General features: G+C 62.2%; 81 protein-coding genes. 41 read left to right on the top strand and 40 right to left on the bottom strand.

All coding sequences use genetic code 11. The features are described from left to right. Positions 1-336: 336 nt before the first annotated feature. Together EWM57_RS09785 and EWM57_RS21405 are read right to left on the bottom strand one after the other, a co-directional pair. Positions 337-1,101, bottom strand: coding sequence for a hypothetical protein (locus tag EWM57_RS09785; protein WP_129920961.1), 765 nt, complete (start codon positions 1,099-1,101; stop codon positions 337-339). Positions 1,102-1,483: 382 nt separating this feature from the next. Then, on the bottom strand, positions 1,484-2,050 hold the full coding sequence (locus tag EWM57_RS21405) for a hypothetical protein (protein WP_207218293.1): 567 nt from the start codon (positions 2,048-2,050) through the stop codon (positions 1,484-1,486). 247 nt (positions 2,051-2,297) lie between these two features. Between EWM57_RS21405 and EWM57_RS09775 the strand changes: the two genes are divergently transcribed. The 3 genes from EWM57_RS09775 to EWM57_RS09765 all read left to right on the top strand — a co-directional run bounded on the left by EWM57_RS09775 (position 2,298) and on the right by EWM57_RS09765 (position 4,940). Then, a complete protein-coding gene (locus tag EWM57_RS09775; RefSeq protein ID WP_165370472.1) occupies positions 2,298-3,077 on the top strand; it encodes a class I SAM-dependent methyltransferase in 780 nt (259 codons plus the stop codon). Positions 3,078-3,148: 71 nt separating this feature from the next. Continuing rightward, complete coding sequence (locus EWM57_RS09770; protein ID WP_129920960.1) at positions 3,149-4,378, top strand: S-adenosylmethionine:tRNA ribosyltransferase-isomerase; 1,230 nt, start codon at positions 3,149-3,151, stop codon at positions 4,376-4,378. Positions 4,379-4,652: 274 nt separating this feature from the next. After that, positions 4,653-4,940, top strand: a complete 288-nt coding sequence (locus EWM57_RS09765) for a hypothetical protein (protein ID WP_129920959.1) — start codon at positions 4,653-4,655, stop codon at positions 4,938-4,940. A gap of 93 nt (positions 4,941-5,033) precedes the next feature. Here the strand turns inward: EWM57_RS09765 and EWM57_RS09760 are convergent, their stop codons facing one another. After that, positions 5,034-5,315, bottom strand: coding sequence for a hypothetical protein (locus tag EWM57_RS09760; protein ID WP_207218292.1), 282 nt, complete (start codon positions 5,313-5,315; stop codon positions 5,034-5,036). A gap of 178 nt (positions 5,316-5,493) precedes the next feature. Between EWM57_RS09760 and EWM57_RS09755 the strand changes: the two genes are divergently transcribed. Together EWM57_RS09755 and EWM57_RS09750 are read left to right on the top strand one after the other, a co-directional pair. Continuing rightward, positions 5,494-5,973, top strand: a complete 480-nt coding sequence (locus EWM57_RS09755; protein ID WP_129920958.1) for a hypothetical protein — start codon at positions 5,494-5,496, stop codon at positions 5,971-5,973. Between the two features lie 115 nt (positions 5,974-6,088). Continuing rightward, the gene (locus EWM57_RS09750; RefSeq protein WP_129920957.1) at positions 6,089-7,258 is read left to right on the top strand and encodes a ribonuclease D; all 1,170 of its coding nucleotides are present in this window, start codon (positions 6,089-6,091) and stop codon (positions 7,256-7,258) included. 86 nt (positions 7,259-7,344) lie between these two features. Here the strand turns inward: EWM57_RS09750 and EWM57_RS09745 are convergent, their stop codons facing one another. The 3 genes from EWM57_RS09745 to aceB form a co-directional block, all read right to left on the bottom strand. Next, complete coding sequence (locus EWM57_RS09745) at positions 7,345-7,935, bottom strand: hypothetical protein (protein ID WP_129920956.1); 591 nt, start codon at positions 7,933-7,935, stop codon at positions 7,345-7,347. A 272-nt stretch (positions 7,936-8,207) separates the two neighbouring features. Beyond that, positions 8,208-9,494 carry an isocitrate lyase gene (gene aceA, locus EWM57_RS09740; RefSeq protein ID WP_207218291.1) on the bottom strand — a complete coding sequence of 429 codons (1,287 nt, stop codon included), beginning with the start codon at positions 9,492-9,494 and terminating at the stop codon, positions 8,208-8,210. A 118-nt stretch (positions 9,495-9,612) separates the two neighbouring features. Then, entirely contained in the window at positions 9,613-11,244 is a 1,632-nt protein-coding gene (gene aceB / locus EWM57_RS09735) for a malate synthase A (protein WP_129920954.1), read from the bottom strand. A 210-nt stretch (positions 11,245-11,454) separates the two neighbouring features. On the opposite strand from aceB, the gene EWM57_RS09730 reads away from it, so the two are divergent. The 5 genes from EWM57_RS09730 (at position 11,455) to EWM57_RS09710 (ending at position 17,790) form a co-directional block, all read left to right on the top strand. Continuing rightward, positions 11,455-12,939 (top strand): helix-turn-helix domain-containing protein, encoded by a 1,485-nt coding sequence (locus EWM57_RS09730; protein WP_129920953.1) that lies wholly within the window; start codon positions 11,455-11,457, stop codon positions 12,937-12,939. A 168-nt stretch (positions 12,940-13,107) separates the two neighbouring features. Continuing rightward, positions 13,108-13,881 carry a class I SAM-dependent methyltransferase gene (locus EWM57_RS09725; protein WP_129920952.1) on the top strand — a complete coding sequence of 258 codons (774 nt, stop codon included), beginning with the start codon at positions 13,108-13,110 and terminating at the stop codon, positions 13,879-13,881. Positions 13,882-13,899: 18 nt separating this feature from the next. Beyond that, a complete protein-coding gene (gene mltG, locus EWM57_RS09720; RefSeq protein ID WP_165370471.1) occupies positions 13,900-14,976 on the top strand; it encodes an endolytic transglycosylase MltG in 1,077 nt (358 codons plus the stop codon). A 126-nt stretch (positions 14,977-15,102) separates the two neighbouring features. After that, positions 15,103-16,368, top strand: coding sequence for an OmpP1/FadL family transporter (locus EWM57_RS09715; RefSeq protein ID WP_129920950.1), 1,266 nt, complete (start codon positions 15,103-15,105; stop codon positions 16,366-16,368). Positions 16,369-16,389: 21 nt separating this feature from the next. Then, a complete protein-coding gene (locus tag EWM57_RS09710; protein ID WP_129920949.1) occupies positions 16,390-17,790 on the top strand; it encodes a hypothetical protein in 1,401 nt (466 codons plus the stop codon). Between the two features lie 90 nt (positions 17,791-17,880). Here EWM57_RS09710 and EWM57_RS09705 read toward each other — a convergent pair whose 3' ends face one another. After that, a complete protein-coding gene (locus EWM57_RS09705; protein ID WP_165370470.1) occupies positions 17,881-19,440 on the bottom strand; it encodes a hypothetical protein in 1,560 nt (519 codons plus the stop codon). Positions 19,441-19,471: 31 nt separating this feature from the next. Here EWM57_RS09705 and dtd point away from each other — a divergent pair, with 31 nt between their 5' ends. After that, the gene (gene dtd, locus EWM57_RS09700; RefSeq protein ID WP_129920947.1) at positions 19,472-19,921 is read left to right on the top strand and encodes a D-aminoacyl-tRNA deacylase; all 450 of its coding nucleotides are present in this window, start codon (positions 19,472-19,474) and stop codon (positions 19,919-19,921) included. Between the two features lie 90 nt (positions 19,922-20,011). Then, positions 20,012-20,338, top strand: a complete 327-nt coding sequence (locus tag EWM57_RS09695) for a nucleotide pyrophosphohydrolase (RefSeq protein ID WP_129920946.1) — start codon at positions 20,012-20,014, stop codon at positions 20,336-20,338. Here EWM57_RS09695 and EWM57_RS09690 read toward each other — a convergent pair. Both EWM57_RS09690 and gcvT read right to left on the bottom strand, forming a co-directional pair. Further along, entirely contained in the window at positions 20,335-21,063 is a 729-nt protein-coding gene (locus EWM57_RS09690; protein WP_129920945.1) for a 2-phosphosulfolactate phosphatase, read from the bottom strand. The two genes, EWM57_RS09695 and EWM57_RS09690, sit on opposite strands and share 4 nt — an antisense overlap. 156 nt (positions 21,064-21,219) lie before the next feature. Beyond that, a complete protein-coding gene (gcvT, locus tag EWM57_RS09685) occupies positions 21,220-22,329 on the bottom strand; it encodes a glycine cleavage system aminomethyltransferase GcvT (RefSeq protein WP_129920944.1) in 1,110 nt (369 codons plus the stop codon). A 179-nt stretch (positions 22,330-22,508) separates the two neighbouring features. On the opposite strand from gcvT, the gene EWM57_RS09680 reads away from it, so the two are divergent. The 3 genes from EWM57_RS09680 (at position 22,509) to EWM57_RS09670 (ending at position 24,969) form a co-directional block, all read left to right on the top strand. Further along, on the top strand, positions 22,509-22,874 hold the full coding sequence (locus tag EWM57_RS09680; RefSeq protein ID WP_129920943.1) for a CZB domain-containing protein: 366 nt from the start codon (positions 22,509-22,511) through the stop codon (positions 22,872-22,874). Positions 22,875-22,883: 9 nt separating this feature from the next. Next, complete coding sequence (locus EWM57_RS09675; RefSeq protein WP_242510032.1) at positions 22,884-24,449, top strand: sensor histidine kinase; 1,566 nt, start codon at positions 22,884-22,886, stop codon at positions 24,447-24,449. 76 nt (positions 24,450-24,525) lie between these two features. Beyond that, on the top strand, positions 24,526-24,969 hold the full coding sequence (locus tag EWM57_RS09670; RefSeq protein WP_129920942.1) for a response regulator: 444 nt from the start codon (positions 24,526-24,528) through the stop codon (positions 24,967-24,969). A 96-nt stretch (positions 24,970-25,065) separates the two neighbouring features. Here EWM57_RS09670 and EWM57_RS09665 read toward each other — a convergent pair whose 3' ends face one another. Further along, positions 25,066-25,641 carry a ribonuclease HII gene (locus EWM57_RS09665; protein ID WP_129920941.1) on the bottom strand — a complete coding sequence of 192 codons (576 nt, stop codon included), beginning with the start codon at positions 25,639-25,641 and terminating at the stop codon, positions 25,066-25,068. Positions 25,642-25,822: 181 nt separating this feature from the next. After that, positions 25,823-26,065: a hypothetical protein gene (locus tag EWM57_RS09660; RefSeq protein ID WP_129920940.1), complete on the bottom strand. Its 243-nt coding sequence runs from the start codon at positions 26,063-26,065 to the stop codon at positions 25,823-25,825. A gap of 430 nt (positions 26,066-26,495) precedes the next feature. On the opposite strand from EWM57_RS09660, the gene EWM57_RS09655 reads away from it, so the two are divergent. The 14 genes from EWM57_RS09655 to EWM57_RS09590 all read left to right on the top strand — a co-directional run bounded on the left by EWM57_RS09655 (position 26,496) and on the right by EWM57_RS09590 (position 47,494). Continuing rightward, a complete protein-coding gene (locus tag EWM57_RS09655) occupies positions 26,496-27,086 on the top strand; it encodes an NUDIX domain-containing protein (protein WP_129920939.1) in 591 nt (196 codons plus the stop codon). Between the two features lie 68 nt (positions 27,087-27,154). Further along, positions 27,155-28,015 (top strand): lysophospholipid acyltransferase family protein, encoded by an 861-nt coding sequence (locus EWM57_RS09650; protein WP_242510031.1) that lies wholly within the window; start codon positions 27,155-27,157, stop codon positions 28,013-28,015. Between the two features lie 26 nt (positions 28,016-28,041). After that, positions 28,042-28,329 carry an Asp-tRNA(Asn)/Glu-tRNA(Gln) amidotransferase subunit GatC gene (gene gatC, locus EWM57_RS09645; RefSeq protein WP_129920938.1) on the top strand — a complete coding sequence of 96 codons (288 nt, stop codon included), beginning with the start codon at positions 28,042-28,044 and terminating at the stop codon, positions 28,327-28,329. A 9-nt stretch (positions 28,330-28,338) separates the two neighbouring features. Continuing rightward, on the top strand, positions 28,339-31,383 hold the full coding sequence (locus tag EWM57_RS09640; protein ID WP_129920937.1) for a hypothetical protein: 3,045 nt from the start codon (positions 28,339-28,341) through the stop codon (positions 31,381-31,383). Positions 31,384-31,395: 12 nt separating this feature from the next. Beyond that, a complete protein-coding gene (locus tag EWM57_RS09635) occupies positions 31,396-32,121 on the top strand; it encodes an ABC transporter ATP-binding protein (protein WP_129920936.1) in 726 nt (241 codons plus the stop codon). Positions 32,122-32,265: 144 nt separating this feature from the next. Beyond that, complete coding sequence (locus EWM57_RS09630; protein WP_129920935.1) at positions 32,266-32,817, top strand: cob(I)yrinic acid a,c-diamide adenosyltransferase; 552 nt, start codon at positions 32,266-32,268, stop codon at positions 32,815-32,817. A 63-nt stretch (positions 32,818-32,880) separates the two neighbouring features. Next, a complete protein-coding gene (locus EWM57_RS09625; RefSeq protein WP_129920934.1) occupies positions 32,881-33,945 on the top strand; it encodes a branched-chain amino acid aminotransferase in 1,065 nt (354 codons plus the stop codon). Positions 33,946-34,057: 112 nt separating this feature from the next. Then, positions 34,058-35,135, top strand: a protein-coding gene (prfB, locus tag EWM57_RS09620) for a peptide chain release factor 2 (RefSeq protein WP_129920933.1) whose coding sequence is annotated in 2 segments (ribosomal slippage) — positions 34,058-34,108 and positions 34,110-35,135 — 1,077 coding nt in all. Because the reading frame shifts where the segments join, the coding sequence is not laid out codon by codon here. A gap of 280 nt (positions 35,136-35,415) precedes the next feature. Beyond that, positions 35,416-38,595 (top strand): SusC/RagA family TonB-linked outer membrane protein, encoded by a 3,180-nt coding sequence (locus EWM57_RS09615; protein WP_129920932.1) that lies wholly within the window; start codon positions 35,416-35,418, stop codon positions 38,593-38,595. 87 nt (positions 38,596-38,682) lie between these two features. Then, positions 38,683-40,116, top strand: coding sequence for a SusD/RagB family nutrient-binding outer membrane lipoprotein (locus EWM57_RS09610; RefSeq protein WP_129920931.1), 1,434 nt, complete (start codon positions 38,683-38,685; stop codon positions 40,114-40,116). A gap of 238 nt (positions 40,117-40,354) precedes the next feature. Further along, on the top strand, positions 40,355-41,683 hold the full coding sequence (locus EWM57_RS09605; protein ID WP_129920930.1) for a c-type cytochrome: 1,329 nt from the start codon (positions 40,355-40,357) through the stop codon (positions 41,681-41,683). A gap of 187 nt (positions 41,684-41,870) precedes the next feature. Next, positions 41,871-45,116, top strand: coding sequence for a SusC/RagA family TonB-linked outer membrane protein (locus EWM57_RS09600; RefSeq protein WP_129920929.1), 3,246 nt, complete (start codon positions 41,871-41,873; stop codon positions 45,114-45,116). Positions 45,117-45,137: 21 nt separating this feature from the next. Beyond that, positions 45,138-46,844, top strand: coding sequence for a SusD/RagB family nutrient-binding outer membrane lipoprotein (locus EWM57_RS09595; RefSeq protein WP_165370469.1), 1,707 nt, complete (start codon positions 45,138-45,140; stop codon positions 46,842-46,844). A 38-nt stretch (positions 46,845-46,882) separates the two neighbouring features. Beyond that, on the top strand, positions 46,883-47,494 hold the full coding sequence (locus tag EWM57_RS09590; RefSeq protein ID WP_129920927.1) for a hypothetical protein: 612 nt from the start codon (positions 46,883-46,885) through the stop codon (positions 47,492-47,494). A 100-nt stretch (positions 47,495-47,594) separates the two neighbouring features. On the opposite strand, the gene EWM57_RS09585 is transcribed toward EWM57_RS09590, so the two are convergent. From EWM57_RS09585 to lon, 4 genes are all read right to left on the bottom strand, one after another. Continuing rightward, positions 47,595-48,329, bottom strand: a complete 735-nt coding sequence (locus tag EWM57_RS09585) for an SDR family NAD(P)-dependent oxidoreductase (protein ID WP_129920926.1) — start codon at positions 48,327-48,329, stop codon at positions 47,595-47,597. A 113-nt stretch (positions 48,330-48,442) separates the two neighbouring features. Continuing rightward, positions 48,443-49,855: an ATP-dependent protease ATPase subunit HslU gene (hslU, locus tag EWM57_RS09580; protein ID WP_129920925.1), complete on the bottom strand. Its 1,413-nt coding sequence runs from the start codon at positions 49,853-49,855 to the stop codon at positions 48,443-48,445. A gap of 130 nt (positions 49,856-49,985) precedes the next feature. After that, positions 49,986-51,050, bottom strand: coding sequence for a type IX secretion system protein PorQ (gene porQ, locus EWM57_RS09575; RefSeq protein WP_129920924.1), 1,065 nt, complete (start codon positions 51,048-51,050; stop codon positions 49,986-49,988). Positions 51,051-51,246: 196 nt separating this feature from the next. After that, positions 51,247-53,703 (bottom strand): endopeptidase La, encoded by a 2,457-nt coding sequence (gene lon, locus EWM57_RS09570; protein ID WP_129920962.1) that lies wholly within the window; start codon positions 53,701-53,703, stop codon positions 51,247-51,249. Positions 53,704-54,017: 314 nt separating this feature from the next. On the opposite strand from lon, the gene EWM57_RS09565 reads away from it, so the two are divergent. Beyond that, positions 54,018-56,033, top strand: coding sequence for an OmpA family protein (locus EWM57_RS09565; RefSeq protein WP_129920923.1), 2,016 nt, complete (start codon positions 54,018-54,020; stop codon positions 56,031-56,033). Between the two features lie 75 nt (positions 56,034-56,108). On the opposite strand, the gene EWM57_RS09560 is transcribed toward EWM57_RS09565, so the two are convergent. The 3 genes from EWM57_RS09560 to EWM57_RS09550 all read right to left on the bottom strand — a co-directional run bounded on the left by EWM57_RS09560 (position 56,109) and on the right by EWM57_RS09550 (position 59,276). After that, complete coding sequence (locus EWM57_RS09560; RefSeq protein ID WP_129920922.1) at positions 56,109-56,603, bottom strand: DUF6702 family protein; 495 nt, start codon at positions 56,601-56,603, stop codon at positions 56,109-56,111. 68 nt (positions 56,604-56,671) lie between these two features. Next, positions 56,672-58,012, bottom strand: a complete 1,341-nt coding sequence (gene rseP, locus EWM57_RS09555; protein WP_129920921.1) for an RIP metalloprotease RseP — start codon at positions 58,010-58,012, stop codon at positions 56,672-56,674. Positions 58,013-58,109: 97 nt separating this feature from the next. Continuing rightward, on the bottom strand, positions 58,110-59,276 hold the full coding sequence (locus EWM57_RS09550) for a 1-deoxy-D-xylulose-5-phosphate reductoisomerase (protein ID WP_129920920.1): 1,167 nt from the start codon (positions 59,274-59,276) through the stop codon (positions 58,110-58,112). Positions 59,277-59,442: 166 nt separating this feature from the next. On the opposite strand from EWM57_RS09550, the gene EWM57_RS09545 reads away from it, so the two are divergent. Continuing rightward, positions 59,443-59,931, top strand: coding sequence for a hypothetical protein (locus EWM57_RS09545; RefSeq protein ID WP_129920919.1), 489 nt, complete (start codon positions 59,443-59,445; stop codon positions 59,929-59,931). 6 nt (positions 59,932-59,937) lie between these two features. On the opposite strand, the gene EWM57_RS09540 is transcribed toward EWM57_RS09545, so the two are convergent. The 9 genes from EWM57_RS09540 to EWM57_RS09500 all read right to left on the bottom strand — a co-directional run bounded on the left by EWM57_RS09540 (position 59,938) and on the right by EWM57_RS09500 (position 68,104). Continuing rightward, positions 59,938-60,801 carry an HvfC/BufC N-terminal domain-containing protein gene (locus tag EWM57_RS09540; RefSeq protein WP_165370468.1) on the bottom strand — a complete coding sequence of 288 codons (864 nt, stop codon included), beginning with the start codon at positions 60,799-60,801 and terminating at the stop codon, positions 59,938-59,940. Beyond that, complete coding sequence (bufB, locus tag EWM57_RS09535; protein ID WP_129920917.1) at positions 60,794-61,759, bottom strand: MNIO family bufferin maturase; 966 nt, start codon at positions 61,757-61,759, stop codon at positions 60,794-60,796. The genes EWM57_RS09540 and bufB overlap by 8 nt, the downstream gene beginning before the upstream one ends. 2 nt (positions 61,760-61,761) lie before the next feature. Continuing rightward, on the bottom strand, positions 61,762-62,412 hold the full coding sequence (locus tag EWM57_RS09530) for a hypothetical protein (RefSeq protein ID WP_129920916.1): 651 nt from the start codon (positions 62,410-62,412) through the stop codon (positions 61,762-61,764). 28 nt (positions 62,413-62,440) lie between these two features. Next, positions 62,441-63,826: a ferritin-like domain-containing protein gene (locus EWM57_RS09525; RefSeq protein ID WP_129920915.1), complete on the bottom strand. Its 1,386-nt coding sequence runs from the start codon at positions 63,824-63,826 to the stop codon at positions 62,441-62,443. An 11-nt stretch (positions 63,827-63,837) separates the two neighbouring features. Continuing rightward, on the bottom strand, positions 63,838-65,391 hold the full coding sequence (locus tag EWM57_RS09520) for a hypothetical protein (protein ID WP_129920914.1): 1,554 nt from the start codon (positions 65,389-65,391) through the stop codon (positions 63,838-63,840). 125 nt (positions 65,392-65,516) lie between these two features. Then, positions 65,517-65,936 (bottom strand): hypothetical protein, encoded by a 420-nt coding sequence (locus EWM57_RS09515; protein WP_129920913.1) that lies wholly within the window; start codon positions 65,934-65,936, stop codon positions 65,517-65,519. Positions 65,937-66,073: 137 nt separating this feature from the next. Then, positions 66,074-66,775 (bottom strand): response regulator transcription factor, encoded by a 702-nt coding sequence (locus tag EWM57_RS09510; protein WP_129920912.1) that lies wholly within the window; start codon positions 66,773-66,775, stop codon positions 66,074-66,076. Positions 66,776-67,238: 463 nt separating this feature from the next. After that, the gene (locus EWM57_RS09505) at positions 67,239-67,703 is read right to left on the bottom strand and encodes a 3-oxoacyl-ACP synthase (RefSeq protein ID WP_129920911.1); all 465 of its coding nucleotides are present in this window, start codon (positions 67,701-67,703) and stop codon (positions 67,239-67,241) included. Then, entirely contained in the window at positions 67,682-68,104 is a 423-nt protein-coding gene (locus tag EWM57_RS09500; protein WP_129920910.1) for a hypothetical protein, read from the bottom strand. Before EWM57_RS09500 ends, EWM57_RS09505 begins: the two co-directional genes overlap by 22 nt. A gap of 109 nt (positions 68,105-68,213) precedes the next feature. Between EWM57_RS09500 and EWM57_RS09495 the strand changes: the two genes are divergently transcribed. Next, complete coding sequence (locus tag EWM57_RS09495) at positions 68,214-70,436, top strand: response regulator (RefSeq protein WP_129920909.1); 2,223 nt, start codon at positions 68,214-68,216, stop codon at positions 70,434-70,436. A 9-nt stretch (positions 70,437-70,445) separates the two neighbouring features. Here the strand turns inward: EWM57_RS09495 and EWM57_RS09490 are convergent, their stop codons facing one another. Both EWM57_RS09490 and EWM57_RS09485 read right to left on the bottom strand, forming a co-directional pair. Beyond that, positions 70,446-70,874 (bottom strand): LytR/AlgR family response regulator transcription factor, encoded by a 429-nt coding sequence (locus EWM57_RS09490; protein ID WP_129920908.1) that lies wholly within the window; start codon positions 70,872-70,874, stop codon positions 70,446-70,448. 124 nt (positions 70,875-70,998) lie between these two features. After that, positions 70,999-72,492, bottom strand: coding sequence for a GH3 family domain-containing protein (locus EWM57_RS09485; RefSeq protein ID WP_129920907.1), 1,494 nt, complete (start codon positions 72,490-72,492; stop codon positions 70,999-71,001). Between the two features lie 165 nt (positions 72,493-72,657). Between EWM57_RS09485 and EWM57_RS09480 the strand changes: the two genes are divergently transcribed. Together EWM57_RS09480 and EWM57_RS09475 are read left to right on the top strand one after the other, a co-directional pair. Next, complete coding sequence (locus EWM57_RS09480; protein ID WP_129920906.1) at positions 72,658-73,089, top strand: OsmC family peroxiredoxin; 432 nt, start codon at positions 72,658-72,660, stop codon at positions 73,087-73,089. 142 nt (positions 73,090-73,231) lie between these two features. Continuing rightward, the gene (locus EWM57_RS09475; RefSeq protein ID WP_129920905.1) at positions 73,232-73,732 is read left to right on the top strand and encodes a hypothetical protein; all 501 of its coding nucleotides are present in this window, start codon (positions 73,232-73,234) and stop codon (positions 73,730-73,732) included. Between the two features lie 49 nt (positions 73,733-73,781). On the opposite strand, the gene EWM57_RS09470 is transcribed toward EWM57_RS09475, so the two are convergent. The 6 genes from EWM57_RS09470 to EWM57_RS09445 form a co-directional block, all read right to left on the bottom strand. Continuing rightward, positions 73,782-74,432, bottom strand: a complete 651-nt coding sequence (locus EWM57_RS09470; protein ID WP_129920904.1) for a hypothetical protein — start codon at positions 74,430-74,432, stop codon at positions 73,782-73,784. 11 nt (positions 74,433-74,443) lie between these two features. Continuing rightward, the gene (gene dnaA / locus EWM57_RS09465) at positions 74,444-75,943 is read right to left on the bottom strand and encodes a chromosomal replication initiator protein DnaA (RefSeq protein WP_129920903.1); all 1,500 of its coding nucleotides are present in this window, start codon (positions 75,941-75,943) and stop codon (positions 74,444-74,446) included. A 144-nt stretch (positions 75,944-76,087) separates the two neighbouring features. Further along, positions 76,088-77,014 carry a bifunctional metallophosphatase/5'-nucleotidase gene (locus EWM57_RS09460; protein ID WP_129920902.1) on the bottom strand — a complete coding sequence of 309 codons (927 nt, stop codon included), beginning with the start codon at positions 77,012-77,014 and terminating at the stop codon, positions 76,088-76,090. Between the two features lie 107 nt (positions 77,015-77,121). Then, the gene (locus tag EWM57_RS09455) at positions 77,122-77,883 is read right to left on the bottom strand and encodes a 5'-nucleotidase C-terminal domain-containing protein (protein ID WP_129920901.1); all 762 of its coding nucleotides are present in this window, start codon (positions 77,881-77,883) and stop codon (positions 77,122-77,124) included. A gap of 225 nt (positions 77,884-78,108) precedes the next feature. Beyond that, complete coding sequence (locus tag EWM57_RS09450) at positions 78,109-79,332, bottom strand: porin family protein (RefSeq protein ID WP_129920900.1); 1,224 nt, start codon at positions 79,330-79,332, stop codon at positions 78,109-78,111. Positions 79,333-79,383: 51 nt separating this feature from the next. Beyond that, positions 79,384-80,679, bottom strand: coding sequence for an outer membrane beta-barrel protein (locus tag EWM57_RS09445; RefSeq protein WP_129920899.1), 1,296 nt, complete (start codon positions 80,677-80,679; stop codon positions 79,384-79,386). A 180-nt stretch (positions 80,680-80,859) separates the two neighbouring features. Here EWM57_RS09445 and EWM57_RS09440 point away from each other — a divergent pair, with 180 nt between their 5' ends. The 5 genes from EWM57_RS09440 to EWM57_RS09420 all read left to right on the top strand — a co-directional run bounded on the left by EWM57_RS09440 (position 80,860) and on the right by EWM57_RS09420 (position 88,891). After that, the gene (locus EWM57_RS09440; protein WP_165370467.1) at positions 80,860-82,647 is read left to right on the top strand and encodes a methylmalonyl-CoA mutase family protein; all 1,788 of its coding nucleotides are present in this window, start codon (positions 80,860-80,862) and stop codon (positions 82,645-82,647) included. Between the two features lie 110 nt (positions 82,648-82,757). Then, positions 82,758-84,932, top strand: a complete 2,175-nt coding sequence (gene scpA, locus EWM57_RS09435; protein WP_129920897.1) for a methylmalonyl-CoA mutase — start codon at positions 82,758-82,760, stop codon at positions 84,930-84,932. A 126-nt stretch (positions 84,933-85,058) separates the two neighbouring features. Then, the gene (locus EWM57_RS09430; protein ID WP_129920896.1) at positions 85,059-86,534 is read left to right on the top strand and encodes a P-loop ATPase, Sll1717 family; all 1,476 of its coding nucleotides are present in this window, start codon (positions 85,059-85,061) and stop codon (positions 86,532-86,534) included. 488 nt (positions 86,535-87,022) lie between these two features. Then, a complete protein-coding gene (locus EWM57_RS09425; RefSeq protein ID WP_129920895.1) occupies positions 87,023-87,724 on the top strand; it encodes a hypothetical protein in 702 nt (233 codons plus the stop codon). 225 nt (positions 87,725-87,949) lie between these two features. Then, positions 87,950-88,891 carry a hypothetical protein gene (locus EWM57_RS09420; RefSeq protein ID WP_129920894.1) on the top strand — a complete coding sequence of 314 codons (942 nt, stop codon included), beginning with the start codon at positions 87,950-87,952 and terminating at the stop codon, positions 88,889-88,891. 76 nt (positions 88,892-88,967) lie between these two features. Here EWM57_RS09420 and EWM57_RS09415 read toward each other — a convergent pair whose 3' ends face one another. The 3 genes from EWM57_RS09415 to EWM57_RS09405 form a co-directional block, all read right to left on the bottom strand. After that, positions 88,968-90,590 carry a hypothetical protein gene (locus EWM57_RS09415; protein ID WP_129920893.1) on the bottom strand — a complete coding sequence of 541 codons (1,623 nt, stop codon included), beginning with the start codon at positions 90,588-90,590 and terminating at the stop codon, positions 88,968-88,970. Positions 90,591-90,788: 198 nt separating this feature from the next. Beyond that, positions 90,789-91,193 carry a DoxX family protein gene (locus EWM57_RS09410; protein ID WP_129920892.1) on the bottom strand — a complete coding sequence of 135 codons (405 nt, stop codon included), beginning with the start codon at positions 91,191-91,193 and terminating at the stop codon, positions 90,789-90,791. Between the two features lie 178 nt (positions 91,194-91,371). Continuing rightward, positions 91,372-93,009: a T9SS type A sorting domain-containing protein gene (locus EWM57_RS09405; protein ID WP_129920891.1), complete on the bottom strand. Its 1,638-nt coding sequence runs from the start codon at positions 93,007-93,009 to the stop codon at positions 91,372-91,374. 389 nt (positions 93,010-93,398) lie between these two features. On the opposite strand from EWM57_RS09405, the gene EWM57_RS09400 reads away from it, so the two are divergent. Further along, on the top strand, positions 93,399-95,036 hold the full coding sequence (locus EWM57_RS09400; protein ID WP_129920890.1) for a T9SS type A sorting domain-containing protein: 1,638 nt from the start codon (positions 93,399-93,401) through the stop codon (positions 95,034-95,036). 90 nt (positions 95,037-95,126) lie between these two features. Here the strand turns inward: EWM57_RS09400 and EWM57_RS09395 are convergent, their stop codons facing one another. Continuing rightward, the gene (locus EWM57_RS09395) at positions 95,127-95,621 is read right to left on the bottom strand and encodes an ankyrin repeat domain-containing protein (RefSeq protein WP_129920889.1); all 495 of its coding nucleotides are present in this window, start codon (positions 95,619-95,621) and stop codon (positions 95,127-95,129) included. 181 nt (positions 95,622-95,802) lie between these two features. Here EWM57_RS09395 and EWM57_RS09390 point away from each other — a divergent pair, with 181 nt between their 5' ends. Next, positions 95,803-96,594 carry an SDR family NAD(P)-dependent oxidoreductase gene (locus EWM57_RS09390; protein ID WP_129920888.1) on the top strand — a complete coding sequence of 264 codons (792 nt, stop codon included), beginning with the start codon at positions 95,803-95,805 and terminating at the stop codon, positions 96,592-96,594. 99 nt (positions 96,595-96,693) lie between these two features. Here the strand turns inward: EWM57_RS09390 and EWM57_RS21135 are convergent. Then, positions 96,694-97,517, bottom strand: an 824-nt coding sequence (locus EWM57_RS21135; protein ID WP_165370466.1) for a T9SS type A sorting domain-containing protein, incomplete at its 5' end; no start/stop codon positions are given.

The raw sequence follows: 97,517 nt of genomic DNA, 5'->3' as shown, positions 1-97,517 counted from the left end.
TAATCTCATTAGTAAAGGATAAGTAATACGTGGCAATTATTGCCCGCAAGTAAGGGATTATATCAACACCGTTCGCTCACCGGCCAATAGCCAGACGGGCTACCCTTCTGCTCACCCAAGCGCGGTGAACCGGCGGGGTCCGAAGTCCCTTCTCATATCTGCCGCATCCGCAACTTCTACCTGCAGGAAATCACCATCAAGCTCGACCGGGAACACACCGTGCTCAAGCACGCCAAGGGCCAGATTATAGCCGCCATGAACGTGGTCAAGGACCAGAAGGAGTTCAAGCAGGCCCGCATAGTCGCCGACGTTGACCCGATGTAAGGCTGGGCGGGCTTAGCTGCCTTCCAGCAATGCCAGCAATGATATAGTGCTTCCGACCAGCAGTAGATTCAAGGCCAGCATTACAAGCAACAAATTCAACGTAAAAACCCCGATTTCAATTACCGGCAGCAGGAAAGCAAGGGCGACGACCAGCCCAAGCAGGAATGCACCTGACAGCAACAGCCATTTGCCCAGCCGTAAGTTTCGCTGAATCTGGACTTCGGGGCTCAGGGCAGCTGGAGCATTCGGCTGCTTGGCGGCCCGCCGGGCTTGCCGGGCCAGGCGCCAGCGCCCGTTGGTGCTCTGGTAAAACAACAGTGCCAGGCCCAGTAGCAGCAAGGACACCCCAAAAAACCTGGTGATTTCTGAGTAATTGCCCTGGGCACCAGCCGCGCCCACTACGCCACCCGTGGCAACGGCTAACCCAGTCAGGTTTACCAGCGTCGTGAAGGTGTCCGGCTTACCGGTGGGCACTAAGCCGACTGCCGGGCGAGCCAAAGTTGTGTCGGGGGAGGTAGCCGGTCCGCGGTGGTAGACCGGACGACTTTTTACCAACGCTTGATTTGGAGTCTGGCCTGCGGTGGCAGTATCCGGTGAAACCGAGGCAGTAAGCTCCGGCTGGGTGGCCACCACCTCGGTCGGTTTCACCGGATGAATGCTGGAGTGCTGGTAGCTGGGCGCGGCCTCGGCGGGCAGGCGGGTGGCTAGGCGGGTGCTCTGGCAGCCGGCCAGGGCACCGAGCCAGACCAGGCCCAGCCACAGGCTATATAATCTCATTAGTAAAGGATAAGTAATACGTGGCAATTATTGCCCGCAAGTAAGGGATTATATCAACACCGTTCGCTCACCGGCCAATAGCCAGACGGGCTACCCTTCTGCTCACCCAAGCGCGGTGAACCGGCGGGGTCCGAAGTCCCTTCTCATATCTGCCGCATCCGCAACTTCTACCTGCAGGAAATCACCGTCAAGCTAGACCGGGTGCGGTGCTCAAGCCCGCCCAGGCCCAGATCATGGCAGCCATGAACGTGGTCAAAGACCGGAAATAATCCGAGCCGACCCGGCTCGTGGCTGACGTGGACCCGATGTAAGGCAGTGGTAACGCGCAAAAAAAGCCCCGCCGGACGTTCCGGCGGGGCTTTTTTTATGGTTTAAGCAAGGCTTAAATCTCGTCGAGCAAGCCCAGGATGATGAGTACTACGCCGATGATGGCAATGATACCGCCCAGAATGCTGAAAATACCGCTGATACCGCCCAGCAGGGAAACCAGCAGACCCACCAGCAACAGGATGATACCCGTGCGGATGTTGCCGCTGAGCTTCGAAGTCGAAGCTGTTTCCTTCTTGGTGAAGGAAGTCTTGCTGGCCACTTTGTTCACTTGCTTCACCACTTTGGCTACGGCGGCGCGCTGCACCAGATTCAGCTTGTGCGCGGCGGGAGCCTTCACGGCAGCGGCGGCAGGAGCAGCCGCCGTAACCGGAGCGCGGTGGGCGGGAGCGGCAACCGGTGCGGCCGGTACTACGGCAACCTCAGCGGCGGGGGCGGCCTCCACGGCGGGAGCCTCGGTAGCGGCGGCCGGAGCCGGCGTAACGGCTACCGAACGGTGCGTTTCGTGGTAGGGCGTGGTCTTGGGCAGCACGGCATACTCGCCGCGGCTGCAGCTACTCAGGGCAACGGCAACGGCCGCCAGGGCCGTCAGCTTGTTCAGAATTCCGGACAAGTGTTTCATGGATCTTGGGGTTTGGTAAAAGTTCGATGACGGCCATTTTACGCAGAGAAAGCGAAAAAGTAGATTTTTTTCGCAAACTGTCCGGGCCCGCCGGGCCGGGAGGCTTTCCCAAGTGTTTAGCTTCATAGGGGTTATAGCGGGAAAACGCTATATAAAAAAGTCTGTCCGAAATCCGTTTATGCCGGGCCGCCGAACCCATTGGAGTCGGTGAATGTTAAGGAAAACCCAGTTTATTTGCCTCGTGCCTATGACTATTGCTTTTGCCCGTTCCTGGCGGCTGCTGGCCCCGGGTCTTTTCCTGCTGCATTCGGCCTGCACCCAGCTTCCGGCCGAAAGCACCGCAGCCACGCTGGCCGAGCAGCGCCGGCGCATGCCCCCCGATTCGACCGGCTACGAAACCCGCCCCCCGGCCGACCCCAACGGCATCAGCCGCTACTATTTGGGCCGGCAAATTGCCCACGTGATGGGCCACGAAGGCTCCGACTGGCTCGAGCGCAGCGGCCGCAAGGAAGAAGAAGGCACCGATATTCTGCTGCGGGAGCTCAAGCTCAAGCCCACCGACGTAGTGGCGGACCTGGGCGCGGGCACCGGCTACTTCAGCTTTCTGATCAGTCCGCTCGTGCCCAAGGGCAAGGTGCTGGCCGTCGACATTCAGCCCGAGATGATAGCCTCGCTCAAGGCCAACAAGGAGCGCTACAAAGCGGCTAATGTGGAGCCGGTGCTGGGCACGGTCCAGAATCCGAACCTGCCCGCCCGCGGCGTCGACCTAGTGCTCATCGTGGATGCCTACCACGAATTTGACCATCCCCGGGAAATCATGCGGGCCGTGCGGGCCTCCCTCACTCCCACCGGCCGCGTGGCGTTGGTCGAGTACCGGGCCGAAGACCCCAAGGTGCCCATCAAGCGCATTCACAAAATGAGCGTGGAGCAGGCCCGCCGGGAAATGAGTGCGGTGGGCTTGGAGTTCGTGGAAAGCGTCGAAGCCCTGCCCCAGCAGCACCTGATGTTTTTCCGGCGCGCCAAATAATCTGCTTTCCGACTTTGCCCGGCGCCCGGTCCCGTGAATTTCGCGGGGCCGGGCGCTTACCTTTGCAGCCTATGTCAGCCTACCCCGACCCGCGCGAGCTTTCCATCCACGATTTCACCTACCAGCTGCCCCCGGCGCGCATTGCCCCCGAGCCCTTGCCCGACCGGGACCAGTCGCGCCTGCTGGTGTACCGCCGCGGCACCATCACCGACCAGCGTTTCCCCAACCTGCCCGCCGAGCTGCCCCAGGACGCGCTGCTGGTTTTCAACGACACGAAGGTGGTGCGGGCCCGGCTGTTTTGCCAGAAGCCCACCGGCGGCCTCGTTGAGCTGTTTTGCCTGGAGCCGGTGAGCCCGCACCGGGCCATTGAGCCGGCCATGCAGCAAACCGGCCGCTGCGTCTGGAAATGCCTGGTCGGCAACGGCAAGCGCTGGAAAACCGGACCCGTCACCCTTACCTTCGAAGCCACCGGCGCCTCGGCCACGCTCACGGCCGAGCGGCTGGAAGCGGCCGAAGGCTATTCACTGATTCAGTTCAGCTGGGAGCCCGCTGCCCTGCCCTTTGCCGAAGTGCTGCGCGGGGCCGGCCACCTGCCCCTGCCGCCCTACCTCAACCGCGCCGACACCGACGCCGACGCCGTGCGCTACCAGACCGTGTACGCCGCCCACGAAGGAGCCGTAGCCGCGCCCACCGCCGGCCTGCACTTCTCCGACGCCATCCTGGCCGACTTGGCCCAACGTGGCATCACCACGGCCCGCGTGACGCTGCACGTGGGTGCTGGCACGTTTCAGCCGGTGAAAGCCGAGCAGATGGCCGGCCACGCCATGCACGGGGAGCCCTTTGTGGTGACGGCCGCCGTACTGCGGCAGCTGCTGGCCCAGGCCCCGCGCCCGATCTTGGCCGTGGGCACCACCAGCCTGCGCACCCTGGAAAGCCTATACTGGCTCGGCGCCCACCTGGCCCGCCACCCCGCGGCGGAGGCGCCTTTGCACGTCGGCCAGTGGCAGCCCTACGAGGCTGTGGCCGACATCAGCACCGCCGAGGCGCTGGAGGCCCTGCTAACTTATCTGGAGCGTCAGGGCGCGGAGGCGCTGCACGCCACCACCCAGCTGCTGATTGCGCCGGGGTACCGATTCCGGGTGGTGCAGGGACTGATTACCAATTTCCATCAGCCCGAAAGCACCCTGCTGCTGCTCGTGGCGGCTCTCATCGGGCCCGACTGGCGCCGGATCTACGACCACGCCCTGGCCCACGACTACCGCTTCCTGAGCTACGGCGACAGTTCCCTGCTGCTGCCGTAGGCCGGGAGCAATAAGGAAAATCTACCGGCCGCGGCGGCTCATCATTTCCTCATGCGCGGGAAAGAACTTAAGGGACCTGTTCACCCTAACCTCTTTTCCGCCATGCCGAAAGCAACCCCGTTTTCTGCCGACCCGAGCCGGGCTTTCCCGGCTGATACGAGCTGAGCCCGCAGCCAGCCCAGCGGTTGAGCTTACCCGCCGCTGGCCCAGGGCAACCTATTTGCTGAACCGCGTATAAAGCCTAGGTTTTACTTTCCTTATTACCTCCCTCGTCATGAAAAAAGCATTCCTGCTGCTCTCCCTGGCAGCCTTCTCCACCGCCGCATTTGCTCAGGAGCCCATGAAGTCCGAAACGAAAGTTCGGTCGAACGGCACCGTAAAAACCGAAACCCGCACGGGCCGCACCGAAGCCGGCCAGGCCGTTCACGACACCAAGGAAGGCACGAAAACGGTTGCCCGTAAAACCGGCCACGTCGTGAAAAAGGGTGCCAACAAAACCGGCCACGCCGTGAAAAAGGGCGCCAAAGCCGTGAAAAACAAAGCTGAGGACGTAGTAGATTAGTCTACCGCCGGCCGCGGCCACCTCACTTGACTATCATAAAAAGCCCCGCCTGTAATCAGGCGGGGCTTTTTTGGTGGTAAAACTGGCGGTGAATCAGCCCAGCAACTGCGCGTCGTGGGCTTCGCGGGGAGGGAGGGTAGCTGCGGCGGGGCCTTTTTCCCGCACTTCATACAATACTTTCTCCACCACCCCACGGCCGAACAAGCTCACGCCGGCGTTGAAAACCACCAAGGCGGCCGTGCCGGCGGCAACCCACTCGCCGGTTGGCGCATTTTTCACTTTCAGCTGGCTGGCCCACTGCACCAGGCAGGTACCCAACCCAATTACCATCAGCCCGGAGGGGGCAAAAACGAGCCATTTCTTCTTGTGCGTCATTGTGCAGGCGTTTCCGATGAGCAATAAGCCGGCGCCGGTCCATCAATTTTGCGTTGGCAGCCGGCCCCTTCTTTCCCAATCGTACCTTTGTGCCTCCGGGTTACGTCGGCGCGGCCGTTAGCCCGCATTTTTTTCGGGTGCCCACCGGTGGGCGCCCCTCCCCTTTTCCGTTTTTCCCATGAGTGCCCAGCCCTACGAGCAGCTTTTACGCCAAGCGTTTCATACCAAAGAAGACGTGGCCCGTTTCCTGACCGAGCCCACCCTGACGGCCTACGCCGCGTTTCAGCGGGCTCCCAAGGCCGAACTGGCCTTCCGCTTCGAGCGGGTGCGCCTGGGCGTGGCCATGGCCCTGATGAAGCTGCTGGCCGACCTGGGCGACCATGAGGAAAGCCGCCGGGTGCTCGACGTGCTCCACAAGGCCCTCGGGGCCAAATCCGTGGCCGATATCGATGCCACCATCACCCGCGACGCCAAGCTGTTTGAGCGCCTCTACACCAACCTCTACGTGAACGAGGACGGCGAGCTGCTGCTCAACCTCTTTGAGCGCACCCTCGACGCCGACACCCAGCCGCTCATGGACGAAGCCATCGGGGAAGCCCTGGCCGTGGCCGGGGAGCTGGACTTCACCCGCGACGAGGACGAGGACGACGAAGACTAGCCCGGGGTCGGATTGGGTTTGCTTGTCTGCCCTGCCTACCTTTACTCAAACAGCCCTCCCGGCCGCGGGCAGCTTTCCGTTGCTGCCCGCCTTATAGATTTGCCCCGCACGCTTGATGCCTACGATTCTCTACCTGACCACTGCTGCCGAGGTGCAGCAGGCCGCCGACACGCTGCGGGCCGCCTCCCGCATTGCCATCGACCTGGAGTTTGACGACATGCGCCACCGCTACGGCCGCAACCTCGCCCTGATCCAGATCTACGACGGCCACGTTGTCTACCTCATTGACCCGCTGCCGCTGACTAATCCGGCCGAGGAGCTCGAACCTATCTGGGCCATTCTGCGCGACCCGGCCGTGGAAAAGGTGTTTCACAGCTGCAAGTCCGACATTCTGCTGCTCGATGAGCTCTACGGTGTGCACGTGCGAAACATCACCGACACCAGCGTGCAGTACACGCTATTGGGCGAGTCCGACAACAACATCTCCCTCGGCCGCCTGATCCAGGCCGAAGTCGGGTTGGAAGTGGACAAGGGTGAGCAGAAGTCGAACTGGCTGAAGCGCCCCCTGACCGAAGCCCAGAAGGTGTACGCCGCCAACGACGTGCTTTACCTGTTTGAGCTGGCCGACAAGCTGCGCGAGAAGCTCGCCGCCCTGGGCCGCACTGGGTGGGCCGACCAGGAAAACGCCGCCCTGGAAGAAGTGCGCTACAACCGCGACGAGCGGCCCTACCTGCGCATGGCCGGCAAATACCGGATTCTGCCCAATGAGATGCCCCTGTTCCGGGATCTGTACCTGCTCCGCGACCAGGTGGCCAAGCAGCTCGACCGGCCACCCTACATGGTGTTTGCCAACGACCGGCTCTCGGAGCTCGTGCGCGACACGCCCCGGGACCTGAACGACTGGAAAAACGCCCGCGGCCTGCACCCCGAGCTCAAGCGCGCCCCGTTTCTGGAGCAGCTCAACTCTCTTTCGCCCGACAACTTTGTGGCCGTGCCCGAGCCCGCGGCCCCGGCCGAAGCACGCCGGTTTCCGTTCCGCCGCCGGCTGAGCGGGGAAAAAGCGGCCCGCGCCGATGCCCGGGAGCAGCTGTTAGTGCAGCTCAAAGGCTTTATCACCACCGACATCAACGGCTACGTGGCCAACCTCGTGCTGTCGAACCGCTTGGTGGCCGACATCGTGGAACTCGGGGCCGAGCAGGTGCTGCGCCCCTGGCAAAAGCAGATTCTGCAGGAAGCCGCCCAGCGCCACGACATCGACTACGCCCAGCTGGCTGACCCGTTTTAGAACGTAGTTCCACAAGTAGCCAACAGGCCCCCGACGCTAACGCATCGGGGGCCTGTTGGTTTTACATTCGCTTATCGCCTTGCTAACTATTGGGTATAAGCAATATCGAATCGTCCATATTGAATAGTTACATACTTACCCGGGGGTCGGCCGTCTTCCAGCTGACCTTCAAACGTGCCTGATATAATGCGCTGCGCATAGTCCACCCGCGTGACTGTGATATGGGTTGGTTTCTGGAGCTGGCTTATATACTGATACGCGCCGTCGTTCGCGCTCAAGAACAGCCCGTTGGAAGGGGGAATAACGGCGTTTGGCAGCGGCTTGTAGCGCGACTTGCCGGTTACGTAGACGCCCGGGCCGCGCAGCGTATCGATGGTCAGGTTGAAATTCTCATCGTAGCCTTCTGCCGTAAATCCCGCCCATACCGACAACGTGCGCACGCCGTTGTCGATACTCATAGTGGCCTTTACCGTATTCTCGAGGCAACGGCCGTTGCCCGTGAGGCTGTAGCAGCGCTTGCCGTAGTTGACCCACACGCGGCCATCAACTTCGAAGCCGAGCGTGTTGGCGCCAGTTTGCGTGGCGGGTGGCAGACTGAACTTAGGGTCGGACTCCTCCTTCTTGCAGCTCTGAAAAACCAGTAGGGCGGGTAACAGCAGTAGGCATAACAATTTCATGGCGGGGCTAATGGTAGGTGGCAAAGAATGTTTTGGGCCAAAACGTGGCGGTGAAAGAATAGCCAAACCTACTGCGCCAGCCGGCTGGCTTCAAACCAGAAACCAGCTTGAGCGGAGTTACCCCAGGCCCCAAAACCCACCACAAACAGTTATATACCAATATATTACTACAACCGCCGCAGACATAACCATCCGCCATTGCCCGGTAAAGGCAAAAGCAGGACTACCCAGAGGTAATCCTGCTTTTCGTACACGGGAAGCGGGAGCCTGGCTTAGTGGCTGAATTGCGCCTCCTCCGTGCTGCCCACCAGCGCGCCGGTGCTGGCCTTGCCGGCCGATACCACGCTCTGCACGGCGTCGAAGTAGCCCGTACCGACGAACGACTGGTGCTTGACGGCCTTGAAGCCATGCTTCTGGAGCTTGAACTCCCGCTCCTGTAGCTCCGAGTAGCCGGCCATGCCCCGGTCGCGGTAAGCCTGGGCCAGTTCAAACATGCTCGTATTGAGCGCATGGAAGCCGGCCAGGGTAATGAACTGAAACTTGAAGCCCAGCGCCGCCAGCTCCTCCCGGAAGGTTTCCATCTGCTCCACGCTGAGCTTGGCAGCCCAGTTGAACGACGGGGAGCAGTTGTAGGCCAGCAGCTTGCCGGGAAACTGCGCGTGAATGCCCTCGGCAAAGGCTCGCGCCTGTTCCAGGTCGGGGTGGGAAGTTTCCATCCAGAGCAGATCGGCGTAGGGCGCGTAGGCCAGCCCCCGGGCTATGCAGGACTCCACCCCGGGCCGGACGCGGTAGAATCCTTCGCTGGTACGGCTTTCTTCGGTCAGCACGAAAGGCTGGTCCCGCTCGTCCACGTCGGAGGTAATCAGGTCGGCGGCGTCGGCATCGGTGCGGGCCACGACGAGCGTGGGCACGCCCAGCACGTCGGCGGCCAGGCGGGCGGCCACGAGCTTGTTAATAGCCTCCTGAGTTGGCACCAGCACTTTGCCGCCCAGGTGCCCGCACTTCTTGGCCGACGACAGCTGGTCCTCGAAGTGCACGCCGGCGGCCCCGGCCTCAATCATCATCTTCATCAGCTCAAAGGCGTTCAGGTTGCCCCCAAAGCCGGCCTCGGCATCCGCCACGATGGGCACCAGCCAGTGCACGTCGCCGTCGCCGCTCAGGTTCTGAATCTGGTCGGCGCGCAGCAGGGCGTTGTTGATGCGCTTCACCACACTCGGCACGCTGTCGACGGGATAAAGGCTCTGGTCGGGGTACATCTGCCCGGCGCCGTTGGCATCGGCGGCCACCTGCCAACCGCTGAGGTAAATGGCGTTCAGGCCCGCCTGCACTTCCTGCACGGCCTGGTTGCCAGTCAGGGCGCCCAACCCAGCCACGTACGGCTCGGAGTGTAGCAGCTTCCAGAGCCGCTCGGCCCCCTGCCGGGCCAGCGAATACTCGATGTGCAGGCTGTTCTGGAGCTTCACCACGTCTTCGGCCGAGTAGGGCCGCTCAATTCCTTTCCAGCGGGTATTGGTGGCCCAGTCGTGCTTAATGGCGGCAATCCGTTCGTGCTTTTTCATGATGCTGAGGGGTTAGGAAGTGGAGTTTGATGCAAATGGAAGGGCAAGGCTCCGCCCGGCCGGCTGGCACAGCGGCTTTTTTTAAGAAGATCAGAAGGCGGTAGGCTTGCGTCGGTGGCTATGCCAGCTCGTCGTAGGCCGGCACGGTCAGGAATTCGATGAACTTCTCGCTGGTCACCAGCCGATCGAAAAGGCGGGCGGCGGGACTGTACTGGCCGCGGGCGTAGCGCTCCTCCCCCACCAGGGCCTTGATTTTTTCGAGCTGCCCGGGCACTAAGGAGCGGTACAGCTCCACGGTTACGCCTCGACCGTCGGCCAGCTTGGTACCGGGCGTGTGCACCCACTGCCACACCTGGGCCCGGCTGATTTCGGCGGTTGCCGCATCTTCCATCAGGTTGTAAATCGGCACGCAGCCGTTGCCGCCCAGCCACGATTCGAGGTACTGAATGGCCACATCAATATTGAGCTTGAGGCCGTCCTCGGTGATAGAGCCCTCGGGCGCCCGCACCAGGTCGGCGGCAGTTACCTGCACGTCCTCGCGCTTGTTGGCAATCTGGTTGGGCTGGGGCATCAGCTCGTTGAAGACTTCCAGGGCCACCGGCACCAGACCAGGGTGGGCCACCCAGGTGCCGTCGTGGCCGTTTCGGGCCTCCCGAATTTTGTCCTGCCGCACTTTGTCCAGGGCCAGCTCGTTGGCTTCAGGGTTGTTCTTAATCGGAATCTGGGCAGCCATGCCCCCGATGGCGTGCACCCCGCGGCGGTGGCAGGTCTGCACCACCAGCTGGGAGTAGGCGGCCATAAACGGCACGGTCATCGTGACCTGGGCGCGGTCCGGCAGGGTAAACTCGGGCTTCAGCCCCAGCCGCTTGATGTAGGAGAAAATGTAGTCCCAGCGCCCGCAGTTCAGGCCCGCGCTGTGCTCGCGCAGCTCGTAGAGGATTTCGTTGAGCTCGAAGGCCGCCGGTAGCGTCTCAATCAGCACGGTGGCCTTGATAGTGCACTTGGGCATTTTCAGCGACCATTGGGCCAGGCCAAACACGTCGTTCCAAAGCCGGGCTTCGAGGTGGCTTTCGATTTTGGGCAGGTAGAAGTACGGTGCGCTGCCCCGGCTGCAGAGCTCGTGCACGTTGTGGAAGTAGTACAGGCCGAAGTCAAACAACGAGGCGCTGATGGGCTCCCCGTCCACGAGCACGTGCTTTTCCACCAGATGCCAGCCCCGGGGGCGTACCATGAGCGTGGCCGTTTCCTCGTTGAGCTTGTACTCCTTGGTTGGGGTGCTCAGCGAAATCGTGCGGCGTACGGCGTCGCGCAAATTGCGCTGGCCTTCTATCACGTTGGCCCAGGTCGGGGAGTTGGAATCCTCGAGGTCGGCCATGAACACCTTGGCGCCGGAGTTCAGGGCGTTGATAATCATCTTGCGCTCCACGGGCCCGGTGATTTCCACCCGCCGGTCGAGCAGGTCCGGGGGCAGCGGGGCCACGGTCCAGGGCTTTTCCCGAATCAACCGGGTTTCGGGCAGAAAGTCGGGCAGCTGGCCGGCCTCAAACTCCTTCTGCCGCGCCTCGCGGCGGCCCAGCAAGTCCCGCCGGGTGTGGTCGAAGCGGCGGTGCAGCTCGGCCACGAAGGCCAGGGCCGACGGCGTCAGGATTTCGGCGTACTCGGCCGAGTAGGCACCAACGACTTTCACCCGCTCCGGCGTCAGGTAGGTGGGCGGCGAAACAAGGGTCTGAGGCTCAGCGAATGGCGACATAAAGCTATGGGTTTGGGGTTGGCAGTTGGAAAGCTACTGACCAAACATAGCCAAGCGAATTTTATTATCCTAGCGAATATTCGCTAAAATTTAAAAACCCTGCTTTCTAAGTAGATTTGCGGGGATTGTTTTTTCACTTTCTGCTGCTCAACTGGTTCCAACTCTTGGTCCGGAGAGTGGCAAGTCAGGTTTTCGACGGGTTCTGAACTTATGCTGAGTCACGGTCAGGTAGTGCGGTTAATTTTTGGGCTGAAGCTGCGGGAGCTGCGCCAGGAGCGCGGGTTTACACCCACCGAAATGGCCCGGGCCTGCGACGTGTCGGTGTCGTATCTGAATGAGATTGAGAAGGGCAAAAAGTACCCCAAGGCCGACAAGATCCTGAGTTTGAGCAAGGTGCTCGGCGTCACCTACGACCAGCTCACCTCCCTCACCCTAAGCCGGAAGCTGGAGCCCATTTCCGAGTTGCTGCAGTCGGACCTGCTCAAGGAGTTTCCGCTGGAGATGTTCGGGCTCGACCCCATCCGCATCGTGGAGCTGATTTCGGATGCGCCGGCCAAGATGAATGCCTTCATCAGCACGCTGTTTGAAATTGCTCGCAACTATGAAATGCGCCAGGAGCACTTTTTCCTGGCCGCCCTGCGCTCTTACCAGGAGATGCACGACAACTACTTCGAGGAGCTCGAGCAGGACGTGCGCACCTTCGTAGGGCAGGAAAAGCTGGCCGTGGGCGCCCCCTTCGACACCACCCAACTCGAGGCCGTGCTGACGCGCAAGTACGGCTACACCATCGACCGCACCGAGCTGGGCAACTACGCCTCCCTGGGCCGGCTGCGGTCGGTATTTCAGCCCAAAACCCGCCGCCTGCTGCTCCGGCCGGGACTGAGCGGAGCCCAGGAAGCCTTCGTGCTGGGCCGCGAAATTGCCTTCAACTACCTGGGCCTCAAGGAGCGCCCCTACGTGAATGCCTCCTTCCCGGTGCGCAGCTTCGACGAAGTGCTCAACAATTTCAAGGCCTCTTACTTCGCCGGCGCCCTGCTAATGGAGGAAGACAGCCTAGTGCGCGACTTTCAGAAGCTGTTTGCCGGCAAGAAGTGGGAACCCGCCGCCTTGCTCGACATCATGGCCCGCTACGACGTGTCGCCGGAGATGTTCATGCAGCGCATGACCAACCTGCTGCCCCGCCATTTTGGGCTCCAGAGCCTGTTTTTCCTGCGCTTCGACCAGGCTGATGCCGACGCGGCTTACGTGCTGACCAAGGAGCTTCACCTTTCCCGCCTGCACAACCCCCACGGCAACGAGCTGCACGAGCACTACTGTCGGCGCTGGATTTCGCTGTGGCTGATTGCTGAACTGCGCGACAATCCGCCTCTGGAGCCGACCACCGTTATTGGCGCCCAACGCTCCCGCTACTACGGCACCGACGACGAATACCTCTGCCTGACCCTGGCCCGGGCCGCCTCGGCCACCGAGCCCGCCGTGAGCGTGAACGTGGGCCTGCTCTGCGACGACAACCTCAAGCAGAAAGTCCGTTTCCTCGACGACCCGGCCATTCCGGTCAAGATTGTCAACGAAACCTGCGAGCGGTGCCCCATTCCCGACTGCGAAGTGCGGGCGGCCCCCCCGCTGGAAATTGAGCGTCAGCAGCGCAGCCGGGAGCAGGAAGCCGCCGTGGCCGCGCTGGTCAACGGGGGGTAGCTAGTTGTCAGTCGATAGTTGTTAGTTGTTGGAGTTTAGGGTAGTGGAGCTGGTAACTTCGCAGCTACCAGCGCATGAGCCGCTTTACTCGCAGGGCACATCTAGCATCCCCTACTATCCGCTCAGCACGAAAACTGACAACTAACAACCGACAACTAATAACTACGAATGACCACCGCCAAGGAACAGTTTGACCGCCAGGCCAGCCATTACAATGCTCAGTGGAACGCCTGGACGGAATCGTCGCTGCAGTGGCTGCTTACCCACGCCGACTGCCAGCCTACTGATACGGTGCTGGACGTGGCTACCGGCACGGGCTTCACGGCCCTGGCATTTGCCCCGCACGTAGCCTCGGTGGTCGGGCTCGACGTATCGACGGGCATGCTGGCCCAGGCCCGGGCCCAACAGGACAAGCTGGGCCTGACCAACGTGCGCTGGCAGGAAGGTGCGGCCGAGCAGCTGCCGTTTGCCGACGGCTCGTTTTCCCTGGTCACCTGCCGCATTGCGCCCCACCACTTCGAGTCGGTGCCGCGGTTTCTGACCGAGGTGGCGCGGGTGCTGCGGCTTGGCGGCCGGTTTGTGCTGGCCGACACCACCGTACCCGACGACGCCCCCGAAACGGCCGAGTGGCAGAATCAAGTGGAGAAGCTCCGCGACCCTTCCCACCAGCGCAATCTGACGCCCCGGCAGTGGCAGCAGGCCCTGACTGCCGCCGGCCTGGCAGTGGTTGAAATCGGGGTGCCGGCCGGGGAAACCACCATGCAGCTCAACGACTGGCTGGAAAAGGCCGGCACCGCCCCAACCCAGGCCGCGGAAGTGCGCGCAGCTTTTGCCCAGGCTTCCGCCGAAACCCGCGCCGCCTTCCAGATTCAGCCTTTGCCCCAGAGCGGAGACTACGCCTTTATTTGGCAGCGGCTGGTGGCCAAGGCAACCAAACCCTAAGCTTTACGATTGTCAGTTTTGCCCAAACCCGCTTCCTCTCCATCCGCCTCCCGCCGACATTGGCGCCGCGTGCTGCTCACCTTGAGCGGCCTGGCGATACTGGCGGGGCTGGCCGCTCTCTACGTCGCCTGGCGGGTGCTGTGGAAACCCAACGTGACGGTGTCCGCCTTCGGGCCGGCCTACCTGTATATCCGCACCGGCGCTTCTTACGAGGCCGTGCTCGACTCCCTGACCGCGCACGACCTGATTATCGAGCCGGCCTCTTTTCACTGGCTGGCCACGCGGCGCGACTATCCCGCCCACGTCCGGCCCGGCCGCTACCTGCTCACGCCCGAGCTGGGCAACGCCGCGCTGCTCGACAAGCTCCAGCAGGGCCGGCAGGACACGGTAGCCTTCGAGCTGAACGCCTTCAAGTACAAGCCCCAGCTCGTGCGTCAGGTCAGCCGCCAGCTCGAGGCCGACTCCGGAGCCCTGCGCCGGCTGCTCAACGACAACCGCTTCTTGCTGCGCACCTACCAGCTCGATACCACCACGGTTCTGACCCTGTTTCTGCCCGGCCCCTACCGCCTGTTCTGGAACACCTCGGCCCGGCAGTTCCTGGACTCGGCCGCGGCGGTGCACGGGCGCTTCTGGAACCCCCAGCGCCGGCAGCGCGCCGACTCCCTGCGCCTGACCCCGGTGCAGGTGCACGTGCTGGCCAGCATCGTGCAGCGCGAAACGGCCAAGCCCGAAGACAAGCCTATCATTGCCGGCGTCTACCTCAATCGGCTCCGCCACAACATGCGCCTGCAGGCCGACCCGACTCTGCTCTGGGCCATCGGCAACTTTGGGGTGAAGCGGGTGCTCAACAAAGACAAGCTCGTCGACTCGCCCTACAACACCTACAAGCATAAGGGCCTGCCGCCCGGCCCCATCACGTCGGCCAATCGCCAGAGCCTGAATGCCGTGCTCAAGCCCGCGGCCCACAACTACTACTTTTTCTGCGCCCGGCCCGACCTGAGCGGCTTCTCCGATTTTGCCGAATCCTACGCGGCCCACAAGCGCAACGCCCGCCGCTACCAGCACGCCCTCGACAGCCTCAAAATCCGGCGCTAGGAGCCATATTTCCCTTCCTGAATACCTCACCGCCGGGTTCCCGGCCGTAGCCGCCGCTAGGCTATCAGTATCAATCTGATAAATCCTAGGGGCGGGTGGTTCTGAGTTGGCGCCAGCTTTGTACTTTTGTTTCCCTATTGTCCGAAAACCCGCCTGCATGACCCTTCGTTACCTTTCTCTTGGATTGCTCTTTCTTTCCTTTCCGCCTCCGCCGGCGGCTTTCAGTCGGGCCCGCAGAGTGCGCGCACACTGGGCATGGGCGGAGCCAGCACGGCCTACATCCGCGACCTGGCCGTCATCTATTACAACCCCGGGGCCTTGGCCCAGCTCGATTCGCTGACCCACGTCAGCGTGGGTGGCCTGGCCAACATGCGCCGCACCTCCTTCCTGGGCACCGACTCGCGCCGCCTGGCCGACCAGGAGCTGTCGCCGCTGCCCGGGGGCTACCTCTACGCCTCGCACGCCATCAACGACAAGGTTTCGGTGGGTTTGAGCGTGAACACGCCCTACGGCTACGACACGCGCTGGCCCAGCGACTGGGAAGGCCGCAGCGTGGTGCAGCAGGCCCGTCTGAACACGCTTTTCGTGCAGCCTACGGCTTCGGTGAAGATCAATGAGAACTTCAGCATCGGCGCCGGCTTCGTGTACGCCTTCGGCAAGATGACCCAGCAGTACGCTCTGGGCCAGTACGACGCCCGCGACGTGACGGCCCAGTTCACTGGCACCGGTTCGGGCATGGGCTACAACGTGGGTCTGTACGGCAAGACGGCCGACAAGCTGGCCTTCGGCATCAGCTACCGCTCCCCGGTTACGCTCAAGGTGAAGGATGGCAAAGCCACCTACAACAACGTGCCCGCCCTCGACGCCGGCCGCTACGCCCCGAGCGCCAAGCTGCGCACCGAATTCAACATGCCCGGCGCCCTGGCCGTGGGCATGGCCGACAACGTAACCAAGAAGCTGCTGGTCACCTTCGACTTTACCCTCTCGGCCTGGAGCCGCTACGACTCGCTCACGTTTAACGTGGGCGACGCGCCCGGCTTGGCTACCCGCACCGCCGGCCGCCGCTACGAGGACGCCATGGCTTTCCGCGTGGGTGGTGAGTACGCCTACTCCGACATGTTCACCTTCCGCGTGGGCGCCAGCTACGACGAGACGCCCATCCGCGACGAGTTCATCACCCCCGACCTGCCCGACGGCAACAAGCTGGGTGGCTCTTTGGGCGTGAGCGTGTTTTTCAGCCCCAAGCTGTCGGTGGACGCCGCTTACCAGTACGAGCACGCCGCCGACCGGACCAGCCGCGCCAACCAGTCCAAGTCCAGCGTCAACTCGGTGGGGGGCACCTACCGAACCCGGGTGCATACGGCCGCCCTGGGTTTGTCCTACTCGTTTTAATTTCTGAAGCCTCCTCTCACCGTGCGACTTTCCTTTTCTTCTGCCGCTGCCCGCGTGGCTTTTGCGGCCCTGGCCGGTTCTCTGGCCCTCACGAGCTGCTCGCCTGAGCAAACCGCTCCCGCCCCCAACGCCGGCCCCCTCGACTTCAGCAAGCACGTGGCCGTGGGTGATAATTACATTGCCGGCTACTCCGACGGCGGCCTCACCCTGGCCGGCCAGCAGTACTCGCTGGGCCTGCTGCTCGACCAGCAGTTTGCCATGGCGGCCGGTTCGCCTTCCTCGTTTACTCAGCCCCTGATGCCCGCCGGCACCGGCTCCGGCTACCTCAAGCTGCGCGAGCTGACGCCCGCCGGTCTGCTGCTCACCAGCCGCGTAACGGCCGGCCGCATGACTCAAGGTTCCTACATCAACCCCAACGCCTGCGGCGGCCCCGACACGGCCTTCGTCTACCCGCGGGCCACGAACGTGGTGCCCCGCAACCTGGGCGTGCCCTTCATCCGCCTGACCCAGATTGACTCCGTGGGCCTGGGCAATGCGGCCAACCTGCGCAAGCCGAACTTCAACCCCTTCCTGGAGCGTCTGCTGCCCGCCGGCGACAACCGCTCCTACCTGCAGCTCGTCACGGATGGCACCGCCAACGCCACGTTCTTTACCTTCTCCATGGGCCTCGGCGACGTACTACCCTACCTGCTGGCGGGTGGGGAGTGCAACTCCGCCCTGCCCAACACGGCTGCCATCAACCTGATGAAGGCCAACGTGAAGAAGATTCTGGACAAGGTGACCGACAACGGTAAGCGCCGCGGCATCATCTGCCTGGCGCCCTACTCCATGAACCAGCTGCCCATCCTCGACCGGGGCTCGATTACCCGGGCCCAGGCGCTGGTGCAGGCCACCGATACCATTTATGTCCGGGGCTCGATTCCGGCCAACGTCGTACGGCCCATGGCGGCCAAGGACGACTACATCCTGCCCTCCGGCCTGGCCCAGCTTGGCAAAGCCCAGACCATTACCCTGCCCGGCGGCGGTACGGCTTCGGTGCGCTACGGCGTGGACAAGCGCAACCCGCTCAGCCGCCGCGACGTGCTCGATTTGAACGAGTACAGCCGGGTCAACCAGGCCATTACGACCATCAACGACGAAATCGTGCGCTTGGCGGATGCGGTGTACAAGGTGCCCGTCATCAACCGCAGCGTTGGTGGCATCAACGTGTTTGACCAGGTTTCGAAGCGTATTTCGGTGAACGGCGTGGAATACTCGCCCGAGCCGGTGCGGGGCAACTTCTACTCGCTCGACCAGTACACCTTGGCTCCCCGGGGCACGGCCATTATGGCCAACGCCATGATTCGGGAAATCAACCGCTTCTACGGCGCCAGCATCCCCCAGCTCGACCCCAACACGCTGCCAACCGATTCGCAGCGCTAGCCGGCCAGCTTTGGCTTACTGCCAACTCATTCTCCTGCAAAAGGGCGGCCCGCGGGTCGCCCTTTTGATTTTTCTGCGGCGCCCCAGCCGCTACAGCTTCAGCAGGCGCAGCTGAAGCGAATCCTGCCGGGCGGCGTGCTGCCGGGCCAGGGTTTCGGCGTAGTTGAGGCCCGTAAACTCGGAATGCTCCAGAAACAGCAGCGGACTGGTCAGCAAAGGCTCGGGCCAGGCGGCCAGGGCGGGCTGCCGGGTCAGGGAGTCGAAGCGCGCCACGCCGGCCACCCGCCAGTAGGCATCGAGCAGCACGTACTGGTAGCCGCGGCGGCGCAGGGCGGTCAACTGCCGTTCGTCGGTGATGGTGCGCAGGCTGTCGAGGCCCGGAGTCAGCGGGGCCAGCCCCAGCCCCACCGTGCTGACCACCCGCTTGGCTCCGTGAGCTTGCAGCCAGGCGGCCGCGTCAGGATAATGGCTGGGCGAGTAGGCGTAGATTTCGCGCTGAATCCGGAAGCCATTCAGCCCTACGGCCAGCAACACGACCAGTACCAGCCCCCGAACCGGCAGCAGGCGGCGCAAGCTCAGAAACGTGAGAGCATAAAACAGCCCGTAGGCCAGCAGCAACCCCCGGGGTGCCTTGATGAGCACCGACATGCCGGCCAGGTAGCAATAGGCCCACACGGCCAGGTAGCAGGGCAGGTTGATGGTGCGCAGCCGGGTAAACAGCTCCCGTCGCCACAGCCAGGGCACGGCCAGCAGCGCCAGCAGCACCAGCGGCGACTCAAAGTCGCGCAGAAACTGCACGTAGTACAGCGCATCGAAGTGTACGGAGCTGACCCGGCCCGAAGCGTTGGCGGCGCCGGGAAACACGATGTTGTAATACACGCCCACCCAGCGGTACCAGGGCAGGCCCGCGGCCATTCCTACAGCGCTAAGCACCACGTAGGGCGCGGCCAGCAGCGCGGCTACCCGCCACCAGCTGCCATGCTGCCCGAACAGTCCGTCGCGCTGTAGCAGTTCGAAAACCACCAGAATGGGCAGCGTGAGCAGAAACTTGTAGTTGATACTCAGGCCCAGCATCAGCCAGAGCGCCGCGGTCAGCAGGGCCGCTCGGCTCGGCTCTTGCAGCCGCCGGTAGTAGGCCCGCAGCAGCCCCACAAACACCAGCAGACTGGCCGAGCCCATGGTAAAGTCGCGGCCGGAGAAGGTCAGGAACACCGAGGAGCCGATAAACAGCAGCAGCAGGGCCGTTTCGGGGCCGCGCAGCCGGGCTTCCCGACCCACAAACCGGGCCAGCGCCCCCGCAGCGGCCACGGCCAGCAGGGCATTCAGGTACTGAAACACGTGGAAGTCGGTGGTCAGCCAGGCTACCGGAGCGTAAAGCAGCGAAAAGCCGGGGCTGCCGTGGTGAAACAGGTTGCGCAGATTGCCCCGGGCCACTTCCTGCACAATCTGCCAGTTGCGCACCGAGTCGTAGTCGGGCAGGGCGGCGGCCGACAACCCGTAGAGCCGCAGGGCGGCCACGGCCACCAACGCCAGCAGCACCCACCAGGCGTCGTTTCGGGTTGGATTGTCGTTCTTCGCGGCTGGCACCTGGTTGCGTTCGGAAGGTGGAATGATGAATTCTGATTTCAGAACCCCGGGCTCAAAATTCATGATTCGTAACTCATAATTCATAATTCCCTTCATGCGTACCGTAATTCAGCGCGTTAGCCGGGCCAGCGTCACCGTGGAAGGCCGCGTGACGGGCCAGATTGGTCCTGGTTTGCTGGTGCTGGCCGGCTTTGCCCCCGACGATACTCCCACCTCCCTCGACTGGATGGCCCGCAAGCTGGTGCAGCTGCGCATTTTCGGCGACGAGGAAGGCAAAATGAACCGCTCGGTGCAGGACGTGGGCGGGCAGGTGCTGGTCGTGAGCCAGTTTACGCTGCTGGCCGACGCCCGCAAGGGCAACCGCCCCAGCTACATCGGGGCCGCCCCGCCCCCGGTGGCCGTGCCCCTCTACGAGCAGTTTGTGGGCCTTCTCGAGCAGCTCCTGGGCCAGCCCGTGCCCACCGGCGAGTTTGGCGCCGACATGAAAGTGGAGCTCCTCAACGACGGCCCCGTCACCATCGTGCTGGACTCCCCTGTGGGTTAGTGAGTCAGTGATTAAGTGAATTACTGTTCCGAGAATTCGCCCAATCAGCACGACATTTCACTAATTCGCTCAATCCCTAAATCACCACCCATGACTATCGAAGAAGCCCAAAAAACCGTGGATACCTGGATTCAGACGACCGGGGTGCGGTATTTTAATGAGCTGACCAATATGGCCATGCTCACGGAGGAGGTGGGCGAGGTGGCCCGCATTATTGCCCGGCAGTACGGGGAACAGTCGTTCAAGGAATCGGACAAGGACAAGGTGCTGGCCGATGAGCTGGCCGACGTACTGTTCGTGGTTATCTGCCTGGCCAACCAAACCGGCGTTGACCTCACCGAGGCCCTGGCGCGCAATCTGGCCAAGAAAACTCAGCGCGACGCCGACCGGCACAAGCAAAACGAGAAGCTGCGCTAGGCGGACGGGGCTGCTGCGGCCACGATGCGGCCGTCTTGCCAGATGGGGACTAGGTCGTACTCGTCCTGCTTCACGCAGAAAGCCATGTCCTGGTGCGACTCCAGGCTGTTGAGCCGGCGCACATGGGCCGACTTGAGCAGATAAGCGCCGACGTCGGCCCGGGCTGTTTCCCACAAGTCGAGGGCGGCCAGGGTGGCGTCGGAGGAAGTCACGTCAAAGTCGGGGTGCAGGCGGGCAGCCAGGGCCCCGCCGAACAAGGTGTCTTCGAGGCAGAAGTTGCCCTTCCAGCCGGCGCAGACCACCACCACGTCTTTCTGCTGCCGGCGCAGGAAGTCAGCAATGGCCCCCACGTTCAGAAATGCGCCCAGCACCACCGCATCGGCGGCCAGGGAGAGGTGAATGGCCCGGGTGCCGTTGGTGGTCGTGATGGCCACGTTGCGGCCCGCCACCGGCACCACGCCGTCGAGGTAGCCGAAGGGCGAGTTGCCCAGGTCGACGCCCTCAGCCTGCCGGCCGTCGCGCTCCGCGGCCGTGAGGTAGCCCTGGGCGGCCATGGCCCGGCACTCGGCCAGTTCGGCGAAGGGCACGATGTGGGGCACGCCCGCCGCCAGCGCCGTCACCATCGACGAAGTAGCCCGCAGCACGTCCACGACCACGGCCACCCGGCCGCGCAGGTCGAAGAGAGGTAATAACTCGGGGGAGAAGCAGATATCGATACTGGGCATTTTCTTCGATTGAAACAACAAAAAAGAACGCCATGCTGAGCTCCGCGGAGCATCTCTACCGCTTCGTTGCACTGGTATCAGCTACCACTCCAACATCAGCACGCGAGATGCCTCGGCTACGCTCGGCATGACGTTCAACTACTTTTTCTGTGCAGCCTACTTCACCTCTTCCGTGCCGGGCACGAAGGGCAGTTTCACCACGGTAGCGGGGAAATTCTTGCCGCGCACCTGCACAAAAATTTTGCTGCCGGGGGTGCTGAGCTCGGTTTTGACGTAGCCCAGGCCCACGCCCTTGCCCAGGCTCGGCGACTGGGTGCCGGAGGTTACCTCCCCGATGCTGTTGCCGGCTTCGTCCACCAGCGGGTAGTGGCTGCGCGGGATGCCGGGGCCGTCGAGCAGGAAGCCCACGAGCTTGCGCTTCACGCCCTCGGCCTTCTGCTGCTTAAGGGCCTCGGCGTTGGTGAAGTCCTTAGTGAACTTAGTAATCCAGCCCAGGCCGCCTTCCAGCGGGGAGGTGGTGTCGTCGATGTCGTTGCCGTAGAGGCAGTAGCCCATTTCCAGGCGGAGCGTGTCGCGGGCACCGAGGCCGATAGGCTTGAGAGCATAGGGCTGACCGGCTTCCATCACTTTGTCCCAGACCTGCTTGGCGTACTCATTGGGCACGTACAGCTCGAAGCCGCCGGCGCCGGTGTAGCCCGTGGCCGAGATAATCACGTTGGGCGCTCCGGCGAAAGTACCCTGCACGAAAGAGTAGTAGGGAATCGACTTCAGGTCGGTGTCGGTCAGACCTTGCAGGGCGTCGATGGCCTTGGGGCCCTGCACGGCAAACAGGCTGAGGTCATCGGACACGTTCTGCATGTCGGCGCCCTGGGTGTTGTGCTGGCTGATCCAGTTCCAGTCCTTGTCGATGTTGGAGGCATTGACCACGAGCAGGTAATCCTCGTCGGCGAGCTTGTACACGAGCAGGTCGTCGACGATGCCGCCCTCGTTGTTAGGCAGGCAGGAGTACTGGGCCTTGCCGTCGGTGAGCTTGCTGGCGTCGTTGCTGGTCACGCGCTGAATCAGGTCCAGGGCCTGGGGGCCGCGCACCCGGAACTCGCCCATGTGGGAGACGTCGAAAATGCCCACGGCCCGGCGCACGGTGTGGTGCTCATCGAGGTCGGAGGAGTAGCGCACGGGCATGTTGTAGCCGGCGAAGGGCACCATTTTGGCACCCAGCTGCTGGTGCACGTCGTTTAGGGTGACGGTTTTGAGGTCTTCGGCCATTGGGGGAGTTGGTTCGAACGGATGGAAAAGGCGAGGAGCGCCGCGGGGCGGGCGGGGCGAAATTAGCTATTTCCCGTGGCCGGTAAGCACAACAGTTACGTAGAAGCTGCCGGGGCGCCCCGCAACGAGTTGCGCGGGGCCGCCAAAATCCGGGCCCCGGCCCGGGCATAGTCACTCGTATGAACCTAGATATCAAGCAGGATTTCGAAACGGCCATGGTCAAGCACCTGCTGTTTAAGTCCAAGCTCCGCTCCTTTCTCTATGGCACCAACCTGGCCGAAGGCCCCATCCGCGACCCGGAGCAGTGCGGGTTTGGCATCTGGATTCGGGAGCGGCGGCGCAGCTTTCCCGGCGCCCTGCCGGAGTGGAACGAGCTGGACCGCATTCACCGGCAGCTGCACGTGGAGGCCAACCGCCTGATGGATATGCGCCTGCAGGGCTTCCAGGAAGCGGCCATCGAAGGCATGCACGACCTGCAGTACCTTATCGACCGCATCACGGCGCTGCTACGAACCCTGGAAGAGAAGCTGCGTACGGGTCGCTAAACCCCGCCAATGCCTTCCCTCTCGCTGCCCCACCTGAAGCTGAAGCTCGCGACCAAGCTTTTCGCCGGCTTTCTGGTTATTTCCGCGCTGTTTGCGGGCGTGGTCGTCATCAACTACCAGCTCTCGCGTAAGGTGCTGCGCAATTCCCAGCGCGTGGAAGAGTCGCAGCGCCTGACCGGGGAAGCCTCCACACTGTTTCGCAACATCATCGACATGGAGTCGGGCTTCCGCGGCTACCTGCTGCTGGGCAACGAGGCCACGCTCCAGCCCTACTACGAAGGGGAACGGGAGCTGCTGGGTCGCTTCAGCGAAATCCGGGACCAGCTCTCCCCCACCGACCCGCAGTACGCCCGCATTATGCGCGCCCAGCGCTTGTTTCAGCAGTGGTCGTCGTTTTCCCACCTGCTGATCAGCGAAAAGCGCGAAGCGCGCCGCCGCGACCCCAACCAGATTGCCATGGAGGGCATGGAGCACCGGGCCCTGGGGGAAAGCCTGACCGGCCCGCAGATCATGGCCCAGATCCGGGTGATCTTCGACGCCTTCGACCAGACCGAGCTGGCGGCCCGCAACAAGGTGCGCGAAAAGCTCGAGGACAGCATCCGGCAAACCCGCATCGTCTCGATTATCATCACCCTGGTCTCGATTTTGGTGGGGCTGTTGTGGGCGGCTTACATCATCCGGCTTATTGCTCGCCGCATCGAAACCATGGTGGGTTTGTCGACCCGCATTTCCAGCGGCGACTACACCACCCGTATTCAAGACCCCGAGCAGGACGAGCTGACGGCCCTGGCCGACTCGCTCAACGTGATGGCGCGCACCATCGACTCCACCATCACCCTGCTGGAACGCCGCAACCAGGAGCTCGACCAGTTCGCCTACGTCGTCTCCCACGACCTGAAAGCGCCGCTGCGGGGCATTGAAAGCGCCTCGCGCTGGATTGAGGAAGATATGGGGACCGAGGTACCGCCCCACATCCAGGAGTTTCTGGCCCTGATGCGGGTGCGGGTACACCGCATGGAAAACCTGATTACCGGCATTCTGGACTTGGCCCGCATCGGGCGCACCCAGCAGGCCGAGGAGCGCATCAACGTGCGGGAGCTGCTCACCGAAATCGTGGACTCGCTGGCCCCGCCGGAGGGTTTCCGCTTCGAGCTGCCCACCTACCTACCCACGCTCACCACCAACCGCGTCCAGCTCCAGCAGGTGTTCACCAACCTGATCAGCAACGCCCTGAAGTACCACGAGCACCCCGAACAATGCCTCGTGCGGGTGGGCTGCCGCGAAGACCGGCAGCAGTACACCTTTTCCGTGGCCGACAACGGCCCCGGCATCGACCCGCAGTACCACGAGCGGATCTTCGTGATTTTCCAGACCCTGACCGAGCGCGACACCCTGGAAAGTACCGGCGTGGGACTGGCCATTGTGAAAAAAATCGTGGAGCGGCAGGGCGGCAACATCCGCGTCGAATCAACTGAGGGTCACGGCGCCACCTTCATCTTCACCTGGCCCAAGGAGCGTATTGCCCACGCCGAACGGCGGCCGGCAAGCGCACCGCTGGCCGCAAAAACGGCCTAAAAGCTTTGACAAGCCGTATACTGCACCGTCTTTGCCCCGCTCTGCTTCCATTTCCCCGCTCTGAACAAACTTTCTTATGTCTGGCGACGCTTCCAACACCTCCATCCTTCTGGTCGAAGACGACCAAATGGACATCATGAACGTGCAGCGTGAGTTACGCAAACATGACATTACGGTGCCGCTGCACATTGCCCGCAACGGCCGTGAGGCCCTCGGCCTGCTGCGCGGGGATGGGGGGCAGGCGCCCATCGGCAAGCCCACCATCGTGCTGCTCGATATCAATATGCCCCGCATGAACGGCCTGGAGCTGCTCGACACGCTGCGCTCCGACCCCGAGTTTGTGGGCCTGAACGTGTTCATCATGACCACCTCCGACCTGGAAAGCGACCGGCTTAAGGCCCGGGAGCTGGCCGTGAGCGGCTACATCATCAAGCCCCTGAGCTTCGACAAGTTCGGTGAAGGCGGCACCAGCGTCGACGGCTTCAGCCTGTTTCTGGACCTGCTTAAGCTGAAAGAATAGGTGATTTAGCGCTTTAGTGAGTTAGGGATCTGCCTTGACTACCACGTTAACGCTACCCGAACATTCACTAAATCAACAAGGCACCAAATCACATTTTCAAAGCAGCCGGAAGCCCAGGCGGTGATGCTCGCAGGGGCCGTATTCGCGGATGGCGGCCCGGTGCTTTTCGGTGGGGTAGCCCGCATTCTGCTCCCAATGGTAGAAGGGAAACTCCCGGGCCAGCTCCCGCATTCGGTCGTCGCGGAAGGTTTTGGCCAGCACCGAGGCCGCCGCAATGCTGCGGTAACGCCCGTCGCCCTTGATAAAGCAGGTGTGCTCGATGCCCGCGTAGGGCCGGAACCGGTTGCCATCGACGAGCAGGTGGCTAGGCTGCTGCCCCAGCGCGGCCACGGCCCGGTGCATGGCCAGGTAGCTGGCGTTGGCAATGTTGAGGCTGGCAATTTCGTCGGGGGAGGCTTCGGCCACGGCCCAGGCCACAGCTTCCCGGCAGATTTCGGTGCGCACCAACTCCCGCCGCTTGGGCGTCATCAGCTTGGAGTCGTTGAGGAAGGCCGGGGAAAAATCGGCGGGCAGAATGACGGCGGCGGCGAAAACCGGCCCGGCTAGGCAGCCGCGGCCCGCCTCGTCGAGGCCGGCTTCTAAGGGGTGCCCGGTGTGAGAAGCAAGCAGCATAGCCCGCAAAGGTAGCCCAAGCCGGGCGGGACCCGAAAAGAAAAGAGCCTCCCCGGCACCGCAGCACCGGAGAGGCTCTTTTATGAGTTGTGATGTTGGGAGGTGGTGAAATGGTGAGTTCCGGGTTGCTGGTGCGCTTTGAACAGTACACTCACAAGTTCACAAGTTCATCACTTCACCATTAGTGCCGACCGGCAGTAGAGCCTACGTCGGGGGTGCCGGTTTCGCCGCGGCGGTTGCCTTGCTTGTCACGCGGGCCCTCGTCGAGGGAGTCGTCTTCGTCGGTGGTTACGTATTCGTTGGTGATGGGACCGAGGCCGCCGGTGTTTTGCAGCAGCTCCGACTCGGCCTGGGCGTGCTTGAGGTTGAAGAGCGGGTCACCGGGTTGGGTTGAAGCGGACTGGTTTTTGGGGTGATTGGCCATAAAAATATCCGGTGCCGACCGGGAAGTTAACGGCCGGCTATGCTTTTGATACGGCCGCCGACAGTCCAGGTTTGGCAATGCCAAAATGTTGGCTGCCGGCCCGGACCGGCCCCGGCGGGCACAAAAAAAAGCCGTTGCGTCGCGCAACGGCTTTTTCTCTACACTGACCGGTTATAATTTATCCACCCTACTCCTAACACCGGTCAAAGTGTACACTGCTCATTACTTCCTTTCCACAGTATAGCGAGCAGTGCTGGTTCCTTTCTACGACAAAACTACTTGCTGTCAATTGTTTGTGCCTTCTTTTTTTGACCAACGGACCTCCTCACTCGCTCAACGGCGCCTCTGGCTCGGTGGACGGCATTTTCCCGGAACCCCTCGGCGCCGGATTGTACCTTTGCCCGGAACCCGCCTTACGACATCCAAACAAATGACGCAACAAATCGAGCCCGGCTTCGACGAGAGCCACAACCCCTGGCAAGTGCTCAGCTCGGCGGTGCAGTATCAGAACCCCTGGATCAGCGTGCGCGAAGACCAGGTTATCAACCCGGCCGGCGGGCGGGGCATCTACGGGGTGGTGTCGATGAAAAACAAGGCTCTGGGTATTGTGCCCGTCGATGCCGAGGGCAACACCTGGCTCGTGGGCCAGTACCGCTACCCGCTCAACGAGTACAGCTGGGAAATTCCGATGGGCGGCGGCCCCGTGGAGCGCGACATTCTGGAGTCGGCCCAGCGGGAGCTCAAGGAGGAAACCGGCCTGCTGGCCCGGCGCTGGACCAACATTGCCCGCCTGCATACTTCCAACTCCGTCACCGACGAGGAAGGCTTCGTGTTTTTGGCCGAGGAGCTGGAGCACGGCGAAACCGAGCCCGAGGAAACCGAGGACCTGCGCCTCTGGAAGCTGCCCCTGGCCGAAGCAGTGGAGCTGGTGATGAGCAACCGCATCACCGATGCCATCAGCGTGGCGGGCCTGCTCAAAGCCGAGCGGGTGCTGCGCCAGCGCGGCCAAGTGCCGGGGTAGCTTCATCACGCGCACAGATAGCAGCTTTACTTTCCGGGTTCTAACTTCTGGTTTTTAACTTTGCAGCCATGCGTCGTTTCCTGCGTTTCCTTGCTCACCGACTCTACACCACCTGGAGCACCTTCTGGTTTGTGCTGCCTTTCGTGGTGACGTACCCGGCCCAGCTCGTGCTCCGGCGCCGCCCTACCTGGCACCCTTACCTGCACAGCATCAACCGGGGCTGGTCGAAGTTTGCCATCCGCATGTGGGGCATGCCGGTGGACGTGGTGCAGAAAAACCCGCTGCCCGCGGGCACGACCTGCCTGTACGTGGCCAACCACAGCTCCTACATCGACATTCCGCTCCTGTTCAAGGCCGTGCCGGGCTTTCTGAACATCGTGGGCAAAAGCTCTCTGGCCGAAGTGCCGCTCTGGGGTCCGATATTCGGCAGCACCTACATCACCGTCAACCGCGACAGTGCCGTGAGCCGGGGCCGGGCCATGGTGCAGGCCCGCAAAAGCCTGGAGGCCGGCCGCTCGGTGGTGATTTTTCCGGAAGGCAAAATCTCACCCACGCCCGGCCAGCAGATGCTGCCCTTCAAGGATGGGGCTTTTCAGCTCGCCATTGCCACCGGCGTGCCTGTAGTCCCGATTTCGATGCCGCTGAACCACCGCTTCATGCCCGACGTTGCCGGTACGCTGCGGGTGCGCTACTCCCCCCTGCGCATTGTGTTGCACGAGCCGATTCAAACCAAAAACCTGACCGCCGCCGACGTGCCGGCCCTGAAAGAGCAGGCATTCCGTATCATTGCCAGCGAATTCCGGCCCGACGCGGCTGGCATTCCGGAGGCGTCCACCCTGCGGGCTCCCAAGCCGACCCCGGCGCCCGAGCCTGTTTCTGCTTCAGCTGCCCGGGTGGAAAGCCCAGAGCCAAGCCGGAGCAGTTCCTAGTTCTTACTTTCTAATTCTTCCTTCCCTTGAGCACCGACCTTGCTACCCTGCGCAAACTGGCGCACCTGTCCCGCCTTGAATTCGACGCCACCAAAGAGCAGCAGATGCTCGGCGACCTGAACAAGATTCTGGATTGGGTGGCCCAGCTCAGCCAGCTCGACACCACCGACGTGGAGCCCCTGGTGCATTTGTCGCACGAAATCAACGTGCTCCGCCCCGATGAGGCCCACAACTCGGTGAGTCACCAGGAAGGCCTGCGCAATGCCCCGCGCAAGGATTCTGATTACTTCCGCGTTCCGAAAGTGCTGGAATAACCTAAGCTGGTGCCAAACACTCCCTCCCGCTCACTCTGGCGCAGTCCGCTGCCGGGGCTGGCTTTGCTGGCCTCTCTGGCTCTGGCCCTGACCTTTTATCACTTCTTCACCGGCGACGACTACACCCTGCGCGTGCAGGAAGTCACCCAGCTGCGGCCCGTGCCCATCGTGGTGCAGCAGGTGCGGGTGGGCCTCGACGCGCTGCCCGTGCGCGCCAACGGCTACCTGACCACCCAGACCCACGACGTCAGCGGCCCCTTCGTGCGGGCCGACGCGGCCCTGGCGCTGCTGGTGCTGCTGGCGGGTGCCGTGACGTACTTTCTGGCCGTGGTCAGCACCCTGCCCCGCTTGGCTTTCGTGGCGGGCATGGCCCTGCTGATTTTCCTGCTCATGTCGCTCAACGCCGACCTGCTCGGCCTGATTGACTCCCGGGAGCAGTATTTTCTCATTGCGCTGCTGCTCACGCTGGGGCTGCCGGCCTTCGGCTTTCACGCCTTCTGGACCAACACGCCTTTGTGGCAGCGTCTGCTCGTGTTCATGGGGCTGCTGGCCGGGCTGGGAGCTTTTATTTTCTGGCGCAGCAGCTACCCCTTCGATACCACGGCCCTGCATCTGGTGAGCTTTGCCACGGGCAGCGGGGCGGTAGTGGTAGGGCTGCTGGTGCTGTGGGTGGCCTTCGAGAATATCCAGGGGCTGCTCTGGTTTAACACCCAAGCCGAAAACCCGGCCAGCCGCTTCGGCCTCGTGCCCTTCGTGCTGGCCAGCGGCCTGTACTTGGGCATGCTGTTTCTGTACTACTGGAACAACGGGGAGGTTTACATTCTGCCCAACGTGCGCCTGGAGCCTTTAGTACTGCTGGTGCCGGCAGCGGTAGCCGGGTGGCTGGGCCTGCGCCGCCGCTCGGCCACCTACGAAGCCTGGGTGCCCTACTGGCCCGGCGCCGCCCACCTCTACCTGGTGCTGACGACGCTGGCCGCCGGCTTCCTGGGCTACGCCTTTGCCACGGCCAACGACCCGCTGCTCACGGCCGCCCGCGACTTTACGGCCTTGGCCCTGCTCATGGGCGGGGGCGCTTTTCTGCTGTACTTACTCATCAACTTCGCCCCCCTCATCCGGCAGCGCCTGCGGGTGTACCGGGTGGTGTACGAGCCGCGGCGGGTGCCATTCTACGCGGTGTATCTGCTGGCGCTGGCCGGCATCTTTGCCGTGGAGCTGCGCAACAACTTCTTCCTCCTGGATCAGGTAAAGGCCGGCTACTACAACACCCTGGGCGACCTGACCCGCCTGCAGAGTGAGCAGCAGCCCGGCGCCGACGCGCTGGCCTTGCTGGCAGAACGCTACTACGCCGAAAGCGACGTGCTCGATTTTCACAACCTGCGCGCCAGCTGGGGCCGGGCGGCGTTGTACCGGTTTCGCCAGCAGCGCCAAAACGAAATAAATGCCCTGCGCCGGGCCCAGAGCCGCCAGCCTTCGGAAAAAATTTCGCTCCGGCTGGCCGCGCTGTTCAACGAGCCCACCGACTTTTTCGACCGCCTCCAACTCTTGCGTGAGGGCTTGAAAACGGCGCCCCGGAGCGTGCGCCTGACCTCCGACCTGGCCCAGCTCTACACCCGCTCCACCATCACCGACTCGGTCAACTACTACTTCAGCCGGGCCGAGGCGCTCGATGCCAACAATCCGGTGGTGCAGGCCAACAAGCTGGCCTATATGCTCCAGGTTCAGGACCTGGCTTCGGCTCAGAAAGTGGTGCAAAGCCTGCGCCCCGCTGCTCAGAATACGGCCTGGCAGAGCAACCACGTCCTGTTGCAGCAACTCACCGATGCTCCCGTGGCGGCTTCTCCGGCCGTGGCGGCCGACCAGCCCCTTGCCGCCGACGGGTTTGCCCTGCTCTACCACGATGCCCTGCGCCGGGCCGTGCGCGGCGACACCTCCCGCCTAAGCACCCTGCGGCCACTGGCGGCCAACCAGGCTAATGGCGACTACGCGGAGCAGCTGAGCTTTCTGCAGGCCATGACCCACTACTACGCGGGCCGGCCCGCCGCGGCCCAGGCGTTGCTGCAGCCCCTCACGGCCGGCGACACGCCCGCCAGTGCCTATTACCAAAACCTCTGGGGACTCTGGCTGCTGGAACTCGAGTTGCCCGCCTCCGCCGCTGCCCGCTTCGGCGACGCGGCTCGGCTGAGCTACCCCGAAGCCCCGCTGTTTCGTGCCTACGCCCAAGCCCTGGATGGCCGTCTGGACTCGGCCCGGACTTCGGCGGCCCGGGCTCTGGCCCAGCCGGCGTATGGCGTGGCCAGTCGCGCCCGGCGCCTTCAGGTGGTGCTGAATCTGGACTTCAATCAGCAGTACGCCCAGGCTTCGGACTCGGTGCGGGCGCAATACTTGGTGCTACGGGGCAGTGAGCTGTATCCCGAAAGCCTGATTCCGCGGGCAGCAGCGCTGGGTACGCCGGTAGCGCGGGAAGCGGCCCTGCTGGCCCAGATTCCGCGGGCCTTGCGAGCCGGACAAACGGCGGCGGCTCAGCAGGCCATTGCGGAGTTTGGAGCTCCGGCAACGGCCAAAACCACGGCGGCTTCGCAGTGGAATGTGCTGCGCGGCCAAGCCTATCTACAGGCCGGACAAGCGCAGCAGCTTGGTCAGTGGCTGCCCACGGCCTACTTCACCCGCCGGGAGCAGGCCTACCGGCTTTATTACCAGGCCGCCGTAGCCGATGCGCAAAACCAGCCCACGGCGCCCCAGCTATATACCCGTTTAATGCAACAGGCGCCTTTTCTGGAACCGGGCGTGCTGGCCGCGGCCAATTTTTACGCCAAGCGCCGGGACTACACCAAAGCCTACAATTTTTTATTGACCGGATTAGCACATAATCCAGAATCAATTGCGTTATTGCAAGCATACACCCTGGCTGCCATCCCGGCGGGGCTGACTTCCTACGCTGCCGCACCGCTGGAAAAGCTGCTCCAATTGCTTTCCCCTGCAGAATACAATACCTTTCATGCCCAGTACGAAGCTCGTCGCAAAGCCCAGGCCGCGGCGGCCGCCTCCTGGAATTAACCCTGGCCCTGTATGCTACCTCCCGTCATCGAAACCCACGACATCGCCAAGGAATACCAGATGGGCACGGAGCGCATTCACGCGCTGCGCTCCGTTACCATCACCATCCAGCGGGGCGAGTACGTTGCCTTCATGGGTCCCTCGGGCTCGGGCAAGTCGACGCTGATGAACATTGTGGGCTGCCTCGACACGCCCACCCGCGGCTCCTACATTCTCAACGGCAAGGACGTCAGCCGCATGTCGGACAACCAGCTGGCCGAGGTGCGCAACAAAGAAATCGGCTTCGTTTTCCAGACCTTCAACCTGCTTCCCCGGGCCACCTCGCTCGACAACGTGGCCCTGCCCCTGATCTATGCTGGCTACAGCAAAAGCCAGCGGGAGGAAAAAGCCATGGAAGCCCTGCGCAGCGTGGGCCTCGACTCCCGGGCCAAGCACCGGCCCAACGAGCTGTCGGGGGGACAGCGCCAGCGCGTAGCCATTGCCCGCGCCCTGGTCAACGACCCCAGCATCATCCTGGCCGACGAACCTACGGGTAACCTCGACACCAAGACGAGCTACGAAATCATGGATTTGTTTGAGGCGCTTTACGTGAAGGGCAATACCATCATCATGGTTACCCACGAAGAAGACATTGCCCGCTACTCCCACCGCATTGTGCGCCTGCGCGACGGACTGGTGGAATCGGACCTGCCCAACAACGACATTGCCACCCACCACAACCAGATGCTGAACAGCTAGTATCTTTGCTTTCTCCTTGAAAGGCCTTTTTGCCGTCTGCGCACCAAGCCCCCGGGCTGCGGCGTGGCTGTCAGAAAGGCCTTTTGCATTTACTCGCCCCCGCGGCCCGGCTTTCCCACCCCGGCCCGCACCATTTTGCACTGCATGAAAATCTACACCAAAACCGGCGACAAAGGCCTTACCTCCCTTATCGGCGGTACCCGCGTGCCCAAGTCCAGCCTGCGCATCGACTGCTACGGCACCGTGGACGAGCTCAACTCCTACATCGGCCTGCTCCGCGACCAGGACGTGAATGCGCCCCGCCGCGACCTGCTCAAGGAAATTCAGGACCGCCTGTTCACCATGGGTTCGTCGTTGGCCTCGGACCCGGAAAAGTCGAAGATGAAAATTCCGGACCTGCACGCCGAAGACGTGACCCTGCTGGAGCGGGAAATGGACCGCATGAACGAGGTGCTGCCCGAGCTGCGGGTATTTATTTTGCCCGGCGGCCACCCCTCGGTTTCTTTTGCCCACGTGGCCCGCTGCGTGTGCCGCCGGGCCGAGCGGCTCGTCATTGCCCTGCAGGAAGACGCCTTCGTGGCCGAGCTGGTGCCGGTTTATTTGAACCGACTCTCGGATTACCTGTTTGTGCTTAGCCGGCAGATGGCGCACGATTTGGGCGCCGAGGAGGTTAGCTGGAAACCGCGTCTCTCCTAGCCCCGTTTCAGGTTTGTCAGCCTGTCGTAACTTGCCGCCCCCATCCATCCTACTCCCTTTCCCATGCTCGAAACCCTGACCATTCGGACCCAGCGCACCACCGCGTCCCGCCTGCAGCACCTGGACCCCGACCATATCGAATTCGGCAAGATTTTCTCCGACCACATGTTCGCCGTCGACTACCACGACGGGGAATGGCAGAACCCGCAGATTGTGCCCTACGGCGACATGGCCGTGAGCCCCGCCAACTCGGCCCTGCACTACGGCCAGGCCATTTTTGAGGGCATGAAAGCCTACAAAAACGCCGAAGGCCACATTGCCCTGTTCCGTCCCTACGACAACCTGCACCGCCTCAACGCTTCGGCCGAGCGGATGTGCATGCCCACCGTGCCCGAGGAGCTGTTTATGCAGGGCCTGACCCAGCTTATCCGCCTCGATGCCAACTGGGTGCCCAACGCCCCGGGCAGCGCCCTTTACATCCGCCCGTTCATGTTTGCCACCGACGGCTTCATCGGCGTGCGGCCTTCCGACTCCTACCGCTTTATGATTTTCACCTGCCCAGTGGGTTTGTACTACAACAAGCCGCTGCGGGTGCGTTTCGAGGAAAAATATGTCCGCTCGGCCGAGGGCGGGGCGGGCTACGCCAAAAACGCCGGCAACTACGGCGCGGCCATGTACCCGACCAAGCTCGCCCAGCAGGAAGGCTACAACCAGCTGATCTGGACCGACTCCTCGGAACACCGCTACGTGGAGGAATCGGGCACCATGAACGCCATCTTCCTCATCGACGGCAAGGTGGTGACGCCCGCCCTGAGCACGTCCATTCTCGACGGCATCACCCGCCGCAGCGTGCTGGAGCTGGCGCGCGACTGGGGCATGACGGTGGAGGAACGCAAGGTGTCGGCCACCGAAATCATGGCGGCCCAGGCCAACGGCACCCTGCAGGAAGCCTTTGGCGTGGGCACGGCCGCTACTATTGCCCCCATTGCCGTTATCGGCTACCAGGGCCAGGATTACACGTTGCCCACGCCCGGCCCCGACTCCTTCTCCCAGCGCATGAGTGCCGCCCTGAGCGCCATTCGCACCGGCGACGCGCCCGACACTCACGGCTGGATGGTGGAAGTATAACCGAGCCCGCCACAACGATACAACGCCCGCCGCTGGCTTCTGGCCGGGGCGGGCGTTGCGCATTTTCTACCTTTGCGCCCTCGTTTCCCATTGTTCATCATTATTTTTTCCAATGACCCAGGACCAGGTTAAGGAATTGAAAGGCCGCGCTGAGGCTTTGAGGAGGTATCTTTGACTACGATGCGCGCAAAGCCCAGGTCGTAGAGGCCGAAAAGCAAACCATGGCCCCCGACTTCTGGGATGACTCCAAGAAGGCCGAAGCCATTCTGAAGGAAATCAAGTCCGTCAAGATCTGGACCGACGACTACGAAGCCGTGCAGCAGGCTCTGGCCGACACGGAAGTGCTGTTCGACTTCTACCGCGAGGGCGACGTGACGGCTGCCGAAATGCAGGCCGACTTCGACGCTACCCAGCAAAAGGTGGAGCAGCTCGAGTTCAAGCGCATGCTCTCCAACGAGGAAGACCAGCTCTCGGCTATCATCGATATCAATCCCGGCGCCGGGGGCACTGAAAGCCAGGACTGGGCCGAGATGCTCATGCGCATGTACATCATGTGGGCCGAAAGCCACGGCTTCGGGGTGAAGCAGATCAGCTACCAGCCCGGCGAGGGTGCGGGCATCAAGTCGGCCTCCCTGGAAATCGACGGCGACTTCGCCTACGGCTACCTAAAAAGCGAAATCGGGGTGCACCGGCTCGTGCGCATGTCGCCCTTCGACAGCAGCGGCCGGCGCCACACCTCGTTTGCATCGGTATTTGCCTACCCCGTCATCGACGATACGATTAACATCGAAATCAACCCCGCCGACATCTCCTGGGACACGTTCCGGGCCGGCGGCGCGGGCGGACAGAACGTGAACAAGGTGGAAACCGCCGTGCGCCTGACCCACGCGCCCTCGGGCATCATCATCGCCGTCCAGATTGAGCGCAGCCAGCTGATGAACAAGGAGCACGCCCTGCGCATGCTTAAGTCGCGCCTCTACCAGATTGAGATGGACAAGCGCCACGCCGAGCGGGATAAAGTGGAAGCAAACAAGAAGCGCATTGACTTTGGCTCCCAGATTCGCAACTACGTCTTGCACCCTTACAAACTCGTCAAGGACCTGCGCACCGGCATCGAGCGCACCGACGTGCAAAACGTGCTCGATGGCGACCTGGATGAGTACATCAAGGGCTTTCTCATGCAGAACTAGCACTATATAGGTTTAGGACCCAGAAAGCCTTCTTGTTATGCAGGAAGGCTTTTTTGTGGATATATTTCTTAACTTTAGAAGTGAGGGTGCGCGGAGAAGCCTCAGTGTATGGGTGAAAGACTCCATCAGCTGAACGGACGGAAAGCTCAGAAAAGCGATACTGCATTCTGTGGGCTATGTTTCCTAAAAGTTGCTAAATGGCATTTTTCCCTCTATACTTGCCTATTCGCCCACTTTTATATCTTTTTTTCACCGTTTCACTCACCAAACAAACAGTCAAATGAAAAAACTACTATTTATGGTCATCCTGCTGATGACTAGCCTGTTGCAGCAGGCCATCGCGCAGGATAGGGCCATTTCAGGGCGGGTAACTGACCGGGCCAATGGCCAGGGTCTGCCCGGCGTTACCGTACTGGTGAAAGGGACCACCATTGGTGCCTCCACGAATTCGGATGGCACGTACACGCTGAGCGTACCTGCTTCGGCCACTACCCTTTCCTTCACTTCTATCGGTTACGTATCGGTAGAGCGTCCCATCGGCACGGCTTCGACCATCGACATTGGTCTGAGCACCGACACCAAGACGCTGGGTGAAGTAGTAGTAACGGCTCTGGGCCGCGAGGAGCAGAAGAAAAGCCTGGGTTACTCCGTACAGGACGTACAAGGCTCTGAACTGACCCAAGCCCGCGAAACGAACGTAGTGAACTCGCTGGCCGGCCGCGTTGCCGGTGTGCAGATTTCCAACAGCACCGGTGCTGCCGGTAGCTCGTCGCGTATCGTAATCCGGGGTGCCAAGTCGATTCAGGGCAACAACCAGCCCCTGTTCGTAATTGACGGTCAGGCCATTGACAACTCCAGCTTCTCGAACTCGGATTCGGGTGGGGGTATCGACTACGGCAACGCCGCTTCGGACGTCAACCCCGACGACATCGAAACGATGACCGTACTGAAAGGTGCTAACGCCGCCGCTCTGTACGGCAGCCGCGGTGCCAACGGCGTAATCGTTATTACCACCAAATCGGGCCGCAAAGCCAAAGGTCTGGGTATCTCGGTAAATAGCACTACTTCGTTTGAAAGCCCCCTCAAGGTTCCGGATTTCCAGGATCAGTATGGCCAGGGCAGCGGCGGGGTTTTCTCGTACGTTGACGGCAACGGTTCGGGCGACAACGACAACGTGGACGAAAGCTGGGGCCCTAAACTGGACGGTCGTCTGATCCCCCAGTTTACCTCGCCTGTAGTAAACGGTGTTCGTCAGGCTACGCCATGGGTTAGCCCAGGCAAAGACAACATCAAGAAGCACTTCTTCCAGACCGGTCACACCCTGACCAACAACGTGGCCCTCACGGGTGGCAACGATAAGGCTGGCGTACGGGTTTCGTACACCAACCTCGACCAGAAAGGCATTCTCTACAACACCTACCTGCGTCGTAACACCGTCAACCTGAACGCTGGCGCTGATATCACGAGCAAGTTCAAGGTAAGCACCAACATCAACTACTCGGAAACCCGCGGCCGTCGTCCTGGCCAGGGCTACGACGAGCTGAACGTCATGCAGCAGCTCTACACCTGGTTCGGCCGTCAGGTTGACGTACGTGACCTGAAGTCGCTGTATGAGAACGGTGGCCGCAATGCCAACTGGAACGCCTCTTACCACAACAACCCTTACTTCGTTTTGGGTGAAGCTACTAACGATGACCGTCGGGACCGTGTAATCGGCAACCTGACCCTGACCTACGCTCTGACCGATTGGCTGAACGTGACGGCTCGTACCACGAACGACATTTACAACCAGTTCAACCAGCGTCGTGTGCCCGCTGAAACCGTCAGCAACGCCACCTACGATGACTACACCGAAGAGCGTATCGCCGTACTGGAGCGTAACACTGAATTCCTGGCTACCGCCAACCGCAACCTGACCGAAGACCTCAACCTGGACTTCCTGGTGGGTGTTAACCGTCGCGACAACCGCGTAAACCGCAGCCAGATTGCTGCTCCTGAGCTGGCCGTACCAAACCTGTTCTCGCTGGGCAACTCGGCTACGCCACTGGTTTCGGACAACAACTTCGGCACCAGCAACTCGAACAACGCCGGTATCCTGAACCCCGTAACCAACCGTCGCGTGAACAGCGTGTACGGCTCGGCTCGCGTGGGCTTCAAGAACTTCGCCTTCGTTGGGGTAACGGGTCGTAACGACTGGTCGTCGACCCTGGCTGCTGGCAACAACTCGTACTTCTACCCTTCGGTGGATGCATCGGTAGTTCTGACCGAAGCTTTCGGCATCAAGGAGTCGGCTCTGTCGTTTGCTAAAATCCGCGGTGGCTACGCCGAAGTAGGTAACGACACGGAGCCTTACCGTCTGCAGGACATCTACACGGGTGGCCAGCCTTTCGGCACGAACCCAACTCAGACGGTCTTCAACGTGAAGTACAACCCCGATCTGAAGCCTGAGCGCACCCAGTCGACCGAAGTTGGTGTTGAACTCCGTTTCCTGCAAAACCGCATTGGTTTGGAAGTAACGGGCTACAAGACCCTGACCAAAAACCAGATCATCTCGGTTCTGACCTCGGCTACCACGGGCTACACGTCCAAAATCCTGAACGCTGGTCAAATGTCGAACAAAGGCATCGAGACCATCCTGACCCTGGCTCCCCTGTCGCCTTCGAGCGCCCTGCAGTGGAACATCACGGCTAACTTCGCCGCCAACCGCAACCGCGTTGACGAGTTCGACAAAGAAGGCCAGATCAAAAACTTGGTTATCGGTAGCTCCGGCTTCGGTGTAAACGTAGAAGCCCGCGTTGGTCAGCGCTACGGTGCTCTGTTCGGTGACGGCTTCCTGCGCGTGCCAGACGGACAGTATGCTGGTCAGATCGTATTCGGTGCTGACGGTACGCCATTGGTTGACCCAACCCGTAAAGTTCTGGGCTACTACACGCCAGACTGGATCGGTGGTATCACCAACCGCTTCGGCTTCAAAGGCGTTGAGTTCAGCGCTACGGTTGACACCCGCCAGGGTGGTTCGCTCCAGAGCGAAACCAACATGTGGGGTAACTACGCTGGTGCTCTGACCAACACCCTGAACGGCCGCGAAGATGGCATCATCGGTGCCGGTGTTCAGCGCAACGCTGACGGCTCGTTCCGTCCGAACGACGTGAAGGCTTCGGCCGAGGACTACTACCACGGCTACTACTACAACGTGCGCGAAAGCAGCGTGTACGATGCTTCGTACGTGAAACTGCGCGAAGTACGTCTGGGCTACCAGCTGCCAAAATCGATGATTGAGAGAACCTTTGTAAAAGGCATCGGTGTTTCGTTCGTAGGCCGTAACCTGTGGCTGATCAGCTCGAAAGCTCCCGGCATCGACCCCGAGACGTCGTTCAACAACGGCAACACTCAGGGCCTCGAGTCGACGCAGATTCCTTCTGTTCGCAGCTACGGCTTTAACATCAACCTGACGTTGTAATTTCCAGTGCCGCCGCTCGCGGGCGGCGGCACTTTTACACTCTTCGATTCAACCGACATGCTTTCCAAATACAGCAAAATAGCAGCAATGGCCCTGCCTCTGGCACTGGGTCTAGGCTCTTGCACGAAGGAATTTGAGGCCATCAATACCAACCCGAACAACGCCACTACGGCGAACCCGGCCTATCTTCTGACCAACGCAGAGCGCGCAAACATCTTCCGCCTGTTTGATATTCCTGCCAACCAGGACGGCGGCGAGCTCATCATCCAGCACTGGGCTAAAATCCAGTACACCACCGAAGACCAGTACGGCTTCCGCGCTACTTCCTACCAGAGCATCTGGGACGGTTTCTACGCCGCCGGCCTGCAGGACTTCAACCAGCTGATTGCCATCGGCAAGCAAACCAACAATCCGAACCTGCAAGCTGTAGGTCTGGTGATGCGCAGCTACCTGTTCTCGGTGCTGACCGACCTGTACGGCGACATCCCGTACTCGCAGGCTCTGCGCCTGGGCGAAAACGTGCTGACCCCAAAGTATGACTCGCAGGAAGCCGTATACACCGGCCTGCTGGCTGACCTGAAAAGCGCTTCCAGCCTGATTCAGACCACCGGTGGTGGCGTTGATGGCGACATCATCTTCGGCGGCAACATGGTGAAGTGGCAGAAATTTGCCAACTCGCTGCGTCTGCGTCTGGCCATGCGCATCGTGGATGCCAAGGAAGCTACGGCAAAAGCCGAAATTGCTGAACTGCTCAACGGCACCACGCCGCTGATGACCAGCAACGCGGACATTGCTCAGTTCAAGTTCCTGGGCAGCACGCCCAACACCAACCCGATCTACGAAAACCGCCTGACCCGTGACGACCACCGCATCAGCCGGAGCATCGTTTCGGTACTGCGTCGTCGCAACGACCCGCGTTTGCCTATCTACGCTGATAAGCCAACCTGCGGTGACTCGGCTGCCTTCTACCGTGGCGTTCGGAACGGCCTGACCACGTCGGCTGCTTCGGCCCTGGGCCCTCTGTGCAGCACGTCGAAAGTAGGCGCTTACTTCCTGGCTCCTACCGCTCCCGGCGTACTGCAGACCTACTCGGAGGTTCTGTTCCTGAAAGCTGAGGCTATTGCCCGTGGCTACGTGACCGGCGTTGCTGCCACTGAATACCAGAACGCCATCAAAGCGTCGATGGAGCAGTACGGCATCACCGACGCAGCGGCCATCACGACCTACTTGGCTCAGCCAAACGTGGTGTACAACGCTGCAAACTACAAGGAAAGCATCGGTGTGCAGAAGTGGATTGCTCTCTTCGGTCAAGGCGTAGAAGCCTGGTCGGAGTGGCGCCGTCTGGACTATCCGAAACTGCCCGTTGCCGCTACTCCAGCAGCAGCTGCCGCCGGCAAGATTCCAGTACGCTTCCGTTACCCTGCCAACGAACAGTCTATCAACACGGCTAGCCGTGCGGAAGCTGTGGCCCGTCAGGGTGCTGACCTCATCACCACCAAACTCTGGTGGGATAAGCTCTAAGAGCTGGGGCGACTCCAAGAAAAAGCCTTCCGGAAACGGAAGGCTTTTTTTATTGCCCCCCTCCCTTCCCACCTGCCGCACCACCCCCGAGTCTGGTCTGGTCTGGTCTGAATCAACTGTTCGGGCAATCAGCAGAACGTCGGTATCTTTGAACGAGAGGATACTCAACGGCCGGGACGAACTGACTCGGGCTTACGTTTGTCCTCAGTGTGTAGCTCTCTCACTTCAGCGTAGCGTCTTGAACTTTCTCCTAAAGCTCGGCCAGCAGTATCTTCCCTTCTTCCTGGTGCTGGGCGGCAGTTTGCTCGGTGCCCGGACGAGTCTGGCCCAAAGCGGCCGGCAGGTTACTTACTCGGAGCACATTGCGCCCATCATTGCGGCCAACTGCGCCACCTGCCACAAACCCAACGGGGCTGCCCCCTTCTCCCTGCTCACTTACGCCGACGTAGCCCGGCACGCCACCACCGTTCAGAAAGCTACCGAGGCCCGCTACATGCCGCCGTGGAAGGCCGACCCGCACTACAGCTCCTTTGCCAATGAGCGGCGCCTGAGTCCGGAGCAGATTGCATTGATCAAAACCTGGGTGGAAGCCGGCGCTCCGCAGGGGCGCGACCGGAAACTCAGCAAGGCGGAGCAGCTGCGTCAGTCGCCGCTGGGCCAGCCTGATCTGGTGCTGCGGCCGAAAGCCGCTTTCCGCATCAAGGGCAATGGGCAGGAAAACTTCGTGCTGTTCAAGATTCCCTTTGAGCTATCCGCCGACCAACCCATCCGGGCCCTGGAATTTGTGGCCAACAACAAGCAGTTGCTGCACCATGCCAACTACGCCGTGCAGAGCGTGGGGCCGGAAGTGGATATCTACCAGGGCAACGACATGGTGGAGTCGGACCAGTTTCTGACCAACATGCAGGAGTTTAAGCCCCTGATGCGGGAAGTGGCCTACTACGGGGGCTGGATTCCGGGCAGCACCACCCAGGACTTTCCCAGCGGGGTCGGCTTCACTATGCCCAAGCGCGGCGTGATCCTGCTCACGGTGCACTACGGCCCCTCGGCCATCGACACCACCGACTGGTCGACCATCAACGTCTACTTCGCCAAAGCCCCGATCAAGCGCGAGATCAAAGCCATCAGCATCGGCTCGGCCGGCGTGGGCAATATCACCCCGCCGCTGATTATCCCGGCCGACAGCGTGAAGAAATTCCGAGTGGAGCTCAAAACGGCCCAGGACCTATCGGTGCTCTACGTGTGGCCGCACATGCACTTGCTCGGCAAGTCCTTTAAAGCCTGGGCCACCACGCCCGCCGGGGAGCAGATTCCCTTGGTCAGCATTCCCGACTGGGACTTCCGCTGGCAGGAGGCCTACCGCTTCCGGCAGATGCAGCACCTACCCCAGGGCTCGGTCATCACCGTGGAAGGGCAATATGACAACACGGCCGCCAACCCGAACAATCCGTTTTCGCCGCCCCAGCGCATCATCTCCCAGGATTTGATGGAAACCCGCAGCGAGATGCTGAACCTGATTATGCTGTTTTTGCCCTACCAGCCCGGCGACGAAACCAGGGCGCTGTAATTTTTGCGAAGGGTGTTGTGGAATCATGGCGGCTTGGGCATCACCCTGATAGGGTGGGCGCCCAAGCCGCTTTTTTCTGTCAAGACCCGGCTGAATAGAATAGCTGGACTAGAAAAATTACACTAATTTTAGCAACAAAGGCAGTTCCCCCTTCTTCACCCTATTCTTTCATTTTTCACCTCTTTTCATGAAAAGACTCTTACTACTGAGTTTATTCCTGTCTTTAGCTTTTGTGGGGCGCTCCTGGGCGCAAAACAAGGCTGTGTCGGGAAAAGTCCTCGATGCGGCCAACAATGAAGGCTTGCCCGGGGTAAGCGTGCTGGTCAAAGGCACCTCCATCGGTACGGCCACCAACGCCGACGGCAACTACACCCTGCTCGTACCCGACAATGCCACCACCCTGGTATTCAAGCAGCTGGGCTACACCACCGAGGAGCGGCCCATCGGCGCCAGCAAGACCATTGACGCCGCGCTGAGCATCGACAGCAAGCAGCTCAACGAGGTAGTGGTAACGGCCCTGGGTATCTCCCGCGAGACGCGCGCCCTGGGCTACGCTCTGTCCGAGATTAAGAGCGACCAGGTGGTGCAGAAGTCGGAGCCCGACGTGCTGCGCACGCTCCAGGGCAAGATTCCCGGCGTGAACATCATCAGCTCGAGCGGCGTACCGGGTTCCTCGGCCCGCATCACCATCCGTGGCAACACCTCCCTGCTGGGCAACAACCAGCCCCTATTCGTGGTCGACGGCGTGCCGTACGACAACCGCCAGACCAACTCCGACAACCAGCTCAGCGGCGGCGCGGCCTATTCCAGCCGCACGGCCGATATTGACCCCAACAACATTGAGTCGCTGAACGTGCTGAAGGGCGGTTCGGCCACGGCCCTCTACGGCTCACGGGCCGCCAACGGCGTAATCGTTATTACGACCAAAACCGGCAGCGGCCGCCGCGGCGCCAAGGGCGTGCAGATCGGCTACAACACCTCCTATTCGATTGAGAAGATTGCTGGCCTACCCGACTACCAGAACACCTACGGCTCGGGCAGCCAGTTCAACTACGGCCTAACCAACGGCACCTGGGGCCCACGTTTCGATGGCCGCACCATCGACCACCCCTACTCGTTTGCGGTTAACAACCCCAACAACATCAACAAGCCCGACGTGCTGCTGGGCTTCCCCGAGTTTGCCACCGCCACGGTGCCCTACCAGGCTTACCCCAACAACGTGAAGGACTTCTTCGACACGGGTCACGTGTTCGAAAACTCGGTTTCGCTGGCCGGCACCAGCGACAACGCCACCTTCTCGGCCATCCTGTCGCGCTCCGACAACCAGGGTATGATTCCCAACTCGTTCTTCGTGCGCAACAACGTGAGCGTGGGCGGTACGGGCCACTACAACAAGTTCACGGTCGGCGGCAACGTGGCCTACACCAACTCGTCGCAGCAGGGCCCGCAGCTGGGTGCCAACAACGCCATCGGCAACTCGTCGGCTTTCTCGCGGGTGCTGTTTATGCCCCGCAACATGGACCTGCAGGGCTTGCCCAACACGAACCCTTACAACAACGCCTCGGTATTTGGCTGGCTCACCGGCCAGGCCGACAACCCCGTGTGGTCGACCATCAACAACACCTACACTTCCCGCGTAGACCGGGCCGTACTGAGCGTGAACATGGCCTATGCCTTCAAGGAGTGGCTGACTCTGACTTACCGCGGCGGGGTGAATACCTACACCGACGCACGACGCACGACGGTTCGGCCGGGCTCCGTGGGCTTCGGCGGCCTGGGCAACATCATCGAGGACAACATCCAGAACACCGAGCTGGAGCAGACCCTGCTGCTGGCTTTCGACAAGAACCTGACCGAGGATATCAGCCTGACGGCGACGCTGGGCGTGAATGCCAACCAGCGGACTTTCTCGCAGAACTCGTTCCAGGGCAACAAAATCATCGTCTTCGGCATCGACAACATTGCCAACACGGTGGAGAAAAACTCCCTGGGTGCCGACTTCTCCAAGCGCCGCCTGCTGGGTATTCTCGGCAACGCCACGGTTGGCTACAAGGACTGGGCATTCCTGACCCTGAGCGGCCGCAATGACTTCTCGTCGACGCTGAACCGCAACGGCGTTATCGGCCAGAGCGGCCGGTCTTTCTTCTACCCCAGCGTGGAAGCCTCGGTGGTGTTCACCGAAGCCCTGGGCCTGGACTATTCCTGGCTGAGCATGGGTAAGATTCGCGCCAACGTGGCCCGCACCGGTAACGACGCCTCGCCTTACGATGCCGGCCCAACCCGCTACACCGTGAACCCTGAGTTCGGCAACAACGCCGGCACCAGCACCTTCCCCTTCCTGGGTACGCCCGGTCTGGCCCTGAGCAACACCATCAGCAATCCGGCCCTGACGCCCGAATTTACGCGCGCCATTGAAGGCGGCCTCGACCTGGACTTCTTCAAGAACCGGATCCAGCTTATGGCTACGTACTACGACCGTCTGACCACGAACCAGATTGCTCCCATCTCGCGGCCAGCCAGCACGGGCTTCCTCTACGAGCTGACCAACTTCGGCGCCATTTCCAACAAGGGCGTTGAGCTGGGCCTGACCTTGGTACCCGTTGACGTTAAGGGCTTCCGCTGGAGCAGCACCACCAACTTTACTCACAACAAGAACATCATTGAGCGCCTGGAGCCCGGGGTAAATGCCATCGGTATCGGCAGCTACTTCACGGGTGGGGCCCGCGCCCTGCAGGTCGCCGGCCGCCCTTACGGCGAAATCACGGGTTCGGTAGCCGCCCGCGACGAGGCCGGCAACATCCTGATCAACCCCGCCAACGGCTTCATCATCCGCGCGGCCGACCCCCGGGTTATTGCCAACCCGAACCCGCAGTTCACGATGGGCTTCATCAACTCCTTTACCTACAAAGGCCTGACCCTGAGCACCGTCATTGATTACCGCAAAGGTGGCGACCTGTACAGCACCACAATTCAGCAGCTGCTGGGCCGCGGCGTAACCAAGGACACCGAGGACCGCGACAAGACGGTTATCATCAAAGGCGTGTACGGCAACCCCGACACCCGTCAGCCGCTGAGCGACACCAACGGTGGCGGCCCGAACCGGACGGCCATCACCCTCAACGACCTGTACTTCGGCAACGCCGCCATCAACAGCGCCGATGAGTTCTCGATTTACGACGCCACCACCGTGCGTCTGCGCGAAATAACGCTGGGCTACGACGTGCCCCAGAAGCTGCTCGCCAAGACTCCGATTGGCAACGTGAACATCTCCGTATCGGGCCGCAACCTGTACTGGTACTCGCCAAACCTGCCGAAGTACACCAACTTCGACCCCGAAACCAGCACCTTCGGCGCCAGCAATGCGCAGGGCTTTGAATATACCAACGCGCCTTCCTCGCGCCGGTATGGCGTCAACCTGCGCGTTACCTTCTAAAATATGGCTTCTCCAAGTTCAATGAATACGTTCCGTAAAGCTTCCGTTGCCATTGCCCTGATGGGCTTGCTGGCGACCAATACCGGCTGCAGCGACTTCTTTAAAGTCAATGTGGACCCCCTGAACCCTTCGACGGCCCGCCTGAGCGACGTGCTACCCGTTACGCAGGTGGCTATGGGCACCTACATGGGCTTCAGCGTCAATGGCCTGAGCCAGTACACCTCGGCCCTGATGCAGCAGCTCTCCTCGACCCGCGGCATCGGCTCGTTCCAGCAAACCGGCGACTCGTTCTCGACCCAGTGGTCGGGCCTGTACGCCGACATGCTCAGCAACAACCAGCAGATCATCAAGCAGGGCACCGACGAGCAGGCCTGGAGCTACGTGGGCGTGGCTGAGCTGCAAAAGGCTTTCGTGGTCAGCCAGATGGTGGATATGTGGGGCGACATTCCCTACTCCGAGTCGCTGCTAGGCTCCAACAACCGGGCGCCAAAGTTCGACAAGGCCAGCGACGTGTATGAGGACGTGTTCCGCCTCATCGACTCGGGCATTGCCAACCTGGGCAAGTCCTCGACCCGCACCATCGGCGCCGACGATTTGATCTACAACGGCGACCTAGCCAAGTGGGCCCGCTTCGGCCGCACGCTCAAGCTCAAGCTCTACAACCAGATTCGTCTGACCCGCGACGTGAGCAGTGAGGTTAACGTCCTCATCAGTGCCCCCACGACGCTGATGCAGCCCGGCGACGACTTCGAGTTGAAGTACGGGGCCTCCACCCAGCCCGACAACCGCAACCTGGGTTACATCGGCGACTACGTCAACTCCGGCCGCGAGAATACGATTGGCAAGTACTTTTTCGACCTGATGACCAACAACCGGGACCCCCGGATCAAGTACTACTTCTACAACCAAGCCACTGGTCCGGTTTCCATTGCCGACTACCAGCCCTCGGGCAGCAACTTCGTGACGGTACGCTTCGGTAGCACCGGGACCAATGCCAGCGCCAACAACTCCAGCGTGCGCACCTTGCCCGGCCTCTACCCCGTGGGCGGCCGCTACGATGCGGGCGGCGGCGGCAACGCCACTTCCCAGTACGGCAAGGGCGTAGTAGCCCAGCGCCTGCTGACCTACTTCAGCCGCAAGTTCACTGAAGCCGAGCTTCAGCTGACCGTGCTCAACAACCCCGATAAGGCCAAGGAAGCCTATGTGGAGGCCATCACGGCCAGCTTCCGCAAGTTGAACGCCATTGCCGCCGCCGAGGGCATCCCGAACACGGTACCGTTCCAGCCCGCCCCGGTACTCGTGCCGCAGATTCCGGACGTTGACAATACCTCGACCCAGAACCCGAGCATCAGCAAGTACATCAACGGTAACCCCGCGGCTCCCGTGGGCGCCGTGCAGCGCTTCGACAACGTGGCGGCCAACGCCAAGCTCAAGGCCATCATGACCGAGAAGTACGTGGCCAGCTTCGGCTTCGGCATGGACGCCTACACCGACTTCCGCCGTACGGGTTACCCCAACCTCACGGTGCCCCAGTCCGACAAAACCGGCAACCCCTTCGACATGGCCCTACCGCCCGGCGAAGTCGACGACAACGACGCGCAGACCGTCAGCCAGGGTTCGTTCCCGCGCCGCCTGACCTACCAGCTGTCGGAGCTGCAACTCAACCCCAACGCTCCGGGCCAGCCGAACGTGGTGACGGATAAAATTTTCTGGGACAAGCGTAATTAATGCGCGTCCACTTCTGTTGCATTGACTTCAAACCTGATATGAAAAAGCTTCTCTTCATCCTGGCTACCCTGGTCTCGACCACTGGCCTGCTGTCTTCCTGCAAGGACGAGAGCAAGGACCCGCTGCCCGACGTGCAGTACGCCCCCGTTATTTTCCCCAAGTTCACCGAAGGCAAGTCGACGTTTGATTACGACCTGATCCGGACCCAGCCACCGTACCCGCCCGGGTTTGTGCTGCCCGAAATCGAATTCACGTTTGACCCCGGCGACCAGCGCGACATCAAGCTGGCGGCCGTGGAGGTGTACAAAACCTTCCGCCGGACCAACGCTACTTCGGTCGACAACAGCCCCCGGGTGTTCGTGGGCAGCTACAGCACGTTCCCGGCCACGGTTCGCATCAACGGTGACGATGCCATTGCCGGCATCAAGCGCCTGGTGGGCGGCGCCATGACGCCCCTGGTGAAAAACACCTTCGTACCCCGCGGCGTACTGGCTCCTGATGCCTTCGTGTTCACCTTCGAATACGTGCTCCAGGACGGCAGCCGGATCATCCTGACTCCCGAAACCAAGACGGGTCTGGACAAGGGCATTGCCACCGGCGCCCAGGCCAACGCTCCGTTTGCGGCCGTGGCGCAGATTGTTAAAAAGTAGCTTCCCGACTCCGGCCGCCAGCTGGAATCAGTTCAGTAAAAAAGCCGGCTTCCCTAAGGGAAGTCGGCTTTTTTGTTGGCTTTACACACTGAAAATTGGCTTACTCGTCGATGTCGGGCAGACGCAGCAATACGGCTTCCGCCGCCGGGGCCGGCCGCTGCAGCCAAGCCAGAATCTTGGCCGCCACGGCTTCCGGCGTAGCCAGCTGCCCTTGGCTGTGCAGGGCCTCGAAGCGCGGGGCCTCACTGAACTGCCGGGCGTCGGCAGCCCGGATCTGCTCCTGCATGGCCGTGTCGAGCACGCCCGGCGAGAGGCTGCGCAGCCGGATGCCCGAGCTGCGCAGGTCCTGCTCCTTCTGGGCCGTCAGCGTGAGGGCTTCCAGGGCGGCTTTTGAGGCGCAGTAGGCACTCCAGCCGTCTACGGGGCGCTGGGCGGCCCCGCTGCTGATGTTGAGCACCGTGCGCGGAACGGGCAGGGCGTGGTAGGTGCGGATAAACGTGTTCATGAGCATGGCCGGCGCAATGACGTTCACATCGAACACGAAGTTGAAGTGGTCATTGGCCTGCTCACCCAAATACCCGATTTCGCCCAGCACGGCCGCGTTGTTGATGAGCGTGATGCTGGCCGCGTCGGGACAGGCGGGAAACACCTTGTGCAGGTTGCTTTCCACGGCCAGAATGTCGGACAAATCCAGGGGCTGGTGGTGGTAGCGGGCGTGCTCGATGGTAGCGTGCCGCGACACGCCAATAACGCTGGTACCCGGCTCGTGCAGAATAGCTTCGGCCAGGGCCTTGCCCAAGCCTCGACTGGGCCCCGTGATGATATAGTAGTGCATTGGTGAAATGTGAGGTGGTGAAATGGTGAGTTGTTTTACTGACCCTCCCGGCGCAGGTTACGCCAATCCACACCAACCGAACGTCAAACGCCCCATTTCACCACCTCACCACCTCAGAGAATGTACTGGCTCAGGTCGCGGTTGCGGACCATGTCGCGCAGGCGCTCTTCGACCAGCTCCCGAGTGATGAGGATACGGGCGTGGGCACTGATGCGGTCCGGCACGTCGAACAGGATGTCGTTGAGCAGGCGGCTCATCACCGTGTTCAGGCGGCGGGCCCCGATGTTTTCCACTTCGGAGTTAACCTCGAAGGCAATTTCGGCCAGGCGCTCCAGGGCTGCATCATCAAACGTGAGCTCCACGTCCTCGGCCTGCAGCAGGGCTTCGTACTGCTTGGTGAGGGCGTTTTTGGGGTCTTTCAGAATCAGGTAGAAGTCGTCCTTGGTCAGGCTCTGCAGCTCCACCCGGATGGGGAAGCGGCCCTGCAACTCCGGAATCAGGTCACTGGGCTTGGCGACGTGAAAGGCGCCGGCGGCAATAAACAGGATGTGGTCGGTGTTGATGATACCGTACTTAGTGCTCACGGCCGAACCTTCCACGATGGGCAGCAGGTCGCGCTGCACGCCTTCCCGGCTCACGTCGGGGCCGCTGCCCCCACCCTTGCCGCTGCGGCTGGCCACCTTATCGATTTCGTCGATGAAGATGATGCCCGCGTTTTCGGCCTGGCGGATGGCTTCGTCCTTGACCTCGTCCATGTCGATAAGCTTGGCGGCCTCCTCGTCGAGCAGCAGCTTACGGGCCTCGGCGATGGTGACGTTGCGCTTGCGGGTTTTTTTGGGCAGCATCCCGCTGAGCATATCCTGCAGGCCCGCCATGGAAGCTTCGTCCATGCCCCCGGGGGCGCCCATCACCCCAATGCCGGGGGCGTTGTTTTGCTGCACTTTGATATCGATTTTGCGCTCATCCAGCTCCCCGCTGCGGATTTTGAGGCGGAATTTCTCCCGGGTCCGCTCGTTGAGCTCCTGGTCGGAGTCGGGCATGCCGCTGCCGTCGGCACTGCCGAAGCCCACGGAGGATTTCACGCCGCCGCTGCCCGTAACGGGCGGAATCAGCGCGTCGAGGATGATGTCTTCCACGGCCTGGGCCGCTTTGACCTTCACTTCCTCCTTACGGCGCTGCTTGACCAGGTTGACCGACTGCTCCACCAGGTCGCGCACCATGCTTTCCACGTCGCGGCCCACGTAGCCAACTTCGGTGAACTTGGAGGCCTCGACTTTGGTGAACGGCGCCCCGGCAATGCTGGCCAGGCGGCGGGCAATTTCGGTTTTGCCCACGCCCGTGGAGCCAATCATGAGGATGTTGTTGGGCACGATTTCGCGCTGCATGTCCAGGGGCGCGTGCAGGCGGCGCCAGCGGTTGCGCAGGGCAATGGCCACGTGGCGCTTGGCCTCGTGCTGGCCGATAATGTACTTATCGAGCTCGGCCACAATCTGGGCGGGCGTGAGAAAGGAAGCGGCGTCTAGCATAGAGGGGATAAAGACGGGAACAGAAAAAGGCGGCCACGCACGGCCGGGCATCCTCTCAACGTAGCACGGCGCGCGTGGTTAGCAGGAATTGGCCGGCAGCATAACCGGCCCGCGGCCCGGGAGTTAGTCCTTAATCGTTCTTTTTGAAGAGCGAATCAATGTTGCGGGCTACGGTGAAGTAGTTGGCTCCGCCCGCGGCGTGAATGGAGGCGTGGGTGTAGTCGAACTGGAACTGGCTGATGCGCACCATCACCCCGAAGCTCAGGCCGGCGCCCCCGGACGTGTTTTCGAGGCGCAGCTCCCGGCGCTGCAGGTGGTTGTAGCCCACGCGCAGGTTCAGGTTCTTGCCCAGAATCAGCTCCCCACCCACCACGAAGTGGCGCGCAATCTTGTCGCCGAGCGACTTTTTAGGCTTCTTCTCCTCGTTGTTCTCGTCGAGCTGCCCGCGCACGTTGGGGTCGAGATACACAATGTCGAGCTGCTGGAGGTGGTGGGCCGTGATGGAAAAACGCAGCGGCATGTGCTCGGGCTTAAACGAGGTACCCAGCTGCACGTCGAGCGGCATGGGCTCCCGGCCGGCTCCGGCGTAAGGTCGCAGCTGCACGCCCGCATTTTTCACGGCCAGCCCCACCGTAAAATCCTGGGCGGGGTGCTTGAACACGCCCCCCACGTCGGCCAGGGCGCCCACGGAGTGGTTGCCGGCAATGCCCGACACGGCCAGCTTGAGCGTACCGCCGACGGTGATGTTGCCGCTGGTGTAGGAATCGGAGCCCTGCAGGGCGTATTCGTTCACGCTGAACGAGCCCAGGCTGTTGCCGGCGGCGTCGAACTGCTCAAACTCGCCGTAGTTGAGGTACGTCAGCCCCACGCCGATGCGGCCCAGGCGTTGGGTGTTGAAGGCGTAGGCAGCCGTGCTTTGCTTGATGTCGGCCAGGTAATCAACGTAGCTCAGGGCCAGGCGGCCGTCCATGTCGGCGTTGAGCAGGGCCGGGTTGCCGAAAATCATGGTCGGATCAGCGTCACGAGCCGACACGTTGACGCCGCCCAGGGCAGCAATCTTGGCGCTGGGCGCCAGGTTCAGAAACGAAAACGCCTGCTGCCCGCCAATCTGCGCGGCAGCGGGCCGGGCGGCACCCCCAGCCAAGCCCAAAGAAAATACCAGATAAGCAGCGCGGCGGCGTAATAGTCGATTCATACCTCTAAGATACGGGGTTTCGGGGGTTGCCCGATAAGACGCCCAGGCCCGTCGTTTTATTGTGCAAGAAGCCCCCGGAGCCTTAAGCAGCTGCGTCGGCACGATAAGGCCGCCTCCCTGCCCAAAAGCACTTGGAGGAAAGCAGGAAGGCGGCCTCAATGCCCAAAAAAAGAGTTCGGCCGAACGTATTACCGCCTTACGACACCTCCACACTGGGCCCGGCGGCCGGCGTGGGCTCGTCGCGCACCACCAGCTTCATGGGGTGGGCTACCAGCTCGTCGAGCAAGGCCACCTTAAGCACGTCGTCGACCCGGTCGGCGTAGTGGATATTCAGGTCCTTCACGTACTCGGCCGGAATTTCGTCGATGTCCTTGCGGTTTTTGTGGCACAGGATAATGTCGCGCACCCCGGCCCGCTTGGCGGCCAAAATCTTCTCCTTGATGCCGCCCACCGGCAGCACCTTGCCGCGCAGGGTGATTTCGCCGGTCATGGCCAAATGGCTGCGGATTTTGCGCTGGGTAAACACCGAGGCAATGCTGGTGAAGATGGCAATGCCGGCGCTGGGGCCGTCCTTGGGCACGGCGCCCTCGGGGAAGTGAATGTGCAGGTCGTACTGGTCGAAGAGGCGGTAGTCGATGCCCAGTTCCTCGGCCCGGCTGCGCAGGTAGCTCAGGGCCGTTACGGCCGACTCCTTCATCACGTCGCCGAGCTGCCCGCTGAGGGTGAGCTTGCCCCGGCCGCGGCTGAGCAGGCTTTCGATAAACAAAATGTCGCCGCCCACGCTCGTCCAAGCCAGGCCCGTGACCACGCCGGCCGTCTCGTTGTCCTGGTAAATGTCCCGGTCGAAGGTGGCCGCACCCAGGATTTTGGTGATGTCCTTGGGCTCGAGCGTCTCGGGAAAGGCCTCCTTCATGGCCTTGTGCTTGGCAATGTTGCGGGTGACGGCTCCGAGCTTGCGCTCCAGGCTGCGCACCCCGCTTTCCCGGGTGTAGTCGTCGATGACGCGCTGCAGGGCGGCGGTGGTGATGCCCACGTCCTTCTGGCTCAGGCCGTGCTCGGTGAGCTGCTTAGGCCAGAGGTGCTTTTTGGCAATCTGGGTTTTCTCCTCCAGGGTGTAGCCGGTCAAATCAATGATTTCCATCCGGTCGCGCAACGCGGGCTGAATGGTATCCAGGGAGTTGGCGGTAGCAATGAAGAGCACCTTCGAGAGGTCGTACTCCACCTCCAGGTAGTTATCGGTGAACGTGGAGTTCTGCTCCGGGTCCAGCACTTCGAGCAGGGCCGAAGAAGGGTCGCCGCGGAAGTCGGAGGCAATCTTGTCGATTTCGTCGAGCACGATGACCGGATTCGAGGCCCCGGCTTTTTTAATCTGGGCAATGATGCGGCCCGGCATGGCGCCCACGTAGGTTTTGCGATGCCCGCGAATTTCGGCCTCGTCGCGCACCCCGCCCAAACTCATGCGCACGTACTTACGACCCAGGCTGTGGGCAATGCTGCGGCCCAGGCTGGTTTTGCCCACGCCGGGCGGGCCGTAGAGGCACAGAATCGGGGCTTTCAGGTCCTGCTTGAGCTTGAGCACGGCCAGGTACTCGATGATGCGCTCCTTGACCTTTTCCATGCCGTAGTGGTCGGCATCGAGGATTTTGCGGGTGCGCTTGAGGTTGAAGTTGTCCTTGGTGTACTCCGCCCAGGGCAGGTCGAGCAGAAACTCCACGTAGTTCACGCTCACCGGGTATTCGGCGGCCTGCGGGTTGATGCGGGCCAGCTTTTCGAGCTCCTTACTGAAGTGCTTGGCCACGGTTTCGGGCCACTTCTTGTCTTTGGCCCGCTGGCGCAGCTTTTCCACCTCCTGGTCGGGCCCGTCGAAGCCGAGCTCGTCCTGGAGCACCTTGATCTGCTGGCGCAGGAAATAGTCGCGCTGCTGCTGGTCGATGTCGGTATGGACCTTGGTCTGGATTTCCTGCTTGATTTCGAGCAGCTGGATTTCCTTGAGCATCATTTCCAGCAGCATCGTGCCGCGCTCCACGCCGTCGTTGATTTCGAGCAGCTTCTGCTTAAGGCCGACTTCGACGTTGATGTTGGACGACAAGAAGTGGGTCAGAAACGATGGGGACTCGATATTATCCAGGGCTACCTGGGCTTCCTGCGGAATCTCAGGGTTGAGCTTGAGCATCTTGGCCGCCGCGTCCTTGAGCGTGCTCACCAGGCCCTTCACTTCCTTCGACATCTTGCTCGGAAACACCTCGGGCAGGTAGCTGACCCGCGCCATCAGGTAGGGCGTGTCCTGGGTCTGTTCCTCAATCCGGAAGCGGCTCTGGCCCTGGATGATGATGGTCGTGTTGCCGTCGGGTAGCACCAGCAGCTTCAGGATCTTGGCCATGGTCCCCACCTTGTAGAGGTCGGCCAGGGCCGGGTCGTCGCTTTGGGTGTTCTTTTGGGCCACCACGCCCACGATTTTGTTGCCCCGGTAGGCCTTGCGTACCAGCCGGATGCTCTTTTTGCGGGTGACCGTGACGGGCAGCACCACGCCCGGAAACAGCACCGTATTGCGCACCGGCAGCAACGCCAGGATTTCGGGGGCATCCTGCTCACCGAGGGTCTGATCAGGGTCGGCGGCTACGATGGAAACCACTTCGGCGGGGTCATCGGTCATCAGCAACAGGGAGGACAAGGCGGATTTTGGCAAAATACGGGGCTTCAGGAGCGGGCAATAAAACGAGGGCGGTGTCAGAATGACAGCCTGCTGGGGCAGGGAAGCTCCGTTTCAAGGCGGAGCTTCCGAAGATACTGTTTTGACAAGCGCCATGCCACCACCCCGGGCAGCTTATTTCGGACCGGCAAGCCCGACAAGGCGGCACAGCTTCCGGCCGTTCCGGCAGACGCGGCCGGCCGTCAATTTGCATCAGAAAATTGCTATTTTTGAACCCCGCCGCGCCGAAAGGGCCGGTTTTCGTGTCTTATTTGATTATGCTCCGCTCTTTACGCCTGGTCTGCCTACTGCTTCTCTTCTTTGCCTTCGGGGCTGCCCGCGCCCAGCAGTCAAGCTCCGCGCCCTACAAGCAGCGCAAGCTCAGCAGCAAAGTCACCCGCCAGCTGCGGCTGCGTCCCGACGCCAACCCCGACTTTCCGAACGTCAACCGCCTGTCGTACTTCGAGGATAAAAAGGCCCTGAAAGCCATTGCTAAGGCCGAAAAGCGCCGCAACTGGAATCAGACCCGCAGCCTGCTCGAAGCCTACGTGGCCCAGTTCGGCATTCAGAACTTCTCGAAGAATACCATGATGCTCTGGCGCCTGGGCCAGCTCGAGGAAAAGGCCGGCAACGAGGAAAAAGCCAAGGCCTACTTCCGCCTCGCCCTCAAGCACCGCCGCCAGGACATCAACAAGGTCCAGCTCTACTACGACTCGCTCGAGGCCAAGCAGGCCGACCTCTACGTGCCGCTCAAGGCCTACTACGACATTGTGGAGTACCGCAAGAGCATTGCCACGTTTCACCCGCCCAAGGGCGTGTACACGAGCATGGGCGACGCCATCAACTCCAAGCGCGAGGATTACGGCCCGACCCTGAACGCCGGCGCCGACCAGATTATCTTCTCCTCCAAGCGCAAGATGCGCGGCATCAACGGCGTCATCGACGAGGACCTGTACACGTCCCGCAAGGAAAACGGGCAGTGGAATGACGCCGAGCCCCTGCCCAAGCCCATCAACTCGCCTTACAACGAAGGCTCGGCCTGCATCAGCAAGGACGGCAAGACGCTGTACTTTGCCCGCTGCGAGTGTCCCAGTTGCCACGGCAACTGCGACCTGTTCGTGTCGTCGCTCAAGGAAGACGGGCAGTGGACCGTGCCCAAGAGCCTGGGCATGCAGGTCAATTCCGCGGCCTGGGATTCCCAGCCCACCTTGTCGCCCAACGAGGACACGCTGTACTTTGCCTCCGACCGGCTCGGCGGCTTCGGGCTGTCCGACATCTGGTACACGGCCAAAAACAAGGCCGGGCAGTGGGGCAAGGCCGAAAACCTGGGGCCGGTGGTCAACACCCGGGAAAGCGAGGTGAGCCCCTACTACCACCCGCTCTACCACGTGCTCTACTTCAGCTCCCGCGGGCAACTGCTCAACTACGGCGACTTCGACATCTACAAAACCTACAAGGTGCAGGGCCGCTGGCAGGAGCCGCGCAACATCGGGCCGCTGGTCAACGGCAAGGGCTCGGAGTACTACTTCACCATCGACAGCGAGTCGAAGGACCTGTACTACGCCCGCTCCGAGGAAAAGGACCTGAAAAACCTGGACCTCTACTCCTTCCCCCTGCCCATGGAGGCCCAGCCCCTGGCCACGACCCACGTCGAGGGCACGCTCATCGACTCGGTAGCGGGCAAGCCTCTGGGCGGCATCGTGAGCATTATCGATACCGACAACGGCATCGAGGTGGCCAGCAAGTACGTGCGCCCCGACGGCACCTTCGCCTTCGATTTGATTGAGGGCTCCCACTACGTGATGCTGATTCAGAGTCCCGACTTTTTCAGCGTTGAAAAGCAGTTTGAGCTCAAGGGCGACACGGTGATGAAGCTGATGACCAACTCCATTGACTACAAAATCCCGCTCATCTTCAAAAACATTGAGTTTGACCCCGGCAAGGCCACTATCCGGCCCGCCATGCACCAGACTCTGGACCGCATTGCCCTGTTTCTGGTCGACCACCCCACGTTTCGGCTCAGCATTTCGGGCCACACCGACACCAGCGGCGACCCGGACGCCAACATGACCCTCTCGCAGGACCGGGCCGAGGCCATCCGCCGCTACATCGAAGTCAAGGGCAAGCTCAAGCCCAACCGCATCGAAAGCATGGGCTACGGCAGTAGTCAGCCCCTGAAGGACGAGGTAACCGAGGCTGATGCCAGCATCAACCGCCGGGTGGAGTTCCGCCTGCTCAAGCCCGACGACGACAAAGACAAAAAGGACGATTCCGGCGGCGTGGAGTGGAAGTAGCCCGCCGCTAAAAATCAGCAAGCCCCGCCGTAGCAATACGGCGGGGCTTTTAGCTGATTCACCCGGCGCAAAAAACTACCAGACCAGCTTCTGGCTTTCCTCGCCGTCGCGGAACAGGGCGCTCTGCTTTTTGCCGTTAGCCTCCACGTTCACGATATTCATCTCGTCGGCAAAGGTGTCAAGCAGTAGGCGGTGGCGCAGGTAGATGCCGTTGACGGGCTTGGCCAGGGGCACGGCGAAATACAGCCAGTGGGCGTCGCTTTCGCGCTGAAAGCCAATAAACTTCAGCGGCAGCGCCTCCCCAGGCTTGGTGCCAAAGGCCAGGGAGCGGGTCAGCAGAGTTGTAATCAGCGCCGTAACCTGGGGTCGGGGCGTTTCCTCGAAAGTCACGGACCGGGGCTGCCCCGCCGACAGCGCCTTTTCGAAGTCGTCGGTAAACACCTTCAGCGCCACTTCCAACTGTTTTTTCTGGGCATTGTAGCGCACGTCCATGATGGAGGCGTGGTAGGCGTGGGCCGCCGCGGCCAGGGCGACGGTGAGTAGGGCGCAAAGCAGGATAAGACGACGCATGGGAGAGGAATAAAACAAAGCTGCCCCCCTTAAAAAAGGAAGGCAGCTTTTTCGTTCACGAGGGCCGCTTAGAAAATGGCTTTGATGGCGTCGTTGAAGATAACGAAGACCATCAGGCCCAGGATCAGGACCATCCCAACCTTCTGGGCGTTTTCGAGAAAGGCATCCGAGGGCTTGCGGCCGGCAATCATTTCGTAGAGCAGGAACATCACGTGGCCACCGTCGAGGGCAGGCACGGGCAGCAGGTTCATAAAGGCCAGCACCATCGAGAGCATGCCGGTCAGCAGCCAGAAATGCTCCCAGTCCCACTGCCCGCCGTACTGCTGGGCAATGGCCATGGGCCCACCCAGCGACTTACGGGCCGACGCCTCGCCGCGGAAAATCTTGCCGAAGGCCGTGAGCTGGGTCGTAATCACGCCAAAGGCCTTCTTAGTACCCACCGGTACCGATTCGGCCAGGCCGTAGCTGCGGGTGGCCGAGTGCAGCAAGGACTTGGGCATGAAGCCCAGCTTGCCTTCCTCGTCGATTTTGGCGGTCAGCGTGACGGTTTCGGTGCCGCGCTGCACGAGCAGGGGCGTTTCCTTGCCAGCATTCGCCTTCAGGGCTTCCTGGAGCTGGGGGAAGAAGCGCGTGTCTTTGCCGGCGACCTGCAGAATCTGGTCGCCGGGCAGCAGGCCGGCCTTGGCCGCGGGGCTGCCCGACGACACCTTATCAACCTCAAACGGGTTCAGGGGCAGCACAAACGGGGTCTGGCTTTTGTCGGAGAGCTGGTCCATGAAGTCCACGGGCACGCGGATATCGACGAGCTGGCCCTGGCGCTCCACGGTGTAGTAGCCGTTTTTACCGATGAGCACGTCGGGCTTGTACACGTCGTCGAACTCGGTGAAGGGACGGCCGTTGATCTTGACGATTTTGTCGCCGGTGCGGAAGCCGATTTTCTGGCCCAGTTCGTTGGGCTGCACGCCGTACTTCACCTCCGTGGCAGGCAGGTATTCCTCGCCGTACTTGAAGGTGAGGGCCGAGAAGATAATGATGCCCGTAATGACGTTCATGATGATGCCACCCAGCATCACAATCAGGCGCTGCCAAGCCGGCTTCGAGCGAAATTCGTTGGGCTGGGGTTCGGCGGCGAGCTGGTCGGCGTCGGTGGTTTCGTCGATCATGCCGTGGATGGCCACGTAGCCACCCAGCGGGAACCAGCCCAGGCCGTACTCCGTCTCCCCGATTTTCTTTTTGAACAGGGCGAAGTTCATCACGCCCGGCATGGGAAACAGGAAGTCGAAGAAGATGTAAAACTTATCGACGCGAATCTTGAAGTACTTGGCCGCCGCGAAGTGGCCAAACTCGTGCAAACCAACCAGAATGGAAAGGCCCAGCAGCATCTGGCCGGCCATGATTAATATTTCCAAAGCGAAATCGGGGACGTGGTAAGGAGGGGAAATCAATTACTTGAGAACGTCATGCAGAGCATGACAACGGCCAATTGACGGCTATTCGTCTCAACACCTATCCGCGGCCAACTAATTCCAGGGCCACGCGGCGCGTTTCGGCGTCGGTTTGCACGTAGTCGTCGAGGGAAGGTCCGGCAAGGTACGAAACCTTCGTCAGGCAGCTTTCGACCAGCGTGGGCATTTCCAGAAACCCGATTTCGTCGCGCAGAAAGGCGGCCACGGCAATTTCGTTGGCCGCGTTGAGCACGCAGGGCGCGTTGCCGCCCCGGCGCATGGCCTCGAAAGCCAGCGGCAGGTTGCGGAACGTGGCGCGGTCGGGCTGCTCGAAGGTGAGCTGAGGGTAGTCGAGAAAGGAAAAGCGCGGAAAGTCGGACGGCAGCCGCTCGGGGTAGCCCAGCGCGTACTGGATGGGCAGCTTCATGTCGGGCAAGCCCAGCTGGGCCTTCAGGGAGCCGTCCTCGAACTGCACCAAGGAGTGAATGATGCTCTGCGGGTGCACCACCACGTCGATCTGGTCGTCGCGGAGCCCAAACAGCCACTTGGCTTCAATCACCTCCAGTCCCTTGTTCATCAGCGAGGCCGAGTCGATGGTGATTTTGGCGCCCATGTCCCAGTTGGGGTGCTTCAGGGCCTGGGCCTTCGTGACGGACGCCAGCTGCTCGGCCGTGCGCCCCCGAAACGGCCCGCCCGACGCGGTCAGGATGATTTTCTCAACCGGGTTGCGCTCCTCCCCCACCAGGCACTGGAAGATGGCCGAGTGCTCGGAATCGACGGGGTAAAGCCCCACGCCGTGCTGACGGACCAGCTCCGTAATCAGCTGCCCGGCCACGACCAGGGTTTCCTTGTTGGCCAGGGCAATGTCTTTGCCGGCCCGGATGGCGGCCACTGTGGGCAGCAGTCCGGCGTAGCCCACCATGGCCGTCAGCACAATGTCGGTGTCGGGGCGGCCGGCAACTTCGGTCAGGGCGGCGGCCCCGGCCAGCACTTCGGTAGGCTGCCCGGCCAGGGCCGTTTTCACCGTCTCGTACTGCCGCTCGTCGCCAATAACCACGGCGGCGGGCCGGAACTCGCGGGCCTGGGCAATGAGTAGCTCGGCGTTGGCGTGGGCCGACAGCGCCGCCACCCGGAAGCGGCCGGGGTGGGCACGAATTACGTCGAGGGCCTGGGTGCCAATGGAGCCGGTGGAGCCGAGCAGGGTGACGCGTTTGAGGGAAGCAGACATGCGGAAGTGACGGAATCAGGGAGGCGCCCGGGGCGCAGGTCAGCAAAAGTACGGTGAAGTTTGGCTTGCCACCACGCCAGCCCGGATTTCGTACCGGCCCGGCCCGGGAAGTAGACCCGCCCGGCAAAAAGCCCGTACTTTGAGCTCCCAGCCCTTTTTACCGCCCGTGACCAGCTCCCCTCCTCCCGCCCCAACGCCCTCTGCCTTCGACAAAGCCCGCCAGGGGCTATGGTCGAGCTTGCAGAAGCACCTGGAAACCGTGTACGCCGCCGACAGCAGCTTCCGCGCCGCCACGGCCTTCACCGATTCCTTTCCCTTCTCCCCCGCCGCCTTCGAGCCCCAGGTCCTGCTCGACTACCAGCAGCAGCGCGCCCGGCTCCGCGACCTGTACGTGGACGAAACCACCCAGCTCGACAGCCTGGTGAAAGCCGTGCGCACCAAAAGCTACCAGGAAGACGAGAAAAAGCTGCTCCTGCTCATGATTCTGGGCTACATGGACATTGCCGAAACCATTTTCGCCCTGCTCGACGTGCGTCGCCCCAGCAAGCTCGATAAAGACGAGGAGCTGGAGGAAACGGCCGCCAAGTTTGAGCGGGTGAAAAATTTCGTCCGCCTCAACATCAAGGGTATTTCCGGGCTGTTGCCGAAGCTGTGAGCCGGGCTAACCCGCCTGACTTGTAGCGGGCTTGGAGACAAAAAAGCCCCAGGCCTGCCACTTCTCCCGCCAGATCTGCCACAGCGCCTGGGCGGCGGCTTCGTCCAGCTCCGGCTGCGCGGCCAGCTGCTGCACCGCGGCCGGCAGCGGGTGGCCCTGGCGCAGCCAGCTCAGAAACCGAAACTGCACCGGATTCAGCTCGAACATGCCCAGCTGGAAATCGACGCGGGTAATGGCCAGAAAGCTCGGCCGGGCCGGCGGTAGCGGCGGGTTTTCGCCCCGGTACACGGCCTGGTAATAGCCATTGACGGGAAAGCGGAAGCTCAGCAGCCCAAAGCACGGGGCCAGTTCTAGTATTTCATCCGGCCCAGCTGCCGGCCGGTTTTCGGAGCCGGGCGCGTCGAAGAGCACGAAGGCGGCGCGCTCCAGGCGGGCCAGGTCAAGCATGAAGTCGATCCAGGCCTCCCGCTCGGCGGGCGGGGCGTCCCGGTCGGGGCGGGTTTCCTCTAAAAACTGCGGGAAGCGCGCGCCCAGCTCCCCCAGCGTGTAGGTTTCCGACGGATAGGCGGCCAGGTACTCGCGGGCAAAGTCCTCGAACAGTTCCTCGCCCAATGCGTGCCGAAGCACCCGAAATTGCCCGGCCATGCACTCAAGCAGGCGGGCAAAGTAGCCCCGCTGGTACACGGCCAGGCGCTGCCCCCCACTCATGCGGCTGGAGGGCGCAATCAGCTGCTCGACGGTGGCGGGCTCCAGCGCCAATACCGCTTGGGCCGCTTCCCCGCGCATGGCCGCGCCCAGACCCGCCGAATCGGTGAGCACCGTCTGCAGCCAGTGCTGCACCTGCTGCAGAGTAAAAGCCGACTCAGCCACGGGCAGCCACGGTTTGAGGTTCCAAGGGCATAATACCAGGCGTCAGAAAGCTCAGCGGGTTGGATACCACGCCGGCAGCGGGCTCCACCACCGGGGCCGCCGCCGGCCCGAGCGGCAGCGCGTTCATAAACTGCCGGGCTTTGAGCAGTTCGGCGTGGTACTCGGGGAAGGGCGGAATCTGGCTGTCCCATTCCAGCAGGGTGGCCACGCCGCCGGTGCGCTGCCACGCCCTTTGGAACAGCGCCCACACCGGCGACAACACCTCCCGGTCGTGGGTGTCGATGATGTGGGTGCCGCAATGCTGGTGCCCGGCCAGGTGCATCTGCACGATCCGGTCGGCGGGCAGCGCATCGATGTAGGCCAACGGGTCGAGGTCGTTGTTGAAGCAGGTCACGTACACGTTGTTCACGTCGAGCAGCAACCCGCAGCCGGTTTCCGCGGCCAGCCGGCTCAGAAACTCGGGCTCCGAAATTGTGGAGTGGGCGAAGCTGAGGTAGGTGCTCGGGTTTTCCAGAATGAGGGGCCGCTCCAGAAAGTCCTGAATCTGGCGCACCCGCCCCACAATGTGGGCCAGGGTTTCCTCGGTCAGCGGCACGGGCAGCAGGTCGTGAGTGTTCAGGCCCATGGCGCCGGTCCAGCACAGGTGGTCACTCACCCAGGCCGGCCGAATAGCCCGGGCCAGCTTTTTAAGCCGGGCCAGGTAATCAACGTTCAGCGCGTCGGTGCTGCCCACCGACAACGACACGCCGTGCATCACCACCGGGTAGCGCTCCGCAATCTGGTCGAGCACGTGCCGGGGCCGGCCGCCGGAATCGATGAAGTTCTCGGAAATGATTTCAAACCAGTCGACGGCCGGCCAGTGCTCCAGGATGTGGTTGAAATGCACGTGCCGCAACCCCAGCCCGAGGCCGAGGTTGGGCAGCTGCTGTACCTGCTGACGGTAGTGCGGGGCGTCCATCGTTATTGCGCGTCGTTGCCGGCCCCGTGCTTCTGCCCGGAGCGCACTCCGCACAGGTTGCCGCCCCCGCCGAAGCTACAGTCGGGGTTGCCGCTGGAGCCGCAGCCGTCGAACGGGCCCAGGGTGCGCAGCCACCAGGTCGGCGGGCCTTCGGGAAACGGCGGAGTGCCCACCTCCCGGTCTTCGCGGGTCAGGCGCTCCTCAAACAGCTGGCGAGCTCGCAGCCACACGCTCTTGCCCTGGTTGGGCCCCAGGGTGCTGAAGCGGTTTTGCTGAATGGGCGTGGCGCAACTGCCCTTCCAGGCGCAGTCGTTCTGGCCGGGCTGGTTTTGCTCTTCGGCGCTGCCGTAGAGGCCGCAGCCGCCCTGGCCGCGGCAATTGTTGAGCGAGTGGCACACGTGCTCGGTGGTGGCGCAGTAGCCCGAGCCGGCGCAGCTGTTGGTGCCGAACCGGTCGTGGCCCTTGCAGGCGTTCAGGCCCATGCAGGCGTGCAGTTCCAGGGGCACGAAAGCAGCTTTGGGCGCGGCCGGGCTGGGCGCGGGGGCCGGGGCGGCCCCGCAGCCGTTGCTGGCCGAGCCGCCGCAGCCGTTGGCCGCCGTGGCAGCCAGGTTACCAGCCTGAGCGGCCGGGCTGTTGGTATTGCTGGTATTCATAGGGTTCTGGGGAAAGCAACCGTTAAACTTAAGCGAAGCTGAGCACCTTCTTGGTCACGATGTCCATGTCGGGCAGGGTCTGGATGCGGGCCAGCACGTTGGCGCTGGGGTTCAGACTCGCCGGAATCTTGTTGAACAACGCCACGAGCTGGGACTTGGCGCTGGTGGCGGGGTCAAACTCGTAGTTTTCGAACGTGGGGCCGGCTACTCCGCCCCAGGGCAGCGGCAGGCTGGTGATATAGTCGCAGAGGGTGCTCAAAATGAAGATCATGCCCTTGTGCATCCCGAAGTTGAAGATTTCCTTCTGCTTCGGAATTTCCTGGCGGTAGCAGGCCTCAGTCATCATGTAGAGGTAGGTGTACACCGCGTTGAGCAGGTTCGACACGGCCTGAATGGGCGCTGGGTAGCCGGCCGTGGTTGGGTTTTCGGGTACGGGCTTCACGAAGTAGGCCAGCAGGGAATAGTCGTCCATCTGGCCTTCCTCCCGCAGCAGGGCGGCCAGCTCGTCGTAGAGCTGGCAGTATTTCTGGTAGTGCGACTCTTCCTGGTCGACTTGCTTGTCGCCGTACTTCTGCCAGGGCCGGGCGGCGTCCTTGGCGTGGGGCTTTTCCACGTGACCCTCGCCCTGCTCCACGATGATGTCGATGGCGGCCAGGGCGCATTTCACGTCCACGATGCGAATCAGGTCCCCGACATTGCCGTGCGGATTCTTGGGGTCAGCATCCTGGTTGGTGAACTGGGGCTTGTGGTTTTTGTCGTAGTAAAGTGTGTTAACGTTGTTGGTGGCGTAGTAACCTTGGTTGGGACCCAGCTGGGGGCAGTCTTTGAACTTGTCGAAGTCCGGGGGCGTGACATTGCTGGTAATCTGGGCGCTGATCCAGCCGTAGAGCTCCCCCAGCGACGACCAGTCCCGGGTGGGGTCCGGGGCCGCCTTGAGCATGGGTTGGGGCACCTCGGGCAGCTCAATCTGCTTGAACACCTCGAGCTGGGCCAAGCCGAAGCCGCGCAGTGGAATTTCCAGCCCCGGCAGGTGGCCGCGCAGCTGGGCCGGGTAGTGCTTCGGCGACTTCCCCACTAGCTTGGGCATGCCCACCAGGGCGCGCTTGAGGTTGCAGGCCAGGGCCATGTGCAGCATTTCCTCCACCGCCACGCTCATGATGGTAGCGCCGGCCTTGTTGGCGTGCACCATTAGCTGCACCGACACGTCCTGGGCCTTCTGGGCAGCCCGCTCCGTGGACAGGCCCGCGTCGATGTAGCGGTTGGTTAGGTCGGCAATAATCTTTTTCTGGTCCGGAACCCGGTTGATGGAATAGTAGGTGTAGAGGTAAATCGGAATGGTGCTCAGCTCGATTTCAATGGCCTGCTGAATGGCGGCCTTGAGGTCGTTGGGTACCGCTTGGAGAGAGTTGGGCATGGGAAAGAATGTTAGTAGTGGGAAGTGGCGACGTGGTCGTTTTCGAGCGGCAGCAGGGGCCGGGGCTTGCGCGGGTGCCCAAACTGCGTATCTGCATTAGCCGCCCGCAACAGAGCCGGCAGCGGGGGCAGGCCCGCCAGCTGCCGGATGGCGCTGATGCTGGGCAGCAGGCAGTAGGCCGCCCCCCGGGTGATGAGTAGCTCGGGCAGATTGGTAAGCTTCGTTACCGGGCAGGGGCCGGCAGCAGTCGGCAGCGGCACCAGAAAATCAGTGTTGATGCTGGGACCGGTGCTGCTGCTGACGCGGTTGCCGAGCAGAGCATCCTGGGGATAGGTGCGCGACCGGGGCGGGGGAAACACCGGGCTGAAGTCGTTAACGTTCATCCAGGAACTGATCCGCTCGAACTGGCTCGTCAGGTTGCCGCACAAAAACAAGCCGACTAGGCCCCGGTCCACCCCATCGTCGGGGGCGCCGGCGGGCAGCGGGGCTCCGTAGGGCACGCCGCGCCGGATAATGCGCACCGGCGTCTTGCCCTCAATGGTGGTCAGCGCCTGGTCCCGGGGGTTGGCCACGCGGGTGTGGGCCGAAAACGGGCACTTGCTCGTGTTGCCCGCGTCGGCCGGGTTCGAAGGCGCCGGGGTGTAGTACAAGAAGTCTTCCGCGTCCTGAGTGGCGGGGCTGGGCTCGTCGGGGCTGAGCATGAGCGGGGAGCCATTGCGCCAGCGCCCCACCAGCTTGGCCGCCGTCCACTCCACCTTGTCGGGCCCCTGCGACTCGATGAGGGTATTGAATTTGGCCACGTCCTGGTAGAGCAGCCGGAAGGCGTTGTAGCAGCCATCCTTGGCAAAGTTGGCGGCCGGCCCCGGGCTAGTAGGGCCCGGACCAACCAAGGCGTACTCCGGGTAGCCAATCAGAAAGTTGTTCAGGTCGCCTTGGTCGGGCGGACCGGGCGTGCCGGCGGTGCGCCACTGCAGAGCGGGCTCCGAAATGCCGTCCCGGTAGCCGAAGTGAATCTCATCGACGGGCAGCTGGCACTGGGTCAGGCGGCTTTTCTGGTCGCGGGCGGCAAATAGCTCGGTCACCCCCGCCGCGCGGGCCGCCGCCGCCACGTACTCCACCACCTCGGTCAGGTCGGCGGCAGTCAGGCCGTAAGCGTGGACGATGCAGTGCAGGTCGGTGGTCTGGAAATTCTGGTACCACCACTGGCTGGGGTCACTGGTGCCCACATCGGCCAGCGAGGCCTGCGACCCATCCGAAGCCGGCCCGTTTTGAAACGTGGCGGGAAAGGCGGTGAGGTCGGCGGCGGTGAAAACCCCTGCCTTGAGCACGCTCGGGCAGGACAAGCCGGCATAAGTCAGCCCCAGGTTGAGGATGGTGCGGGGCTTGGCGGCGCCCCAGTCCTGGGCGTCCTGAATGCCCCGGTCGCAGAGGGCCTTGAAAAATAGCGCCGCCTGGGCCTGGGCCCCGAAGCTGTAAAGCAGGTGGCTGGAGTAAGGATGGGTGTAGCCGCGGACGATAAGGCCCTGAAGGTTGGCTTTACTGGGAATAGGGCTGGCGGATGACATGGGTAGCGGCTAAGGAAAGTGGTCAAAAAAAGAATCAGCCCGACGCGCAGGCTGATTCCGGACTGATAACCCGCGGGTACTCTGGGTCAGGCACGACGCCTGCCCCGGGGTTATCCCGGCGCGTCCTAGGAGCCCACAATCTGCTTGACCGTCAGGGTGTAGGCCTGGTAGAGGTCGGTGGCTTTCTTATTGAGGTTGTTGGCGTCGATGAAGTTTTCGAAGCCGGTCTGGTCGGTAACCGGCGGCTCGGGCGGGGTGAGGGCAATGGCGGCAATGCCCTGGAAAGCTTTCTTGGTGCCGTCGTTCTGCCAGAAGTAGTCGAGGTAGGGGTTCATGGCGCCGTCGAACACGGTGTCGAGCAGGATGGCCAGCGTGCCCGAGCCCGAGGGGTTCGGAATCAAGGACAGGCGAGCGTAGTGCACGATGCCCGACGCATCGAGGCCAGCCTGCACCGACGACACAAAGTTCTGCTGGGCGTACTGGGCCGCCGCCTGCGAAATAGCGTCCTGTTTGATGGGCACGTAAAGGGTAAGCGGAGTAGCCATGAGCGAAAAAGAAATGAAGTGAGCCTGGAAAGGAAAGGGCAGTAGCAAATCTGCCACGGAATGTTGAAGGCGGCATTAGTGCTGGCACTAGTTGTTTAAATCCTAGTGCCAGCACTAGGGGGCCCCTCTCCCACCCTTCAGGCCGGTTCCAGCACCGACAGTCCACTATTGGCAAACAGCCCCCGCCGCAGGGCAAACAGCACTAGGGCCAGCGAAGTCCGGGTGCCGGTTTGCTGCAGCATCCGGCTGCGGTGGTATTCCACGGTCCGCACGCTGGTGGAGAGCAATTCCGCAATTTCCTCGTTGCAGTAATCCTCGGCAATGAGCTGAAGTACGGCCAGCTGGCGGGGCGTAAACTCGGTTTTCGGGCTAGTGCCCCTGGTGCGGCGCTCCAGCTGGCGCTGCAGAAGTGCCAGCATGCTGGCACTGTAAAACTGCCCCTGCCGCAGCACCCCGGCCACCATTTCGCAGACCTCCGCGGTGGAGGCTGAGCGCGCCAGCAGCCCACTCACGTTGTGGCGCAGCAGCCGCAGCAAGCACGACTCGGGCGTGGCGGCCGGCTCGGTCAGCACCACCACCGGCAGCTGCGGATTCGTAGCGCGCAGGGTCGTTAGCAGGGCTTCGGGCTTGGCGGGGGCCCCGGGCAGGTCGGGGCTGGTGACAACCAGCGCGGGGGCGAGCTGCTGGGTCAGGGCAAGCAGCTCGGGCCAGGTGGCAGCTTGGTGCAGGCAGTAGCCGGCCGAAGCCTGGGTGAGCACCTGCACCAGGCCCAGCCGCAGCAACGGCACCGCATCGGCGACCAGGATTACCCCCGTCGGAGGCAGGAAGGAGGAAGTCATAAAATAGTAGTAAAACCTGGTTAACTAAGTCTGCAAGCGGTTTTGAGCCGGCTAAGGCTGGGCCAGCCCGGTCCGGAACCTGCCGGCGCTGGCTGACCGGACAGAACGCACGCGGCAGCCAACCGGCGGCCCGGGTGGTAATAGCAGGAAACTAGTGGGGATGCTCCGGACGCAGGTCGGGCAGCAGAGGCCCGGCGAAGCGCAGAATCACCCGTCCCTTTCCGCGGGCGTCAGGACGCGAACCGGGAAAGAGCCACTACTCCCGTGGGCTGGCCGCGAGGCGGACAAGCCGGAACGGGGAGGCGTTGCGGGACAGGTGTGGAAAAGGGAGCGAGGTAACAAGGTTGCCCAGCCAAAAGCTCAGGGCAGCTCAACAATAGTAAGCTTGTTTGGCGAGAAAACTACGGTAATGGATACGTTTTAATTCAGATAGTACAAGGGCCGTAGCCCCCGGGCGGCGGGCTTAGCTCACGCTTTCCACCCGGATTTGCTTGCCGTTGAACACGGCCTCGTCCCCGGCCCGTTTGCCGCTCAGCGCCGCGGCTATCGGGGCCGCCGCCGACACGGCGAAGTAGTCGGCTCCCTCCACCGTGAGCTGGCCGGCGCTGATGCTGATGAAAAACCGGCCCATACTGGTCTGGACCAGCGCCCCGGGGTGCACCGAGTCGCAGGGACGGGCGGGGTCGATGCGCAGCAGTTCGGCCTGGAGCTTGCGGGCCTCGGCCAGCTGCACCAGGTTCCGGTCCCGCTCGTTCTGGGCCATGGCGCGGCCGGTTTCGTACTTGTCGCCGGCGCTGCTCTTGGTTTCGGAGTTGGCCGACTCCTGGGCCGCATCGATGGCCGCCTGAATGGCGCGCAGCCGGTCGTCGACGTACTGCTGGCAACGGGCGTAGAGGGCGGGTTTAATTAGCTGACCTGGGCTTCCCATACTATTTCAGAATTGTTCTCGATTTGCCAGCCTGATAAGAGCCGGCCTAGCTTATTGAGCGAGGCTGGTTCCGCCGGGATTGAGAATTCCAGCCGGTACCTACTAGGGTCATTATGGTTATCGGCTACGACCACCTTCAGGGCACTGTGCCCCCCGGCATTGTAACAATAGGCCTGCAGAATCAGAAAATCCTGGTCCTGCGCGTTGCTGCCCGCTTCAAACGTGACGCAATCAACCGCGCTACGCGGAAAGCTGAGCAGCTGCTTGCCGAACTGGTTCCACGCATCAGGCTCACCATAAAAGTGCATGTGGGCCTCAATAGCCCGGTGACGAATAGTTACGTCGAAAATCCCAAGGCCATCATCGTATGCTGCTGAAAAGGTAATTATCGAATTCGTCATGGCAGGAAATTCCTTCACTTCAGTATCCTGATCCGCAAGTAAGCACTCCGCACCCAATGGCGCGGCATCCGGCGCAGAAACCTATATTTAGCTACCCCAATCCCACCCCATGCCCACGCCTACTGCATCTTCTGAAACTCTCGCTGCCCAGCTGCTCACCCAAAGCCCGCAGCCGGTGCTGCACCTGGGCCGCGACGGGGCCGTGCAGTATGCCAATGCTGCCGCCGAACAATTGCTAAAGCAGCTCGATGAGTCCGGCGCCGGGCGGGAAATGCTGCTGGGGCTGGCTGACCCGGCCGTGGGGCCCGCGCCCGCCGAAATTACGCTGGCCGGCCGGGTGTTCTTGCTGACTGCCGTGCCCGCCCCGGTGGGCCGCACGCTGTACCTGACCGACATTACCGCCCAGCACCACACCCGGCGGCAGCTGGACGAGGAGCGGCAGTTTCTGGAAACGGTGCTTTATCTGCTGCCCACCGGCGTCGCCATTTTCGACGCCCAGCAGCGGTTCCGGTACGTCAACCCGGCCGCCATTCGCAACGACGCCATCCGGGCCTGGGTGATTGGCAAAAACAACTTCGAGTACTGCGCCTACCGCAACCACCCCATGCAGATGGCCGAGCAGCGCCGCCAGCAGTTTGAGCGCGCCCGCGAAACCCGGGCCGAGGTATCGTGGGAGGAAACCATCGACAGCCCCAGCGGCCCCCGGCACTGGCTGCGCCTGTACTGGCCCGTATTTCATGCCGACGGCTCCCTGCGCATGGTGGTGGGCTCCAGCGCCGACATCACCGACCGGTACCGGGCCGAGCAGGAAGTGCAACGGGCCCGGCAGGCCGCCGAAGCCGCCGTGCGGGCCCGGGAAACGTTTTTGGCCAACATGAGCCACGAAATTCGGACGCCCATGAACGGGGTGCTGGGCATGGCTGGCCTGCTGGCCCGCACTGAGCTCAGCGCCCGGCAGCTCGACTACCTCAACGTTATCCGCCATTCCGGCAACCACCTGCTCAGCGTGCTCAATGACGTGCTGGACGTGGCCAAGATTACCTCCGGCAAGCTGGAGCTGGAGCACGCCGCCTTTGATCTGGGCGCGCTGGTGCACCTGGCCAGCCAGGCTCAGGCATTTCGGGCCGCGGAAAAAAGCCTGGCCTTCCACCTGGAGCTCCCCGACCCGGCCGCGCCCCTGCTCGTGCTCGGCGACTCCCACCGGCTCCAGCAAGTGCTGCTCAACCTGGTCAGCAATGCGCTGAAGTTTACTTCCCAGGGCCGGGTAACGCTGCTGCTGGAGCGGCGGGCGGAGACTGAGGCGGCAGTGACGGTGCACTTCCGGGTGACGGACACCGGGATTGGCGTGCCCGCGGCCAAGCAGGAGCTGATTTTCGGCAGCTTCGCCCAGGCCTACGCCGACACCACCCGCAATTTCGGCGGCACCGGCCTGGGCCTTACCATCAGCAGCAGCCTGGTTGAGCAGCTCGGGGGCCACTTGGTGGTGGGCAGCGTGCCCGACGAGGGCAGCACCTTCGCCTTTACCCTGACGTTTCCTAAGGCCGCGCCCGACGAGCTGCCTATGGCCCGGCTGGATTCGGCCGACAGTCCGGCCCACCAAGTGCGGGGCTGGCGGGTGCTGCTGGTGGAAGACCACGACGTGAACCGGCAGCTGGCCCAGCTCGTGCTGGAGCACTACGGCGTGCTGGTCGATGCGGCCGAAAACGGCACCCGGGCCCTGGCGCTGTTTGCCCGGCACGACTACGACATCATCCTGATGGACATTCAGATGCCCGACCTAAGTGGCCTCGACGTGACGGCCGCCATGCGCCAGAGTCCCGAGGCCTGGCGGGCCCGCACGCCCATCATTGCCCTGACGGCCAACGCTATTCGGGCCGACAACGAGAAGTATCTCGCCGCCGGTATGGACGACTACCTGGCCAAACCCTTCGAGGAAGCGGAGCTGCTGCGCAAGATGTGCGCCCTTTACCGGGGGCCGCAGCCCGCTGCCCCGCAGTTTGAGCTTAGCGAACTGCTCGACATGGCCCACGGCAGCTCCACCTTCGTAGCGCGCATTCTGAACTCCTTTCTGGCCAGTACGCCCGCGGTGCTCCAGCAGCTGCAAAGCGCCGCGGCGGCCAACGACTGGCCCGCGGCGGCGGCGGCAGTGCACAAGCTCAAGCCCACGTTGAAGCTGCTACACGTAGCGGAGCTGCTGGCGGCCGTCCGTATTCTGGAAATGTCCCCGGCCTCCCTCCCCGACCGAACCCGGGCCGCCGAGCAGCTTATCGACGCCCTGCCCCGGCTGCTGAATGCGCTCCGGCAGTGGCTAAAAGAGCATCACGCTGCGTAGCTGCCAGGCTTACAGCGTGGGATGAATGGGGTGCGGGGCCAAAGGGGGTTCAGAACGCAGCCGCTCCACCACCCGTTCCACGGCCTGCTCAAACCGCTCGTAAGTAAAAGGCTTCACCAAATAATCGACTACGCGCAGCTCGAAGGCGTCGAAGGCGAAATTCTCGTGGGCAGTGGTGAGCACCACCTGAGGCGGCTCGGGCAGCAGGCGCAGCATATCCAAGCCATTAAGGTCGGGCATTTCCACGTCCAGAAACAGCACGTCGACCCGCCGCTCCTGGCTGAAGAATTCCAGCCCTTCCACGCTGCCGGCCAGCATGGCCAGCAGTTGCAGCCGCCCGTTGCGTTCCAGGTAGTGCTCCAGGGTCAGCCGGTTGATTTCGTCGTCGTCGAGAATGGCGCAGGTAAGCGGGACAGGGGTAGCGGGGCGGATATGCATCGGGCGGGTGGATAAAGAGGGGGCCAGGGCTACCGCAAAAACGCGCGCAACCTTCCGGCTATATTCCTATTGCAGCAAAATATAACCAAATTCCCAGAATCCCAATGGTCGAGCTTCCAGCAGGTTAGCTGCTAGCGCCTAGTTCGTCGGCAATGCCCCGGTCGTTGCTTAACCTGGGCACTTTATTTTGTCCGCCCAGCTTACCCAGACTTTTCATGTAGCGCTGAAAGGCCCCGGCGGGCAGGCTCGTCAGGCGCAGCGGGGCCAGAATGCCGCCATTCAATAGGTCGTCGTAGTACACATTGCGGCGGCGCAGGCCCGCGTCCAGGGCGGTGACGAAGGCAGCGGAGTCTTGGGGTGGGCGGGCAAACTCAATCAGCCACTCGTGCTGGCTGGGCTCGGCCGGGTCGGAACTCACCCGGGGTGCCACGGTAAATTCCACGACTTCCACCTCCGGAAACTGGCTCATGGCCTCGCGCAGGGTCTGCTCCACCTCTTCCCCGATGACGTGCTCCCCAAAGGCCGACAAAAAGTGCTTGATGCGCCCCGACACCACCACCCGGTGGGGTTTCAGGCTCACAAAGCGCACGGTGTCGCCCAGGCTATAGCCCCACAGGCCGGCATTGGAGCTGAGCACCAGCGCGTACTGCTGGTCGAGTTCCACCTGTCCGATGGTCAGGCGGGGCGCGTCGGGCTCGAAGAACTTTTCGGCCGGGATAAACTCGTAGAAAATGCCCGCGTCGAGCAGTAGCAGCAGACCCGGGCCGGCCTCGTCCTGGAAGGCCAGAAAGCCTTCGGAGGCCGGAAACAGCTCGATGCTGTCGACGCTGCGGCCGATGGTTTCGAAGAGCTTGGCCCGGTAGGGTTCGAAGTTGACGCCTCCGTACACGAACAGGTCGAAGTGGGGAAAAATATCCTTCACGGGCTTACCGGTCAGCTCCACCAGCTTGTCGAAGTACATCTGCACCCAGGGCGGAATGCCCGAAATCAGGGTCATGTCCTCGGGCAGGGTTTCTTCCACGATGTGGTCGAGCTTGGTTTCCCAGTCCTCGATGATGTTCGTGTTGTAGCTGGGCAGCTGATTGCGGCGCAGGTAGGCAGGCACATGATGGTTCACGATGCCCGACAGCCGCCCGGTGTGGATGCCACCGACCATTTCCAGCTCCGGCGAGCCCGACAAAAACATCAGCTTGCCGTCCAGGAAGCGGCTTTTGCCGGTGCGGTGTACGTAGTGCAACAGTGCGTCGCGGGCCCCGTTGATGTGGTTGGGAATACTGTCCGAGGTCAGGGGAATGTACTTGGCCCCGGAAGTCGTGCCGGAGGTTTTGGCCAAGTATAGAGGTTTGCCGGGCCAGAGCACATCGGCCTGCCCGGATTTCACGCGCTGGAAGTACGGGGCCAGGGCTTCGTAGTCGCGCACGGGCACCAGGCGGGCAAAGTCGGCTGGTGTGCGAACATCCTCAAAGCTATGGTCGCGCCCGAAGGCGGTGGCTTTTCCTTTCTCAATCAGCTGCCGGAACACCTGCTGCTGGGCCTCAACCGGGTCTTGCTGCCACTGCCGGTAGCGGCTGACAATATAGGCGGCCAGCGGCCGGCTCAGGAAGGATTTCAGACCCATGCGGGATGGTGGGTGATGGTGGAAGGTGAAAGTGTGAAGCTGCGCCTGCATCACCTCATTTCAAAGGTACGGTTCCCGGCAAATTGCCGCGCGTCATCCTTTCCCGGCTTTCGACCGTACCTAGCAGTCCAGTTCACCATTCACAACTTCACCAACTCACCTATCATGATCAATCAACGTGGCAACGCCGTCTGGAACGGCGACATCAAGGGCAGCGGCGAAATCTCCACCCAGAGCGGTACCGTCAAGGCCCCGTATTCCGTCGGCGCGCGGTTTCAGGGCGAAAAAGGCACTAACCCCGAGGAGCTCATCGGCGCGGCCCACGCCGGCTGCTACACCATGTTTCTAACCGGGCAGCTCACCAAGGCCGGAGCCCAGGTCAAGCAGATTCGCACCGAGTCGAAAGTGACCCTCGACACGTCGGGCGAGGTACCGAAAGTCGTGAAGATTACCCTGACCACCGAAGGCGAGGTCGAGGGCATCACCCAGGAAGAGTTTCAGAAGCAGGCCGAAAACGCCAAGGAGCACTGCCCGATTTCGCAGCTGCTCAAGGCCGTGCCCGAAATGGAGCTGGCTTCGGCGACGTTGAAGTCTTAGTTGCCCGTTGCCCGTTACCCGTTGCCAGCTCGTCCAACGACAAAACTGGCAACGGGCAACTGGCAACCGGCAACTGAAAAACCGGCATGGCCCGCAGCCTTGCCGGTTTTTCGTTTACTTTGTGGTCAGACTCCCTCTTTCTATGCCCCGCGCCACCAAAACTACCCGCATTCGACTGCGGCCAGCTGATACGTCCAAGGTTCCGTTCTGGGGCCAGCTGCTCATCGGCGCCCTCTGGATTGCCTACACCCTGTTTCTGATCAGCTCCGACCAGGGCATGCAGGATTACCATTTCCTGCACTACGTGTTCCTGGTATTCAGCCTGATCTACGTGGGCTACGTGCTGGTGCACAACGCGCCGGTATTTGGCACCCAGAGCTACCTGGAGTTTACGCCCGGCTACATCGTGCACAAGGGCGGCCTGTTCCGCGCCAAGCAGGTGTTTGCGGCCGAAGAAATCGAAGCTATTGACCTGGCACCCATGCAGCTGCGCATCCGCCTGCGCTCCAACGACCTCTACACGCTGAGTCTGCGCGAAGTGAAGGGCCCTAAGCGCCGGGAGCGGTTCAAGGCCGAAATTCGCCAGTTTGCCGCCCAGTACAACATTGAGCTGCGCGAAACCGCTCCTGCCCCGCGGGTGTAGTAGCTGTTAGCTGTTACCAACTAAAAAAGCCCGCTTTGAGCGGGCTTTTTTAGTTTCGGGTCGTCAGCTTGGTCCGCACGCTGTCGACTCTGGCGCGAATAAACTTTCCTTGCGGAGTAACGGAATAGTCTGTCACCACCGAGTCCTGAAAGCTTGGTTGCTCACCGTCTTCACTGTCTTTTTTCCGCTTCGTAACGCGCAGCGTATTCGCCTGGGCCTGCATGGTAGCCGTGGCACTCCACATACCATCCGCGCCGGTAGCCGCAATAGCAGCCCAGTCAATTACCTTTTTTCCGTCGGGGCCAAACGTCACGTAGTAAATATCGGTGCAGCAGTCCTCGTGCCGATACAGGTAAGAAACGAGGCTAAATGCTTGGCAGCGGACAGTGTCCAGCGCGTATAGCTCCCACGCGTCGAAATACTCGTTGAAGAGGCGGGGCAACCGTGGATTGCGCTCGACCATTTGCCGGACCAATTTATTGCTTAAGCGGGTCTTGTCAAACGACTTCCGGGCTTCGCTGACCTGCTCCACGTCGTACGTGGGCAGAAGGCAGAGGGTTGGTTCGGCCGGCAAGGCGGCAGGGCGGGTTGTGGCGGGCTTTTGCATCACCGGCGGCTTCTCTTCCGGCGAACCGGTGCAGGCAGCAAGCAGCCCGAGGGCAGCAAAAAATGAATATCTTATTCTTTCCTTACTGCTCATAGCTGGCCTCTTTACTTGCCCGCAAACTTCTTGCGTAGCTCCTGAATTGTGCCCTTGAACACTTTATCGGAGTCAATCAGGTCCGAGACGGTCTGCACCGAGTGAATGACGGTGCTATGGTCGCGGCCGCCGAAGTTGTGGCCGATGCTCTTGAGCGAGTGGCTGGTGTGCTCCTTGGCGAAGTACATGGCCACCTGCCGGGCCGTCACGACTTCCTTCTTGCGGGTTTTGGCCTTCATCAAGTCCACCGGAATGCTGAAGTACTCGGCCACGGTTTTCTGGATGAAGTCCAGGTTAACCTCGGCCTCCACTTCCTCAATGATGTGGCGCAGGGCCTGCTTGGCCATTTCCAGGTCAATTTCCCGGCGGTTGAGGCTCGACTGGGCCACGAGCGAAATCAGCACGCCTTCCAGTTCCCGCACGTTGGTATTCACCGAGTGGGCCAGGTATTCCACCACCTGGGGCGGAATGTCGATGCCGTCCTGCTGCATCTTGTTCTGGATGATGGCCATGCGGGTTTCGAAGTCGGGGCTTTGCAAGTCGGCCGTCAGGCCCCACTTAAAGCGCGAAAGCAGCCGGTCTTCCAAGCCGTTCAGGTCGCGGGGCGGACGGTCGGAGGTCATCACAATCTGCCGGCCCGCCTGGTGCAGGTGGTTGAAGATGTGGAAGAACATCTCCTGGGTTTTGTCCTTGCCCGAGAGAAACTGCACGTCGTCCAGAATCAGGATGTCGACCAGCAGGTAGAAGTTGGCGAAGTCCTGCACCGCGTTGGAGCGCAGGCTTTCGATAAACTGGTTCGTGAACTTCTCGGCCGACACGTAAAGCACGAACTTGTCGGGCGTGGTGGCCTTGATGTGGTTGCCGATGGCCTGCACGAGGTGGGTTTTGCCCAGGCCCACGCCCCCGTAAATCATCAGCGGGTTGAAGGAAGTCGTGCCGGGCTTGTTGGCCACGGCCATGCCGGCCGAGCGGGCCAGCCGGTTGCAGTCCCCCTCGATGTAGTTCTCGAACGAGTACGTGTGGTTGAGTTGGGACTTGAGGTAGTTCCGGTCGATGGCCTTGGAGGCTTCGAAGGGGTTGCGCAGGGTCGCGGCCTTGTCGGGGCTGACGGGCGCGGCGGCGGCGGCGGCCACGTTGCGGGCCGAGGCCGTCATGGCGCTGGCGGCCATGGCATTGTCCTGCTGCAGCGGCGTGGGGTAGGCCGCCTTGCGGGCCGTCGGGATGTTGACCGTGCGCGGCTTGCTGGCTCCGTTGCCCTGGTCTACCACAATGGAATACTCCAACCGCCCCTCGTGACCGAGTTCCTGATAAATACTTTTTTTCAGGACGTCCACATAGTGCTCTTCCAGCCACTCGTAAAAAAATTGGCTGGGTACCTGAATGATCAGCACGTTGTTGTGGAGCTGTACCGGGATGATGGGCTCAAACCAGGTGCGGTAGCTCTGCTCACCAATATTTGCCTTGATGACGCGAAGACAGTTGGCCCATACGGTTCGGCAATCCTTCAGCATCAATCAGTTAGAACAAGAGCAACTAGTGCGGCGGTGTAGGATAGAGGGAGCAGGCGCGGCTCCGAGCGAAGCCGTTTTTTTTCAGGGGGAGACAAAAATGTGGAAAAGTGCTCAGACAAAAAAACGCGCCTTTCCTTGCATTTGTCAGGCGGTGTGCACGGGTAGCACGGCGGAGCTGGCCACGGCCGGCCGGCGGGTGCCGGGCTCGAAAACGTAGTCGAGACGGCCGAGGTTGATGCCCGACCAGCCCACCTGGTTGATGAGCGTGCGGTGCTTGTCGGGCCGCTCAATCGGCTCGGGCTCCTTCATAAAGGTGTGGGTGTGCCCGCCCAGAATCAGGTCGATGCCGCTGACCTGGGCGGCCAGCTTCCGGTCGTCGATTTTGGCGCTTTCGTACTTGTAGCCCAGGTGCGAGAGGCAAATCACCATGTCGCACTTCTCGGGGCCGCGCAGCTGCTGCACCATGGCCTGGGCCGTCGCCACGGGGTCGAGGTACTTGGTGGCACCGTAGTTTTTGTCCGAAATCAGCCCGGCCATTTCGATGCCGATGCCGAACACACCGATGCGGTGCCCGGCCTTTTCAAACACCTTATAGGGCTTGAAGGCGCCGGCCAGAATGGTCTGCGAAAAGTCGTAGTTGGCAATCAGGAAGGGAAACGAGGCGTTGGGCAACTGCTTTTTCAGTCCTTCCAGGCCGTTGTCAAAGTCGTGGTTGCCCAGGGTGCAGGCGTCGTACTTCATCTGCGACATGAGCTTGAACTCCAGCTCCCCGCCGAAAAAGTTGAAGTAGGGCGTACCCTGAAAGACGTCGCCGGAGTCGAGCAGCAGCACGTTAGGCTCCTGCTGCCGCACCTGCTCGATGAGGGTGGCACGGCGGGCCATGCCGCCCATGTTGGCCCACTCCCCGCCGTTGTCGGGGAAGGGCTCGATGCGGGAGTGCATGTCGTTGGTGTGCAGAATGGTCAGGCGCGCGCCCTGGGATTCCCGGGCCAAGGCGGGCAAGCTCAGGCCCATCAGCCCCAGGCTGGCGGCCCCGAGGGAACTATGCTTCAGAAAGTCGCGACGGTTCATCTTTTTTCAGTTAACGGGTACCTCTCAACGTGTATCATTTTCCCTGCATTCCGCAGGCGGCTCCTCCCCTTCGGCAAGCGCTCAGTATCCTGAATTCAGGAAGATGGCTACAGGGCTTTCACCCGGCCTTCCACCTTGGCTTCCACCAGCTTGCCCTGCTTGGTGAGGGTGCGGATGTGGTCGGCAATAACATTGCGCAGCAGCAGGCCCGTGCCCCGTGGTTTGAGCGCTTTGAAGAAGGTCATCTGGTCGCCGCCGGTGGCCAGGTAGTCGGAAATGGCAACGGTGTAGGTTTTGCTCGGGTCGAAGGGCTTGCCGCCGATGAGGATGTTGCTGGGCTTGCCGTCGGCGCCTACGCTGTAGGTCACGTTCGAGAGGGCCATCTTGATTTTGGCCGCGTAGTCGAACAGCTCCTGGGCCACGGGTCCGGGCGTGTCGAGCACCACCAGCTCGTTTTCAAACGGCATAAGCTCAAACACCGAGCCCAGCGTGATGGGGCCCGCGGCAAAGCCGGCCCGCAGGCCGCCGTTGGTCATCACCCCGATATCGACGGGCTGGCCCAGCGCCTGGCTGGCCCGCAGCCGCTGAACGTCGGCCACGAAGTTGGCCAGCGGCGACTCCCCCGGGTTTTTGCCGATGGCCACCGGGGCCGTGCCCAGCACTTGGTTCATCTGGTCGGTGACCTGCTGGCGGTAGGGCGCAATGGTAGCGGCGGCCGTGGCATTATCGGGCAGGGCTTTGCCCACGGGCTGGGCCGTGACGGGCGCCAGGGCGGGCTTGGCCACGTAGGCGGCCCGCTGGCAGGCCGGAGCCAGGGCTACGGCCGTCAGCAAACTCAGCGCGGCAAGACGGGAACGAAGAAAATGCATGGGATATCCGGGTAAGGCAGCGGCGAAAGAGGGTGAAACGAGGACGTCGGACGGAAGTTCCGCCGGAGCCCGCGCAACTAACAAAACGCCATGACACCGTGCCGCGGGGCCGCAACACGGTGTCAGGAGTAACGGTAATTCAACCGCAAAAATGCAAAAACTGCCCCAGAACCCGCCGCTCCGTTTGAAAAAGCGGCGGCCGGGGCTGCAATCACAGGCTTGGGGCTAGAGGCCGAACGTGTAGCCCAGCAGGAAGTTCAGCTGGCCTTCCGGCGACACCGTCTGGCCGGTGCTGGCATTGTCGGTGGTGCCGTAGCGCACCTCGGGGCAGAGGGAGCCTGCCCGGCCCAGCGCAATCTGTAGGCCGGCGCCGGCGGTGCCGCCAAAGCCTAGCGCCTTGATTTCCACTTCCCGGGCCACCACGTAGTCGGCCTGGCCGGGAAATTTCTCCGTTCTGGTGTACACGGCCGACGGCTTCAGGCGCAGTAGAGCCTGCGGGCCCGCCTGGATAAACGGCCGTAGCGCCCCCGAATTGAGCAGGGTGTAACGCAGCATCAGCGGTACCTGCAGCTGGTGCCAGTTCATTTCGGTGGTTCCCTGCGCCGTGCCAAACACGTTGATGCCCGAGCCGCTCCGCTCGTAGTTTCCCTGAATGTGGTTTTTGTGGTAGAGCAGTTCGGCACTGACGGAAAGCTTTTCATTGAAGCTGCCCGGATTAATCCGTATCCCAAGCCCCAGGATGGGCTGAAGGCCGGAGGCCAGCTTGATGTCGCCGCCGTCTTGCAGGGTTAGATTCGTGCGGTTCAGGCCGGCCACCAAGCCAAGCCGCAGCCGGGTTTTGCGGCCCACCACCACCTGCCCCACATTGTCACCCTTGCAGGCGTAGTAGTCGTTGAATAGGCGCTGCAGCCGCGTTTCATTCAGCTCGGCGCTGGCAATGCTTTTGGTCAACGTGTAGCAGCCGGTGAAGGCCTGAACCAGCACCTGCCGGAATGGGTAGTAGCGGGTTTTTACCGGGCGCTTCACGCCATTTACTACGGCTTCTTCCACCGTGTCGCGCTGGATCAGCTCGGTCAGGGGCTGCTTCTGGCTCAGCACGTAGTAGTGGATCTTGTCGGCGGCGTCGACGTGGCGGTAGAGCGAGGCCGAGCCTTTGGCCAGCACGGCCAGGAACGCCGGGGTGCCGTTGAGCAGCTGAACCTCGTAGGCGCCGCCGGGCGTGAAGCCGGCTGCGCGCAGCTCGGTGGGCGCGTACTCCGTTACGGCAGCGCCGGCCGAGGCCTTGAAGCGGATCTGCCGGGACAGGGCGTGGCCGTTACGGTTGTCGACCAAGCCGCGCAGGGTGTCGCCGGACAGCGGAACGACGTAGCCGGGGCGGAACTCAGATTGGGCCATAGCGGCCGTGGAAAGCAGAAAAAAGGCCGAAGCCAGAATCACGTGCGGTTTCATGCAATAGATAAGTGAAGGCGGATACGCGGGCCAGCAATGGGGGGGCCTGGCTTACTTGGTCAGGTCGTAGCTGAGCAGCAGGTAGGAACGGGTGATGATAACGGGAGTAATCGAGTTGCCGCAGAAGCCGTTGGTGCGCTCCAAACGAAACTCCAGCGCCAGGTTGCGGGCGTTTTCACGAGCAGTGGTCAGGCCCAGCCCCCCCACGAAGCCGACTTCGAGGTTGCGCGAATCGCTTACAATCGGCTTCCAGGCGGAATAAGGCGGGTTGCTTTCGGCCGCGCCGTAGAGGTGGCGGTTGCGGAACTTGTTGTAATTATTGAGAAAGTAGGCCACGCTCACCCCCGCCTGCGCAAAGGGCCGGACTGTGCCGCGCGGATACGTGTAGCGCAGCAGCACCGGCAAGCGGATTGCGCTTAGCTTGATGATATACTCGTCCTGGTCGCCGAAGCCATTGGCGTCGACGTAGTCGCGGAACTGCACGTAGCGCTGCTGCTCGTAGAGCAGCTCAACCCGGCCCGAGAGCGTAGGGCTCATGCCCGCCATGTGCACCTGCATGCCCACGCCCAGCGCAGGCGCCACCGTCGACTGCTGCACTAGGTCGAAAGGCAGGCGCTTCGAAACGCCGCTGATGTCAACTTTACTGCGCTCCGCCCCGGCAATCAAACTCAGCGTGACGTAGCTGCGGCGCTGCATGATGTCGGGCAGGGTGGCTTTGCTGACCACCACGCACTCATTGTAGGTCCGCACCAGCTTGCTGAAGTCACTCAGGCCGTAGCGCAGCGCGCTGATGGACGCCTGCACGGCCGGGCAGCTCCGCAGGGCGGCCGCCAGCGTGTCGCGGTACTCGGTGCCGGTTTGCCGGTAGGTTTTGCCGTTTTGCTCCACCCGCCGCGTCGACTGCATCAGCGCCTGGGCCGGGCCGCCCGTCATGCGCAGGAAATAATGGTCAGTGTCGCGCCGGTCGCGCACCAGCAGCAAGGAGGCCGGCCCGGCCACCACGACTTCCACAAACGACGGATGCCGCAGGGTGTCGGTCGAGGCCACGCCGGTTTTAGAATACGCGGTAGAGTCGGCGAGGCGGACGGTGGCTACCTCGTACACGCTGCCCTTGGTGAAGCCGTAGCCCCGCAACTGGCTCGGCGTGTACTCCGTCACGGCCCCACCCTCGCCCACGCGGAAGCGGCTGAGCCGGGCGTTGCGCTGGGCTCCGCGCGAGTCGACCTGCCCGCGCAGGGTGTCGCCGGTCAGGGATACCACGTAGCCGGGGCGGAAATTGGTTTGAGCGAATGCCGCCGCATTTGTGAGCAGCAGCAGCGCAACTAACACCAGTACATAGTGCTTCATGCAAGAAGAATAAGAAGGTAGAAAAGAAGGGAATAGAACCGGTAGGGCCGGGACCAGCCGACAAAGCTACGGCAAACTTTGCCCGCGGCCACTATGCGGGCCGTGGCGGCGGTATGGGGCCAATGCGGTATCTTTAGCCCTCTTTCCGCCGGATCTTATCCTTCCCCACCCCGCCGTAGCATGTCCGATACCCCGCGTCCCGTGCCCGTTTCCTTCCCCGAATTTGAGCCGGTCGGCACCGCGGCCTGGCAGGACCGGATCCGCCGCGACCTGAAGGGCGCCGACCCCGAGGCGCTGGTCTGGACGACGGCCGACGGCTTCCCGGTGCAGCCCTTCTACCACGTGGAAGCCCTGGCGGCCCTGGGCGGGGCACCCCAGCCCCAGGTGCGCCCCGGGGCCACCGGCGCCAATTGGCTGAACGTGCCGACCTACGCCGTAGCAGCCCTCAGCAATGGGCACGCCGCCATTGACCGGGCCGCCGACGCCCTGGCCCGCGGGGCCGACGGCGCCCACTTCGACCTAGCCGACGCGGCGGCTTTCGACGTGGAGTATCTGCACTCCCGCCTGCCGCTGGCCACTACCTACGTGGGCTATTCGCTGCGTATCGGCGCGGCCGAGTTCGTGGAGCGCCTGCTGCTGACCGAGCCCGCCGGGCTGCGCGGCTTTCTGCGCTTCGACCCCGTGACGGACCACGCGCCCGACCAGGCGGGCCAGCTGGCCGAGCTGCGGACCGTGCTGACCCGCACCCGCCACCTGCCCGACTTCCGCCCCCTGACGCTGAACGGAGCCTTTTTTGCCAACCGCGGCGGCACCGTCACCCAGCAGTTGGCCTTCACGCTGGCCGCCGCCGCCACCTACCTCAGCGAGCTGCCCAACGACACGCTCACCGTAGCCGAAGTGGCCGCCGCCCTGCAGGTGCAGATGGGGCTTAACCCGAACTACTTTCTCGAAATAGCCAAGCTGCGGGCCCTGCGCCGGCTCTGGGCCACGCTGCTGCACGCCTACGGCCTACCCGCCGAAGCCGCCACGGCCCTGCGCATTTTCGCCGGCACTTCTACCTGGTCGAAAACCACGCTCGACCCGCACACCAACCTGCTGCGGGTAACCACCGAAACCATGGCCGCCGTGCTCGGCGGGGCCGACGCGGTGAGCGTGGCGCCCTTCGACAGCCTGTTTCACGACCCGAACGAGTTTTCGGACCGCCTGGCCCGCAACCTGCCCATCATCCTGCGCGAGGAAAGCCAGCTGCACCGCGTGGCCGACCCCGCCGCCGGCTCCTACTACCTCGAAACCCTCACCGACCAGCTGGCCCAGGGCGGCTGGAGCCAGTTTCAGCACGTGCAGGCCCAGGGCGGCCTGCCCGCGGCCATTGGCATGGTGCTCCAGGAGCTGCACAAAGTGGCCCAGGAGCAGTTCCAGCGCATTGCCGACGGCACCCAGGTGGTGGTGGGCACCAACCGTTTCCAGAACCCTCAGGAGCAGTTCGACTACAACCCTAAGAAGCTCCTGCGCAGCCGGGACTTCGACTCGACCCGGGCCGCTTACCCGTCGGAAGTGCTGCGCCTGGCCACGGCCCTGCACTTCCAGCGCCGGGAAAAAAAGCGCAAGCGCGCCGCCGTGGTCATGCTCGGCACCCACACCAACCTGCTGATTCTGCAGTCCTTTATGCAGCTGCTGCCCAAGGAAGAGCGCCGGGCCATCAAGGCCAGCCACCCCGAAGGCACGCTGTCGGTGCTGTTTTCGACGCCCGAGGGCGCCACGCTCATGTACGCCACCCCCGAGCAGTTCGGCCAGTTTGCCCGCGTGGTCTGCCGGGTGGCCCCCGACGAGCCCGGCTTTGTGCCGCCCCACCTGCTCAATGCCGACCTAGCCACCATGCAGGAAGCCGTGGCCCTGTTCGGCTTCAAAGAATTCACCGTCCAGGGCTACAGCACCGACGACGTGCTGGCCCGCCTCCAGGGGAGGTGAAATGGTGAAATGGTGAAATAGTGAGTTTGATGTTCTATCTGCGCCAGCAGAACAACAACTCACCACCTCACCCACTCACCAGTTCACCATCTCACCATCTCACTACTCCGATGAAGCCCGACTTCTCCCAGATTGCCTACGACGCGGCCAGCCTTCCCACTCCTGCTGCCGAGCCGACCGAAACGCTGAGCCCCGAGCAGATTGCGCTGAAAAGCTACTATACCGCCCAGGACGTGGCCCACCTCGACCACCTCGGCTTCGGGGCGGGGCAGGCGCCCTACCTGCGCGGACCCTACGCCACCATGTACGTGCAGAACCCCTGGACCATCCGCCAGTACGCGGGCTTCAGCACGGCCACCGAGAGTAACGCCTTCTACCGCCGCAACCTGGCCGGGGGGCAGAAGGGGCTGTCGGTGGCCTTCGACCTGGCGACGCACCGGGGCTATGATTCCGACCACCCCCGCGTGGTCGGCGACGTGGGCAAGGCCGGCGTGGCCATCGACTCGGTGGAGGACATGAAGATTCTCTTCGACCAGATTCCGCTCGACCAGATGTCGGTATCCATGACCATGAACGGGGCGGTGCTGCCGATTATGGCCTTCTACATCGTGGCGGCCGAGGAGCAGGGCGTGAGCCCGGACAAGCTGGCGGGCACCATTCAGAACGACATTCTGAAGGAGTTCATGGTGCGCAACACCTACATCTACCCACCCGCGCCGAGCATGCGCATCATTGCCGACATCTTCGCCTACACCGCGGCGAATATGCCCAAGTTCAATTCCATCAGCATCTCGGGCTACCACATGCAGGAAGCCGGGGCCACCGCCGACCTGGAGCTGGCCTACACCCTGGCCGACGGCCTCGAATACGTGCGCGCCGGCCTGGCCGTAGGCATGGACGTGGACCAGTTTGCGCCTCGTCTGTCGTTTTTCTGGGCCATCGGCATGAACCACTTCATGGAAATTGCCAAGCTCCGGGCCGGCCGCCTGCTCTGGGCCAAGCTCATGAAGCAGTTCAATCCCCAGAACCCGAAAAGCCTGGCCCTGCGCACCCACTGCCAGACCTCGGGCTACTCGCTCACCGAGCAGGACCCGTTCAACAACGTGGCCCGCACCGCCATCGAGGCCCTGGCCGCGGCCCTGGGCGGCACCCAGAGTTTGCACACCAATGCCCTCGACGAGGCCATTGCCCTGCCCACCGACTTCTCGGCCCGCATTGCCCGCAACACCCAGCTCTACCTCCAGCACGAAACCGACATCACCCGCGTGGTAGACCCCTGGGGCGGCTCCTACTACGTGGAGACCCTGACCCACGAGCTGGCCGACAAGGCCTGGGCCCTGATTCAGGAAGTCGAGGAGCTCGGCGGCATGGCCAAGGCCATCGAAACCGGGCTGCCCAAGCTGCGCATCGAGGAAGCCTCGGCCCGCAAGCAGGCCCGCATCGACTCGGGCAAGGAAATCATTGTGGGCGTGAATAAGTACCGCCTCACCGCCGAGCAGCTGGGCAACGAGCAGCAGATTGAAGTCCTCGACATCGACAACGCCGCCGTCCGCCTCTCGCAGATTGAGCGCCTGAACCAGATCAAGGCCGAGCGGGATAATGACGCCGTGCAAGCTGCCCTCCAGGCCCTGACCGACGCCGCCAGAAAGGGCGCCAGCACGGAACCAACCACGAACAACCAACAACTAACAACTAACAACTTACTAGCCCTGGCCGTAAATGCCGCCCGCCTGCGCGCCACCCTGGGCGAGATTTCCGACGCCCTCGAAGCCGTCTACGGCCGCCACCAGGCCACCATCCGCGCCATTTCGGGCGTGTATTCCGCCGAGATGAACTACGACGAAGAGTTTGCCAAGGCCCGCGCTGCGGCCGACGACTTCGCCGCCCGGGAGGGCCGCCGCCCCCGCATGATGGTGGCCAAGATGGGCCAGGACGGCCACGACCGGGGCTCCAAGATCATTGCCACCTCCTTCGCCGACGTGGGCTTCGACGTGGACATTGCTCCCCTGTTCCAGACCCCCGCCGAGGTAGCCCGGCAGGCGGCCGAAAACGACGTCCACGTGGTGGGCGTGAGCTCCCTGGCCGCCGGCCACAAAACCCTGATTCCCCAGCTCATTCAGGAGCTCAAGCAGCTCGACCGCGAAGACATCCTCGTCATTGCCGGCGGCGTCATCCCCGCCCAGGACTACGACTTCCTGTACAATGCTGGCGTAGTCGGCGTGTACGGGCCTGGAACGGTCATTGCCGTGGCGGCGCAGGAGATATTGGGGAAGCTGGGGGAGTAAGCTGAAAATATTTCTTAGTCAGCATACTACACCTACAATTATTTCCTTTCAATAACACGAATACTGTTTGAAACAAGTCAAATAGTATTTACTTTTAAAAATCACACTTCAAACAACAAACTAACCATGGCGCTTATAGATGTGGATTTCGGACGGGTTGATGCAGAAAGTGACAGCAACCTAAAAGAATATTTTGTTGATACAGGAGTCTTAAACCGAATTTCTCAAGGTAGCCGCCAATTTATAATTGGGCGAAAAGGATCTGGGAAGACAGCTCTTTTTCAACAGGCAGAATCAGTACTAAATAACACCTCAATAGTTCGCCTTGAATTCTCTGACTATTCCTGGGAGGCCCATAAGGCTATTAAGGAACTTGGTTTACCACAAGAGAATGCCTATACATCCTCTTGGATATTCACTTTTCTGATATCAGCATGTAGAGAATGGACAAATTCCAAATTCCCTGGTATCCGAGATGGAGCTCAGTCTCTTTTGAAGCGTATTTATAATAATGCCGAAGCAGGAGCTCTAGAACTATTAGTTGACAAGCTTCGCCGAATCCGCAAACTAGATCTACCAAACGCAGGTGATATAGGTGGCCTAGGAGGCTTTGAATTAGACGATGCTCCAGAAGGTGCTAAACTTGCTAGAGCAGCCAATGTATGGAACAAAGAGTTGCTCAAGTTTGCTCAACTCGTCTATCCTCAAGACCCTGTCACTATTTTAGTAGACAGACTTGATGATGGATGGGACGCAACTCAGGAGATACGTGATATGTTAGCTGGAGCAATAAAAGCAGCTAGAGACTTAAATATCAAGTTAGCCATCCATAATAAACCTAGAGCTGTAATTATCTTTCTAAGATCAGACATTTTTGCTGAGCTTAAATTCAATGATAAGAACAAAATATCAGGTGATATTGAATATCTAGAATGGGATAATAAATCATTACAGGATGTAGTAAATGAGAGAATATCAAAATCTCTTAGCGTATCTCGCAACGAAGCATGGGACTTGGTATTTTCACCTGAACAGATGCGCCAGAGAGCATTTATCAACTCTTACTTGCTTAAGCGCACGATGCAAAGACCACGTGACATAATTGCCTTCTGCACTTTTTGTCGCGATGCCGCTCTAAAAGCAGAACACGAGCGAATAGAGACGACCGACGTTTATAATGGAGAGAGAGGATACTCTCGTCATATATACGACGAGTTAACTGACGAAATGCATAAACAAGTTGAGGATCACGAGTTCTTATTCAAAGCGCTAAGGCTACTTGGATATAGCAGATTCATTTTTCAGGAATGGCTTGAAGCAGTACAAAGAATACGTCGCAAAGCCAGCGCTGCTGAAGCTGAAAAACATCTTAAAACCCTCTTTGACTTTGGAGTCGTTGGCGTCCCCAAAGTAGGCGGCAAAGGAGGAGGAACATTTTTTGAGTTTATTTATCAAGATAGATTCTTAGAACCAAGGTTCGGAGGCAATCTAGTGGTTCACCACGCTTTACGTAAACACCTCGATTTGAAAGATGCTAAAGCAACATCATCAATTGCTAGTGATGATGATAGCGAAAGTGAAGGAGAGAGTGAGGACAAATAAATAATTTATACCCCTAATAATCACTCAACACAGCCATATGACCAATATGCCAGAGTGATAAATATATAATTGCATCCCCCGGCCCGCCCACCAGCGGGCCGGTTTCGTTTCTACTGATCCGAAGCTCCTTCACGCCGTCCAGGAGAGCATTCACGCCCTACAGTACATCGTTCACACCCGCCAGTGAGTCGTTAACGGCGCTTAGTAGAGCTTTCATGCCTCGCAGTAGTTGGTTGACGGCTGACAGTAGATCATTCACATCGTGCAGTAAGTCGTTCACACCCACCAGTAGATCACCAACGGGCTGTAGTAGATCATTCACACCCAACAGTAGGTCGTTCACGATGGTGGAGTGGGGTTTTGTCCCGCGAAAAAGCCTGTTCGTCCCGACAATACGCCAGTACGTACCAATCTGATATACATGCTATTGCGTACGCTCCGGGCTTTGGCTAATGTTGCGGATAGTATTCACCCTCATCCTATTCGTTATGCCCAAGCTCAAGCCCGAAATCCGGCTATTCCCCACCTCCGACAGCAAGATGCGCCAGGACATGCGCACCATGCACCGGCACTACCTCGCCGACCTGCCGGCTTTCACGGCCTTCAACCCCACCTTCAGCGCGGCCTTCGGCGCCCAGTGGGGGGCGGCCCTCGACGCGGCCGAGGCGGCCACGCCCGGCCGGATTCTGCGCGGGAGCCTAAAGGAAGACACCCAGACCGTGGACGCGCTGATGGACCAGGCCCGGACCCAGCTCCAGGCCCTGTTTTACTACGTCGAGCAGGCCTTCCCCCGCAACCCCGGCCGCCTCGACCAGTTCGGCAAAAAGCAGTACGGCCCCGCCCGGCAGCAGCACGACAAGATGCGGGCCCTGCTGCCCGGGGCCATCCAGGCCGCGGAGCGCGACTTGGCCGAGCTGACCAAGCACGGCTTCAGCGCTGCCAAGCTCGCCGCCCTCACCCAGCTCGCCCAGGACCTGGCCGCCGCCGATACCGACCAGGAGATGCGCAAGGGCACCAACCTGGAGGGCGCCGACGACTACGTGCGCCTCCAGAACGCGGTCTACCGCTTCGGGCAGCAGGTGAGCAAGGCCGCCAAGGTGGCCCTGACCGCGGAGCCCGTCAAGCAGCAGCTCTACCGCCTCTCCGAGCGGGCCGAGAAAGGCCCCCATGACGGCCCGATGCCCACCTAAGGCCAGCCGGCCGGCTTCGAACCAGCCGCCCCCGCGCCGCGCCGGAATCCGGGTGGGCGCGGGGGCGGCTCCGCGTTGGGGTGGGCGGGCGGCCCCGCGTGGGCTTTCGGCCAGCCGGCGGCGGCAGCGCGGTTTTTTTGTATACTGCCGACCTTCCCGCCGTCCGGCCGGCGCAGTGCTCCTGCCGCCGGGTGCTGCTACTACTTTCTTATTCGCTATTCCCGCATGGATTCCCGCCCCTCCCTCCGCTTTCTCAAGGCCGGCCAACTCACCATCCTCCTTATCTGCGCCGTCTTCCTTCTGGCCGGCGTGGGGGCGGCCGTGGCTTTCGGGTCGTATCTGCACAACCGGGTAGTGGTGTCGGTGCTGATTTCCACCGAGCTAGCGGCCCTGCTAGTGGGCTCGTTGCTGGGCTTTCTGTTCGGCATTCCCCGCCTCAACAAGGACTACAGCCCCTACGACGACTATAAAACCAAGAACAAGTATGCCCCCAATACCAACTTGGAAGACATTTCCGACTGGCTGACCAAGATTATCGTGGGCGTCACGCTCACTCAGGTCAACAACATTGCGCCGGCCTTTATGAGCATTGCCAACTACCTGCACCGCAACACGCCCTGCACCGCGCCCCAGTGCGTGCTCATCAAGCCCTTCACCATTGCCGTGTTGGTGTACTTCCTGATCATCGGCTTTGCCATCAGTTACTTCAGCACCCGGCTGTTGCTGCCTAAGTTTCTCATCATGGCCGAGAACAACGAGCTGCTGACGGCCAAGAACGCCATCCTGTCGGCCAACCTGCAAAACGTACTCAACGATACGCCCGAGGCCCCCGCCGACCCCGTCGTCGGGTATGCGCCCGATAGTGCGCCCCCGGCCTCCGAGGGCCCGTCCGCTGCCGCCCCGCCCCTGCCGGCCTCCGACGCCGACTCGAGCCGCCCCGCCAAGCTGATTAAGTCCCTGACCCGGTCGGAGCTGAACGCGCTGAAGGCCATTGCCAATAGCGGCAACCGCTACACGGTGCAGGGCTTCCTGCCCTATAATTTCTTCACGGCGCTTTCCCTGCTCGTCGATAAGAATATTGTCGCCATCATGGACGGCGGCAGTAGCATCGGCAAAGGTGCCACGCTGAGCCTTGTCGACAAGGACGTGCTGGCCAAGGTCAGCTAAAGCGCCATTACCCGTCTAAACAAGCAAGGCCCGGCATGTTGCCGGGCCTTGCTTGTTTTAATGTACGTCGGACTTCTTAGCGTACCGTCAGCGCAGCGGTGCCCACAGTGCCGTTGGCGAAGGTGGCGCGCAACTGGTAAAGCCCCGGCGTGAGGCCGGCTACCGACACGGGGCAGGCCCCGGCTGCAGTCGGCAGGGCTTGCTCGCGCACGGTGCGACCTAAGGCGTCTACCACGGCCAAGTGGCCACCACCCGCGGGCAGGTTCAGCGTGGTGAGGCCCGCGGCCGGGTTAGGGAAGGCTGCCAGGTTTACCCGGGCCAGGGCCGGCCGCGTGGCCGCCACGATGCCGCCGGGCGTGAGCTTAGCCAGGAACGAGCTGCTGGTAGTGCCGGCGGAAACTTGCGTGCCGAAGGTGACGGTGCCAAACATGCCACCACCTACGTACACGTTGCCGGCCCCATCGGCGGCGAGGCCCAGGCCGCCGGCGGCATTCCCACCAGAGCTGGTCGACTGCCCGGCCCAGAGTACGTTGCCCTGGCTGTCGTAGCGCACTACGTACACGTCCTGGCTCTGGGTGGTGAGCGTAGTGGTGCCAAACACGATGGGGCTGGCGAAGCTGCCCGTGATGTAATACCCCCCGCGCCCGTCGTAGGTCACGGAGTTGGCCACGTCCTCATCAGGCGTGGTTGCGCCCAACTGCCGCGACCAGAGCCGCGTGCCCTGGTTGGAGAAGCGGGCCACGTAGATCTTGCTGGTGAAGCTGGTGGTACCCTGCCCGTCATAGTAGCCCGCAACCATCGGGTTGCCATTGCCATCGACGGCGACATCGAGGGCATTATCCTCGTTGGCCCCGCCGTCGCGCTGGGTCCACAGCACGTTGCCAGCCGGGTCGAGCTTGGCCAGGAACAGGTCCAGGGTACCGGCGCTGGTGAGCGAGGTAGCGCCAAACTGGGCCGTGCCACTGAAAGTGCCCACCACATACGCGTTGCCAGCTCCGTCGAGTGTCATCTCATTTACGAAACCGCGGCTCCCGATCCGCTTGGGTGCCTGGGCCGTTCCGGTACTGGAAAGCTTCACTAAGAAGGGTCCGTTGCCGGCCAGGCCAGGCCCGCCGAAGCTCACGGCGCTGACGCAGTCACCGGCCAGGGTTACGTTGCCGCTGGCATCGACGGCCACCCCTTGCACAAAGGTGCCGGCCGTGCCGCCCTGCCGGACCCACTGCACCACGCCCTGGGCGTTATATTTTGCCACGTAGGCATCATTGCCGCTGCTGGTCAGGGCGGTGGTGCCCACTTGCAGAGAGCCGGCAAAATAGCCGGCTAGGTAGGCGTTGCCGGCAGCATCAACAGCCACGTTGCTGAACAAGTCACTAGAGCTAGCATCTATCTTGGTGGCCCACAGCACGGCACCGGCGGCGCTGTACTTAGCCAGGTAGATGTGGCCGCTGCCGCCACCCTCCGTGAGGGAAATAGAGCCGAAGGTGATGCCGCCTTCGAAGTGGCCCGTCACGTACTGACTGCCATCGGGGGCTACGGCTACTTTGTAGGTGCCGCTGCCGCTACTAGGACTATCACCACTGATGCGCTGGACACTGGCCCAGGTAGGGGCTGTCTGTGCCTGAGCAGCCACGGAAGCAAATCCGAGCAAGCCGAGCAAGGCCAGACGGGGTAACAGATGAATACGGGTAGAGTTGTTCATAGAGGAAAGGAAGTGAATAACGTGAGTGAGGTCCTGAAAATAGGCAATAAGCGCGAAGCATCTTACTGGTAGCCCAAGGATTAAGGCGGCCGGCTCCGGGTTAGCGCTTCCTGCATACCCCTATAGTAGACTGCCCCGACCGGAATAGGCACGGGGCAGTCTGCTATAGGACTTGGTGCACAGGCCGCGGGCGCTACCTCAGCGCACCACCGGGTCGGGCCGACGAATCAGGCTGTCGATGCTCCAGATGCCGGGGCCGTGGGCCCAGATGTAGAGAAACACGAAGCAGTAGACCACCGCCAGCTCGCCCTGGTTGATGATGGGCAGCGCGTGCTGGGGCGCGTGGGCCATGAAGTACGCCACGGCCATCGTGCCGCTGCACAGGAAGGCCGCAAGGCGGGTCAGCAGCCCCACGGCAATCAGCAGGCCGCCCACCAGCTCGATGATGCCCGCCACGCCCATCAGGGAGGCCAGCTCCATCGGGGGCTTGTCGCCGGGGATGCCGAGCAGCTTCTGGCTGCCGTGCATGGCAAACAGCACCCCCACAACGATGCGCAGCAGGGCGTAGACGTAGGGCGAACAGCGGGAAAAGGTGTCGTTCATCAGGGTCGGGGTTGGAGTTGAAAGATGCCGGTTCTACGCAGCTCCCCCGATTTGGATGGCAGCCCCGCCCTGGCCGGCCCCGGGTTCAGAACCGCCGCCCCGCCCGGAAAAAAAAGAATGGCCCGGACAAACTGCCGGGCCATTGCTGGAAGTGAGTTTGGGCGCGGGGCCCGCGGGCTTAGCGCACCGTCAGCGGGGCGGTGGCCAGCTGGCCGTTGCCGAGCGTGGCGCGCAGCTGGTAGAGGCCCGGAGCTAGGCCGGCCAGCGAAACCGGGGCGTTGCCGGCCACGGCGGGCAGCGCCTGCTCCCGCACCAGCCGGCCCAGGGCGTCGAACACGCTCAGCTGGCCGCCACCCACGGGCAGCACCAGGGTGGTCTGGCCCGCGGCGGGGTTGGGGAAGGTGCTCAGCTTGAGGCTGGCCACGGCGGGCCGGGCTGCGGCCACAATGCCGCCGGCATTCAGCTTCGCGACAACGGTGCCGGGAGTAGGGTCGGCGGTGGTGATGCTGCCGAAGGTGACGTTGCCGATGGCTGCCCCGGCCAGGTACACGTTGCCGCTGGCGTCGGAAGCCAGGCCAAAGCCGATGGAGGCGTCGTTGTTGGCGTTGGCATTGGCGGCGCGGTCGGCCCAGAGCACGTTGCCCTGGCTGTCGTAGCGGGCAATAAACAGGCTCTGGCCGCTGCTGGCGAGAGTGGTGTTGCCGAAAGCCACGGTGCCCACCATGCCGCCGGTCACGTAGTAGCCGCCGCGGTTGTCGTAGGCCAAGCCGCTGGCATTAAAGAACTGGGGCAGCGACGAGGTCAGCTGCCGGGACCAGAGCTGCACGCCCTGAGACGTGAAGCGCGACACGTACAGCTTGCTGGTTTCCACCGTGGGGCTCAGATCTACGTCTTCGTAGTAGCCACCCACCAGTGGGTTGCCGTTGGCATCCACGGCAATACTCTGGCCGCCGTCGTACTCGACCGAGCCGTCGCGCTTGGCCCAGAGCACGGTACCGGCCGCGTCGAGCTTGCAAACGAAGATGTCTAACTCGCCGGCGCTGGTCAGATTGATGGTGCCAAAGGCGGTCTGGGCGCCGAAGCTGCCCGTCACGTAGGTGTTGCCGGCCCCGTCGAGGGCCACTCCCTCGGCGTAGCCCCCGTTGCTGATGCGGCGGCCGAGCAGCACCGTGCCGGTGGTGGAAAAGCGGAATACGAACACCCCGCTGCCCGTCACGGCCCCGCCGCCGAAGCTCACGTTGGAGTCACTGTCGCCGGCCAGGGTCACGTTGCCGGCCGCGTCGGCGGCCAGCCCCAGCACGTAGGCGTTGGAAGCCCCGGCCTGCTTGGCCCACTGCTGCACGCCCTGGGCGTTGTATTTAACGATAAACGAGTCGGTGCCGGAGCTGGTAAAGGCGCTGCCGCCCAGGTTGATGTCGTTGGTGAAGTAGCCCGCCACGTACACGTTGCCGGCTGCGTCGGCGGCCACGTTCATGTTCATGTCGCCGGAGCTGGACTCCAGGGCCTTGGCCCAGAGCACCGTGCCGGCCGCGTTAAGCTTGGCCACGTAGCCGTGCCCATTGCCGGGGCCCGACGTCAGCGCAACGGCACCCAGGGTCATAGTTCCGCTGAAGCTACCCACCACGAAGTAGCTGCCATCGCCGGCCACGGCAATGCGGCGGGCATTGCTGCCGCTGTTCATGTTGGGCGCCGTGGCGCGGGTCACCCGGGCCCAGGTGGGCACCGATTGGGCCTGAGCGCCGACAGCGGTCAGGCCGAGCAGAGCCGCCAGCCCGAGGCGGGGCAGCAGGGAGCGGAAAGGGGTAGAATTTCGCATAAAACGAGATGGAAAGGGGTAAAAGAAAGGGTAAAGAATAAGCCTGGCCGGCACCGCGCCGGCAGTAGAGCCGAAAGGTATAGGTTAATCCGGACTCCCGGACCGCCCAGGCAGCGGGCAGCAGGTGGCTGAGTACGGTGCTTAGTCCGCGGATAACGCCGCTAAGTCCGTGAGCTGTAGCCGTTGAGCTCCGTTATGCGGATGATAAATAAATTAACTTAACTTATAATTTACTGGATTTAAGTTATATGTTTAGGGTGATATAGGCAGCTGAAACAGCCGGGGCCAGGGTAGCGCAGAGAAGTAGCAGCCAGTGAGGAAGCCCCGCGGAGACTTGTGACGACGTACTGACGCGCTTTTTTACCATCCCCCACCCCAAGCTTTTCGCTATGAAACAACTATTTCTCGCCCTGTTGCTGCTGTGGACCGGCCTGACCGCCGGCGCCCAATCCCCGGACTGGACTTTCGCCAAGACCGTCAGCAGCGCCACCGACGTCGCCACCGATTCCGAAGGCAACTTCTATTTGACCGGCACCTTTTCCGGCTCGGCCCAGATTGGCACCCGGCAGCTGACCAGCGCCCGGCCCGGCCAGTGCCTGTACGTGGCCAAATGCCGCCCCACCGGGCAGGTGCTGCAAGTGATGCAGCTCGAAGGCGCCACCACCGTCAGCGCCCAGGGCCTGGCCGTGGACAAAGACGGCAACTGCTTCGTGGCGGGCAGCTTCCTGGGCACGCTTACCGATGCCAGCGGGCAGCAGTATACTTCCCGCACCACCGGCTCGGGCAGCGACATTCTGCTGGTGAAGTTTGGCGCCACCGGCGCCGTGCGCTGGCTGCGGCAGGCCGACGGGACTCAGAGTGGCGTTTATGGCTACAGCAACGGCAGCGCCGTGGCCGTGGATGCGGCCGGCAACAGCTACCTCACCGGGCGGGCCAACGGCTCCGACATCCGATTCGAAACTCTCACCTTCGGCGCCCGCCGCAACCAGGGCTTTCTGGCCAGCTACACCCGCCAGGGACAGCTGCGCTGGGCCCGGGTGTTCGTGGGTTTGAGCCCGGGCTTTAGCTCCAGCGCGGGCGGGGGCGTGGCCGTGGACAGGAACGGCAGTTGCTACGTGAGTGGCTTCAGCTTCCGGGGCTGGTCGCTGGACGGCACCACCGTAACGGGCAGCGGCACTACGGGCACGGGCAACAACCTGTATCTGGCCAAATTCGACACCCGGCAGGGCCAGCTGCGCTGGGCCCAAGCGACGCCCGGCGACGGCAGCGGCCGGGCCCTGGCCCTCGACCAGCAGGGCGACATTTACCTGGGCGGCGACTTTATTGGCACGGCCGCTTTCGGATCCAGCACCCTGACCAGCGTGGGTGAAACCGACGGCTTCGTGGCCCGCTACGACCCGGACGGCAGCGTGGACTGGGCCACCGCCCTGGGCACTCCCACCGCCGACGGCATCACGGACCTGGCCGTGGACCCCAACTCCCGCAAGACCTTCGCCACGGGCTTTTTGAACACGGTGTACGGCCTTTCGGGCCAGGCTTTTCTAGGACGGCTAAATGCCAACGGGCGGGTGCAGGAAATGGAGAAAGTGGGCGGGCCGGGCAGCAGCCGGGGCGGCACCCTGGCCCTGGACGAGCAGAACAACGTGTTTACGGCCGGCACCTTCCAGGGCAGCTGCCGCTTCGGGGCCATTACGCTCACCAGCACCGCTGAACAGGGCTACTTCGGGCGCTACGGCCGCCCCGGCAGCCAGTCGCACGCCGCGGCGGACCCCATCAGCATTCAGACTTTCCCTAACCCGGCCCATACCCACTTTACCCTGCGTCTCACGGAGCCGGAAAATCCCGGGGCCGTGCGGGCCGCGCTGTATAATCCGCAGGGCCGCCAGGTTGCCGATTTCAAGCCAACCTGTCCCGCCAGCGGCGTCGATGTTGCCTTCAATACGGCCGGGCTCCCGGAGGGCCTGTACGTGCTGCGCATCACAACGGGCCCGCAGACCCTAACCCGCACCATCTCCATCCGACACTAACCAACGCCGACCATCCTTAACGCGCGAGTCCCGGGCCACTGCGGTAGCAGCCCGGGACTCGGTAGTGGCTTGCGGCTAAGCTGCTCCCCTTTACTTCAGCTGGTCGAAAAGCCGCAGGGCTTCCTCGTTGCCCTGCTGAATGGCCAGGTCGCGGGCGGTGAGGCCGCGCACGTCGCGGATGGTGGTATCAGCGCCGGCTTCGAGCAGAATGGGCACGATGTTGTGGCGGCCGAAGAGGGTGGCAAACATCAGAGCCGTGCCGCCGTTGCCGTTTTGCTGGTTCAGGTCGGCCCCGTGCTCGATGAGCAGGCGGGCTATTTCGGGGTAGCCCTTAAACGAGACGCCCATCAGGGCCGAGTTGCCGCTCACGTCCTGCACAGTGGGGTTGGCGCCGGCGGCCAGCAGCAGGCGGGTGGCTTCGAGCTGGTCGTCGTAGGCAGCCACAATCAGGGCCGTGAAGCCCTTGCCGTTCTGGATATCGACGTTGAGCGTGCCATCGGCCAGCAGCTCCTGCAGGTGGGCTAGGTCGCCGCGGCGGGCGGCATCAATCAGTAAGTCTTCGGGGCGGGCGGAGGTAAAGGACATAGGGCGAAGCGTGCGGGACGAAAAGGAGGCTAGTGGCCATAGTACGGCCGGACCGGAAAATGGATGGCCGGAATCCGGGTGCGGCCTGCCTAACCAGCCCCAACCGGCCAGCATTTGGCCCGGCTGGCAGACAAAAACGCGCCCGGCGGGTTTAGGCTGTTCCACTTTCACTGCTATGCGCATGGATTTACAACTCAAGCATAAAACGGCCCTCGTCACGGGCTCCACGGCCGGCATCGGGCTGGCCATTGCCCGGCGCCTGGCCGCCGAGGGCGCCGAAGTCATCCTCACCGGCCGCACCGAAGCCCGCCTGGCCGAGGCCCGGGCCACTATTCTGGCCGAAACGCCCGGGGCCGTCGTACGCGGCGTGGCCGTCGATTTTGGCCGCGCGGAGCAGGTAACGGCTCTGCTGCAGGCCGTGCCCACGGTTGATATTCTGGTCAACAACGTGGGCATTTTCGAGCCCAAGCCTTTTGCCGACATCACCGACGCCGACTGGCTGCACTTTTTCGAGGTGAACGTGCTGAGCGGGGTGCGTCTGTCGCGGCAGTACTTCCCGCTGATGCTGGCCCGCAACTGGGGCCGCATCCTGTTTATTTCGAGCGAGTCGGGCCTGCAGATTCCGCAGGAAATGATTCACTACGGCACCACCAAAACCGCCCAGCTCGGCGTGGCCCGCGGCCTGGCCGAGCTCACCAAGGGCACCGGCGTCACGGTCAACTCGGTGCTGCCCGGCCCCACGGCCTCCGAGGGTGTCGACGAGTTTATCCGCAAGCTGGCCACCGAGGGCAAAACCAAGGAAGAGGCTGAGCACGACTTCTTCCAGCACGACCGACCATCGTCCCTGCTCCAGCGCTTTATCACCACCGACGAAATTGCCAGCATGGTGGCGTATTTGAGCAGCCCGCTGGCGGCGGCCACCAACGGCGCCTCGGTGCGGGTAGACGGGGGAGTGATTCGCAGCATCGGCTAACCCAGAGCTATTTTCAGACTGCCGGAAAACAAAAAAGCCAGCCCCGCTTCAGTAGCGGGACTGGCTTTTTGCTTTTTCAGAAAGCCGACGAGGAGCGGCTTAGCGCACCGTGAGGCGGGCGCTGGCGGTCTGGCCGTTGCCGAGCGTGGCGCGCAGCAAATACAGGCCGGGCGTAAGGCCGGTCAACTCCACGGGGCACGGGCCGGCCACGGCGGGCAGGGCCTGCTCCCGCACCGGGCGCCCCAGCACGTCGGACAGCACAAGGCGGCCACCACCGGCGGGCAGCACCAGCGTGGCGCGGCCGGCCGCCGGGTTCGGGTACACGCTCAGCGGCAACTCGGCCACGGCCCCGCGGGCGGCGGTGAGGGTGCCACCGGCGTTGAGTTTGGCCACGAACATATCGACGCTATTGCCCTGACTCACGATAGAGCCGAAGTTGACGGTACCCAGCACGGCCCCGGCGAAGTAAGCGTTGCCGCTCGGGTCGGTGTTGACGGCCAAACCGATAGCGGCGCCAAAGTTCGTGTTGGAGCCCCCTACCCGGTCGGCCCACACGGCATTACCGCGCGAGTCGAAACGGACAGCGTACATATCCTGCTCGGCGGCAGTGAGCGTGGTGGGGCCAAACGTGACGTTGCCCTGGAAGTCGCCGGTCATGTAGAGGCCGCCGCGGTTGTCGAAGGCCACGCCGTAGCCGCTGTAGAGGTCAGGCTCGGTGGGCGTTATCTTCCGCTCCCAGGCCAGGACACCCTGGTCGCTGTAGCGGGCCACGTAGATGCTGCTCTGGCTGCTGTTGATGTCGAAGGTGTAGTCGGCGGCACCGGCCACGGCCACGCTGCCCGTGGCGGCATCCACGGCCAGGGCCGTCCCCCGGTCGTAGTTGACGCCGCCGGTGCGCCGGGCCCACAGCACGTTGCCCTGGG

The organism is Hymenobacter persicinus (genome assembly GCF_004167665.1).
Lineage (GTDB): Bacteria > Bacteroidota > Bacteroidia > Cytophagales > Hymenobacteraceae > Hymenobacter > Hymenobacter persicinus.
The sequence above is the reverse complement of the archived record's forward strand: the minus strand, read 5'-3'. Positions and strand labels throughout refer to the sequence as shown.

What these genes read in the sequence shown, in the direction of transcription:
- EWM57_RS09785 (WP_129920961.1), bottom strand. Translation starts at nt 1,101, where the DNA reads ATGAGATTATATAGCCTGTGGCTGGGCCTGGTCTGGCTCGGTGCCCTG.
- EWM57_RS21405 (WP_207218293.1), bottom strand. Translation starts at nt 2,050, where the DNA reads ATGAAACACTTGTCCGGAATTCTGAACAAGCTGACGGCCCTGGCGGCC.
- EWM57_RS09775 (WP_165370472.1), top strand. Translation starts at nt 2,298, where the DNA reads ATGACTATTGCTTTTGCCCGTTCCTGGCGGCTGCTGGCCCCGGGTCTT.
- EWM57_RS09770 (WP_129920960.1), top strand. Translation starts at nt 3,149, where the DNA reads ATGTCAGCCTACCCCGACCCGCGCGAGCTTTCCATCCACGATTTCACC.
- EWM57_RS09765 (WP_129920959.1), top strand. Translation starts at nt 4,653, where the DNA reads ATGAAAAAAGCATTCCTGCTGCTCTCCCTGGCAGCCTTCTCCACCGCC.
- EWM57_RS09760 (WP_207218292.1), bottom strand. Translation starts at nt 5,315, where the DNA reads ATGACGCACAAGAAGAAATGGCTCGTTTTTGCCCCCTCCGGGCTGATG.
- EWM57_RS09755 (WP_129920958.1), top strand. Translation starts at nt 5,494, where the DNA reads ATGAGTGCCCAGCCCTACGAGCAGCTTTTACGCCAAGCGTTTCATACC.
- EWM57_RS09750 (WP_129920957.1), top strand. Translation starts at nt 6,089, where the DNA reads ATGCCTACGATTCTCTACCTGACCACTGCTGCCGAGGTGCAGCAGGCC.
- EWM57_RS09745 (WP_129920956.1), bottom strand. Translation starts at nt 7,935, where the DNA reads ATGAAATTGTTATGCCTACTGCTGTTACCCGCCCTACTGGTTTTTCAG.
- aceA (WP_207218291.1), bottom strand. Translation starts at nt 9,494, where the DNA reads ATGAAAAAGCACGAACGGATTGCCGCCATTAAGCACGACTGGGCCACC.
- aceB (WP_129920954.1), bottom strand. Translation starts at nt 11,244, where the DNA reads ATGTCGCCATTCGCTGAGCCTCAGACCCTTGTTTCGCCGCCCACCTAC.
- EWM57_RS09730 (WP_129920953.1), top strand. Translation starts at nt 11,455, where the DNA reads ATGCTGAGTCACGGTCAGGTAGTGCGGTTAATTTTTGGGCTGAAGCTG.
- EWM57_RS09725 (WP_129920952.1), top strand. Translation starts at nt 13,108, where the DNA reads ATGACCACCGCCAAGGAACAGTTTGACCGCCAGGCCAGCCATTACAAT.
- EWM57_RS09705 (WP_165370470.1), bottom strand. Translation starts at nt 19,440, where the DNA reads ATGAATTTTGAGCCCGGGGTTCTGAAATCAGAATTCATCATTCCACCT.
- dtd (WP_129920947.1), top strand. Translation starts at nt 19,472, where the DNA reads ATGCGTACCGTAATTCAGCGCGTTAGCCGGGCCAGCGTCACCGTGGAA.
- EWM57_RS09695 (WP_129920946.1), top strand. Translation starts at nt 20,012, where the DNA reads ATGACTATCGAAGAAGCCCAAAAAACCGTGGATACCTGGATTCAGACG.
- EWM57_RS09690 (WP_129920945.1), bottom strand. Translation starts at nt 21,063, where the DNA reads ATGCCCAGTATCGATATCTGCTTCTCCCCCGAGTTATTACCTCTCTTC.
- gcvT (WP_129920944.1), bottom strand. Translation starts at nt 22,329, where the DNA reads ATGGCCGAAGACCTCAAAACCGTCACCCTAAACGACGTGCACCAGCAG.
- EWM57_RS09680 (WP_129920943.1), top strand. Translation starts at nt 22,509, where the DNA reads ATGAACCTAGATATCAAGCAGGATTTCGAAACGGCCATGGTCAAGCAC.
- EWM57_RS09675 (WP_242510032.1), top strand. Translation starts at nt 22,884, where the DNA reads ATGCCTTCCCTCTCGCTGCCCCACCTGAAGCTGAAGCTCGCGACCAAG.
- EWM57_RS09670 (WP_129920942.1), top strand. Translation starts at nt 24,526, where the DNA reads ATGTCTGGCGACGCTTCCAACACCTCCATCCTTCTGGTCGAAGACGAC.
- EWM57_RS09665 (WP_129920941.1), bottom strand. Translation starts at nt 25,641, where the DNA reads ATGCTGCTTGCTTCTCACACCGGGCACCCCTTAGAAGCCGGCCTCGAC.
- EWM57_RS09660 (WP_129920940.1), bottom strand. Translation starts at nt 26,065, where the DNA reads ATGGCCAATCACCCCAAAAACCAGTCCGCTTCAACCCAACCCGGTGAC.
- EWM57_RS09655 (WP_129920939.1), top strand. Translation starts at nt 26,496, where the DNA reads ATGACGCAACAAATCGAGCCCGGCTTCGACGAGAGCCACAACCCCTGG.
- EWM57_RS09650 (WP_242510031.1), top strand. Translation starts at nt 27,155, where the DNA reads ATGCGTCGTTTCCTGCGTTTCCTTGCTCACCGACTCTACACCACCTGG.
- EWM57_RS09635 (WP_129920936.1), top strand. Translation starts at nt 31,396, where the DNA reads ATGCTACCTCCCGTCATCGAAACCCACGACATCGCCAAGGAATACCAG.
- EWM57_RS09630 (WP_129920935.1), top strand. Translation starts at nt 32,266, where the DNA reads ATGAAAATCTACACCAAAACCGGCGACAAAGGCCTTACCTCCCTTATC.
- EWM57_RS09625 (WP_129920934.1), top strand. Translation starts at nt 32,881, where the DNA reads ATGCTCGAAACCCTGACCATTCGGACCCAGCGCACCACCGCGTCCCGC.
- EWM57_RS09615 (WP_129920932.1), top strand. Translation starts at nt 35,416, where the DNA reads ATGAAAAAACTACTATTTATGGTCATCCTGCTGATGACTAGCCTGTTG.
- EWM57_RS09610 (WP_129920931.1), top strand. Translation starts at nt 38,683, where the DNA reads ATGGCCCTGCCTCTGGCACTGGGTCTAGGCTCTTGCACGAAGGAATTT.
- EWM57_RS09600 (WP_129920929.1), top strand. Translation starts at nt 41,871, where the DNA reads ATGAAAAGACTCTTACTACTGAGTTTATTCCTGTCTTTAGCTTTTGTG.
- EWM57_RS09595 (WP_165370469.1), top strand. Translation starts at nt 45,138, where the DNA reads ATGAATACGTTCCGTAAAGCTTCCGTTGCCATTGCCCTGATGGGCTTG.
- EWM57_RS09590 (WP_129920927.1), top strand. Translation starts at nt 46,883, where the DNA reads ATGAAAAAGCTTCTCTTCATCCTGGCTACCCTGGTCTCGACCACTGGC.
- EWM57_RS09585 (WP_129920926.1), bottom strand. Translation starts at nt 48,329, where the DNA reads ATGCACTACTATATCATCACGGGGCCCAGTCGAGGCTTGGGCAAGGCC.
- hslU (WP_129920925.1), bottom strand. Translation starts at nt 49,855, where the DNA reads ATGCTAGACGCCGCTTCCTTTCTCACGCCCGCCCAGATTGTGGCCGAG.
- porQ (WP_129920924.1), bottom strand. Translation starts at nt 51,050, where the DNA reads ATGAATCGACTATTACGCCGCCGCGCTGCTTATCTGGTATTTTCTTTG.
- lon (WP_129920962.1), bottom strand. Translation starts at nt 53,703, where the DNA reads ATGACCGATGACCCCGCCGAAGTGGTTTCCATCGTAGCCGCCGACCCT.
- EWM57_RS09565 (WP_129920923.1), top strand. Translation starts at nt 54,018, where the DNA reads ATGCTCCGCTCTTTACGCCTGGTCTGCCTACTGCTTCTCTTCTTTGCC.
- EWM57_RS09560 (WP_129920922.1), bottom strand. Translation starts at nt 56,603, where the DNA reads ATGCGTCGTCTTATCCTGCTTTGCGCCCTACTCACCGTCGCCCTGGCC.
- EWM57_RS09550 (WP_129920920.1), bottom strand. Translation starts at nt 59,276, where the DNA reads ATGTCTGCTTCCCTCAAACGCGTCACCCTGCTCGGCTCCACCGGCTCC.
- bufB (WP_129920917.1), bottom strand. Translation starts at nt 61,759, where the DNA reads ATGGACGCCCCGCACTACCGTCAGCAGGTACAGCAGCTGCCCAACCTC.
- EWM57_RS09530 (WP_129920916.1), bottom strand. Translation starts at nt 62,412, where the DNA reads ATGAATACCAGCAATACCAACAGCCCGGCCGCTCAGGCTGGTAACCTG.
- EWM57_RS09525 (WP_129920915.1), bottom strand. Translation starts at nt 63,826, where the DNA reads ATGCCCAACTCTCTCCAAGCGGTACCCAACGACCTCAAGGCCGCCATT.
- EWM57_RS09520 (WP_129920914.1), bottom strand. Translation starts at nt 65,391, where the DNA reads ATGTCATCCGCCAGCCCTATTCCCAGTAAAGCCAACCTTCAGGGCCTT.
- EWM57_RS09515 (WP_129920913.1), bottom strand. Translation starts at nt 65,936, where the DNA reads ATGGCTACTCCGCTTACCCTTTACGTGCCCATCAAACAGGACGCTATT.
- EWM57_RS09510 (WP_129920912.1), bottom strand. Translation starts at nt 66,775, where the DNA reads ATGACTTCCTCCTTCCTGCCTCCGACGGGGGTAATCCTGGTCGCCGAT.
- EWM57_RS09505 (WP_129920911.1), bottom strand. Translation starts at nt 67,703, where the DNA reads ATGGGAAGCCCAGGTCAGCTAATTAAACCCGCCCTCTACGCCCGTTGC.
- EWM57_RS09500 (WP_129920910.1), bottom strand. Translation starts at nt 68,104, where the DNA reads ATGACGAATTCGATAATTACCTTTTCAGCAGCATACGATGATGGCCTT.
- EWM57_RS09495 (WP_129920909.1), top strand. Translation starts at nt 68,214, where the DNA reads ATGCCCACGCCTACTGCATCTTCTGAAACTCTCGCTGCCCAGCTGCTC.
- EWM57_RS09490 (WP_129920908.1), bottom strand. Translation starts at nt 70,874, where the DNA reads ATGCATATCCGCCCCGCTACCCCTGTCCCGCTTACCTGCGCCATTCTC.
- EWM57_RS09485 (WP_129920907.1), bottom strand. Translation starts at nt 72,492, where the DNA reads ATGGGTCTGAAATCCTTCCTGAGCCGGCCGCTGGCCGCCTATATTGTC.
- EWM57_RS09480 (WP_129920906.1), top strand. Translation starts at nt 72,658, where the DNA reads ATGATCAATCAACGTGGCAACGCCGTCTGGAACGGCGACATCAAGGGC.
- EWM57_RS09475 (WP_129920905.1), top strand. Translation starts at nt 73,232, where the DNA reads ATGCCCCGCGCCACCAAAACTACCCGCATTCGACTGCGGCCAGCTGAT.
- EWM57_RS09470 (WP_129920904.1), bottom strand. Translation starts at nt 74,432, where the DNA reads ATGAGCAGTAAGGAAAGAATAAGATATTCATTTTTTGCTGCCCTCGGG.
- dnaA (WP_129920903.1), bottom strand. Translation starts at nt 75,943, where the DNA reads ATGCTGAAGGATTGCCGAACCGTATGGGCCAACTGTCTTCGCGTCATC.
- EWM57_RS09460 (WP_129920902.1), bottom strand. Translation starts at nt 77,014, where the DNA reads ATGAACCGTCGCGACTTTCTGAAGCATAGTTCCCTCGGGGCCGCCAGC.
- EWM57_RS09455 (WP_129920901.1), bottom strand. Translation starts at nt 77,883, where the DNA reads ATGCATTTTCTTCGTTCCCGTCTTGCCGCGCTGAGTTTGCTGACGGCC.
- EWM57_RS09450 (WP_129920900.1), bottom strand. Translation starts at nt 79,332, where the DNA reads ATGAAACCGCACGTGATTCTGGCTTCGGCCTTTTTTCTGCTTTCCACG.
- EWM57_RS09445 (WP_129920899.1), bottom strand. Translation starts at nt 80,679, where the DNA reads ATGAAGCACTATGTACTGGTGTTAGTTGCGCTGCTGCTGCTCACAAAT.
- EWM57_RS09440 (WP_165370467.1), top strand. Translation starts at nt 80,860, where the DNA reads ATGTCCGATACCCCGCGTCCCGTGCCCGTTTCCTTCCCCGAATTTGAG.
- scpA (WP_129920897.1), top strand. Translation starts at nt 82,758, where the DNA reads ATGAAGCCCGACTTCTCCCAGATTGCCTACGACGCGGCCAGCCTTCCC.
- EWM57_RS09430 (WP_129920896.1), top strand. Translation starts at nt 85,059, where the DNA reads ATGGCGCTTATAGATGTGGATTTCGGACGGGTTGATGCAGAAAGTGAC.
- EWM57_RS09425 (WP_129920895.1), top strand. Translation starts at nt 87,023, where the DNA reads ATGCCCAAGCTCAAGCCCGAAATCCGGCTATTCCCCACCTCCGACAGC.
- EWM57_RS09420 (WP_129920894.1), top strand. Translation starts at nt 87,950, where the DNA reads ATGGATTCCCGCCCCTCCCTCCGCTTTCTCAAGGCCGGCCAACTCACC.
- EWM57_RS09415 (WP_129920893.1), bottom strand. Translation starts at nt 90,590, where the DNA reads ATGAACAACTCTACCCGTATTCATCTGTTACCCCGTCTGGCCTTGCTC.
- EWM57_RS09410 (WP_129920892.1), bottom strand. Translation starts at nt 91,193, where the DNA reads ATGAACGACACCTTTTCCCGCTGTTCGCCCTACGTCTACGCCCTGCTG.
- EWM57_RS09405 (WP_129920891.1), bottom strand. Translation starts at nt 93,009, where the DNA reads ATGCGAAATTCTACCCCTTTCCGCTCCCTGCTGCCCCGCCTCGGGCTG.
- EWM57_RS09400 (WP_129920890.1), top strand. Translation starts at nt 93,399, where the DNA reads ATGAAACAACTATTTCTCGCCCTGTTGCTGCTGTGGACCGGCCTGACC.
- EWM57_RS09395 (WP_129920889.1), bottom strand. Translation starts at nt 95,621, where the DNA reads ATGTCCTTTACCTCCGCCCGCCCCGAAGACTTACTGATTGATGCCGCC.
- EWM57_RS09390 (WP_129920888.1), top strand. Translation starts at nt 95,803, where the DNA reads ATGGATTTACAACTCAAGCATAAAACGGCCCTCGTCACGGGCTCCACG.